At 68.0% G+C, this 111640-nt stretch carries 113 protein-coding genes, 4 tRNA genes and 1 pseudogene (2 of these 118 only partly in view); 44 read left to right on the forward strand and 74 right to left on the reverse strand.

The features are described from left to right. The 3 genes in view from BLR21_RS25305 to BLR21_RS25315 are tightly spaced (each overlapping or abutting the next) and all read right to left on the reverse strand, a layout consistent with a single transcriptional unit that may run on beyond the window. Positions 1–1021: the start of an FtsX-like permease family protein gene (locus tag BLR21_RS25305; RefSeq protein ID WP_090008960.1), read on the reverse strand. It extends 1217 nt beyond the left edge of the window; 1021 of the gene's 2238 nt are visible here — the first part of the coding sequence; the start codon lies at positions 1019–1021; its stop codon lies off the left edge, out of view. Continuing rightward, complete coding sequence (locus tag BLR21_RS25310) at positions 1018–1695, reverse strand: ABC transporter ATP-binding protein (protein ID WP_090008962.1); 678 nt, start codon at positions 1693–1695, stop codon at positions 1018–1020. Before BLR21_RS25310 ends, BLR21_RS25305 begins: the two co-directional genes overlap by 4 nt. Then, positions 1692–2216, reverse strand: a complete 525-nt coding sequence (locus tag BLR21_RS25315) for a PadR family transcriptional regulator (protein WP_090008964.1) — start codon at positions 2214–2216, stop codon at positions 1692–1694. Before BLR21_RS25315 ends, BLR21_RS25310 begins: the two co-directional genes overlap by 4 nt. 85 nt (positions 2217–2301) lie before the next feature. On the opposite strand from BLR21_RS25315, the gene BLR21_RS25320 reads away from it, so the two are divergent. Next, on the forward strand, positions 2302–2787 hold the full coding sequence (locus BLR21_RS25320) for a CGNR zinc finger domain-containing protein (protein WP_256334921.1): 486 nt from the start codon (positions 2302–2304) through the stop codon (positions 2785–2787). On the opposite strand, the gene BLR21_RS25325 is transcribed toward BLR21_RS25320, so the two are convergent. Then, entirely contained in the window at positions 2760–4007 is a 1248-nt protein-coding gene (locus tag BLR21_RS25325; RefSeq protein WP_420843907.1) for a DUF445 domain-containing protein, read from the reverse strand. The genes BLR21_RS25320 and BLR21_RS25325 overlap by 28 nt on opposite strands. A gap of 29 nt (positions 4008–4036) precedes the next feature. Here BLR21_RS25325 and BLR21_RS25330 point away from each other — a divergent pair, with 29 nt between their 5' ends. The 4 genes from BLR21_RS25330 (at position 4037) to BLR21_RS25345 (ending at position 8273) form a co-directional block, all read left to right on the forward strand. Further along, positions 4037–5200, forward strand: coding sequence for a pyridoxal phosphate-dependent aminotransferase (locus tag BLR21_RS25330; RefSeq protein ID WP_090008968.1), 1164 nt, complete (start codon positions 4037–4039; stop codon positions 5198–5200). Positions 5201–5296: 96 nt separating this feature from the next. Then, positions 5297–5827 (forward strand): RNA polymerase sigma factor, encoded by a 531-nt coding sequence (locus tag BLR21_RS25335; protein ID WP_090008970.1) that lies wholly within the window; start codon positions 5297–5299, stop codon positions 5825–5827. Between the two features lie 55 nt (positions 5828–5882). Continuing rightward, the gene (locus BLR21_RS25340) at positions 5883–6242 is read left to right on the forward strand and encodes a hypothetical protein (RefSeq protein ID WP_090008972.1); all 360 of its coding nucleotides are present in this window, start codon (positions 5883–5885) and stop codon (positions 6240–6242) included. Between the two features lie 180 nt (positions 6243–6422). Continuing rightward, positions 6423–8273, forward strand: a complete 1851-nt coding sequence (locus BLR21_RS25345; RefSeq protein WP_090008974.1) for a CHAT domain-containing protein — start codon at positions 6423–6425, stop codon at positions 8271–8273. Here BLR21_RS25345 and BLR21_RS25350 read toward each other — a convergent pair. Further along, entirely contained in the window at positions 8204–9094 is an 891-nt protein-coding gene (locus BLR21_RS25350) for a S8/S53 family peptidase (RefSeq protein ID WP_090008976.1), read from the reverse strand. The two genes, BLR21_RS25345 and BLR21_RS25350, sit on opposite strands and share 70 nt — an antisense overlap. A 204-nt stretch (positions 9095–9298) precedes the next feature. On the opposite strand from BLR21_RS25350, the gene BLR21_RS25355 reads away from it, so the two are divergent. Then, positions 9299–10099 carry a hypothetical protein gene (locus BLR21_RS25355; RefSeq protein WP_090008978.1) on the forward strand — a complete coding sequence of 267 codons (801 nt, stop codon included), beginning with the start codon at positions 9299–9301 and terminating at the stop codon, positions 10097–10099. A gap of 298 nt (positions 10100–10397) precedes the next feature. Here the strand turns inward: BLR21_RS25355 and yczR are convergent, their stop codons facing one another. Then, complete coding sequence (gene yczR / locus BLR21_RS25360; RefSeq protein WP_090008980.1) at positions 10398–11834, reverse strand: MocR-like transcription factor YczR; 1437 nt, start codon at positions 11832–11834, stop codon at positions 10398–10400. A 61-nt stretch (positions 11835–11895) separates the two neighbouring features. Here yczR and yczE point away from each other — a divergent pair, with 61 nt between their 5' ends. Next, entirely contained in the window at positions 11896–12549 is a 654-nt protein-coding gene (yczE, locus tag BLR21_RS25365) for a membrane protein YczE (protein WP_090008982.1), read from the forward strand. On the opposite strand, the gene BLR21_RS25370 is transcribed toward yczE, so the two are convergent. Both BLR21_RS25370 and BLR21_RS25375 read right to left on the reverse strand, forming a co-directional pair. Continuing rightward, positions 12500–13027, reverse strand: coding sequence for a Clp protease N-terminal domain-containing protein (locus tag BLR21_RS25370; protein ID WP_256334922.1), 528 nt, complete (start codon positions 13025–13027; stop codon positions 12500–12502). The two genes, yczE and BLR21_RS25370, sit on opposite strands and share 50 nt — an antisense overlap. Beyond that, entirely contained in the window at positions 13024–13233 is a 210-nt protein-coding gene (locus BLR21_RS25375) for a helix-turn-helix domain-containing protein (RefSeq protein WP_065915808.1), read from the reverse strand. The genes BLR21_RS25370 and BLR21_RS25375 overlap by 4 nt, the downstream gene beginning before the upstream one ends. Before the next feature lie 61 nt (positions 13234–13294). Between BLR21_RS25375 and BLR21_RS25380 the strand changes: the two genes are divergently transcribed. Continuing rightward, positions 13295–14005, forward strand: coding sequence for a hypothetical protein (locus BLR21_RS25380; RefSeq protein WP_090009390.1), 711 nt, complete (start codon positions 13295–13297; stop codon positions 14003–14005). A gap of 48 nt (positions 14006–14053) precedes the next feature. On the opposite strand, the gene BLR21_RS25385 is transcribed toward BLR21_RS25380, so the two are convergent. The 5 genes from BLR21_RS25385 to BLR21_RS25405 form a co-directional block, all read right to left on the reverse strand. Next, a tRNA-Phe gene (locus tag BLR21_RS25385) sits at positions 14054–14127 on the reverse strand. A gap of 29 nt (positions 14128–14156) precedes the next feature. Next, positions 14157–14230: transfer RNA gene (locus tag BLR21_RS25390), tRNA-Asp, on the reverse strand. A gap of 38 nt (positions 14231–14268) precedes the next feature. Beyond that, positions 14269–14341, reverse strand: a tRNA-Glu gene (locus BLR21_RS25395). Between the two features lie 149 nt (positions 14342–14490). Beyond that, a complete protein-coding gene (locus BLR21_RS25400; RefSeq protein ID WP_090008984.1) occupies positions 14491–15120 on the reverse strand; it encodes a ScbR family autoregulator-binding transcription factor in 630 nt (209 codons plus the stop codon). A gap of 126 nt (positions 15121–15246) precedes the next feature. Then, entirely contained in the window at positions 15247–15492 is a 246-nt protein-coding gene (locus BLR21_RS25405; protein ID WP_090008986.1) for a hypothetical protein, read from the reverse strand. 153 nt (positions 15493–15645) lie between these two features. Between BLR21_RS25405 and BLR21_RS25410 the strand changes: the two genes are divergently transcribed. The 4 genes and pseudogenes from BLR21_RS25410 (at position 15646) to BLR21_RS25425 (ending at position 18897) form a co-directional block, all read left to right on the forward strand. Beyond that, a complete protein-coding gene (locus BLR21_RS25410; protein WP_030477907.1) occupies positions 15646–15906 on the forward strand; it encodes a hypothetical protein in 261 nt (86 codons plus the stop codon). 55 nt (positions 15907–15961) lie between these two features. Further along, positions 15962–16168 (forward strand): heavy-metal-associated domain-containing protein, encoded by a 207-nt coding sequence (locus tag BLR21_RS25415; protein WP_030477906.1) that lies wholly within the window; start codon positions 15962–15964, stop codon positions 16166–16168. Further along, a pseudogene (locus BLR21_RS25420) lies at positions 16165–18347 on the forward strand (heavy metal translocating P-type ATPase). Before BLR21_RS25415 ends, BLR21_RS25420 begins: the two are co-directional and overlap by 4 nt. 244 nt (positions 18348–18591) lie before the next feature. After that, positions 18592–18897, forward strand: coding sequence for a hypothetical protein (locus BLR21_RS25425; RefSeq protein WP_030477904.1), 306 nt, complete (start codon positions 18592–18594; stop codon positions 18895–18897). A gap of 84 nt (positions 18898–18981) precedes the next feature. Here the strand turns inward: BLR21_RS25425 and BLR21_RS25430 are convergent, their stop codons facing one another. Next, the gene (locus BLR21_RS25430; protein ID WP_030477903.1) at positions 18982–19185 is read right to left on the reverse strand and encodes a cold-shock protein; all 204 of its coding nucleotides are present in this window, start codon (positions 19183–19185) and stop codon (positions 18982–18984) included. 454 nt (positions 19186–19639) lie between these two features. Between BLR21_RS25430 and BLR21_RS25435 the strand changes: the two genes are divergently transcribed. Further along, complete coding sequence (locus tag BLR21_RS25435) at positions 19640–20680, forward strand: L,D-transpeptidase (protein ID WP_256334923.1); 1041 nt, start codon at positions 19640–19642, stop codon at positions 20678–20680. Here the strand turns inward: BLR21_RS25435 and BLR21_RS25440 are convergent. After that, complete coding sequence (locus tag BLR21_RS25440) at positions 20677–21492, reverse strand: glutamate ABC transporter substrate-binding protein (protein WP_090009391.1); 816 nt, start codon at positions 21490–21492, stop codon at positions 20677–20679. The genes BLR21_RS25435 and BLR21_RS25440 overlap by 4 nt on opposite strands. An 82-nt stretch (positions 21493–21574) precedes the next feature. Then, positions 21575–22387, reverse strand: coding sequence for an oxygenase MpaB family protein (locus tag BLR21_RS25445; protein WP_090009394.1), 813 nt, complete (start codon positions 22385–22387; stop codon positions 21575–21577). A gap of 34 nt (positions 22388–22421) precedes the next feature. Here BLR21_RS25445 and BLR21_RS25450 point away from each other — a divergent pair, with 34 nt between their 5' ends. Together BLR21_RS25450 and BLR21_RS25455 are read left to right on the forward strand one after the other, a co-directional pair. After that, positions 22422–22832 (forward strand): PPOX class F420-dependent oxidoreductase, encoded by a 411-nt coding sequence (locus tag BLR21_RS25450; RefSeq protein WP_090008989.1) that lies wholly within the window; start codon positions 22422–22424, stop codon positions 22830–22832. Positions 22833–22912: 80 nt separating this feature from the next. Continuing rightward, entirely contained in the window at positions 22913–23377 is a 465-nt protein-coding gene (locus tag BLR21_RS25455; RefSeq protein ID WP_143027870.1) for a hypothetical protein, read from the forward strand. On the opposite strand, the gene BLR21_RS25460 is transcribed toward BLR21_RS25455, so the two are convergent. From BLR21_RS25460 to BLR21_RS25470, 3 genes are read right to left on the reverse strand one after another with little or no spacing between them, the layout of a single operon-like run. Beyond that, entirely contained in the window at positions 23374–27807 is a 4434-nt protein-coding gene (locus BLR21_RS25460; RefSeq protein ID WP_090008993.1) for a DNA repair ATPase, read from the reverse strand. The genes BLR21_RS25455 and BLR21_RS25460 overlap by 4 nt on opposite strands. Beyond that, positions 27804–29729: a flotillin family protein gene (locus BLR21_RS25465; RefSeq protein ID WP_256334924.1), complete on the reverse strand. Its 1926-nt coding sequence runs from the start codon at positions 29727–29729 to the stop codon at positions 27804–27806. Before BLR21_RS25465 ends, BLR21_RS25460 begins: the two co-directional genes overlap by 4 nt. 1 nt (position 29730) lies before the next feature. Then, positions 29731–30258: a hypothetical protein gene (locus BLR21_RS25470; protein ID WP_090009396.1), complete on the reverse strand. Its 528-nt coding sequence runs from the start codon at positions 30256–30258 to the stop codon at positions 29731–29733. Between the two features lie 142 nt (positions 30259–30400). Here BLR21_RS25470 and BLR21_RS25475 point away from each other — a divergent pair, with 142 nt between their 5' ends. Beyond that, a complete protein-coding gene (locus tag BLR21_RS25475; RefSeq protein ID WP_090008994.1) occupies positions 30401–31309 on the forward strand; it encodes a CobW family GTP-binding protein in 909 nt (302 codons plus the stop codon). Positions 31310–31311: 2 nt separating this feature from the next. Here BLR21_RS25475 and BLR21_RS25480 read toward each other — a convergent pair whose 3' ends face one another. Next, positions 31312–32337 carry a serine hydrolase domain-containing protein gene (locus BLR21_RS25480; RefSeq protein ID WP_176929781.1) on the reverse strand — a complete coding sequence of 342 codons (1026 nt, stop codon included), beginning with the start codon at positions 32335–32337 and terminating at the stop codon, positions 31312–31314. Further along, positions 32334–33446 (reverse strand): serine hydrolase domain-containing protein, encoded by a 1113-nt coding sequence (locus BLR21_RS25485; RefSeq protein ID WP_090008998.1) that lies wholly within the window; start codon positions 33444–33446, stop codon positions 32334–32336. Before BLR21_RS25485 ends, BLR21_RS25480 begins: the two co-directional genes overlap by 4 nt. A 263-nt stretch (positions 33447–33709) precedes the next feature. Between BLR21_RS25485 and BLR21_RS25490 the strand changes: the two genes are divergently transcribed. Continuing rightward, positions 33710–33785, forward strand: a tRNA-Lys gene (locus BLR21_RS25490). A 60-nt stretch (positions 33786–33845) separates the two neighbouring features. Here the strand turns inward: BLR21_RS25490 and BLR21_RS25495 are convergent. The 8 genes from BLR21_RS25495 to BLR21_RS25535 all read right to left on the reverse strand — a co-directional run bounded on the left by BLR21_RS25495 (position 33846) and on the right by BLR21_RS25535 (position 39165). After that, positions 33846–35054, reverse strand: a complete 1209-nt coding sequence (locus BLR21_RS25495; RefSeq protein ID WP_256334925.1) for a tyrosine-type recombinase/integrase — start codon at positions 35052–35054, stop codon at positions 33846–33848. Beyond that, complete coding sequence (locus BLR21_RS25500; RefSeq protein WP_090009003.1) at positions 35024–35200, reverse strand: helix-turn-helix transcriptional regulator; 177 nt, start codon at positions 35198–35200, stop codon at positions 35024–35026. The genes BLR21_RS25495 and BLR21_RS25500 overlap by 31 nt, the downstream gene beginning before the upstream one ends. Beyond that, positions 35197–36534 (reverse strand): replication initiator, encoded by a 1338-nt coding sequence (locus BLR21_RS42720; RefSeq protein ID WP_256334926.1) that lies wholly within the window; start codon positions 36532–36534, stop codon positions 35197–35199. The genes BLR21_RS25500 and BLR21_RS42720 overlap by 4 nt, the downstream gene beginning before the upstream one ends. Then, the gene (locus BLR21_RS25510; RefSeq protein ID WP_256334927.1) at positions 36474–37586 is read right to left on the reverse strand and encodes an FtsK/SpoIIIE domain-containing protein; all 1113 of its coding nucleotides are present in this window, start codon (positions 37584–37586) and stop codon (positions 36474–36476) included. The genes BLR21_RS42720 and BLR21_RS25510 overlap by 61 nt, the downstream gene beginning before the upstream one ends. Positions 37587–37998: 412 nt before the next feature. Next, entirely contained in the window at positions 37999–38259 is a 261-nt protein-coding gene (locus BLR21_RS25520; RefSeq protein ID WP_256334928.1) for an AMED_5909 family protein, read from the reverse strand. Further along, the gene (locus BLR21_RS25525) at positions 38246–38506 is read right to left on the reverse strand and encodes a hypothetical protein (protein ID WP_143027871.1); all 261 of its coding nucleotides are present in this window, start codon (positions 38504–38506) and stop codon (positions 38246–38248) included. The genes BLR21_RS25520 and BLR21_RS25525 overlap by 14 nt, the downstream gene beginning before the upstream one ends. Further along, positions 38506–38706 (reverse strand): hypothetical protein, encoded by a 201-nt coding sequence (locus BLR21_RS25530; RefSeq protein WP_090009014.1) that lies wholly within the window; start codon positions 38704–38706, stop codon positions 38506–38508. The genes BLR21_RS25525 and BLR21_RS25530 overlap by 1 nt, the downstream gene beginning before the upstream one ends. A gap of 3 nt (positions 38707–38709) precedes the next feature. Beyond that, positions 38710–39165, reverse strand: a complete 456-nt coding sequence (locus tag BLR21_RS25535) for a hypothetical protein (protein WP_090009016.1) — start codon at positions 39163–39165, stop codon at positions 38710–38712. 158 nt (positions 39166–39323) lie between these two features. On the opposite strand from BLR21_RS25535, the gene BLR21_RS25540 reads away from it, so the two are divergent. Beyond that, entirely contained in the window at positions 39324–40067 is a 744-nt protein-coding gene (locus BLR21_RS25540) for a DUF5919 domain-containing protein (RefSeq protein WP_090009018.1), read from the forward strand. Between the two features lie 10 nt (positions 40068–40077). After that, positions 40078–40551 (forward strand): NUDIX hydrolase, encoded by a 474-nt coding sequence (locus BLR21_RS25545; protein WP_090009020.1) that lies wholly within the window; start codon positions 40078–40080, stop codon positions 40549–40551. Here BLR21_RS25545 and BLR21_RS25550 read toward each other — a convergent pair. The 4 genes from BLR21_RS25550 to BLR21_RS25555 form a co-directional block, all read right to left on the reverse strand. Continuing rightward, a complete protein-coding gene (locus BLR21_RS25550) occupies positions 40536–41102 on the reverse strand; it encodes an HD domain-containing protein (protein ID WP_090009023.1) in 567 nt (188 codons plus the stop codon). The genes BLR21_RS25545 and BLR21_RS25550 overlap by 16 nt on opposite strands. A 52-nt stretch (positions 41103–41154) precedes the next feature. Beyond that, entirely contained in the window at positions 41155–42270 is a 1116-nt protein-coding gene (locus BLR21_RS41810; RefSeq protein ID WP_143027872.1) for a ComEC/Rec2 family competence protein, read from the reverse strand. Positions 42271–42853: 583 nt separating this feature from the next. Next, complete coding sequence (locus tag BLR21_RS41815; protein ID WP_143027873.1) at positions 42854–43537, reverse strand: hypothetical protein; 684 nt, start codon at positions 43535–43537, stop codon at positions 42854–42856. Positions 43538–44649: 1112 nt separating this feature from the next. Then, the gene (locus BLR21_RS25555; RefSeq protein ID WP_256334929.1) at positions 44650–46041 is read right to left on the reverse strand and encodes an MDR family MFS transporter; all 1392 of its coding nucleotides are present in this window, start codon (positions 46039–46041) and stop codon (positions 44650–44652) included. A gap of 248 nt (positions 46042–46289) precedes the next feature. On the opposite strand from BLR21_RS25555, the gene BLR21_RS25560 reads away from it, so the two are divergent. Beyond that, complete coding sequence (locus tag BLR21_RS25560; protein ID WP_090009028.1) at positions 46290–47459, forward strand: serine hydrolase domain-containing protein; 1170 nt, start codon at positions 46290–46292, stop codon at positions 47457–47459. On the opposite strand, the gene BLR21_RS25565 is transcribed toward BLR21_RS25560, so the two are convergent. Continuing rightward, positions 47443–48408: an NAD(P)-dependent alcohol dehydrogenase gene (locus tag BLR21_RS25565; RefSeq protein WP_090009030.1), complete on the reverse strand. Its 966-nt coding sequence runs from the start codon at positions 48406–48408 to the stop codon at positions 47443–47445. The genes BLR21_RS25560 and BLR21_RS25565 overlap by 17 nt on opposite strands. 159 nt (positions 48409–48567) lie before the next feature. Between BLR21_RS25565 and BLR21_RS25570 the strand changes: the two genes are divergently transcribed. Next, positions 48568–49263: a hypothetical protein gene (locus tag BLR21_RS25570; protein WP_090009032.1), complete on the forward strand. Its 696-nt coding sequence runs from the start codon at positions 48568–48570 to the stop codon at positions 49261–49263. On the opposite strand, the gene BLR21_RS25575 is transcribed toward BLR21_RS25570, so the two are convergent. Both BLR21_RS25575 and BLR21_RS25580 read right to left on the reverse strand, forming a co-directional pair. Beyond that, positions 49228–49707 carry a DUF6328 family protein gene (locus BLR21_RS25575; RefSeq protein WP_090009035.1) on the reverse strand — a complete coding sequence of 160 codons (480 nt, stop codon included), beginning with the start codon at positions 49705–49707 and terminating at the stop codon, positions 49228–49230. The two genes, BLR21_RS25570 and BLR21_RS25575, sit on opposite strands and share 36 nt — an antisense overlap. A 68-nt stretch (positions 49708–49775) precedes the next feature. Next, the gene (locus BLR21_RS25580) at positions 49776–50456 is read right to left on the reverse strand and encodes a DUF4241 domain-containing protein (RefSeq protein ID WP_176929782.1); all 681 of its coding nucleotides are present in this window, start codon (positions 50454–50456) and stop codon (positions 49776–49778) included. Positions 50457–50642: 186 nt separating this feature from the next. Between BLR21_RS25580 and dusB the strand changes: the two genes are divergently transcribed. The 5 genes from dusB (at position 50643) to phoU (ending at position 57221) form a co-directional block, all read left to right on the forward strand. Further along, on the forward strand, positions 50643–51767 hold the full coding sequence (dusB, locus tag BLR21_RS25585) for a tRNA dihydrouridine synthase DusB (protein WP_256334931.1): 1125 nt from the start codon (positions 50643–50645) through the stop codon (positions 51765–51767). Then, positions 51760–52212: a hypothetical protein gene (locus BLR21_RS25590; protein ID WP_090009040.1), complete on the forward strand. Its 453-nt coding sequence runs from the start codon at positions 51760–51762 to the stop codon at positions 52210–52212. The genes dusB and BLR21_RS25590 overlap by 8 nt, the downstream gene beginning before the upstream one ends. Before the next feature lie 141 nt (positions 52213–52353). Further along, positions 52354–53202, forward strand: coding sequence for a GGDEF domain-containing protein (locus tag BLR21_RS25595; protein ID WP_090009402.1), 849 nt, complete (start codon positions 52354–52356; stop codon positions 53200–53202). 299 nt (positions 53203–53501) lie between these two features. Then, complete coding sequence (locus BLR21_RS25605; RefSeq protein WP_143027874.1) at positions 53502–56483, forward strand: LCP family protein; 2982 nt, start codon at positions 53502–53504, stop codon at positions 56481–56483. A gap of 72 nt (positions 56484–56555) precedes the next feature. Then, positions 56556–57221, forward strand: a complete 666-nt coding sequence (gene phoU, locus BLR21_RS25610; RefSeq protein ID WP_090009045.1) for a phosphate signaling complex protein PhoU — start codon at positions 56556–56558, stop codon at positions 57219–57221. 6 nt (positions 57222–57227) lie between these two features. Here the strand turns inward: phoU and BLR21_RS25615 are convergent, their stop codons facing one another. The 7 genes from BLR21_RS25615 to BLR21_RS25645 all read right to left on the reverse strand — a co-directional run bounded on the left by BLR21_RS25615 (position 57228) and on the right by BLR21_RS25645 (position 64147). Further along, positions 57228–58388, reverse strand: a complete 1161-nt coding sequence (locus BLR21_RS25615; RefSeq protein ID WP_090009047.1) for a hypothetical protein — start codon at positions 58386–58388, stop codon at positions 57228–57230. A 27-nt stretch (positions 58389–58415) separates the two neighbouring features. After that, entirely contained in the window at positions 58416–59192 is a 777-nt protein-coding gene (gene pstB / locus BLR21_RS25620; RefSeq protein WP_090009049.1) for a phosphate ABC transporter ATP-binding protein PstB, read from the reverse strand. Between the two features lie 15 nt (positions 59193–59207). After that, positions 59208–60122, reverse strand: coding sequence for a phosphate ABC transporter permease PstA (pstA, locus tag BLR21_RS25625; RefSeq protein ID WP_090009051.1), 915 nt, complete (start codon positions 60120–60122; stop codon positions 59208–59210). Continuing rightward, positions 60119–61093: a phosphate ABC transporter permease subunit PstC gene (gene pstC, locus BLR21_RS25630; protein ID WP_090009053.1), complete on the reverse strand. Its 975-nt coding sequence runs from the start codon at positions 61091–61093 to the stop codon at positions 60119–60121. The genes pstA and pstC overlap by 4 nt, the downstream gene beginning before the upstream one ends. An 83-nt stretch (positions 61094–61176) precedes the next feature. After that, positions 61177–62301: a phosphate ABC transporter substrate-binding protein PstS gene (gene pstS, locus BLR21_RS25635; protein WP_090009055.1), complete on the reverse strand. Its 1125-nt coding sequence runs from the start codon at positions 62299–62301 to the stop codon at positions 61177–61179. A 198-nt stretch (positions 62302–62499) separates the two neighbouring features. Further along, positions 62500–63375, reverse strand: a complete 876-nt coding sequence (gene mshD / locus BLR21_RS25640) for a mycothiol synthase (protein WP_090009056.1) — start codon at positions 63373–63375, stop codon at positions 62500–62502. Positions 63376–63385: 10 nt separating this feature from the next. Then, positions 63386–64147, reverse strand: coding sequence for a response regulator transcription factor (locus BLR21_RS25645; protein ID WP_030477863.1), 762 nt, complete (start codon positions 64145–64147; stop codon positions 63386–63388). Between the two features lie 174 nt (positions 64148–64321). On the opposite strand from BLR21_RS25645, the gene BLR21_RS25650 reads away from it, so the two are divergent. The 11 genes from BLR21_RS25650 (at position 64322) to BLR21_RS25695 (ending at position 74210) form a co-directional block, all read left to right on the forward strand. Next, positions 64322–65044 carry an alpha/beta hydrolase gene (locus BLR21_RS25650; RefSeq protein ID WP_256334932.1) on the forward strand — a complete coding sequence of 241 codons (723 nt, stop codon included), beginning with the start codon at positions 64322–64324 and terminating at the stop codon, positions 65042–65044. Then, complete coding sequence (locus tag BLR21_RS25655) at positions 65041–65859, forward strand: LmeA family phospholipid-binding protein (protein ID WP_090009061.1); 819 nt, start codon at positions 65041–65043, stop codon at positions 65857–65859. Before BLR21_RS25650 ends, BLR21_RS25655 begins: the two co-directional genes overlap by 4 nt. Then, complete coding sequence (locus BLR21_RS25660; RefSeq protein ID WP_090009062.1) at positions 65856–66263, forward strand: thioredoxin family protein; 408 nt, start codon at positions 65856–65858, stop codon at positions 66261–66263. The genes BLR21_RS25655 and BLR21_RS25660 overlap by 4 nt, the downstream gene beginning before the upstream one ends. A 79-nt stretch (positions 66264–66342) precedes the next feature. Next, positions 66343–66420, forward strand: coding sequence for a putative leader peptide (locus tag BLR21_RS44720; RefSeq protein WP_360045477.1), 78 nt, complete (start codon positions 66343–66345; stop codon positions 66418–66420). A 72-nt stretch (positions 66421–66492) separates the two neighbouring features. After that, positions 66493–66930, forward strand: coding sequence for a DUF4395 domain-containing protein (locus tag BLR21_RS25665; RefSeq protein WP_090009064.1), 438 nt, complete (start codon positions 66493–66495; stop codon positions 66928–66930). 30 nt (positions 66931–66960) lie between these two features. After that, positions 66961–67806 (forward strand): sulfurtransferase, encoded by an 846-nt coding sequence (locus BLR21_RS25670; protein ID WP_090009066.1) that lies wholly within the window; start codon positions 66961–66963, stop codon positions 67804–67806. Positions 67807–67811: 5 nt separating this feature from the next. Next, positions 67812–68111, forward strand: a complete 300-nt coding sequence (locus tag BLR21_RS25675) for a DUF1416 domain-containing protein (RefSeq protein WP_090009068.1) — start codon at positions 67812–67814, stop codon at positions 68109–68111. Between the two features lie 766 nt (positions 68112–68877). Continuing rightward, positions 68878–69489 (forward strand): heme-binding beta-barrel domain-containing protein, encoded by a 612-nt coding sequence (locus BLR21_RS25680; protein WP_090009070.1) that lies wholly within the window; start codon positions 68878–68880, stop codon positions 69487–69489. A 654-nt stretch (positions 69490–70143) separates the two neighbouring features. Then, on the forward strand, positions 70144–70731 hold the full coding sequence (gene pxpB, locus BLR21_RS25685; protein WP_090009072.1) for a 5-oxoprolinase subunit PxpB: 588 nt from the start codon (positions 70144–70146) through the stop codon (positions 70729–70731). A gap of 8 nt (positions 70732–70739) precedes the next feature. After that, positions 70740–71591 (forward strand): 5-oxoprolinase subunit C family protein, encoded by an 852-nt coding sequence (locus BLR21_RS25690; RefSeq protein WP_090009074.1) that lies wholly within the window; start codon positions 70740–70742, stop codon positions 71589–71591. 84 nt (positions 71592–71675) lie between these two features. Further along, positions 71676–74210 (forward strand): glycosyl hydrolase family 18 protein, encoded by a 2535-nt coding sequence (locus BLR21_RS25695; RefSeq protein ID WP_090009076.1) that lies wholly within the window; start codon positions 71676–71678, stop codon positions 74208–74210. A gap of 4 nt (positions 74211–74214) precedes the next feature. Here the strand turns inward: BLR21_RS25695 and BLR21_RS25700 are convergent, their stop codons facing one another. Then, positions 74215–75057 carry an aminodeoxychorismate lyase gene (locus BLR21_RS25700; RefSeq protein ID WP_090009078.1) on the reverse strand — a complete coding sequence of 281 codons (843 nt, stop codon included), beginning with the start codon at positions 75055–75057 and terminating at the stop codon, positions 74215–74217. A 27-nt stretch (positions 75058–75084) separates the two neighbouring features. On the opposite strand from BLR21_RS25700, the gene BLR21_RS25705 reads away from it, so the two are divergent. From BLR21_RS25705 to BLR21_RS25725, 5 genes are read left to right on the forward strand one after another with little or no spacing between them, the layout of a single operon-like run. Beyond that, positions 75085–75528, forward strand: a complete 444-nt coding sequence (locus BLR21_RS25705; RefSeq protein WP_090009080.1) for a Fur family transcriptional regulator — start codon at positions 75085–75087, stop codon at positions 75526–75528. Further along, positions 75525–76586: a CAF17-like 4Fe-4S cluster assembly/insertion protein YgfZ gene (ygfZ, locus tag BLR21_RS25710; RefSeq protein ID WP_090009083.1), complete on the forward strand. Its 1062-nt coding sequence runs from the start codon at positions 75525–75527 to the stop codon at positions 76584–76586. The genes BLR21_RS25705 and ygfZ overlap by 4 nt, the downstream gene beginning before the upstream one ends. An 18-nt stretch (positions 76587–76604) precedes the next feature. Further along, on the forward strand, positions 76605–77429 hold the full coding sequence (locus tag BLR21_RS25715) for a beta-keto acid cleavage family enzyme (RefSeq protein WP_090009085.1): 825 nt from the start codon (positions 76605–76607) through the stop codon (positions 77427–77429). Positions 77430–77489: 60 nt separating this feature from the next. Next, entirely contained in the window at positions 77490–78059 is a 570-nt protein-coding gene (locus tag BLR21_RS25720) for an RsiG family protein (RefSeq protein WP_090009087.1), read from the forward strand. A gap of 43 nt (positions 78060–78102) precedes the next feature. Then, the gene (locus tag BLR21_RS25725; protein ID WP_090009090.1) at positions 78103–79266 is read left to right on the forward strand and encodes an MFS transporter; all 1164 of its coding nucleotides are present in this window, start codon (positions 78103–78105) and stop codon (positions 79264–79266) included. On the opposite strand, the gene BLR21_RS25730 is transcribed toward BLR21_RS25725, so the two are convergent. The 17 genes from BLR21_RS25730 to BLR21_RS25810 all read right to left on the reverse strand — a co-directional run bounded on the left by BLR21_RS25730 (position 79263) and on the right by BLR21_RS25810 (position 98125). Beyond that, a complete protein-coding gene (locus BLR21_RS25730) occupies positions 79263–80510 on the reverse strand; it encodes an activator-dependent family glycosyltransferase (RefSeq protein WP_090009092.1) in 1248 nt (415 codons plus the stop codon). The two genes, BLR21_RS25725 and BLR21_RS25730, sit on opposite strands and share 4 nt — an antisense overlap. 4 nt (positions 80511–80514) lie before the next feature. Beyond that, positions 80515–81045, reverse strand: a complete 531-nt coding sequence (locus BLR21_RS25735; RefSeq protein ID WP_090009094.1) for an NUDIX hydrolase — start codon at positions 81043–81045, stop codon at positions 80515–80517. Next, on the reverse strand, positions 81042–82013 hold the full coding sequence (locus BLR21_RS25740) for an NAD-dependent epimerase/dehydratase family protein (RefSeq protein WP_218130961.1): 972 nt from the start codon (positions 82011–82013) through the stop codon (positions 81042–81044). Before BLR21_RS25740 ends, BLR21_RS25735 begins: the two co-directional genes overlap by 4 nt. Continuing rightward, positions 82010–82639, reverse strand: coding sequence for a dTDP-4-dehydrorhamnose 3,5-epimerase family protein (locus BLR21_RS25745; protein ID WP_090009098.1), 630 nt, complete (start codon positions 82637–82639; stop codon positions 82010–82012). The genes BLR21_RS25740 and BLR21_RS25745 overlap by 4 nt, the downstream gene beginning before the upstream one ends. A gap of 28 nt (positions 82640–82667) precedes the next feature. Further along, positions 82668–84047, reverse strand: a complete 1380-nt coding sequence (locus BLR21_RS25750) for an NDP-hexose 2,3-dehydratase family protein (protein WP_090009100.1) — start codon at positions 84045–84047, stop codon at positions 82668–82670. A 12-nt stretch (positions 84048–84059) separates the two neighbouring features. Then, the gene (locus BLR21_RS25755; protein WP_090009102.1) at positions 84060–84833 is read right to left on the reverse strand and encodes a class I SAM-dependent methyltransferase; all 774 of its coding nucleotides are present in this window, start codon (positions 84831–84833) and stop codon (positions 84060–84062) included. 24 nt (positions 84834–84857) lie between these two features. After that, on the reverse strand, positions 84858–85904 hold the full coding sequence (locus BLR21_RS25760) for an aldo/keto reductase (protein WP_338061068.1): 1047 nt from the start codon (positions 85902–85904) through the stop codon (positions 84858–84860). Between the two features lie 134 nt (positions 85905–86038). Then, on the reverse strand, positions 86039–86887 hold the full coding sequence (locus BLR21_RS25765; RefSeq protein WP_090009104.1) for an SDR family oxidoreductase: 849 nt from the start codon (positions 86885–86887) through the stop codon (positions 86039–86041). Between the two features lie 65 nt (positions 86888–86952). Next, complete coding sequence (locus BLR21_RS25770; protein ID WP_090009106.1) at positions 86953–88506, reverse strand: MDR family MFS transporter; 1554 nt, start codon at positions 88504–88506, stop codon at positions 86953–86955. A gap of 385 nt (positions 88507–88891) precedes the next feature. After that, positions 88892–89872, reverse strand: a complete 981-nt coding sequence (locus tag BLR21_RS25775; RefSeq protein WP_090009108.1) for a quinone oxidoreductase family protein — start codon at positions 89870–89872, stop codon at positions 88892–88894. A 31-nt stretch (positions 89873–89903) separates the two neighbouring features. Next, entirely contained in the window at positions 89904–91088 is a 1185-nt protein-coding gene (locus BLR21_RS25780) for a cytochrome P450 (protein WP_090009110.1), read from the reverse strand. A gap of 10 nt (positions 91089–91098) precedes the next feature. Then, on the reverse strand, positions 91099–92595 hold the full coding sequence (locus tag BLR21_RS25785; RefSeq protein WP_090009112.1) for an FAD-dependent oxidoreductase: 1497 nt from the start codon (positions 92593–92595) through the stop codon (positions 91099–91101). Between the two features lie 40 nt (positions 92596–92635). Continuing rightward, on the reverse strand, positions 92636–94174 hold the full coding sequence (locus tag BLR21_RS25790; protein WP_090009114.1) for an FAD-dependent oxidoreductase: 1539 nt from the start codon (positions 94172–94174) through the stop codon (positions 92636–92638). A gap of 33 nt (positions 94175–94207) precedes the next feature. Continuing rightward, positions 94208–94981 (reverse strand): SDR family NAD(P)-dependent oxidoreductase, encoded by a 774-nt coding sequence (locus BLR21_RS25795; RefSeq protein ID WP_090009116.1) that lies wholly within the window; start codon positions 94979–94981, stop codon positions 94208–94210. A gap of 74 nt (positions 94982–95055) precedes the next feature. Beyond that, positions 95056–95868: an SAM-dependent methyltransferase gene (locus BLR21_RS25800; protein WP_090009118.1), complete on the reverse strand. Its 813-nt coding sequence runs from the start codon at positions 95866–95868 to the stop codon at positions 95056–95058. Positions 95869–95891: 23 nt separating this feature from the next. Then, positions 95892–97145: a cytochrome P450 family protein gene (locus tag BLR21_RS25805; protein ID WP_090009120.1), complete on the reverse strand. Its 1254-nt coding sequence runs from the start codon at positions 97143–97145 to the stop codon at positions 95892–95894. An 11-nt stretch (positions 97146–97156) separates the two neighbouring features. Beyond that, positions 97157–98125, reverse strand: a complete 969-nt coding sequence (locus BLR21_RS25810) for a GNAT family N-acetyltransferase (RefSeq protein WP_090009122.1) — start codon at positions 98123–98125, stop codon at positions 97157–97159. A 176-nt stretch (positions 98126–98301) separates the two neighbouring features. On the opposite strand from BLR21_RS25810, the gene BLR21_RS25815 reads away from it, so the two are divergent. Together BLR21_RS25815 and BLR21_RS25820 are read left to right on the forward strand one after the other, a co-directional pair. Next, on the forward strand, positions 98302–98679 hold the full coding sequence (locus tag BLR21_RS25815) for a hypothetical protein (RefSeq protein WP_090009124.1): 378 nt from the start codon (positions 98302–98304) through the stop codon (positions 98677–98679). Positions 98680–98692: 13 nt separating this feature from the next. Further along, positions 98693–100099, forward strand: coding sequence for an FAD-binding oxidoreductase (locus BLR21_RS25820; protein WP_143027875.1), 1407 nt, complete (start codon positions 98693–98695; stop codon positions 100097–100099). 51 nt (positions 100100–100150) lie between these two features. Here the strand turns inward: BLR21_RS25820 and BLR21_RS25825 are convergent, their stop codons facing one another. From BLR21_RS25825 to BLR21_RS25885, 13 genes are all read right to left on the reverse strand, one after another. Next, positions 100151–101557 carry a peptide MFS transporter gene (locus BLR21_RS25825; protein ID WP_176929783.1) on the reverse strand — a complete coding sequence of 469 codons (1407 nt, stop codon included), beginning with the start codon at positions 101555–101557 and terminating at the stop codon, positions 100151–100153. 71 nt (positions 101558–101628) lie between these two features. Beyond that, the gene (locus BLR21_RS42725) at positions 101629–101781 is read right to left on the reverse strand and encodes a hypothetical protein (RefSeq protein WP_176929784.1); all 153 of its coding nucleotides are present in this window, start codon (positions 101779–101781) and stop codon (positions 101629–101631) included. Positions 101782–101786: 5 nt separating this feature from the next. Then, positions 101787–102107, reverse strand: coding sequence for an antibiotic biosynthesis monooxygenase family protein (locus BLR21_RS25830; protein WP_090009130.1), 321 nt, complete (start codon positions 102105–102107; stop codon positions 101787–101789). Further along, positions 102104–102430 carry an antibiotic biosynthesis monooxygenase family protein gene (locus BLR21_RS25835; RefSeq protein WP_090009132.1) on the reverse strand — a complete coding sequence of 109 codons (327 nt, stop codon included), beginning with the start codon at positions 102428–102430 and terminating at the stop codon, positions 102104–102106. The genes BLR21_RS25830 and BLR21_RS25835 overlap by 4 nt, the downstream gene beginning before the upstream one ends. Before the next feature lies 1 nt (position 102431). Next, complete coding sequence (locus tag BLR21_RS44555) at positions 102432–103640, reverse strand: SDR family oxidoreductase (protein WP_338061069.1); 1209 nt, start codon at positions 103638–103640, stop codon at positions 102432–102434. Continuing rightward, entirely contained in the window at positions 103637–103897 is a 261-nt protein-coding gene (locus BLR21_RS25850; protein ID WP_176929785.1) for an acyl carrier protein, read from the reverse strand. Before BLR21_RS25850 ends, BLR21_RS44555 begins: the two co-directional genes overlap by 4 nt. 33 nt (positions 103898–103930) lie before the next feature. Continuing rightward, positions 103931–105169: a beta-ketoacyl synthase N-terminal-like domain-containing protein gene (locus BLR21_RS25855; RefSeq protein ID WP_090009136.1), complete on the reverse strand. Its 1239-nt coding sequence runs from the start codon at positions 105167–105169 to the stop codon at positions 103931–103933. Between the two features lie 53 nt (positions 105170–105222). After that, entirely contained in the window at positions 105223–106476 is a 1254-nt protein-coding gene (locus BLR21_RS25860; RefSeq protein WP_090009138.1) for a beta-ketoacyl-[acyl-carrier-protein] synthase family protein, read from the reverse strand. Beyond that, on the reverse strand, positions 106473–106901 hold the full coding sequence (locus tag BLR21_RS25865) for a cupin domain-containing protein (protein WP_090009140.1): 429 nt from the start codon (positions 106899–106901) through the stop codon (positions 106473–106475). The genes BLR21_RS25860 and BLR21_RS25865 overlap by 4 nt, the downstream gene beginning before the upstream one ends. Then, a complete protein-coding gene (locus BLR21_RS25870) occupies positions 106898–107269 on the reverse strand; it encodes a TcmI family type II polyketide cyclase (RefSeq protein ID WP_090009142.1) in 372 nt (123 codons plus the stop codon). Before BLR21_RS25870 ends, BLR21_RS25865 begins: the two co-directional genes overlap by 4 nt. Before the next feature lie 200 nt (positions 107270–107469). After that, positions 107470–109320, reverse strand: coding sequence for an AfsR/SARP family transcriptional regulator (locus tag BLR21_RS25875; RefSeq protein WP_090009144.1), 1851 nt, complete (start codon positions 109318–109320; stop codon positions 107470–107472). Between the two features lie 209 nt (positions 109321–109529). Continuing rightward, positions 109530–111380, reverse strand: a complete 1851-nt coding sequence (asnB, locus tag BLR21_RS25880; RefSeq protein WP_090009147.1) for an asparagine synthase (glutamine-hydrolyzing) — start codon at positions 111378–111380, stop codon at positions 109530–109532. Then, positions 111377–111640: the 3' portion of a hypothetical protein gene (locus BLR21_RS25885; RefSeq protein WP_090009149.1), read on the reverse strand. Its footprint extends 237 nt past the window's final position; the window shows 264 of its 501 coding nt (coding positions 238–501); its start codon lies off the right edge, out of view — the gene reads right to left on this strand; it ends in the stop codon at positions 111377–111379. The genes asnB and BLR21_RS25885 overlap by 4 nt, the downstream gene beginning before the upstream one ends.

Here is a 111640-nt window from a genome sequence, read left to right on the forward strand (position 1 = left end):
CCAGCAGCGCGACACCGGCCAGGGCGGGCACGACCCGCCACCACAGCCTGCGCCGCACCGGCTTCTGCTCGCGGACCACGCCGAGCGGTTCGACGATCGTGCGGCGCATGGCGAACACCGAGGTCAGCACTGCCAGAACCGGCACCGAGATCACCACGACGAACGTCAATGGCAACGTCGGCGTGAGGTCGCTCGGGAACACCGCCGCCTCGGGGAGAGGGATGTCGTCGGCGAGCGGCCTGATCGCGAACATGAGCCCGAACCCGACGACGAGCCCCACCACCGCACCGGCCAGCGCCTCACCGGACGCGATCAGCCGCACCCGTGTCGCACCGGCACCGACCAGCCGCAACGCCGCCAGCCGGCGATCACGCTGAGCTGCGGCCAGCCTGGTCGCGACGCTCACGAACACCAGCACGGGGAACAGCAGCACGACCGCGCCGACGATGCTGAGCATCAGCAGGATCGTCGGCAACCCACCGCCGGAGTACTCCTGGCCGAACGCGTAGACCTGGTTGCCGTCGTTGCGCTGGATCTTGGAGTCGCCCGCGAGGAACCTGAGGTCCTGCGGCCCGTCCATGCCCTCCGGCGCGAACGTGCCGATGACCTTCTGCGGGAACCTCGGCCGCAGCAGTTCGCCCTCGGGGCTCGCCAGCAGCTCCGCGAGCCGCGGCGACACGATGATCTCGTCGTCCCCCGGCAGCCGTTCAATGCCGGGCGGCTTGGGCGCGTCCGCCACCAGGGCGCGCACGTACCCGCCCCTGACGTAGTCGGTCCGGTACGCGACCGACCCGTTCTCCAGCAGCAGCGGCGCCGCCCCGGCGCCTTTCTCCACGACGTTGCGGGCGTCTCCGCGCTGGTCGCGGTTGCCGAACGCCGTCGGGATCGACGCGGCGAGCAACAGCACCGCCACGCACATCCCGATGCCGGCACCTTGCAGCAGGAGCCTCACCCAGGACTTCCGGCTGCCCCCGACAGCCAGCCGGACGCCCAGGGCGAGGTCGCTGAGAACGCGGTTCACCTGACGAACTCCACGTCCCGTGAACGGCCATCGCGCACCACGACCTCGCGGTCGGAGTACGCGGCGACCCGCGGCTCGTGCGTGACCAGCACGACGGCCGCGCCCGTCTCCCTGGCCGCGGTCGTGAGCAGGTGCATCACCCGCTCGCCGTTGAGCGAGTCGAGGGCGCCGGTCGGTTCGTCGGCGAAGACCACCTTCGGCGACGTGACCAGCGCACGGGCCACCGCGACCCGTTGCCCCTGGCCACCGGAGGTCTCACCGGGCCGCTGGTCGGCGACCGTGTCGACCTCCAGCCGGGCCATCCACTCCTTCGACGCACGCTCGGCGTCCCTGCGCTTCATGCCGCTCAGGCGCAACGGCAGCGCGACGTTCTCCAGGCAGGTGAGCTCCGGCACGAGCTGGCCGAACTGGAAGACGAACCCGAACTCGGTGCGGCGCAGCTCGCTGCGGGCGCCGTCGTTCATCCCGGTCAGGTCGCGGCCGCGGTAGGTGACCGTGCCGGAGTCCGGCGGCAGGATGCCCGCGAGGCAGTGCAGCAGGGTGGACTTGCCGGACCCGGACGGGCCCATGATCGCGACGACCTCGCCCTCGCGGATCGAGATGCCGGCACCGTCCAGCGCGTTCGTCTTCCCGAACGACTTGTAGAGGCCCTCCGCGGTGAGCAGGGACGTCATCGGGCCATCTCCTCGGCGAGTTTGTCGAGGCGGGCCGCGGTCAGTTCGAGCCACCGCAGGTCCGCTTCGAGGTGGAACAGGGCGAAGTCGCAGATGAGCTGGTCGGCGAGGTCGCCGTCCGCCTTGCGCCTGGTCAGTTCGCGCATCGTGGTGAGGTGCGCGGCGCGTTGCGTGTCGAGCACCTCGGTCGCACTGCGGCCGGACAGCAGCGCCAGCACGACCTTCGCGTAGAGCGTGTTCTGCAGGTACGGCTCGGGCTTCTCCGGCGTGCCGAGCCAGCGTTCTACATCAGTGACCCCGGCGTCCGTGATCGCGTACCGCTTGCGCTCCGGGCCGTCGCCCGCCTCCACGCCCGCCTCGCTCACGAGGCCGTTCTTCAGCAGCCTCGACAGGGTCGAATACACCTGTCCGTAGTGCAACGGCCGGTCGTGACCAAAGCGCTCGTCATAGGCGCGCTTCAGGTCGTAGCCATGCCTTGGACCGCCTTCCAGCAGGCCCAACAGTGCGTGTCCGATCGACATGAGAGGCACTATACACACGAGGTATACACCGGGTGTATTCCTCGATGCCCTGACGGCCGGCCGCCGTGGCGCCTACAGTGGTGGGGTGACTGGTCTGACTGTCGGCTGGGATCACGATGTCGAGCTTCTGCTCGACTTCCTGAACACTCGACACGTACTGGACAGTGAAGCCTCCTGGCGCGCGTGGGTGACCGAGCGCGGCCTGGGGCGGAGCAGTGAGATCGCGCAGGCGCGGGCCGCTCGGGCGGCACTGCGGTCGTCCATCGAGGGGTCGTCAGGGCCTCAGACGGCAGCGGGCGTCGTCCACATCGAGCTCACCGACGGCGTTCCGGTGCTGTCGAGCTCGGACGCGCTCGGCGCCGTGCTCGCCGCTTCGGCCCGCCTCGCGGTGCTGGGCTCGTGGGAACGCTTCAAGATCTGTCCGGCCGACGACTGCCTGCGTGCGTTCTTCGACCGTTCGCGCAACCGCTCGCGCACCTGGTGCTCGATGCAGGTGTGCGGGAACCGCGAGAAGGCCCGCACGTTCCGAAAACGGACAAGAGCTCAGAACAGCACGTTGGCCGCGGTGTAGATCACCAGGCCGGCGAGCGCGCCGACCACGGTGCCGTTGATCCGGATGAACTGCAGGTCCCTGCCGACCTGCAGTTCGATCTTGCGCGAGGTCTCCTCCGCGTCCCAGCGCTCGACCGTGTCCGTGATCAGCGTGGTGATCTCCGCGCGGTAGTTGCCGACGACGTACCCGGCGGCCTGCTCCAGCCAGCCGTCGACCTTCGCGCGCAGCTCCAGGTCGTCCGTGAGGTTGGTGCCGAGCGTGATCAGGCCCTGCGTGACGCGCTTGCGGAGCTCGCTGGACGGGTCCTCGGCGGCGTCGATCAGCATCTTCTTGGCCGTACCCCAGGCGCTGCTGATCAGCTTCTGGACGTCCGGGTGACCGATCACCTGCTGCTTGACCTGCTCGGCGCGCTGCATGGTGATCTCGTCGGTCTGCATGTCGCCGGAGAACTCGATCAGGAACTGGTCGACGGCGAGGCGCATCGGGTGGTTGACGTCGGTCTTGACGGCCCAGGCGAAGTTGACGAGCTCGGTGTAGACCTTGTCGCCGAGCATGGCGTCGACGAACTTGGGCGACCAGGTGGGCGCGCGGTCCGAGACGATGAGGCTGACCTTGTCGTAGTTGTCGCGCACCCACTCGTAGGCGCGGTCGCACATGAGGTCGACGAGCTTGTGGTGCGCGCCGTCGGTCAGCACCTGCTGGAGCAGCTTGCCGAGCGGCGGGCCCCAGGGCTGTGCCGTGACCCGCTTGACGATCGCGTGTTCGAGGACGGCCTGGACCTCCTCGTCCTTGAGGACCGTGATCGCGCCCTTGATGACGTTCGCGAGCTCGTTGGTGACGCGCTCGGCGTTCTCCGGCTGCTTGATCCAGGCGCCGGCGCGTTCCGCGATGCCCGCCCTGCGGAGCTTGTCCTGCACGATCTCGGGGCTCAGGAAGTTGACGCCCACGAAGTCGCCGAGCGTCTGGCCGAACATGTTCTTGCGCTCGGGGATGATCGCGGTGTGCGGGATCGGCAGCCCCAGCGGCCTGCGGAAGAGCGCCGTGACGGCGAACCAGTCCGCCAGAGCGCCGACCATGCCGGCCTCCGCGGCGGCCCGGACGTAGCCCACCCAGGCGCCCTCGAAGGCGTGCGTGCCGAAGAAGATGATCGTCGCGCCTATCAGGAAGCTCGTCGCGACGAGCTTCATCTTGCGCAGGTCGGTGCGCTTCTGCTGGTCAGCGGCGGTCAGTTGCTCCACAGCACCATTCTCCGTGAAGATCCTGCGTTGTGCGGGTACCAGCGCTAGTTCCCCGGTTGCAGCCGTTCACGTCGACCATCTTCGCGGAGATGACGGCGCTGGCCGTGCGGCACGACGCCGTCAACCTCGGTCAGGGCTTCCCTGACACCGATGGTCCGTCGTCGATGCTGCAGGCCGCCCAGTCGGCGATCGCGTCGGGGGTGAACCAGTACCCGCCCGGCCCGGGCATGCCGGTGCTGCGCCGCGCCGTCGCCGCCCACCGCTCCCGATACGGCCTCTCCTACGACCCGGACACCGAGGTCCTGGTGACGGTCGGCGCCACCGAGGCGATCGCGGCCTCGTTGCTGGCGCTGGTCGAGGCCGGCGACGAGGTGATCCTGATCGAGCCGTACTACGACTCGTACGCCGCCTCCGTGGCCCTGGCCGGCGCGACGCGGGTGACCGTCGGCCTGCGCGAGGACGCCTCCGGCCGGCTGGCGCTGGACGTCGAGGCCCTGCGCGCGGCCGTGACGCCGCGGACGCGGGCCATCCTGGTCAACACGCCGCACAACCCGACCGGCACGGTGTTCCGCTTGGAGGAGCTCCAAGCGATCGCCTCCCTGTGCGTGGAGCACGACCTGCTCGCGATCACCGACGAGGTCTACGAGCACCTGGTGTTCGACGGACTCGTCCACATCCCGCTGGCCTCGCTGCCGGGCATGGCGCCGCGGACGTTGTCGATCTCCGGCGCCGGCAAGACGTTCAACTGCACGGGCTGGAAGATCGGCTGGGTGTGCGGCCCCGCCGAACTGGTCTCGGCGGTCCGCGCGGCCAAGCAGTTCATGACCTTCGTCGGCGGCGCACCGTTCCAGCCCGCCGTCGCCCACGCCCTGACCGCCGAACTGGACTGGGTCACCGGGCTGCGCGACTCGCTGGCGTCCAAGCGCGCACGGCTGGCCGAGGGTCTGCGCGCGGCCGGCTTCGAGGTGCGTTCGTCCGAAGGCACCTACTTCATCTGCGCCGACGTCCGGCCGTTGGGCTACTCGGACGGCCTGGCCCTGTGCCGCGACCTGCCCGCCCGGATCGGCGTCGCGGCCGTGCCGGTGCAGGTGTTCACGGACCGGCCCGACCAGTGGAAGCACCTGATCCGGTTCGCGTTCTGCAAGCAGGACGCCGTGATCGACGAAGCGGTGGAGCGCCTCCACAAGCTGTAGTTGTCCACAGGTGTGGATGAGTTCCTCCACAACTGTGGACAACCCACTTTCGGGTGAGCTGCGGAGCCGCGGACCCGGAGTTCGACTCCAAATGGCATGGACTCGAACACTGAGGTTCTCCTCGCGTGGCGTGCCGGCCTCTCGGGTTGGGACGCCCTCGTCGACCGCTACTCCCGGCTGGTCTGGTCGGTGCCCAGATCGTTCCGCCTGAGCCAGACCGACGCCGCCGACGTATACCAGTGCACCTGGCTCTGCCTGGCCGAACACCTCACCCGCCTGAGAGAACCGGACTACCTCGCCACCTGGCTGGTCCGTACCGCCACGCGCCAGTCGATAGCGGTCCTGCGCACCCGCGGCCGTGAGGTCTCCTACGACCTCTGGGAGCCGGTGTCCGTCCTGCCGTCCCCCGACGAGGTCGCCATCACCCATGATCGGCAGCGCCGGTTGTGGTCCGCGCTGATGACCTTGAACGAGCGCTGCCAGCGGCTGCTGAGGATCGCTGCCCACAGCCCCGAACTGAGTTATGCACAGGTTGCCGACGCCCTGGGGATAAAGCTGGGGAGCGTTGGTTCCACGCGCAGCCGTTGCCTCGCTGACCTGCGGCGGAAGCTGGAGGACCTGCGGTGAGCGACGCCCCGCCCCAGCCAGTTGTCCACAGCCTGCTCGGCTCCGGAGGTGCACGATGAGGGACTCACTGCTCGACGAGATCGCCGGCCTGTTCAGCTCGGACACCCCGCCACCCGCCCTCACACCGCGCCCGACCGGCCTGGAACCGATGACCCCGGTGGACGAACCGGTCCGCGGCCCGTCCCGCCAGCTCGTGTTCCACCTCGGCACCGGCCGCCTGCACCTGCAGCTCGACCCCGGCCACCTCACCGGCGTGCTGGACGACAGCGGCCTCGCCGTCGAGATCCACTCGCCGGCCGGCGTCCAGGCACTGCGGCCGGATCCCGAGGGCTGGTTCCGCGCGACCGTCAAGCCGGGCCCGGTGTGCGTGACCGTGCCCGGCCTGGGTCTCACGACCGGCTGGTTCGTCGCGTGAGCGCCAGCGCCGACCCGCGGGCCACCATCGCGACGACCGAGGTCCGCGGCACCAGGGCACAGCGCGCCGACGCCCCTGCACGACCTCAGCGTCGCCCACGCCGAACTCGGCCACCTCGACGTCGCCGCCCGGTTCGCCCGGCGTGGGCTGCGGATCGGCGGTGAGGCGCGCTTCCACCTCATGCTCGCGTGGATCGAGCTGGACCGGGGCCGCCGCAAGCGGAGCCTTCAGCACCTCGACCTCGCGACGCCCCGGCTGCGCGGCAGGGAGCTGGCTCGGGCCAGGTGCCTGCGTGGGCTGCACCTCTGCCAGGAGGCCGAGCCCCGGCTGGCGATCGCCGAACTCACGGCGGTCGTCCGGGAGTTGCGCAGGTACGGCGACGAGAGGTGGCTGGCCAACGCGCTGATCGGGCGCGGGATCGCCCGCTGCAACGCGACCAGGCTGACGTCCGCCGAGGCCGACTTCCGGGCGGCCGAGACGCTGCTGCGGGTGCTGGGGGAGCCGGGCAGGGCGGCGATGTGCCTGCACAACAGGGGATTCGTCGCGATGCTCGCGGGTGACCTGCCGCTCGCCCTGCGCAGGTACGAGGAGGCCGCGAAGGCCGGTCTCGACTCGGCGAGCCGGCCGGAGGCGCTCGTGGACAGGGCCGAGGCGCTGCTCGCGGCCGGGTTGACGGCGGACGCGCGACGGGTGCTGGCGCCAGCGATGGAGTTGCTGCGGCGGTGCGATCGGCACGTGCCCGAGCTGGCGGTGCTGAGCGCGCGCTGTGCGTTGCGCGACGGCGATCCTGCTCCCGCCATCAGGCACGGCGGCACGGACGCCGAGTTCATGCTGGCGGCCGGGAAGCTCGACGCCGTTGCGGCGCATCGGTTTCGCGGGCCTGCCCAGACACGGGCGCTCGGGTGGCTCGCGCAGGCCCGGCGGTCCGATCGGCGAGGTGCGCTGGCCGCGTGCCGGGCGGGCTTGAAGGTGCTCGACGAGCACCACGGCGACTGGCCGCGACGTGAGCTGACCGGGCACGCGCTCGGGCTCGCCAGGACCGCTCGCGAAGTGCTGCATTGGTCGGAGCAACACCGCGCCTCGGTTCCCTTGCCTCCCAACGATCCTGGACTTGCCCAGGCCCTCACCGACCTACGCCGGGCGAAGGCGTTCGGACTGCCGCTGGAAGCGTTGGAGCGGAACGTCCGGAGGCTGACCCTCGCCTCCAGGAGAAGCGCGAGCACGAGCACGGCACCGACGGGGCTGCCGCTGATCAGCTTCATCGTCCATGAAGGACAGATGAAGGCCGTCACGCTCGTCGACGGGCGTGCCCGGATGCGCGTGGTTCCCGACCCCTCCGAACTCGTCCGCACCGCGAAGCTCGCACTGCGGGCGGGGCGCGCCGTCACCATCGACCTGCTGCCGGACGCGGAGGAGGTCGTCGTCATCCCCGACGGGGTGCTCCACGAGATGCCGTGGGCGGCGCTCGGCCGACGGGTGCACGTCATTCCGTCGTTGAGCCGATGGAGGCCGTCCGCTCGTGGCGGTCACCGGCTCTGGGTCACCGGACCCGGCCTGTCCCACGACGAAGTGCCCGCACTGCAACAGGAACACGGCGGCTCGATCACGGAGTCCACTGTGGAATCGACCTTGGCGCGACTGGACGGCGCCGGGATCGTGCACATCGCGGCGCACGGGCACGTCCATCCGGACAACCCGCTGTTCTCCCACCTCGAACTGCGGGACGGCCCGCTCTACGGCTACGACATCGCGAGAATCGCGCACCCGCCCGAGACGGTCGTCCTGTCGGCCTGCGAGTCGGGGCTCGCCCGCGCGTTCCTCGACGCCGGCACCAGGACGGTGATCGCGAGCGTGCTGCCGGTGCCGGACGCGCGGGTCGGCGCGGCCATGGCCGAGGTCCACCGCCTCGTCGACCACCCCGCCGAAGCCGCGCGGGCCGTCGCCCACCTGGGTTTCAGCTGCTACGGCACCGGCACGAGGGTGGCGGCGTGCAGGGCGGCGGCGAACGACGTGCCGGTGCAGAGCAGCTGAGAGGTGCCGACCGTGGCCGGCACGTCGACCCCGGACGCCACCACGTCCACCCAGGGCCCACGGCCCGAGAAGGCGGCCGAAGCACCCACCGCCGTCACCGAGGACAAGCCCGCAGGCCACCACGGACGTTCGGAACCGCCGTTGCCCGCCGCGGCCACCACGTTGCCGCCGCAGCCGGCCAGGACCGGCGGGCACAGGTCGTCGAACGAGTACGTGCCGGACGCGACCAGCACCACCGGCAGGTCGCGGGTGGCCCGCAACGCGGCGGCGAGGGTGAGGTCGTCGCCGAAGCCCGAGGCGCCCAGGACGGGGAACGGGCGCACCGAGGCGCCGTGGTGGCGGAGGACACCGGCGACCAACGCGCCGTGCGGGGCGTCGAGAGGGGTGTCGAGCAACGCGACCGTGCCCTCGCCCAGCAGTTCCGGGATGCGCTCGCCGATCACCGGTCGGGAGGTGCCGATCATGATCGGACAGGCGAAGTGGACGTGGTTCGGGGTGGCGCCGACCTCTCTGGCCACCTCGACGACGCGCGCTCGTTCGGACGCTTTCAGGTACATCCGGATGGCACCCGAAGCGATCTCCTCGTGCGAGTAGACGCCTCGCAAACGCTTGCGCACAGTGGGTGCGTCCACTGGCAGCACGACCAGTTCCCCCGAACGGAGCAAACACTCGTTCGGGCCCGCTGGATCATGCACGACCACCGGACCGAGTTCGGCGGAGGCGTGATCGACCAGCTCAGAGAGGCTGTTGACCTGCTTGGGCGCGTCCACATCGGACACGATCCCCCGCCGCGACACGGTCCACACGGGACCGACGCGCATTATCACTCGATCCGATGACGACACAGACGGTGTTCATGCCTGATCAGGGCAACACGGACAGCCGCACGAGACCGCCCTTCCGGGTGTTTCGCGCCGAGTGGGTTCGCAAAGTCACTCACCGGTGCTAGACATAGCTCTACGTCGACCTCCGACGGCGCGCTGTGCGTTGAGGGTGACCCGAAACGGTGGACGGGTGGTGATCCTGTGGCAGTTGGTGGAGTTGGTGCACTGCTGCTGCGCGCCGCTGCCTTCGGCGGGCTCACCGCCGCCGCCTGGCTGCTGAGCGGCACGTCCGCGGCCGCCAGTCCCGAGGAACCCCCGGCCGTCGAGATCACCACCGAGGCCGTCGCCGAAGTCCCGCAGCTGCTCGAGGACCCCGCCGGATGGGCGAAGGCCTTCACCGCGTCGGTGGTCGAGCAACAGCAGCAGGAGAAGTTCGTCCCGCCGCCGGTCCTGACGAAGCCGGAAGAAGAGCCCCAGGAAGAGGCCCAGGAAGAGCCCGACGAGGGCCCGGTCCTCGACTTCACCGGCGGTTCCCAGAGCAACACGCGCTCGGGCACCGTCTCGAACGAGGCACCGCCCGAGGTCATCGCGGCCAAGGCCAAGGTCCGCGCCGCCAAGATCGCCGCGAGACTCGCCGCCGCACTCCCGCCGCCGCCTCCTCCGCCACCCGCGCCCGTCCTGGTGGCCAAGAAGTCCGTGCCGCTCCTGCCTGACCTTCCGGTGCCCGCTCCCGTGAAGACCGAGCCCACGCCGGCGAGCGACTACAACTGGTCGACTCCCGGACCGGACATGCCGCTGCCCGCACCGCAGCAGGCTCCCGTGGTCGCGACGGCCTCCGCGTCGTCCGGCCACACCGACAACTCCGGCGGCACGCGCGGCGTGCTGGCCGTTCTGACGTCGCACAACTCGCTCTTCCCGCCGGCCACGTGGTCGGTCGGGGAGCGTCGCGACGGCACTGAGCCCGGCAGCATTCCGGGCCTGCCCAGCACGTCACCCGACTGAGTCCGACAGGACCAGTCTGCCCTCTGCGCGATTTGTGACCCTCTCGTTCCGTCGCGCCAGTAACTCCTCCTCTTATTTCCCGTTGTACGCAAGGAACCCCCAAGTCTTCCTGACCTGCCAACCGCGCCCTGGCAGGTCGGGTCTGGTCCGAGAGCCGCGCTGCCCCCGCAGTCTCGGACCGCACGGGAAACCTGCGGACGGGGGACGTCAATCCCTGGGACGTCCCCCGCCGCAGGCCTCTCGTTGGCAAGTTCGTCGGCCCGGTCTCCCCCGCTGCGGGAGACCGGGCCGACGTGTTTCACGCGACCGGCAGCGACAGGTCGGCATCCGCCGGAAACCCTGTGCCTGCAAGAGATGCAGCCACCACGCCCAAACGGGCTATGGCTTCGCGGAGCACTTCGGACGACTGCGTGTACGGCACTCGGAGCATCTGCTCACACCCGCCGTGCACCGCGAACCGGGGACCTGGGACGAGCCGCAGGCCGTGGTTCTGCGCCACCACCGCGATGCGCGTGCTCACTGGGCCGTCGAGCGTGCACCACACCCCCAGACCACCGGCCGGCACCTCGAAGCTCCACTGTGGACAGTGCTCCCGCAACGCGGCGACCGCCACGTCCCGTTGCTCCAGGGCCTCCGCACGCCGTTGCCTCAGAACGCTTTCCGGCGACTCCAGCAACGCGGCCAGCACGAGCTGCTCGAACACCGGGGTGCCCAGGTCGATCGCCGCCCGCGTCGACAGCAGCCGGTGCACGATCTCCGCGGACGCCCTGATCCACCCGATCCGCAGTCCGCCCCAGTGCGACTTGCTCGCGGATCCCAGTGTCACCACCGAATCCCCGCCGAACGCGGCCATCGGCAACGGCGCTTCGGCGGAGTCCAGCGCAAGTTCCACCAAAGTCTCGTCGACGACCAGGGGAGTCCGTGCTTTGCGCAGCACGGCGGAAAGCCTTTCCCGCGAGTCGGACGACATCCGCAGTCCGGTCGGGTTCTGGAAGTCCGGGATCAGATAGGCCAAACGGGGGCCGGCCTGCCGCAGGGCGGCCTCGAACCCGTCCAGGTCCCAGCCGTCGGCCAGCATCGGCACGGGCACCGGGATGCCGAACGACGCCCGCACCGCCTCCAGCGCGTTGGGGTAGCTCGGCTGCTCCACCAGCACCCGGTCGCCGGGCCCGGCGAAGAGCCGCAGCACCAACGCCCACGCGTGCTGCGCCCCGGACGTCACCACGATCTGGTCGGGCGACGTCGGCAACCCCCGAGCCGCGTAACGGTCGGCGATCCGCTGCCGCAGCACCGGGAGCCCCCGTTCGTCGTACCCGTGCGACGCGAGGTGCTCCGGCATCTGGCCGAGCGCGACGTCCATGGCCAGCCGCACCGACGGCAACGCGCGCGGCGCGGCGCGGGACAGGTCGATCAGCGTGTCGTCGGCACCGGTGATCCCGCCTCCGGCACCGACGGGCCCGTTGATCCACGACCCGGCGCCGCGCCGCGACTGCACGACCCCCTCGGCCCGCAGCTGGTCCAGCGCGGCGGTGATGGTGGTACGGCTCACGGGCAGCGCCTCGGTGAGCTCACGCTCGGACGGCAGCCGGGTCCCGACGGGCAGCCGTCCGTCCGCGACCAGCAGTTTCAGTGCCGTGACGAGATCGACGACGCAATGCCGGGCCCCGCCACGGCGCCACTCACCCAGCAGTCGGGCGAGCCGGGCACCGGATATACGTCCACCTGGTGGGAGCATGAAGCCAATTATCCCGAATTGGCTATGGATTACCAGGCCAATCGAAGCGCAACATGGCCACATGGCCTCCATGACCGCACTCCACCAGGTCTCCGTCCGGATCTCACCCGCCCGTCGCCTCCCGCAGCTCTTCGCAGGTCTGTGGCTCTACGGCGCGAGCATGGCGATGCAGATCCGCGCGACCCTCGGCCTGAACCCGTGGGACGTGCTGCACGAGGGCCTCACGAAGATCACCGGCCTGAGCTTCGGCCTGATCACCGCGATCACCGGCGTGCTCGTCCTGCTGGCGTGGATCCCGCTCAGACAGAAGCCCGGCGTCGGCACGATCGCGAACGTCGTGGTCATCGCCGTCAGCGTCGACGTGACGCTCTGGCTCCTGCCCGCACCGGAAGGACTCCTGCCCAGAATCGCGTTCCTGACGCTGGGCATCGTCCTGAACGCCGTCGCGTTCGCCGCGTACGTCGGCTCCCGGCTCGGACCGGGCCCGCGCGACGGCCTGGTCACCGGGTTCTGCCGCCGCACGGGCATCTCCCTGCGGCTCACGCGGACCGTGCTCGAACTGATCGTGCTCGGCGCCGGCTGGCTGCTCGGCGGCACGGTCGGCATCGGCACGGTCCTCTACGCGCTCGGCATCGGCCCGCTCGCGCAGCTGTTCCTGCCCGCGCTCACCTGGCGCGAGCGCTCGCGGCCCGCTTGCGAAGCTCCTCGTACGTGACGCCCCGCTCCGTCAGCACCTCGGCCACGATTCCCTTGCCCTGCAACAACGCCAGCAGGATGTGTTCCACCCCGAGGTAGTTGTGGCCGAGGTCGCGCGACTCGCGCAACGAGTTCTCCAGCGCCTTCTTGAAGTCCGGTTCCAGCGGCATCCCGAACCACCGCCGGCGCGGCCCCGGCCGCAACACCCCGGTGCCCAGTGACTGCTCCGCCGACTCGATCACCGCGTCGACGTCGATTCCCAAGCCCCGCAACGCTTCCGAGTCGGCCTTGGTCAGTCCGCCCTTGCGCCGGTAGTCCCGGAACGCCGTCTCCAGCTCGTCGCGCGGCAGGTCGAACCCGGCGAGCGCCGGCGCCTCGAGCAACGCCAGCAGCAGGTGTTCCACGCCGACCTCGGCGGCGTGGTTCTGCTCCGCGTCCCGCACCGCCGCCTTGACCGCCTCACGGGCTTCCTTCGTGAACCGTTCCGCGATCATCATCGCCCCCCGTGCTTCTTGTGGACCGCCTGGCGGGACACCCCGAGTTCCGCCGCGATGTCCTGCCACGACCAGCCCTGCGCCCGCGCACTGCGGACCTGGGCGGCCTCCAGATGTTCGAGCAGTCGCCGCAACGCGCTGACGGCCCGCAACCCGATCTTCGGGTCACGATCCCCAGCCGCTGTGGCGAGATCCGTCGCTTCCGTCATGATGTCAACGTACGTTGACAACCGGTATCCGTCAACCGAAGTTGACAAGTACCGTGAGGGCGTGAAGATCGAGACCGCCGAGCAGGGGGCTCCGGGCCGAGTCACCGAAGATCGGATCCGGGTGCTCCCGAACGCCGTCCTCGTGCTCGACGGCGTAACCTCGCGAACCAGGCCACCGGACCGCAACGGCGGTTGGTACGCCTCGAAACTCGCCGACGAACTGGCCCGGCTGCTCAACGACACCGATCCGTTGACCGACCTGCTCGCCCAAGCCATCACGAACCTCGTGGCGGAACACGGCCTCGTCCCCGGCGACTCACCCTCCGCGACCGCGTCGATGGTCCGCTGGAACGCCGACACGATCGACGCCCTGGTGCTGTGCGACACCCCGGTCGTCGCGTTCGGACAGTCCACCCGAGTGCTCGAGGACACGAGACTCGAAGACCTCCGGCCCGATCCGGACATCCTCAGGTGGAAGAACGAACCGGGCGGCTACTGGGTCGCGGAGGCCGATCCCGTCGCGGGCCACCAGGCCCGGACGGCGAGCTGGCGTCGCGACGAGACCAGGAGTGTGATCGCTCTCACTGACGGTGTCTCCTGCGGAGTATCCGAGTACGGACTCTTCGCCTGGGAAGACCTGGAGCAATTGCCACTCGGCGAGGTGCTCGACCGAATCCGCGAAGCCGAACGCGGTGATTCGGAGCACCAACGTTGGCCCCGCTACAAAACGCACGACGACCAGGCGATCGCACGAATCAGCTTCAGCGCATGACGAAAGAAGCCCCGCAGAAACTCTGCGGGGCTTCTTTCGAAGAAGGTATGGCCAGGGGCGGGGTCGAACCGCCGACCTACCGCTTTTCAGGCGGTCGCTCGTACCAACTGAGCTACCTGGCCATGAGCTGTAGCAATCAACTACAGAAAAGCGACCCAGACGGGACTCGAACCCGCGACCTTCGCCGTGACAGGGCGACGCGCTAACCAACTGCGCCACTGGGCCTTGCTTCGTGCTGTCTTACCGTACCGTACTTTACTGCGTGCCCCCAACGGGATTCGAACCCGCGCGACCGCCTTGAAAGGGCGGGATCCTAGGCCGCTAGATGATGGGGACTAGCTGGTCTCTGGAAGCATCGTAAGCATATGCCATAGGTCCGCGCACCTCCAAAACGGGGGTCCCACTTATGCGCTGACCTGCCGAAACCCCGTTCCGGGCCGGCTCACCCAGATCAACAAATGCCTGTTCAGGGCCGTTCCGGCCCGTCACGGCGGTTCAGCAGCGGTTTGTGATCCAGACAACTTCCACTCGGGCGACGCGACGCCGGGCAGCACGTGTCCCAGCACCTCGCGGATCCGCTGGGGGAAGTCCGTGCACGCCGTCGTCGCGGAGGAGATCAACCGCGAACCGAGAGCCGCACTGCACAACGTCCGCGCGACGGCCTCCGGATCGACGCCGGCCCGCAGGTCCCCGCGCCCGGCCGCCTCGATCACGTACGCGGCGACGAGCTTCTCCCACATGACGTGCGTGCTCGGGACGCCCGGATAACCGACCTCGCGATCGGCGTTGAGCCGCACGCCGGCGCGCAGCACCACGTCGGACGCCATCCGGTCGGCCGCCTCGGCGAACATGCCGTGCAGCGCGCTCAGGGGGTCGACGCCGCGCAGCCGCCACGACTCCCTAACCTGCGCCCACAGTTCGCCCTGCCGTTCGATCAGGGCATCGGCGACCGCTTCCTTCGAGGGGAAGTGGAAGTAGAACGCGCCCTTGGTCAGTCCGGCACGCGCGAGCACGGCGGTCAGCGACGTGCGCTCGTAGCCGAGCCGGTCGAACTCCTCCGCCGCGGCGTGGAGGATCGCCTCGCGTGTCGCGTACGCCCGGTCCTGCTGGGGCATGGGTGAAGGTTAGCCGTTGCCGCTAAAGAGACCCGTGGGTATGTTTCGGGATGCGGCCCTGTTCCGCAGGCGCGCTCCGGGGGGTGCGCGCCTGGAGTCAGGGCCGCCTTCGCGTTCGCACGTCGTTCACCGTTGTGCCTGGGGCGACCCGCCGTCCTCGCCCGGTGACAGACCGAGCATGTCCAGCAGCATCCGGCAGTCCTCGGCGCCGGTCGCACTCCTGGCGACCGCCAGCCTGGCCCGGTGGACCTGATCGTCGGAGATCCGCGAGGCTTCTCCGTTGCGCTGGGCCGGCACGTTCGGCCCGCCCTGCCGCGACACGCTGTCGTCCTGTGTGAACAGGAACTTCCGTACTTCCAGTGACCCGCTCATGAGCACCCTCCCCGACTTGAGGTTGGCGCGAGGCTAAGCGACCTGGGACAACGGCCGCAGCCCCCCGCAGAGTGATTCCATCGGCACCCAGCGTTACTTTCCGTACTGATGCCGTCCGTACCGGTGGGGAACTGGCCAGTGGATGATGGACCGATGACCGACCCCACGCCGGAGCCTTCCCCCGATGCAGAGGGCCAAAACGCGTCCCAGCCCCCGCCCCCTGCCGACCAGGAGGCGATCTTCAAGGCGCTCAGCGGCATCGACCTGAACACCATCGACGCCGACATCGAGTCCGCGTTCGGCTCGCGGATGGCCGAGCTGGACAAGATGCTCGAGGGCCTCGACGACCTGGTCAACAAGATCGAGAGCGACATCCAGAACCTGGACCAGCCCAAACCCGACAGTCCTCAGTAGAGCCCTTACCCCAGGGGGGTATAGACTCGGAGTCCCGAAGAGAGAAAGGGCTCCGATGTCCGTCAGCGCCACCTACACCGTCACCGGCATGACCTGCGGCCACTGCGTCAGCTCCGTCACCGAGGAGCTGACCGAGGTCTCCGGCGTCACCGGTGTCGACGTCGTCCTGGAGACCGGCGCGGTCACCGTGACGAGCGACCGCGAGCTCGACCGCGCCGAGGTCGTCGCCGCCGTCACCGAGGCCGGGTACCAGGTCGCATGACCACGACCGAGCCTCGTCACGTCGAGCTCAGCATCAGCGGCATGACCTGCGCTTCCTGTGCGAACCGCGTCGAACGCAAGCTGAACAGGCTCGACGGCGTCTCCGCCACGGTGAACTACGCGACCGAGAAGGCCAGCGTCCAGTTCCCGGACAACCTCCGGGTGGACGACCTCGTGTCGACCGTGCGGGCGGCGGGCTACGACGCGGAGGAGCCCAGGCCTGAGGCTCCCGACGTGGACGAGGCCGGTGAGCTGCGGCTGAGGGTCACCCTGCCGCAGCGCTCGGCGTGCCGGTGATCGCGTTCTCGATGGTCCCGGCATGGCAGTTCCCGACCTGGCAGTGGGTGTCGCTGGCGCTGGCGAGCGTGGTCGTGTGGGTGGGCGGCTGGCCGTTCCACCGTGCGGCCTTCGTCAACGCACGGCACGGCGCCAGCACCATGGACACCCTCGTGTCGATGGGCGTCACGGTCTCGTACCTCTGGTCGCTCTACGCGCTGGTGTTCGGCGAGGCCGGCGTCATCGGCATGCGGCACGAGTTCAGCCTGCTGCCGCGGCCCACCACCTCCGGCGACATCTACCTGGAGGTCGCGGTCGGCGTGACCGTGTTCCTGCTGCTCGGACGCTGGCTGGAGGCCCGTTCGAAACGCAGCGCGGGTGCGGCCCTGCGGTCGTTGCTCGCGCTCGGCGCCAAGGACGTGGCGGTGCTGCGCGACGGCGTCGAGACCCGCGTGCCGATCGGCCGGCTGCGGGTCGGCGAACGCTTCGTGGTCCGTCCGGGTGAGCGCATCGCCACCGATGGCCTAGTGGTCGACGGCAGTTCGGCGGTGGACCGCTCGATGGTCACCGGCGAATCGGTGCCGGTCGAGGTCGGCGAGGGCGATTCGGTCGTCGGCGGGACCGTCAACGCGGGCGGCAGGCTGGTCGTCGAGGCCTCGTCCGTCGGCGCGGACACGCAGCTCGCGCGGATGGCGAGGCTGGTCGAGCAGGCCCAGGCCGGCAAGGCCGAGGTGCAGCGGCTCGCGGACCGGGTGTCCGCCGTCTTCGTCCCGGTCGTCGTGCTGATCGCGCTGGCGTCGTTCGGCGCGTGGCTGCTCGCCGCGCGGCCGCTGGAGTTCGCGGTGACGACGGCGGTGGCGGTCCTCGTGATCGCGTGCCCCTGCGCCCTGGGCCTCGCGACACCGACGGCGTTGCTCGTGGGCACCGGCCGCGGCGCGCAGCTCGGCATCCTGGTGAAGGGTCCCGAGGTGCTCGAGTCGACGCGGCGGGTGGACACCGTCGTGCTGGACAAGACCGGCACCGTGACGACCGGCCGCCTGACGCTGGTCGACGTGATCCCCGCGGCGGGTGCGAACCGGGACGAGGTGCTGCGGTACGCGGCGGCCGTCGAGAACGCGTCCGAACACCCGATCGGCGCGGCGATCGTCCGCGAAGCCGACGACGTGCCGCCGGTGTCGGATTTCGTTTCCGCGGACGGCGTGGGCGTCAGCGGAACGGTCGAGGGTCGACGCGTCGTCGTCGGTCGAGTGCGGAACGTTGTCCTTTCACAGGAACTGACTGAGGCCCTGGTTGCCCACACAACTCGGACGGTTGTCGCGGTTTCCTTTGATGACAAGGTTGTCGGCGCCATCGTCGTGTCGGACGTCGTCAAACCCACGTCCGCACAAGCGATTCAGGAACTGAAGGAACTCGGTTTGCGGCCGGTGTTGCTGACCGGCGACAACGCCTCCGTGGCCGCCGAGGTCGCGGCCGAAGTCGGCATCGACGAGGTCATCGCCGACGTCCTGCCGTCCGGCAAAGTCGAAGCGGTCCGGAATCTCCAGGCACAGGGCCGAGTTGTGGCCATGGTCGGCGACGGCGTGAACGACGCGCCGGCCCTCGCGGCCGCGGATCTGGGGCTGGCCATGGGAACCGGCACCGACGTCGCGATCGAGGCGAGCGACCTGACCCTGGTACGCGGCGACCTGCGCGTGGCAGCAGATGCGATTCGGTTGTCCCGCAAGACTTTGCGCACGATCAAGGGCAACCTTTTCTGGGCGTTCGCCTACAACGTCGCTGGACTTCCACTCGCGGCCCTCGGTCTGCTGAACCCCATGATCGCGGGCGCCGCGATGGCCTTCAGCAGCGTGTTCGTTGTTACCAACAGCTTGCGACTACGGGGTTTCCGTTCATCGGCGGCATAAGAATCTGCTTGCGAACACTCCCCAACGAGCGCGTGCGCATGCAACAATCCAAAAGCTGACACACCCCCGGTCAGCGCCTGTGGAGATCCCCTCCGGCCCCCGCGTTCCTCCCCCTGGCGCGGGGGCCTCCGCAGCTCTCCAGCAGGTGCCACCGGAGATCCACTCTGAGTAGAGCCATTTACACCTTGGGGTGACCCGGCTCACAGGGGTTTGGCTTCCGTGACCGAGCCGTTATCGTGTCCCGGTGCCTATCGGATCCCTCGGACGCTCCAAGTCCGGCCGTCACCGCCCTGCGGACGAACCGCAGCAACCGGAGACGTCGCACGACGAAGAGCTGACCTCCTACCTGGCCGCCCTGGCCCCGGACGCGGACAACGAGACCACCGCCTCGGGCTTCGGCAGTGCGCAGGTGTACCAGCTGAGGCTGCAACTCATGGCGAACGAGCAGCTCAAGGAGCTCGCCGCCGAGCGCCAGACCTCCCCGCAGGCTCTCGCCACGGAGTGGGTCATGCAGCGCCTGGAGTGGGAAGCGCGCCAGCGCGGCCACTAGTGCGACCACGAAGAAGGACCCTCGACCGAGCCCGGTCGAGGGTCCTTCTCACGTACGACTTCGATTGCGGCGTACTACAAAACCTCAGACCGCGCGGACGTTCTGGGCCTGCGGACCCTTGGTGCCCTGGCCGACCTCGAACTCCACTCGCTGGTTCTCCTCCAGGGTGCGGAAACCCTGACCCTGGATCTCCGAGTAGTGGACGAAGACGTCAGCGCCGCCGTTGTCCTGGGCGATGAAACCAAAGCCCTTTTCGGAGTTGAACCACTTGACAGTGCCCTGTGCCATGTACCTGCCTCCATCGCAGGAAAGCTTGGGGCTGCACCGTGCAACCCCGGCCGTCCCGGGGGCGTTCGGCAAACTCGCTGAGAGCGCACCGCACGCCCGCGTGTCGTTCCGCGAGCGTGTGAAGCACGAACACAGAAACCACGGCCTGCGCGGGTCAGCCTAACGTGTGATTGGTCATAGCACTACAGGTCATTACCGGCCGGTTGGGTGCCTCAATAGGAGGAAAGCCGCTGGTCCGGGTGGGTGATCGCGATTTCCCGAGCAACGTGTTCCACCGCCGCGCGTCCTCATGTTCGTTGGACGAGGGCATCTTGGGGGGCACGTGTTCCGGCCACTGGTTTTGGCTCTACTACTGGGATTGACCGCCTGCGGTGCCGCGCCCGACGGTGCGCCTGGGGCCGGTTCGCCAGCCACTGCACCAGTCGCGGAGCAGAAGGCGAAGGCAGTACTCACGGTGACCCCGTCATCGGGTGAGGGGATCAGCCCGGCCGGACCATTCGAGGTCGGAATGACCGGTGGCGCGCTGACCGCCGTCGTACTAACGGGCGCCGACGGCCGGGTGGTGAAGGGGGAACTCTCCGCCGGGCGCTGGGTCGCGACCGAGGACCTGGCCTACGACAAGGCGTACACCTGGTCCGGTTCGGCCAAGGGTGAGGACGGGACCGATCTCCCGGTCACCGGGTCGTTCCGCACCATCAAGCCGCAGCGGCTCACCAGCGCGAAGCTGAACGTCGGCGACCACCAGACGTACGGCATCGCGATGCCGTTGAAGGTCACCTTCAGCGCGCCCGTGCAGGACAAGGCTTCCGTGCAGAAGGCGATGTCCGTCAAGACGTCCGTGCCGACCGAGGGCGCGTGGGCGTGGCTGTCCGACACCGAGGCGCATTGGCGGCCGAAGGAGTACTGGAAGCCGAACACCGAGGTTGTGCTCGACGTGAACGTCTACGGAGTGCCGTTCGGCGGGGGCGCGTTCGGCAAGACCGACATGCACGCACAGTTCAAGATCGCGGACCGGGCGCTGGTGGCCAAGGCGAACACGCAGACCAAGCGGTTCGAGATCTACCGGGACGGTGTGCTGCTGCACGACCTCCCGGCGTCGTACGGCAAGGAGAGCGACCCGGGCAGGGTGACCCGGTCGGGCATCCACGTGGTGCAGCAGAAGGAAGCCTCACGGAGGATGAAGAGCACCGTCTACAACTACGACGTGGCGGTCACGTGGGCGGTGCTGATCTCGCAGAACGGCGAGTTCGTGCACGAGAACAACGACACGATTTCGAAGCAGGGCAAGGAGAACGTGTCGCACGGATGCGCGAACCTGTCCGGTGCCAACGCCAAGATCTTCTACGACCTGACGATGGTCGGTGACCCGGTCGAGGTCGTGGGTTCCTCGGTGCAGCTCGGGCTGGCCGACCCGAGCGGGCCGGCTCCCGGCGACTACTGGGACTGGACGCTGGACTGGGCGGCCTGGACCGCCAAGTCCGCGGCGATCAGCTAGGACTTCTCCGTGATCTGGGGCGGCTGCGGGATCTCGTAACCCGACGGACCGACGTTGCGTTCGAGGGCCCGCTTCCACTCACCGCTCGAAATCATCTTCTCGATGGCCTCGTTCACGGCGTCGCGCGACTTGGTGTCACCCTTCGGCACGCCGATGCCGTACCGCTCCTTGGAGAACGTCTCGCCGACGAGCTTGAGCAGCTCGGGGTTCTCCGCGGCGAACCCGGCGAGGATGACCTCGTCGGTCGAGACGGCGTCGACGTTGCCCGCCATGAGAGCGATCACACAGTCGGAGTACTGGCCGTACTCGACGAGCTGCACGTTCGTCGAGTAGTCCGACTTCACCTTCTGCGCGGAGGTGGAACCCTTGACCGAGCACAGCTTGCGGCCGTTCAGGGTCTCCGGGCCCTGGACCGACTCCTCGGTGTAGCGCACCAGCATGCCCTGCCCCGTCTCGAAGTACGGGCCGGCGAAGGCGACCTTCTCCTTGCGGGCGTCGGTGATCGAGTACGAGGCGATGATCAGGTCGGCCTCGCCGTTCTCGAGCATCGACTCGCGGGCGGCGCCACGGGCCTCCTTGAAGGTGATGCCACCTTCCTCCACCCCGAGTTCGTTCGCCACGTACTTGGCGACGTCCACGTCGAAGCCGACGTACCGGCCGTCGAGGCGCCGCTCGCTCAGGCCCGGCTGGTCGTAGCGGATGCCGATGGTCAGCTTCCCGGAGTCAGCACGTCCGATGACTGTGCTGGTGTCACCGCTCCCACAGGCGGTGGCGAACACCGCTACGGCAGTCAGGAGCACGGCACGACGGATCACGACAGGCCTTCCGGGGGTGTTGTGGATTCGTGCGCAATGCTACGGACCTGCGGCGGTGATCGACTGTGATGTATGACAACTACGGAAGCCTCGCTTTGCTGGGCGTCACATGTCGGCCGTGACGTTCGATCGCTCGCTTCAGATGGCCGGGCGGCGCGAGTCTCCTGATCTTGCCGGGCACCAAAAGCGCAGCTCGGCGCATCATTCGCAGCCATCGGTCGGCATGCGCGTACGGCTCACGGCCGTGTAGTTCGAGAGCCCAGCCGGGTAGTACCGAATAGGCCAGGTGGCCCACGAGCACCCGGTAGATGGGCAGTCCGTGGCGGACCCAACCTTGCACCGGAGGGCCATGCAAGAAGTCGTAGATCACATCAGAATCGGTCGTTCGGCGCAGAACGGGACGCATCCGGTCGAAGTACTCGGCCATTTCACGCCGGGAGCCCGGTACTTCATCCGGGTGCAATCCGACCAAAGCGGCTGCGGACCGCTGCTCGGCGTAGTAGAGGTCCTTCTGCCGGTCAGACAGTCCGTACCCCGCACGGTCGAGCACTGTTTCGAAGCAGGAAACCTCCGAGCAATGAACCCAGAGCAACAGCTCGGGCTCGTCCACGCGGAACGTCCGGCCGTCGACGACACCGCGCAGGCTCCGGTGCGTGGCCCGCACCCGTGCCGCGGCGGCGGCGATCTCCTCGTCGGTGCCGTAGACACCGAGGCCGACGAAATCCGCCGTGCGCTTGAGCCTGCCGAGCGGATCGGCCTGGAAGTTCGAGTTCTGGACGACACCCGCGACCGCCCTGGGGTGCAGTGCCTGCAGGTAGAGGCTCGCGATCCCGGCGATCCACATCGTCGGGTCCGCGTGCAGCTGCCAGCTCACGGAGTTCGGGTCAGACATGCGGACATCGTCCCGCCTCGCCAGGATGAAGACCATGGACCTGGACCAGGCACGGGAAGTGCTCCGCAGTCAGCACCGCGCGGTGTTCTGCGCACTGAAGTCCGACGGCACGCCGGCCATGTCGCCGGTGCTCGTCGCGCTCGACGACAACGGCGATGTGCTCGTTTCCACGCGAGCCACCGCGTACAAGACGAAGCAGGTGGAGCGCGATCCGCACGTCTCGCTGTGCGTGCTGCCGGACAGCTTCTTCGGCCGCTGGATCCAGCTCAACGGAACCGCGACGGTCGTGCCGTTGCCCGAGGCCATGGACCTGCTGATCCAGTACTACCGCACGATCTCCGGCGAGCACTCCGACTGGAACGACTACCAGGCGGCGATGCGGCGCGAGCAGCGCGTGATCCTGCGGATCTCGCTGAGCTCCGCCGGGCCGGACAGGACGGGCTGAACCTGTAACACCGTTAGCGGGCGCAACGATTCCACGGGGACGGCGGCTACCGGGCAGGCGGAACCTGGGGAGCGGAAGCGATGACAGGTGTCAGACGCCGCGGCTATTTCACAGCCGCGGTCGCGTTGATGGGCGCTGCCCTGATCGCGGCTCTGTTCTCGGCACCCCCGGACAAACCCGTCGACATCCGCCTGGTCGCACCGCCGCCCCCGGCGCCCGAGGTCGTCACCGCGACCGCCACGACCACCGTCTCCGCCGTCGGGGTCGAGCGGCCGCAGCCTCCACCACCGCCCCCGCCGCCGCCCCGTGCCGCCGACCGGCCTCCCCAGCCGGAGCACAGACCACCGCCTTCGCCATCCCCGGGCAAACCACGGCCCAACCTGCACGACCTGCTGCGGTGCGACACGAAGCTCTTCGGCGACGACTTCGGGCACTGCCTGCGGTGGCCGCTCGACACCGAGGAGTTATGCGACTTCCTGGAGGAGCACCAGCTCGAACCGGTCGAGGGGCGCGGGCGGTTCGAGCTGACCTGTGAAGACGACTAGGCCTTGAGCTCCCTGAGTTTCGCGAGGTTCGCTTCCGCCAGCGCGCCGAGCAGCTGCGCCTCACCGAGGTAGTGGTCGTCGATCAACGCCTCGACCTCGTCGTCGTTCATCGCCGGCACGATCCGCGCGGCCATCCTGTTCATGTTGCGATAGCTGCCCTGCAACAGGAACGGCCGCTCCGACGGGTCCGCCGCCGACGCGATGTACGCCTGGTTGACCTTGAGCACGACCTGCTGGATCCGTTGCAGTTTCCGGACGACGGACAGCATGCGTTCGAGTTCGACGGTCTCGTACTCGTGCCGGACGCTCTCGCCGTTCGCCAGGCGCACCAACGGTTCCACGTCGACACCACCCAGGACCGGGTTCGAGCCGGACGCGTTCTCCAGGTAGCTCAACGCGAACAGGGCATCGCGCCCGGACAGCACGTCGCCCAGGTTCCACACGTCCGCGCGGTTCGCGAGCATGTCGGGCACCCGGAACGCCCGGCCGGTCTCGGTGTACGGGTTGCCGGCCATCGACACGGCGAAGCGCTTGCCCCGCAGGTCGAACGTGCGCGGCTCGCCGTCCCAGACACCCTCGACGCGGCGTTGGGCGTCGCACAGCGAGATGAACTTCTGCAGCAGCTCCGGCGAGGTGTGCTGGATGTCGTCGAGGTGCAGCAGGACGTTGCTGCCCAGGGCGAACGCGAAGTTGATCCGCTCGACCTCCTGGCGCGCGGTGGCGTTCGGTGCCTCCTCCGGGTCGAGCGAGGTGACGCCGGTGCCCAGCGCCGGTCCGTTGACCTTGACGAACACCATGCCCAGGCGGTTCGCGACGTACTCCATCAGCGTCGTCTTGCCGTAGCCGGGCGGGGAGATCAGCATCAACAGGCCAGTGCCGTCATTGAGCTGCTTGGAGAGGTTGTCGCCGATCAACGGCAGGTAGACCTCGTTCAGCAACCTGTTGCGCACGAACGTGTTCAGCACGGCCGGCTGGTAGTCGTCGAGCCTGAGCCTGCGGCGTTCCCCTGCCAGCAGCTCGTCGCGCCGGCGTTGGTAGGCGCGGAACGCCGGTACCTGTTCGGTGCTGAAAGCCCTGAGCCTGGTGAGGGTCTCGTCGAGGCGCAGGTCCATCGACTGGTCCCGCACGCGGGGGTGCGTGCCGAGCAGGCCCGTGACGGTCTCGGCCAGCGCCGCGCTGGAGTCGTAGCGCGGCAGGTCGGTGAGCAGGATCGCCACGACTTCGGGGAACTCCGGGCAGTCCTCGTCCTTCAGGAACGCGCTGAGCCACGCCTCGATCAGGTCGCGGTCGCGGAGTTCCTCGGTGACCACGGCGCGGAACCTGTCGATCACCGCGCGGGCGGCCTTGCTGGTGACGAATCCCCTGGGCTCGCAGGCGAGTTCCTCGAACAGGTACTCGGCGGTGAGGTCCTCGAGCCCGAACTGCTTGCACAGCTCGGGAATCCCGTGCGTGCCACCGAAGATCGTGCGAGCGCGGGCCAGTGACTCGGCCTTGCGCGCCCACACCGCGCGTCGGTCCTCAGGTTGCTCGGACCAGAAGACCTGTGCCTCGGCGCGGATCCGCGGCGGATACCTGAGCAGTCCGGCGCCGGCGTGAAGCCGTTGCAGGACAGCGAGGATCTTCTCGGCGTCGTGGTCGTGGACGCCCTTCTCGTAGCCCTCGTCATAGCGTTCCGCAGCGGCGTTCGTGACGTCGGTGCGGCCTTCGGCCAGCAGGCTCCCGGCGAGGTGCTCGGAGCGGTAGACGTGTTGCGTCTCCGAGACGAGCAGCTGGTCCCAGAACGGCCTGGTGGCCTCGAACGCGGGATCGGTGACCTCGCTGCGGTAGTCGGTGCCGGTGACCGCGTAGAACAGCCTGCCGTCGCGCGGCACGAGGGTGAGGTTCATCGGCTCGGTCGTCACCGGGAAGCGATGACGGCCGAGCACGATCGACGCACCGTCGTACAGATCGGCCCGGTCGCGCAGTGCCCGGCCTCCCTCTTGCCGGGCATCGCGCAGGCTCGCGTCGAGCTCGTCGGCCCTGGCGTCGCCGAGTTCCCTGAGCTGCTCGGCGACCGCGCGGACCTTGGCGACCATCGGGTCGCCGGCGAAGTACGTGTTGATCTCGTCGGTCGAGGTCAGCTTCCCGACGCGACGGCGGATCGTGCCGAGCACCCGTTCCGCGGACTGCACGAGCCGGTCGGCCCTGCGGGCGCGTTCGTCGAGCAGCGTCTGCTTGCGGGCGGAGAAGGCCTCGTAGACGTCCGTGCGCTTGGCGCCGACCTGGGCGAGGAAGTCGTCGAACTCGCCGAACCGCGACTCCAGGTTCTCCAGCTGCAGCAACAGTCTGCCGAGCTGGTCGTCACATCGTTGCGGGGTGTCCGCCACCGACAGCGCGCCGGTGATGGCCTGGCCGAGCAACGCGAACTCCGCGGCGAACTCGGCGCGGCCCTCGGCGTTCGCGAGCTGGGCGCGGCGACCGTCCACAGTGGCGCGGGCGCGGTTGACGGCGGCGAGCACCTCACCGATGCTCGCCAGGATCTGCGTGCGGGTCGTGGTGTCGGCGGCGTCGAGGGTGCTGACGACCTCGGTCAGCACCTCCAGTCCGGCCTGCTGCTGCGCGAGCCGTTCGCGCAACGGCTTCGCCTCGGTGGCGGTCTTCAGCTCCACGGCCGCGATCTGGTCGATCTCCTCGTGGTACTGGGCGAACGCGCCCTCGCCACTGAGGAACGCGACGGCTCTGCGCGCGGACGCACCGAGTTCCTCGACCAGTTCGGCTTCGCGCCGGTCGATCTCTTCTACGTCGACGTACTTCAGGTCCTTGAGGGTGATCAGCCGGCCCTGGGCGGAGCGCAGGTCGGCCAGCAGCCGCACCCACTCGTCGGCGCTGCGCGGCGCGGCCGACCTGGCGAGCCTGATCAGGCTCGCCAGCTTCTCCGCGGCCTGGTGGAGTTGCTGCGCGGCGTGCTCGGTGAGCGTGCGGACGGCCTCGAACTCGTCCAGCACCTGCTCGGCCGTGGCGCGCACGGCCTGGACGTCCTGCTTGAGTCCCAGCTCATCGAGCCAGTGGACACCGTCGATCACCCTGGTGCACAGGGCGATCAGGCCCTCGAACACCGGCACGCTCGGGGTCATCTCGGCGCTCATCCTGGTGATGGACAGGCAGTCCGAGATGCCGCGGACGAGTTCGGCGTTGCCGATGCGGGCGAGCGGACCGGCCTGGTCGGGCAGCACCTCGTCGACGACGAACGGCGTGCGCCACACCTGCATCGGGTGCACGCGCACGGCCTCTGAGCTGGTCTCGCGGAAGACCACCAGCGTGCCGTCGGCGAAGAGCGAGTAGCCGTGGCACGTGATGGGGGTCGCGACCTCCTTGCGGATCACGTTGTAGGGCAACAGAAGGCTGCGGCCCTCGCGGCGGGCGTGGAAGACGAACAGCACGTCCTCGCCGTTCGCGGACCGGACGACCCGCTCGAACTCCAGCTCGTCGGTGTCGATGTCGAACGTCTTGTCCGCGCCCGTGACCAGGTAGTAGCCGCCGGGGAAGATGATTCCCTGGTCCTCCGGCAGGCGCTGGCAGGCCTGGCCGATGCCGTCGAGCCGCGTGACCACCTTGGTGCGGGTGTTGAAGACGAGGTGCCGCCACACCGTTTCCTTGTACGGCAGGACGCGCAGCAGGATCAGCGGGCCGACGCGGGCGTAGTGCACGTCGGCGTCCGCGAGACTCTGCAACGGCTCGTCGACGGGCTCTTCGTAGACACCCTGGCCGGACTCGGTGTTGTTCTCGATCTTGACGGTCAGCGTGCCGCCGACCGCCTCGACGAAGACCTCGTCGTCGATCGCGATGTGCGGGTGCCGGCCCAGCACATGCTGCTCGCGGGTCGTCTCGACCCACGTGAAGTCGTGCGAGGGCGGGAAGACGTGGTCGCGGTCGCCGCGGTTGTCGACGTACGTGACCGTGCCGTCGACCTTGATGTCCCAGCGCAGCACGCGGAGATCTTCGATCCGCGCGCCGGTCTGGAACACCGCGAGCAGCCGTGACTCGACCGTGCGCAGCTGGAGCAGCCGCGTTTCGCGGTAGTACCGGTACAGCTCGGCGAAGTCGTTGCGGAACCTCGGGTCCTGCAGGAACTCCGCCTCGACCGTGGCGAAGTCCCTGCCGTGGACCGCGAAGACGTCGTCGACCTTGGTCTCGGGCTTGAGACCCATGAACACGTTGTAGCCGAACAGCATCACGTCGCCGAGCGCGACGATGTCACGCGGCACGCAGTTGTTCTCGGTGCGGATGCGTTCGGTGGCAACGAGTTCGAGAGCCGTGCTGCCGAACGTCTCGACGCGCCGGTCGTTCAGCGCCTCGGTGTTGCGGGCGAGCCCGACCGCCTGTTCGGCCAGTCGGGCCCGCAGCACCTCATAAGTGCCCGCGTCCAGTCCAGAAGGGTTGGACACCGTCATGCGTTCTGGCCGTTGTTCTTGGCCATCTGGGTCAGCGCGATCGCCGCGGCGATGTTCTGCGCGTCGCCGGTGGTGAACGAGCTGAGGATCTTGGTCAGATCCTCGGGGAAGTTCGCCGACCCGTCCATCCACTTCGAACCCAGCGCCTGCACCACGTCGGAGTTGCCGACGAAGCCGTCGACCTGCTTGCCCGCGGTGATCGAGCTGGCGATCCTGTCGAAGAACATCGTGTCGCCACCGATGATGTCGATGTCGGCCTTCTCCAGGCCGGCCGCGAGGACCATGGCCTGGGCCTCGGCGATCTGGCGCTGCACGTCGATGCCCTTGAGGCGGATCTCCTTCTCGGCTTCGAGGCGCAGCCGGTACTCCTCGTGCTCGCGGGTCGCGGTGTCGAGCGCGGCCATCGCCTCTGCCTTGTGCGACAGGCCTTCCGCCTCGCCCTTGAGGCGTTCCTTGATGCCCTCGGCGTCGGCCAGGGCCTTCTCGCGGTCGACCACGGCCTCGGCGCGGCCGAACGCCTCGGACGCGGCGGCGTCGCGTTCCTTGACCAGCGCGTCCGCCAGACCCTTCGCAGCGGCTTCTGCCTGCGTACCCTCCGCGAGACGGATCTTGGAGCGGGTGTCCAGTTCGGCGGCCTTGTTGCGCGCCTCGGCGAGCACGACCTCCTCGCGGGCCTTGTGCTGCGCCGACTGTTCCGCGGCCTCGGCGGCCTTGATGTCCTTGACCAGCGACTCCTGCGCCTGCGCCTCGGCGCGGATGATGATCTGCTGGCGGTCGCGCTCGGCCTCCTCGACCGCACGCAGGCGCTTGATGTTCTCCTCCTGCTCGGCCACCGTCTTCTCGACGGCGACCCGCTCGCGCACCAGGTCGGCGATCGCGCGGCGCTCGTGCTCGAGCTCCTTGTCCTTCTCGATCATGCGCAGCGAGGTCTCGCGTTCGCGGGCGATGACCTCCAGCAGCCGGTCCTTCTCGATGCGCTCGGTCTCGACGGCGATCACGCGCTCGCGGTTCTTCTCGGCGACGGCGATCTCGCGGGCCTTGTTCTCGGTCTGGATGCCGAGCTGCTCCTCGGTGCGGATGAACGCGGTGTTGGCCTTGAGGCGCTCCTCGGCCTGCACCTTCTGCGTCTCCGCCTCCTGCTGCGCGCGGGCGGTCTCGATCGCGCGCTTCTGCTTGATCTCCGCGTCGGCCTGGCGCCGTTCGAGCTCGAGGATCGCCTCACGCGCGCTGACGTTCTGGCGCGTGATCTCCTTCTCCTCGTTGCGGGTGAACTCGTTGGTCTTGACGTGCTCGATCGCGGTCAGCTCGGTGATCTTGCGGATGCCCTGCGCGTCCAGGATGTTCGCCGGGTCGAGCTGCTTGAGCGGCGTCTGCTCCAGGTAGTCGATGGCCGCGTCCTCGAGGCTGTAGCCGTTGAGGTCGGTGCCGATGACCTGCACGATCCGGTCGCGGAACTCGTCGCGATGGGTGTAGAGGTCGACGAAGTCGAGCTGCTTGCCGACGGTCTTGAGCGCCTCGGAGAACTTGGCGTTGAACAGCTCCTGCAGCGTCTGCTCGTGGCTCGCCCGCTCGGTGCCGATCGCCTGCGCGACCTTGATGACGTCCTCGACGGTCTTGTTGACCCGCACGAAGAACGTGATGCGGATGTCCGCGCGGATGTTGTCCTTGCAGATCAGGCCCTCGTTGCCGGCCCTGCGGATCTCGATGGTCTTCACCGAGATGTCCATCGTCTCGCACCTGTGCAGCACGGGCAGGACAACGGTTCCCGTGAAGGTCACGTCGACCTTGCGCATCTTCGAGACGATCAGCGCCTTGCCCTGCTCGCACTTCTTGAACAGCCTGCTCAGCGTGATCAGCGCCAAGATCAGCACAACCGCGATCACGGCGATCATCACGATCAGCCCCGTAGAGATCGCACCCATGTCAGCTCCCTGTGGTGATGTCCACGACCCAGAAGAACTCGCCTTCTGCGTCGTAGTCGAAGATCAGTGCGGTCTGGCCCGCTGTCAGTTCGGTGCTCTGCGCCGCCCGCACCTGCACGACCGCCGTGCCGCCGTCGTCGGCGGTCACCTCGGCCTGCCCGTACCGCTCGGTGACCTTGGACGTCCTGACGATCGCGGTACGGCCCACGAAGTCGTTGCGGGACGCCGGTTTCTCCGGTTTCGTCCAGTTCCTGACCGGGATGAGAAGGATCTTCGTAACGAGTGCGCCGACGAGCAGCGCACCGGCGAGGATGGCGTACCGGAGCGAGCCCTCAGGCGTCAGCGCCGTGCCGACCAGCGCGGTGAACCACGTGATCACGACGAACATCGAGATGGAGATCGGCATCACCGGGGCGTCGAAGTCCAAGCCCACCAACGCCACTGTGAGCCAGTAAGCCAGCACTATGAGCAACAGAAAGCTGAACACCACAGTCGGAAACGCCAGCGCGGCAGCCAGGAACTCGGTCATCATCGCCCCCCTTCTCGTCATTCTGATGCGCGAAGTGCCTGATCCGTTGCACTTTCGGAAATGATCGACGGAAATCGATGACTTTCTCGATCATGGACGTGCCGGAGAGGAACGCGGAGCTCACCGGCTAGTCTGGAGCGTCGTGATCCCCGTAGTCGTGCTCGCAGGCTTCCTCGGTTCCGGCAAGACCACCCTGCTCAACCACCTGCTGCGCACGTCCGGCGGCACGCGGATCGGCGTCGTGGTGAACGACTTCGGGCAGATCAACATCGACGCGTTCGCCGTATCGGCCCAGGTCGACTCGATGGTGTCGCTGTCGAACGGCTGCCTGTGCTGCGCGGTCGACGGCACCGAGCTGGACGAGATGCTCACCCGCCTGGCCGCGGCGGACCTGGACGTCATCGTGATCGAGGCGTCCGGCCTGGCCGAGCCGGCGGCAATGGTGCGGATGGTGCTGCAGGCGCCGGGCGTCTCGTACGGCGGGCTGATCTACGTGGCCGACGCGGTGGAGCTGGACGCCGTCCCGGATCTCTCCCGCGATCTCGCGCTGGCGGATCTGGTGGTGCTGAACAAGGTCGACCGGGCCTCGACGCTGCCGACGCTACCTTCCCCCGCTCCGGTGCTTCCGGTCTCCTTCGGCCGGATCGACCCGGCGCTGCTGTTCGAGGTGCGCCCGCCGGATCTGGGCCCGCGACAGCTGTCGTTCGACGACCTGGACGACCACTCCACGCACGCGCACGCCCTGTACGACAGCGTGTCCTTCGAGTACGCGGATCCGTTGCATCCCAAGCTGTTCATGGACTTCCTGAGCGCACGACCGGAGGGCCTGTTCCGCGCCAAGGGTTTCGTGCGGTTCCCTCTCGGCACGTTCATGCTCCACACCGTCGGCGCGTACGTCTCGTTCACGCCAGTCGACGACGCCCCGACGCAGCTGGTGCTGATCGGGGCGGGCATCGATCCGGAGGCGTTGACGGACTGGCTGATGGCGTGCGTCGCGGACGAACCGGTGACCGAGCAGGACATGCTCTGGGTGCTCCGGTACGCCCGCTGACGTCACTTCTTCTCGCAGAGCGCGGTATCCATCACGTCGAACACCTGCTGGAACTTCGTCGCCGGGTCGTCCCCGAACGTACCGGGCAACGCGGTGAGCGTGATCGCCGCGTTCCTCCCGCTGTCGGTAGCACCGCCGAGCGACGCCCAGCCGTGGATCGACCCGCCGTGCCCCCACCAGACTCCGCCGCAGCTGAGCTTGGTGCTCTCCAGACCGAGCCCGTAGGCGCTCTTCTCGTCGACCGTGACCGTCCGGCGCATGTCGTCGAGCTGCGGCTTCGCAAGGAGACCGCCCTGCAGCAGCGTCTTGTAGAACTTGGCGACGTCCGCAGGCGTGGACACCATCGCACCGGACGCCCACGCGGCCGACGTGTCGAGCTCGGTCGCGTTGACCACCTTCGACTTCGGATCGAGCAGGTCGCTCAGCGAGTAGGCCTGGGCGTGCCGGCCGCGGATACGTTGCTCGCCCTGGTCAGGCCAGTACGTGTCCTTGAGCCCGGCCTTGGTGATGACCTTCTGGATCGCCTCGCCGACCGGCCGTCCGGTGACCTTCTGGATCAGCAGCCCGGCCACGACATAGTTCGTGTTGCTGTACTCGTACTTCTCGCCCGGCTGGAACCTCACCGGCTGACTCAGGGCGACGTCCAGCAGGTCGTGCGGCGCTAAGTACCTGTCTCTGATGTCGGCAATCTTCGGAACGCCGACCTGCATGACGTAGTCCGGCAACCCGCTGGTGTGCTGCAGGACCTGCCGCACCGTGATGCGGCTGTCCTTGATGTGCGGCACGTACCGGTTTACGGGCTTGTCGAGCTCGACCCCGTTCCCGGCCACGAGCTGGAGCGTCGCCACCGCCACAAACGACTTGGTGATGCTGCCGATGCGAACCTGCCCGTTGACCGGCGCGTTGCCCCTCGCATGGTTGTGCCCGTTGACGTGAGCCTCAACGCCAGGCGTGCCGTCCTTGACGATCTGGTCGAGTTGTTGGGGGACAAGGAGAGTCAGCGCCGTGAGCGCGGCCACCGCGATCACTTGGCACCACACAGAGCAGCGTCCACAGTAGCCAGAACAGCATCATGAGCCTTACCGGCTTCTTCCGGCGTGTCCTGGAACGTGCCGGGCAACGCCGTGACAGCAACAGAGAACGCCCTGCCGGAATCAGTAACGCCGCCCCGCGTCTCGTAACCGTGGATGTCGCCACCGTGACCCCACGACCGGCCACCACAGGACAACGGCACACTGGCGATGCCAAGCCCGTACTCCACACCTGGCCACATCTCGCCCGCGGTGTCGACGGTCTTCTTCATCTCGTCCAGCTGGGCCTTCTTCACCAGGTCGCCCTTCAGCAGACCGCGATAGAAGGTGTTGAGGTCCTTGGTGGTGGAGATGATCTGACCAGCCGCCCAGCCCCAGGAGGGGTCCATCTCGGTGACGTCCTCGATGCCGTTGCCGGTCTTGGCGTACCCGTGCGCGTGCTTGCCGCGGATACCCTGCTCACCCACGCCGGGCCAGTAGGTGTCTTTCAGGTTCAGCTTCCGCACGATGCGCTGGTCGACGTTCTCCGCCACCGGCCGTCCGGTCACCTTCTGGATCAACAGGCCGAGCAGCACGTAGTTCGTGTTGCTGTACTTGAACTTCTCGCCCGGCTGGTTGGTGACGGGCTGCGCGTTGCCGATGTCGAGCAGTTCACGCGGCTCGAAGTAGCGGTGCCGCAACCCCTCGAAGTCCCCCAGGTACTGCGTGTAGTTCGCGAGCCCGCTGGTGTGGTTGAGCAACTGCCGCACCGTGATCCGGTCGTCCTTGATCGCGCCCGGCAGGTAGTGGTTGATCGGCTTGTCGAGCTCGACCTTGCCCTCACCGACGAGCTGCATGACCACCGCGGCGACAAACGCCTTGGTGTTGGACCCGGCACGCACCTGCCCGTTCCTGGGCACAGGCGTCCGCTTGTTCAGCACGGACGTGCCCGAGGTGTAGGCGACCGTCCGACCGTTGCCGTCGGTGACCGTCGCCAGCGCCGCCGGGAACTCGTGCTGCTTGGTGAGCCCATCGAGCTGCTTCTGCACGTCGCTCGCCGGCGCGGCCATCGCCGTCCCGGTGAACAGCATGGCCGTTGCCAGCACTCCTACCAGCGTCTTCTTCATCCTGTGCCTCCCCTTGCCGTGGTGAGGACAGGTTTCCAATCAGGGTGGTGTCCGCGCAGTCACGCACGCTTCCGTTCTTGGGGTGGAGCAGGCTCTACCTAGCTGTCGGCTTCGTGGCGGCACGCCGATCCAGCTGTCTTCTTGCCTGATCCTCTTGCCTGTGGGGACTTGTCGCGCTCCTTGCTGTGGTGGCGGTGCGTCAACCGTGAGGTGGGGAACCCGGAGGACATGCGGAGGTGGAGATCGGTAGGCTGTCCCGGCGAGGGCTGCTAGCTCAATTGGCAGAGCAGGAGACTTTTAATCTTCGGGTTCAGGGTTCGAGTCCCTGGCGGCCCACCATCGCAGCTGGTAGAGGGTGCGGGGGGAGATCTTCTCAAGATCAAACCCCCCGCTTACCCCTCACTTACGGTCTTCCCCATCGATCACCGCGCCGAGCGCATCAGCAGCCGCGCGGCCAGGCGCACGACGTCCCATGTACACATCCTGCGTCATCGACGGTCGGGCGTGCCCGAGGACATCAGCGATCTGCCGGGCAGTCAGCCCTGCCTCATCGAGCAGAGTTGCGACCGTCCGCCTGAACGTCCGGAACGTCACCCACTCGTAGCCCACACGGACCGTGAACGGCTTCCAGGCCCGGTTGCGGACGTTGGTGGCCTCTCGAATCGTGCCCGTCGTGCTGGGGAAGATCGGGCCGTCGAGGTTCTCCGCCGTGGTCCTGCGGGTGACCAGCATCGTCACGCACCAGTCGGCCAGCGGGATCGGACGCACCGCGTTCTCCGTCTTACCCCTGTTCACGATGCGCCCACGTCCACGTGCCCGGATGACGTTGCCGGACATGTTGATGACCTTGGCCTGTTCATCGAGGTCAGGCCAGTGCGCGCACAGAGCCTCGCCGGTCCGTTCACCAGTCCCGAGGAAGAACCGGATCAGGTCAGGCAGGTCATCGCGGCCGGCCTGCTCATCGGCATCGAGCTTGGCCAGCAGATCGAGCACCTGTTCCCCGGAGAGCGCCCGTGATTGCGTCGGCTTGTTCCTCGCTCGCTTGCTCTCCAGCGGCCCGACCTCACGGACCGGGTTGATCTCCAGTGCGCCGTGGCTGACGGCCAGAGCACAGACGCCGCCGAGGATGCTGCGCACGGTCTTGGCCGAACTCGCGCTGGACGCGTCGCGCACCTTCTTGCACAGCGTGTCGAGCGTCGGCGTGGTGACCTCGTTCATGCTCAGCTCCCCCACAGCCGGTAGGACGATCTTGTCCAACCGGTTGCGGTAGGTGTCGAGCGAGCCGAACGACCGGAGACCTCGTTCCGCGTCCGCCTCAATGGCCGTCAACCACATCCGAGCCACCTCGGAGAACCGCGTCGAGGGGGTGATCAGTGCGCCAGCGACAGGAGTCACCCAGTCGCGGATGGCCGCCTTGAGCCGGTCGATCGCGTTCGACTTGCTCGTTCCGTACCGCTCGACCTCGTAGACCTTGCCGTCGAAGTCGCGGTAGCGGCATCGAGCACGCCAGCGTTTCGGCCCAGCCTGCTCCGTGCGGATGTTCCCGTGCGTTCCGACCTGGAGGCGTGGGCGGCCCATCACGCGGCCCCAGGCTGTGCGTTGAACCACGCCATGACCACCTCAGGGTCGTAGCGGACATGCTTGCCGACTTTTCTCCCTTCCGGGCCGTAGTTCTTCGTGCGCCACTGGTAGAGGGTCTGAACGGGGATGTCGAGGAACTCCGACAGGTCGTTGATCGTCCACAGCTTGCTCATTGGTGTGTCTCCTGTTCGTACTTGCGTCGTCGGTTGTCGCGGATGCGGCCGGCGAGTGCGGCGGCGAGTTCACGTTCCGCGTCGGTGTCGTAGCCGTTGCCCTGGTAGGCCCAGTCGTTGATAACGAGGACCGAGTCAGCGTCGAGGCCGAGGCGTTCGAGGGTTTCGGCCTGCCGGAAGGCGCGGCGTTCGTCGCGAATGGACTTGAACGTCGTGCTGTAGTGCTTGGACTTCGTGAGGAAGTGGCCCCGGAAGCCGAGCATGTGCGCCCAGCGGCGCAGCTTGAGGTCTTCGTACTGCGGCAGGCCGCCGAGGTCCCAGGCGGTTTGGATGATGCGCCGGTGGTGGTCGCTGACCTTGGCGTGGTCGATGCAGAGCTGGGAGCGGATAGGCCGGTCAGTGCCGTCGGTCTTGCCCGTCGTCTTCGTGGCGTACTTGGCCACGTAGGCGGCGAGGCGCGTCTCGCTGATCGAGCCGTCCGCGTTCTCGACCTCGTGAGCCTGGTTGGCGCGGATCGGGCGGACATCGGCCTGTGAGCCCCACCGCAGGTCGATGGCCACGCCGTCCGGGCGGGGAACGGTGAGCTTCACCGAGGCGGCAGCAGCCTTGACGCAGGCGTCCAGGAGTTCGCTGGTGACCCACAGCGGGGTGCGGTCTGTGGGGCCGTCAGGGCCGTCTACGCGCACGACGGCGTGGAAGTGCACGAGGCCGCGCCGTTGGTACTCGGCAACCTTGGCGTACGAGAGCCGGGCGTGGTCGGCGAACTCGCGAACCTTGAGCCCTGCGGCGTTGGCCAGCTCGCGGTTGAGGGCGATGCGGAAGCGGTGCCATAGCGCGCCGGCGTTGGCCTGCCAGAGCACCGAGCCCTCGTAGTCGTAGGTGCTGGGGTCGACGGCGGTGCCGATGCGCGGGTCGGCCTGGTGGTGGTACTCGCCGCAACCGGTGCACGGGCGGGTCTTGCCGCTGGCCGTGGTCGAGCGGTTGTGCACCGCGCCGAACGAGGGGGCGGTGAGGGTGGCGAACGCCCGCGGCTTGTCCGTGACCGTGGTCGGAACGCCCTTGGAGCCACCCGCCAGACCAGCGTGCATCAGGTGGTAGGCGTCGGCGGCGTAGCGGTCCGAGCAGGTAGGGCAGACGGCAGAGCGTCGGTTGCCGCAGGGCACGAAGATCTCGCCGCCGTGGTGGGCCAGCACCTTGCGGGAGCACCTGCTTGAGGAGGCTGCCTGATGGGACGACCGCCTCTCGACATCGGCACTTACGGCGCGATTCGTTGCTACCAATCGGAAAGGGCTGGCGTGCCCAGACCAACTACCGCGACTACAACGGCCAGACACGGCCGGTGCAGCGGCGGGGGAAGACCAAGGCTGAGGCGCCGCCGAATACCCCGGTATCGAGTGGCGCGTTCTTTGACCTCAGCCGCGATTTCTTCAAGCAGAGCAACAGCTTCTGGCCCGTTGTCGTAGACGACCTTCTCGAACGCGTCCGGGCACTGGCCCAGCTCCATGCCGCCCTTGGGATCGATGCCGACGAGCCGGACCATGCCGGCCTTGATGGCCGGGGCGAGCTGCCAGACGATCGACCACAGCACCGAGCCCTTGCCTGCCCCAGGCACTCCGACCACGAGGACCTGTGAGCCGAGCAGCCTCAGCCGCCAGGGCTTGCCGGTCTCCGTGCGGCCGACAACCACCCGCTTGAGGTCGACCTCTCCAGGTTCGGCAAGCTGCGGCACCGCGACCGGACGTGCCAGCGGGTCAGCGTGGATGAAGTCGAGCTCCAGCACGCGCGGCTTGAGCACCCGCACACGGCAGGACCGGGCATTGAACGAGTGCGCCAGGTTGTCCCGACGCGCTTCCCACTGCTCCGGCGACTGCGCCGGGATCATCCGCACCCGGACCTTGTCCCGCCAGCCCTCGGAGCGGACGCGGCGCAGCTTCGGCCGGTACTCCCGCCCCCGGTTGTCCTTGGACAGCTCAGCCAAGCGCATCACGGTGCGCCACTGCGGCACGTACACCGTGAGCCGTCGCCACTCGGTCAGGACGCGGTACCAGCCGTGCCGGAGAAACGAGCCCCGATCGAGGCCGTACCAGACGGTCAAGGCGCACACGAGCGACAGCAACGCGATCACCAGCGGCGAAAGGCCGAACTGGCGATAGGCGACGTAGCCGCCGAGGCCGGTTGTGACCGCCACCGGGTACCGAACCGCCAGAACAGCCAACCGCACGACCAGGCGGACGGCGAGCCAGGCCAGCGCGAACGGCGCGAGCACGAGCTTGACCCAACCGGGAAGCCATACCCACCAAGGGACCTGCGGACGTGCGCCCTCGAATGGCGCGGGGTCTACCCAGCGGTTGCCCTTCATCGCGCACCGCCAGCGCACTTGAGGCACTGGAAGACGCTGCCAACGCTTGGGATGCGCCCAACAGGTCGGAATGCTCCCGAAGCGGCGGTTTGCTGTGCCTTACAGGTCAGGCACTCGAAGCCCTCAGCCTGTGCGGCCGTGAGTTCCATCGTCTCCAACGAGCCACCGTCGAGCATCACGGCGTAGCTGGAAACGGTCTGCTTGCTGGAGATCATTCGATCCCACAGCAGTTGCTTTGTGGCCCTGTCTAGCGCACGGATGCGCTCAGGCTCTACGCTCATCGTTGTTCACTCCTGAGTTGGGTGGACAACGCAGGAGCGGCGAGGTTGGTAGCCGGTTTCCGCTCCTGCGTCTTACGTTCTCTTTGCGCCGCAACAAGACGTGCGGCATCGCCACGTGACCCCGCAGAGTCACGCGCTCTGTCCAATGAGGAATTTCGCTACTTCTTCGCCGACTTGGTGACCTTGATCGCCTCCCCCTTCTCGCGCTCACGGTTTGCCCAATACATGGCCTCGTGGTGGTGGCTGCGATCGGTCTCAGCGACGCGCGCGTAGATGGCGGCCGAGCGGAGGTAGTAGTCCTTCAACACGTCGGGCGCGGACTTGGGATTGGGCAGGAGCTTGCTCAGCACGTCATGCGCCTCGCTCAGCGTCCGGACCTGCTCAGCAAGGCCCCAGCGCATCGCCTCAACTGCGGACATCAGGAGCCTCCTCCGCGAGCGCGTGACGCCCCTCCTGGTCGCCGAGGTGATCAGCCAACTTGGAGGCCTCACGCGACAACTCCCGGCAGAACCGCATCAGCACGTCCGAGCCACCGGGAAAGGGCGGGAGTTGGATCGCGATATTGACCGGGTCGAGGTAGATGGCCAGCGCCGGAACCTCGGGTGTCACCCGGATCATGGCCGCGCCCGCGTCTTGACCGGGTGTGCAGGTGGCGTTGAACCCCATCACTGACCACCCCGCGCCGCATTGAGAGCCGTCTGACCCTCCGCGACCGCCTCAGCAAGCCGGGGCAGTGCTTCCGCATCGACCACCAGGACGGCAGGGAACGCGTTGCCCAGCCGGAACTCGACCCGTCCAGCGAAGACGAGCGGTTCCACCCGGATCGGCAGGTTTGCCGTCAGGTGCAGGCGCATCAAGTCAGGCACGGATCACGCCGCCTTAGGTGCGGGCTTGGCCGCGACGATGGCCTTCATACCGGTGGCCCGCAGGCTGTAGCCCAGCTTCGCCCGGCAGCGGTGACGCTCACCGACGTGGCCACCACGGCAGCCCTTGTCATCGATCCACGGCGTCACCGTCAGGCCCTCGAACATCGCCGGGCGGATGTCCGTACCCGGAATGGCCTCCGGCGGCACCGGCTGGTGAGGTGCCGAAATCTTGACCGTGACCGCAGCGTCCGCCTTGCGCTCCGCAGCCTGGTCGATCACCAGGACGGACCACACGAGCTGACCGGTCTCCTTGTCCTTCTCCTGTTCGACAGGGAGGCCCTTGGCACGCTCCTCAGCCGACTGGAACTCGAGCACCGGCTCGACGCCCATCACGAGCGCACCCCTCGGGAACACGAAGTCGTGACCCGCCGGGAACCTGCTCCCACCTGTGATCGCCATCGTCGTTCTCCTGACGTTTGTGCCGGTCGGGGCCACTCCCCGACATCTCGACACCTACGACTTTCGACGAATCGGGAGGACGTCAACACCACACAACAGGACAACTACAGACGTCTCGACTACACTAAAGTCGTCCCTAGTTGTACGGAGGGTGGGCCATGCCGAACCAACGCCTGCGAGATGCGTTGCTGCGCAACACTTTGGGCTTCGATGAAGTGGCCAAGGCAACCGGCGTAGACCCGAAGACCGTCGAACGGTGGATCACGCAGGACCGGACGCCGTACCCACGCCACCGGCACGCCATCGCCGCGATGGTCCGCGAGACAGAGACCTACCTTTGGCCTGACGCAGTCGCGCCGGAGAAGAAGAAAGAGATCAACGAGTCCGAGGTCGTACAGGTCTACGCACACCGCCACGCGGTATCGCACGACATCTGGGGACACCTGATCGAGCAATCCAAGATCAGCATCTCGATCCTCGTCTACGCCGGCATGTTCCTCGTGGACAACCCAGCCTTGATCAAGACGCTTCGCCAGAAGGCGGAGAGCGGAGTCAAGATCCGGTTGCTGCTCGGAGACCCCGCGAGCCGAGAGGTCGCGCGCCGCAGCGAAGAAGAGGGCATCGGCAAGACCACGCTTGGCGCGAAGATCCGAAACGCCCTCGCGGTCTACAGGCCGTTGGCCGAGGTGTCGGGCGTGGAGATCCGGGTTCACGGCACGACGCTCTACAACTCGATCTACCGCTTCGATGACGAGATGCTCGTGAACACGCACGTGCACGGCTTCATGGCAGCTCACGCACCGGTCCTGCACCTACGACGGTTGTCCGGCGGCGACCTGTTCGAGACGTACGCCGAGAGCTTCCAAGGCGTCTGGGATGGCGCGAAGCAGCCGAAGTGGTAGGCAGGTAGGCATGGCTCGCACTGATCACTACAACGACCCGAACGCGCCCAAGGCGACAAACATCGTCGTGGCGGTGACGGCGTTCGTACAGGACGAGCACGGCCGGCTGTTGATGATCCGGCGGACCGACAACGACCTGTACTCGATCCCCGGCGGAGCCCAGGACGTCGGCGAGACCATCGGCCACACCGTCATCCGCGAGGTCAAGGAAGAGACCGGGATCGACGTCGAGCCCGTCGACATCATCGGCGTCTACTCCGACCCCGCGCACGTCATCGCATACACCGACGGTGAGGTGCGCCAGCAGTTCTCCATCTGCTTCCGGGCACGGCCGATCGGCGGCGAACTGAGGACGAGCAACGAGTCGAGCGAAGTGCTTTGGGTTAGCCGCGGAGACTTGGACTCCTTGAGCATCCACCCGTCGACCCGCCTACGGATCGGGCACGGCTTTGAAGGCCGAGCGACACCCTACTTCGCGGTGTAGTCGACTCCCGCCGCGCGTAGCCGCTCTTCCGTACGCTCGACAGCGGCGACTAGTTCAGGCTTGGCTTGCCTGATGAAGAAGGTCACCAAGTCGTCCGGCCCATACCTCTTCTGGATCTCCTCGATCCGGTCATGCACGTTTGTAGACTCACCATCGGGCGTAGTGGTCATATCCGCCCACCAGAGGGCGTCGCGGAGTGGAGTCCTCTCATCCACCCACTGTGCGAGTTGGGCTGATAGTCCTCTTAGCTCGGCTTCCAGATACGCACACGAGTGATGCGCCACCAGCGCGCACAGTCGACTGTCCGCATGACCATGGGCCAGGAACCGCGCGCCATCCAGAGGATGAAACGTCGTATGCGCAAGATTCGGCGCGTAGCCGATGTCATGGAGCAGCGCAGCTGCCACCAGCAGCTCTTGATCCTGCCGGTCAAACAAGGGTGCAGCGAGCCGCGCCCTGCTCCCTACACCTATGACGTGCGCAAACCTCTGAGGAAACGGTCCTGCCAGTACATCCGTGACGGCGTCGGTAGCCCAGGCGACGAGATCCACTCTGCAACCATACGCAGGCACCTAGTTTGCTGGACCCTCGACCGAGAGCTAATCAGGCAACACACAGCGCGCCAGCATGTCCGCGCAGCTCCACTCTCCAAGTGGGATCATCCGTGCGGCGCCTAAGGCGGATATGCCCGAAGCTTGGGTCAACAACCTCAACCTTGTTGTTAGATTCCTTAAGCGTCTTGCCCACGAGGCGTTCGCGAGGCAAGCGAACGGGGCTTATCTTTGTGTTCGTTGAATATACTTCAGACGAGTGCGAGCACAGTCGCTCACGGTCGGCTTCCGTAGGCAGAATTGTTCGGCCCCTACTGAACGGTGCTAGAACACTAATCGGGAGCGCACTGAGCAGTTGGGCGTAAATCCCGTCGTAGTGGCCGGTAACGGACCCATGGTGCGCCACCTTGTACACACCAGCACTGCCATTTGGTCGAGTTGCAGAATCACAAATTGCAGCCCATCCGCGAGCGTCGTCAGCGACCACTTCCAGATCTGCACCAAGCAGTGCCTGTTCGAACTCAAATTCCACCCACACAACCACACTCGTGTCGTTAGGTTGCACTTTCGGCACCCTCAGTCGCGCAGATTCGACTGAGGGGATAAGCGCGCCGATCTCTTGGAAGGTATGCAATGTAGAAGCACTCGACGGAGAAAGAGTGTGTACGCGTACAGCTGGACGATTGGGGTTCGACCAGATAGTCATGTCCGCCTGAGCGAACTTCACAGGGTTTTGAACGCCAGAATTACGCCGCCCAACCACGATGTCCATGACCTTGCGAAACTCCGACAGGCCCGACCCAAGAGACATTTCAGGCTCTGCAGCCGAAACAAGCTGAACGAACTCATCCGAGCGCAATGCCGTGGAACAGACAAACGTGGCTGAGCTGCAAGTATCTACAACCTGCGCCATACCACGTATGTGGTCATCGTGCCAGTGAGAGGCGACTACCAGGTCAACGCTACTGCCACAATCAACGCCAATACCTTCAAGATACTCAAGCGCAGCAGGTCGAGACTTGGTCGCATTAAGACAAGAGTCGTTAATCATCCATCTATTGTCCCCAAGATGCACGGCGATACTCTCGCCATATCCAGGACCAAACAGGTTGATTTCGAACTCGTCAAGTTCGGGAGGCAGCAGGGCAACGTCTAGAGGCTGAGCCAAGTCTCACCTACCGTCTTTGCCCACTGCTCGTCTCTCTGATACGGAGCAACCCGCCGAAACCTAACGACTGATGATCGAGTCCGCTGCCCAAATCGGTTCTGTTGATATCCGATTGACCAATAGAATCGCGCACCTGGTTCCAGCAACTCGCGGTCGGCAGGTGAAATCTCCTCCATGGCGATCTCCGCAAATTCCTCTACAGTCGAAGTGGGCTCGACGACAAGAGCAGTGAAGTAGGTGGAGAAGACTTCCTCCACTACCCCTTCCCATGACTGCAGAGAAATGAACCTGGTGTCGGCGATAGGTCTGCGAGCGAAGATCTTCGGAGGCTTTACTACGTCCTGAGGTTTGTGATCAGGAGAGCCAGTGTCAGGCTCACCAGCGTTGACGTCAGGATGAACATCGTCGTCAGACAAGGCCGATTGTCCGATAGACCTTGATTGAATGACGACAGAGTTCCGAAGATAGGTCCCACTCGGATCGTTCCTGGTTCCTATTTTTTCAAGATTCTCCCTGGTTCGAGCGAGCGGCTGAAGACCACTGGTCGTGATAGACTGCGACGATTCATCCGTTCGAACTTTTGTCATTTTTCGCCTTCCCCCTCAGAAGCGAAGATCAACAACCTCGACCTAATCGAGTTAATGCGCTGCGTATTCACCCTCCAATCTTCTGTAAGTATGTCTCTAGCCCACTTTGCACCCTCAATCCCAGACAAGTCCGACGGACGTGCAAAGTGATCATTAATGTCGATGAAAATGGCGGTATCGACGCGTTGCGAAGGCTCAACAGTGACGATTACATGCCCGCGCTTGCCATCATCTCGCTCCCCTTGGATCATTAGGCGCCTGGTCCCTGGCGCCTTGAGTATGTCCGTCCACACGGGATCCTTGGGAGCCAAGCGATGACCGAAGCTATGCCACACATCTTCATTCTTTAGCTTATAATGCGTGGCACGATTGAGGCCCATTGCGTTAATCGGCGTATGAGGAAGCAGCGTTAGTATTGACTGCGCCAAATCGCGAAGCGGGCTCTGGTATGGCGCTTGGCTTGTCATAATAGTTAGTCGCTCGGGTATTACCTCAAGACCAAGCCAGTCGACTTCAAATCGCGTATAGTCCGCGCTCACCAGGATGTTCTCGGCAGCCTCCGCTTCGATCTTTGGTATTAGATCGTTAGCCGCAAGCCATGCCGGGTGGAAGATACCGGGATTAAACGATCCCGCAAGCACAATTGATGCGATTTCCAGCTCTGGGGTGCTGACCACCATGCAGTCCTCCGTCGCAGCCCTTCGAGCCGTGTCGTCTACGAAGCGCCAGGATGGGCTACTTACACGCCGCGCGCAAGGTACGTCCGGCCCTGTCACCTGCACAGTTGAAGCACAGCCGTGGATCCCTCTAGTACAAGGCCTACCACATCACTCTGTGCTCGCTTCGTACTTGCTGCCGAATCCAGCTCTACGGGATCAAGGCGCCGCCGACGGCGGCGCGTGCGGTCTGGCGCTGCGCCAACATCCATCCCGGCACTCCCGGCATCCGCTTCGCTGCGCCGGTCGGCCGGGCGGCGCTACGCGCCGGACCTCGAACGCAAGTTTACGGCTCGCACGATCCGAGCTCTGATTCGTCCCGACTCCCGACGAGCGCCAGCGCGGTCACCACAGGTGGCTGTGCACGGCGCTCGACTGCCGCGACGGCTGCGCCGCCTTGCCACCGAACCATGTGGCCCGCAGCTCCTGGCGCCTCAGCCCCGAGGAAGCCGGTTGCTCGAAGAGGCCCGTAGCTGACAGCCTCTGACCATCGACTCAATAGGTGTCGCCGGGGCACCCGAGGCTACGGCCAAACCAGCGGTTGTAAGAGGCGGCAGGTTGATATCCGCACGCGTGGCACACGATCGGTGCCCTGAATAGTCGCCGCTGGAACCCGGCACACACAGCTGCGGCATCGCGTATCGGCAATGGCCGGCAGCGCCGCGCAAGGCCGGAACGAGTGCCTTGCCCCAGCACCACCGGCCACGTTCAAGGCTCAGCGTCGGGCACAATGTCAGAGGGGCGAACGGTCCTCAAGGACCAAGATCATGATGCGCTTTAGTCTCGTAAAACGTCGATAAACGTCGAGAAGCGACTGTCCAGAGTGCTCAGATCAAGACCGCATCCGTGCAGCAGTGAGCACTGTCGAGGAAGATCGACGAACAACGCCAAGCGAAGGCTCTTACTCTTCGGGTTCAGGGTTCGAGTCCCTGGCGGCCCACCAAACCCCCAGGTCACAGACCTGGGGGTTTCGTATCTCAAGAGTGCGGTCCCACGTTCCAGTGGCCTTGCCGCCGAACGAAGCCCAGGGCTCGACTGAACGATTCCAGCGCGTCGAGGCCGTAGGAACCGTCCAGTCAGTGGGCCACGACATCGCCGGACGTGGTGGTGCGGCTAGGCAGCAGGAACGCCACAACGATCGTCGCCACAGCCAAAACCGTCGCGATCACGAACGCCAGCCTCATGCCGCTCAACTGCGCCGCACCCGCGGCGGCCCCCTCGGCGACCAAGCCCGTGGCACGGGCCGACATGACGGTCACCACGAGAGCAGTGCCCAGGGCCGCGGCCACCTGCTGGAGGGTGCCGAGGATCGAGCTGCCGTGCGGGTACATGTTCGGCGGGAGGGCGCCCATGCCGAGGGTGAAGATCGGGGTGAAGGTTGCTGCCAGGCTCACCATCAGGAGGGCGTGCAGGACCAGGACCTGCCAGTACGGCATGGTCATCGAGATCTGGGTGAAGCCAGCCAGGGAGAGCACGATGCCGATCGAGCCCGGGATGACCAGTGGGCGGCTGCCGAGGCGGTCGTAGATGCGTCCTACCTTCGGGCCGAGGAGGCCCATGGCGAGGCCGCCGGGCATGAGGAGCAGGCCCGTCTGCAACGGGGTGAGGCCTCGCAGGTTCTGCAGGTAGAGCGGCAGCAGGATCATCGAGCCCATCATCGTCAGGAACGCGATGCACATGAGGGCCAGCGAGAGCGCGAAGGTGCGGTGGGTGAGGGTGCGGAGGTCCATCAGCGGGGCGCCGGTTCGCTGCAGTTTGAGCTGGCGGAGGACGAAGAACGCAACGAGGGCCGCGCCGGCGATGACGATGCCGATGCTCGGGCCGAGGTTGGACTCGCCCTCGCCGAAGAGGCTCAGGCCGTAGACCAGGCCGCCGAAGCCCAGGGTGGCCATGGCGGCTGATGCCCAGTCGAGGGTGCTGACCTTGGGTTCGCCGATGTTGTCCAGGTGGCGGAGGCCGAAGTAGGTCACGGCGCCGGCGATCGGCAGGACGGCGACGAAGAGCAGGCGCCAGGAGCCCAGTTGCAGGATCAGGCCGGAGATGGCCGGGCCGAGGGCCGGGGCCACCGAGATCGCCAGGGTCACGTTGCCCATGACGCGGCCTCGGTCCTGTTCGGGGACGACGGTCATCAGCGTGGTCATCAGCAGCGGCATCATCACGGCCGTGCCTGCGGCCTGCACGATGCGGCCCAACAGCAGGATGGTGAACGTCGGTGCCGCGGCGGAGAGGGCGGTGCCGGCCAGGAAGACGCCCATCGCGATCGCGTAGCCCTGGCGGGTGGTGACTCGCTGCAGGAACCAGCCGGTGACGGGAATCACAGCGGCCATGGTGAGCATGAACGCGGTGGAGACCCACTGGGCGGCCTGCTCGGTCACGTGCAGCGACTCCATCAGGCGCGGAATCGCGTTGATCATCAGCGTTTCGTTGAGGATCACGACGAACGTCGCCAGCACCAGCAGACGCACCACCAGCGGTGTTTTGCCCGCTTGTGCGGTAGGTCGGTCTTGGGTCACAGCAGGCATGTCAGGCCCTCACTCGGTAGCTGGCATCAGGTTCTTCGTGACACCGGAGAAGACCTGCAGCGTCGAAGGAACTCATCGGTACGTCCGAGTCTCTCTCATCGCGGCGTTAGTCTCATCCGGGTTTTCCGGTCCATCTACCTGTGCGTCGAACGGCCAGACCTCGAATCGACACGGTCGTCCGTAGTTTTTTCCGCATGGGGCTGGGCGAGCTGATCGCGAAGTACGACGTGCCGGGCGCCCAGGTAGCGGTGCTCACGGGTGGGGAGATACGGGACGAGGCCGCAGGTGTGTCCAGCACCGGTGGTCAGGTCACGAGCGACTCCGCGTTCAGGGTCGGTTCGATCACCAAGATCTGGACGGCGACGCTCGTGCAGCGGCTGGTGGACGAGGGGCGGCTGGACCTCGATCGTCCGGTTTGCCGCTACTTGCCTGGGTTCACGCCGTCACTCACGGCGCGTCACCTCCTCACGCACATGGGCGGGCTCGACAGCAACCACTTCTTCGGCATCGGGCGCGGCGACGACGCGCTCGAGAAGTACGCCGGCGCACTCGCGGCGGCGGAGCACCCCATCCCGCCCGGCACGGTGTTCTCGTACTCCAACAGCGGGTTCGTGGTGCTCGGCAGGCTGGTGGAGGTGCTGAGCGGCAAGCCTTTTCACGACGTGCTGCGCGAACGCCTGGTGGAGCCGATGGGGTTGCGGACGGTTGCCACCGAAGTAGGTCATGGCACGGCGCCCGGCGCGTCGGACTTCGCGATGAGTGCGCGCGAACTGCTGCGGTTCGTCCGGCTGCACCTCGACGACCCGAAGCTCGCGGTGCTGCGGGAGACCCAGGTCGAGGCCGTTCCGGACTTCGGAAGCGGGGTTCTTGGGTGGGGACTGGGATGGATGCTCTACCTGGACGGCGTTGTCGGCCACATCGGAGTTGCGAAGGGGCGCAAGGCTTTTCTACGTGTGGTGCCGGACTCCGGGACCGCGGTGGCCGTGCTGACCAACAGTGCGGACAGCGAACTGCTGGCGCGCGAGGTCTTCACCGAAGTGCTGAAAAGCAGCGAAACGCCGCCAAGCCCCGCAACACAGCCCGGAGCGATCGCGGACTGGATGTGCGGCACCTATCGCAACCAGCTGTACGACATCACGCTCGCCACCGAGGACGAACGAGCTGTCCTCGTCTACCGGCCGCGCACCGAACTCGGCCGGGCGAAACGCGTCGAGGTCGTGCGGCACGGCGACAGCTCGGTCATCGGCGTGACCCCCACGAGCGACGGCTACCAGGTGTTCTCGCTGGTCGGCGAGGACGAGAGCGGACGGGCGCGGTTCCTGCACAACGGGTCGGCGGCCTACCGGATCACTCCGCCACGGTGACCACGACGTTGCCCCGCTTGTGACCTGCGTCGACGTAGCGGTGCGCGTCGGCTATCCGAGCCAGTGGATAGGTGCGGTCGACGACCACGCGCAGCTTGCCTTCGTCCAGCAGAGAGCTGATCACGGGCAGGGTCGCGCGCTTGTTGACGGACATGCCGACGACGACGCGCTTGCCGCCGCGCAATGCCGTCCACAGGGCCCAGAAGGTGTTCGGGAGGCCGGTGGTCGGAAGGTATTTGCCGCCGGCGCGCAGAGCACGTCGAGACGCGCGGTACGACGACTTGGTCACCGTGTCGAAGACGACGTCGTAGCTGTCCGGGTCGGCGGTGAAGTCGTGCGCGGTGTAGTCGATCACCTCGTCGGCGCCCAGCGACTTCACCAGCTCGACGTTCGACGGGCCGCAGACCGCGGTGACGGTGGCGCCGAGGTGCTTGGCCAGTTGGACGGCGTAGGTGCCGATGCTGCCGGACGCTCCGTTGACCAGGACTCGGTCGCCAGGACGGACCTTTGCCTTGTCGCGCAGGAAGAACAGGGCCGTGGTGGCGCCGTCCACCGCGGCGGCGGCTTCGGCGAAGGTCAGGCTCGGAGGCTTCATAACAAGTGAGCCGGTGGCGGGTAGACGAACGTAGTCGGCGTGGGCGCCTGCCGCGAAGCCGGTGAAGCCGAAGACTTCGTCGCCCGCCTGGAAACCCGTCACCGCGGAACCCACCGAATCCACCACGCCGGCCACCTCCAGGCCCAGGGTGCGCAGCGCCGCGCGCGGTCGGCGCAGGCCGAGGATCACGCGGCCCCACAACGGTTCGCCGCGGCGCATCGCGCACTCGGCCGAGGTCACGGTCGTGGCGTGGACCTTGATCAGGACATCGCCAGGGCGCAGGGTGGGGAGTGGTTTCTCCACCACCTGGACGACGTCCGGCGGGCCGAAGCTCGTGTGCACGGCGGCTCTCATCTGCTGACGGTAGAGAGCGCAGGAACCGTTGCGGGGAAAAGGTTCCCGGAATCAGGGAGAAAGCAGGGTGCCACCTAGGGGTCTAGGACCACGGGCCGAGAGGCGAGTCGGACCGCGGGCCGATCAGAAGTCGTCACGACGGTGACAGCGTCTACGACCATGAGGTTTCCGAACGGGTGGGTTGGTGGCGCGGCGCTGATCGCCGGGCCGGTGCTGTTGCTGGCAGGCACGCTGTTGCGGTCGCCGTTCAACTTCTTCTTCCCCGACCAGTTGCGGGCGGTGGCCGAGCATCCGGGGTTGATGCAGGCGGCCTACACCGCTTTTCTGGCCGGCAACGTCGTGATGTGGGCGGCGGTGGCGTATCTGGCGCACCGGATCGGCGCCCGAAGTCCCCGGTGGGCGGCCTGGGGCGGGGTGCTGGTGACGATCGGGCTCTTCGAGCGGACGTTCCACGCCGGGGTCGACCAGGCGGCGTTCAGCGCCACTGGGCATCTGGGGGTCGAGGGAGCCACGGAACTGGTGGCGCGCGGGTACGGAGACCTGCACCTGTTCAGCTTCCTGTCCTTCACGATCATGTTCGGCTGGTTCGTGCTGGCGATCGGGACGTACCGCGGCGGCGTGCTCGGCAGGGTCCGGGCGGTGGCGCTGGCTGCCATGGGGTTGCTGCCGCTCGGGGTCCTCAAGGGCACCGAGGTGTTGTCCATCGTCGGCACGGTCGGTCTGTGCGTTGCGTTGGTGCCGTTGGGGATTCTGGCGTTGAGAGAGCAGCCACCGCCTACAAGGAAGAACGTGCTGATCGCGGTGCCGGTGGCGATAGGATTAGGAGCTCTCGCCGTCCTGAGCACCATGGGATGAGGCGAGCGGCAGCGCGAACCAGAGGCCGGCGAAGACGATGAACGCCAGCGCGCCGACCACCATCGCCGGCCAGCCGCCCAGGATCACCTCGGCGAGCAGCAGGACGGTGCCGGTCATCGCCAGCGCCAGGAAGGCCAGGCCGGTCAGGGCGAACGCGTTGCCCGAGCGGACCACCTCCTCGCGGCGACCCTGGCGGAACATGACGCGGTGCCACGCGGCGGGCGCGGTGAGGAAGGCGACGGCCACGGCGGCGCACAGCACGGTGACGAGGTGGGTGATGCGGACGTAACCGTTGACGGAGGCGTACTTCTCGGTGAACGCGATGGAGAGCAGGAAGCCGAACAGGATCTGCACGCCCGCCTGGGCCACGCGGAGCTCCTGGAGGAGCTCGTTGAGGTTGCGGGCGAGTCTGCGCTGATCCGACTCCTCTGCTTCGCTCACCATCCTCACCTACCCGCCTCTGACCTGTTGAAACGCCGAAATGGCGCGACTAGGCCGTTGGCACCAGCCAATTAGGCTCTTGTGATCACGAAGAAGTCGGTCACGAACGCGACCGGGTCGCCCGCGGTGTTGCGACCGACCCAGGTCGGGTAGACGCCGTCACCCCAGCCCGTCGAGAACGCCACGACGTTCAACCCGGACCTGGCGTCGGTCACGTTGGCCGGGCCACGGCCGCCGCCCACCTCGCCGAGCGCGTCGATCAGGTCGCAGTTGCCCGCCTCGTCGTCGCCGGCCAGCCGGTCCAGCGCCGAAGCCGCGGCGAGGTCGAAGAACGCGCCGGTGCTCGACTTCACGTCGTACCCGAACTCCGGCATCACCGGCAGCATGGGCACGTGCTCGCCCGGCGTCACGGCCGGCCGCCACGAGTACGCGGGCTCGTCCTTCACCGTCACCTTGGCGGCCGCGACGCGGTAACCCTGCCGCTCGTCGGGCAGGCCGTCGCCGTCGATGTACGACACCAGCGAGACCGACACCGGGTAGTTGCCCGGCTCGACCACGTCGGTGAACGCCTCCGCGTCGTCCGGCCACACGACGAACGGGTCGGCCGCCACGAGCCTGCCCGTCGGCAGGGCCAGCTCACCCACCTGCCGCACGCTGATGACCTGCTGTTCACCGCCGCCGGTCGACTTGCCCACCGGCCCGTCGACGAAGAACCGCTCGAACCCGGACCTGATCAGTTCAACCGCCCCCACAGGTACGCCACCTCCGACTGCATGTTGGCAGAAGCCCCTGACACCCGATCGGGGCACCGGGGGTGTTCGCCGTCGGCTACAACCGCGAACGAGCCGTTGCCCCGGCGAGGGCGGAGTCGACGGGACAATCCGCCGCGGTCACTCTCGGTGAAGATCGCGGCAGGTCAGTGCCGTAACCTGGGGGGCGTGTCCGTTCCCTCCACGCTGAAGATCGGCCCGTTCGCCGTCGACCCGCCCGTTGTGCTGGCCCCCATGGCCGGCATCACCAACGTGGCGTTCCGGCAGCTGTGCCGTCAGTACGGGGCCGGGCTCTACGTCTGCGAGATGATCACCGCGCGGGCGCTGGTCGAGCGCGACGCGATGACCATGCACATGATCACGTTCGACGAGGGCGAGAGCCCCCGGTCGATGCAGCTCTACGGCGTGGACCCCAAGAACGTCGGCGAGGCCACGAAGATGATCGTGGACGAGAATCTTGCCGACCACATGGACATGAACTTCGGGTGCCCGGTGCCCAAGGTGACGCGCAAGGGCGGTGGCGCCGCGCTGCCGTACAAGCGTGAACTGTTCCGGCAGATCGTGCGGGCCGCGGTCCGCAACGCCGGGGACATGCCGGTCACCGTCAAGTTCCGCATCGGCATCGACGACGACCACCTGACGTACCTCGACGCCGGTCGCATTGCGCAGGACGAGGGCGCACAGGCCGTGGCACTGCACGCGCGCACGGCGTCGCAGCGGTACTCCGGCAAGGCGGACTGGTCTGCCATCGCACGGCTCAAAGAGGCCGTCACGAGCATTCCGGTGCTGGGCAACGGCGACATCTTCAGCGCCCAGGACGCGCTCGACATGGTCGCTGAGACCGGCTGCGACGGCGTGGTCGTCGGGCGTGGCTGCCTCGGCCGGCCGTGGCTCTTCCGCGACCTGCAGGCGGCGTTCCGCGGTGAGCCGATCCCCGAGGGCCCGAACCTCGGCGAGGTCGCCGAGGTGCTGAGTCGCCACGCCCGGCTGCTCGCGGCGCACGACGGCGAGCACAAGGGGCTGCGTGACCTGCGCAAGCACATGGCCTGGTACTGGCACGGCTTCCCGGTCGGCGGCGACACGCGCCGGGCGTTCGCCATGGTGTCGAGCCTGCAGGAGCTGGACGACCTCATCGGCACGCTCGACAAGGCGGTGCCGTTCCCCGAGAACGCCGAGGGGCCGCGCGGCAGGCAGGGGTCGTCGGCGAAGGTCGTGCTGCCCGAGGGCTGGCTGGACGACCCCGAGGACGCCACGGTGCCGTCCGGTGCGGACCTGATGCACTCCGGTGGCTGAACGCGTCGCGGTCCTCCTGGTCGCGCTCGCGCTGCTGGCGGGCTGCGGTGGACCGATCACGGGCACGGCACGGCCCGTGCGGCTCAGCGACGACGGCCGCGCCAAGTTCAAGGACTACTACGCCCGCGTCAACAAGGCGGGTGAGGAGGGCGCGTCCCAGCAGGCGAAGCTGCTGAAGGACACGCAGCACCCGGACTTCCGGCAGAAGACGTGCGACCTGCGCGGCGCGACGATCAAGGTCGAGCCGACGTGGACGACGCTGCGCATGGACGCCGACTGGGCGCCCCCCGGCGAGAAGGCTCATCCACGGGGTGACGTCTACGTCGTCGCCGTCACGATCACGTTACGCAAGGAAGATCAGGCGATCGGCAGCCAGATCGGGTCGATGCACGTGGTGCTCCTGGACGACGAGGTGTACGGGTTCGCGCCCTGCCTCGGTGGCTGAACGGGTTGTTGATCTTCCAAGCTCACTGGATCGGAGCAGCTGACGGTCAACCGGAAGGGGGAAATCCCACCTCCACACGTCCTTCTAGCTCAAGCGCCGCCTCTTAGGGGACGACACCTGGCAGGTAAGGAGGTGACCGCGATGACCGCACTGCGACCCGAGACCGCAGAGATCCAGCAGGCCGACGCCCCAGTCGACAAGCAGGGTCCTGGCCTGGTGGCGCTGCACGAGTCCATCGCGACGTTGCTCGCCTCCCGCGGCCAGTGGCGCCAGGCGTACCGACACCTGCGTTCCGCGCTCGACCTCGTCCACGCTGATCAGGTCGAGGAGCCGCACGTTCCGGAGCAGCTGCGCCGCGAGGTCGAGCTGCTGCGCCGGGAGCACGCCGAGGCGCGCGAGCAGAGCCTGCGCGACAGCCTCACCGACTCCTACAACCGCCGTTACCTCGACCAACGGCTGATGGACCTGCTGACCGAACACGGAGCGTGCCGGCACGGGCTTGCCATCGCGTTGATCGACCTGGACTGGTTCAAGCAGGTCAACGACACCTTCGGCCACCTCCTGGGCGACCGGGTGCTGCAGCGCGTGGTCGAACTGCTGCAGCAGGGCCTGCCGGAGGGCGCGTTCTGCGCCCGCTACGGCGGTGAGGAGTTCGTGCTCGTGCTGCCCCGCGTGGACGCCGCTGCCGCCGTGGAGATCGCCGAGGCGGCCCGCGAACGTGTCGAGCGTCACGCGTGGCAGGACGTCGCACCAGGGCTGCGCGTGACCGTCAGCGCGGGCCTCGCCTACGAACCGGCCGCGGACGAGGCGCCGGAACGTCCGGCGGTCGGCGCCGAGCAGCAACTGCTGCGCGCCGACAGCCTCCTGTACACGGCCAAGCAGTCCGGCCGCAACGCGGTGGCGTACCGTGCCGACGGACGGGTTCGACTCGCTGGTGCTGCCTCGGGCAGGCGTGCGATCACCGAGACACGTGTTCTCGGTTACCACTGAGTGAGCTGGCTCACCCGTTCAGGGCAAGCGGACTGCGCGTAATCGCGTATAGATCGCAGCTGTATCACCCGGAGTGGTCGTCAGAAGTCGGCTACATCCGTAGTATCGCGGGCGCAACTGACACGCCCGGTGATGCAACCCTTGTGTCCCGGTCGTCGTCACTTCGTAATGACGAACCGCTTTTGCTTCTGACCCAGAAGGGAGATTGGGTGCCCGACGACCCCCGACGTGGCGGCCCCTCTTCCCGTGGTGATCAGGATCCCCAGCACGACCAGCCGACCGGCCGTAGACGTCGCTCGATGGAAGGCTCTGGGGGCCTGAGCGTCTCGGACCTCATCGAGCAGCACAGCAGGACGAACATCCCCCGGCCCGTCCCGCCAGGCTCGCCCGACGAACCCACGACAGGCAGGCGCGCCCTGCCGGAACCACCCGCGGCCACGGGCAGGCGTGCACTGCCTGACCCCCCGGCCCACCCGCAGCAGCCTCCTCAGGCACCGCGGCAGCAGCCGCCCGCGGCTCACCGGCCTGGTGAGCAGACGGGCGCGCGCCCGCAGGCCGCCCCGCAGAACTTCGCCGGCGACCAGACCGGCAGGCGGCGCGCGCCCGGTGTCCCCGCCGAGCCGAACGGTGTCCAGCAGACCGGCCCGCGTCCGCGTCCCGTGCCTGGTGAGCAGACCGGACAACGGCCGAGGCCTGCCCAGAACCCGGCCCAGGGTCCAGCCCAGACCGGGCAGCGACCGAGGCCCGACGCGACGGGCATGCAGCGCCGCCCGGTGCCCGGCGAGCAGCCGGGCGGTCCCGTCCGGCGTCCCGCACCAGGCGAAATGCCTCCGGCGCGCCGGCTCGCCCCTGGCGACGCCCCGTCGTCCAACGGCATCCCGCGCCCACCGGCGCCCGACGTCACCTCGAACGGCATGCCCAGGCCGCCTGCTCCCGGCGACCCGCGGCGGATGCCTCCCGGCGACGCGCCTTCCTCGAACGGCATCCCGCGGCGTCCCGCGCCTGAGGCGGGGCCGGCGGTCCGCCGACCGGCACCCGACGCAGGCGGAGTACCGCCGCGCAGGCTCCTGCCGGGTGACGCGCCGTCGTCCAACGGTGTCCCGCGCCCGCCGGCCCCCGGTGAGATCCCGCAGTCCAACGGCCTCCAGCGTCCTCCCGCTCCGGGAGGGACGCCGGAAGGCCCCGCGGCCGGCGCACCTCGCCGCCTCCTGCCGGGCGACGCACCGTCGTCCAACGGCATTCCGCGTCCTCCCGCCCCGGGTGAAGGGCCGGACAACACCGGCCGCCGCCCCATGCCCCCGAACGGGGACATGACGGGCAGGCAGCCGATGCCGTCGCGCGCGGAGTCGAGCGGTCCCCGGCCGATGCCCCCACGGGCAGAGTCGAGCGGTCCGCGCCCGGTTCCCGGCAGCCTCGCCAACCGGCTCGGTGAACCCGAGGCCGACGCGCCGGGTCCCGAGGCCACCCAGATCGCCCCCGCGGCGGGTGTGGCCAAGGTCGAGAAGCGCGAAGAGATGGACCCGTTGTGCCTCACCACCGAGATGGAGGCCATCGGCGACGACGTGAAGAAACGTCGCGAGGTCGACCACACTCTCGCGCGGTTCTCCGCGGTGCACGACGAACTGCTCGAGCAGGAGCGCCAGCGCAAGGAGCGGCGCGCCAAGCTCATGCCGTGGGTCAAGGACGGCGAAGAGGGAGACCTCGTCGACGAGGCGACCCAGTTCGCCGAACCCGTCGTCCCCGAGGACGAGGACGGCGAGAAGCGTCCCACCGGCCGCACGCCGCAGCAGCGCAAGTTGATGCGCACCGCCAGGATCGGGGCGATCGCCGCCGCGGCCGTGGTGTTCGCGTCGACAGGCGTCGGCTGGGCCGCGATGCAGTGGGCCGACTCCAGGATCCCGAAGATCGACGCGCTGGGCGGCAACACGCAGGCCGTGCAACAGGCGGAGAAGCAGCTCGGTGACGAGAACTTCCTGCTGGTCGGCTCGGACACCAGGGCGGGCGCCAAGCCGGGCGACAACGTCGGCACGCAGGCGCAGGAGGGTGGCGCGCGGTCGGACGTGATCATGCTCGCGCACATCCCCAAGGACCGTAAGCGCATGGTCATCGTGTCGCTGCCGCGCGACGTGCGGGTCGACCGTCCCGCGTGCCGCAGTTACAACCCGGACACCGCGCAGTACGCGGGCCCGCTGGCGCCGGAGAAGGGCGTCATGGCGAACTCCGTCTACAACGACGGTGGACCCGAGTGCGTCGCGAACCTGATGACCCAGCTGACCGGCCTCAACATCAACCACTTCATCAGCATCGACTTCGTCGGCTTCCGCGAGATGTCGACGGCCATCGGTGGCGTGGAGATCTGCACGCCCACGAAGATCGTCGACGAGAAGCTCGGCGTCATCATCGACAAGCCGGGCAAGCACACCCTGCAGGGCGACCAGGCACTGCAGTACGTGCGCGCCCGCACGGTCGCCGGCGACGGCGGCACGGACTTCGACCGCATCAAGCGGCAGCAGCAGTTCCTCTCGTCGATGCTGCGTGGCGCGTTGTCCAACGAGGTGCTGCTGAGCCCGAGCAAGCTCAACAACTTCATCAACGCGCTCACGAAGTCCACGGTCGGCGACAACATCGACGTCGCCTCGCTGCTGGAGCTCGCGAACTCCCTGCAGAGCCTCGACGCCGGCCGCGTGTCGTTCGTGACGATGCCGCACTGGACCGACGACAACAAGCTGATCAACAACCCGGACGACAACATCGAGCGGCTCAAGGACGACGACGTCAAGGCGCTGTTCCAGACGATCATCGACGGAACGCCGTTGCCGCAGGAGAAGGTGGCCGACCCCAAGCCCGGCGACGCCAACGCTCCCGCCCAGCAGCCCGGCACCCTGGTGGACCCCAAGGAGGTCAGCATCCAGGTGCTCAACGGCGACTCGGCGAACGACGGCGCCGTCGCCAGGACGGCGAACGCGTTGGTGCGAGAGGGCTTCAAGGTCGTCAAGCGGGACAACGCGCCGGAGCAGGCACCGAAGACGATCATCAAGTTCGCCAAGGGCAACGAGAACAAGGCCGTGACGCTCAAGGCCGCGGTGCCCGGCGCGGAGCTGGTCGAGTCACCCGAGATGGGTGGAGCGATCCAGTTGGTGATCGGCAAGGGCTTCGACGACAAGGTCCAGGCACCGAAGGCGGGGGGCCAGCAAGCCACTCCGCAGGGACAAACGCAAGGTCAGCCCGGCACCGATCTGTCCATTGTGAACGCCGCACAGGACCCCTGCGCGGCGAAGTGATTCGCCTGGGGTTCACCTCGGGTTCATCCTGGCATGTCGCTGCAGCGACGGCCGGGACGTAGGCTGAGCGCCATGCGCGAGGCCTACCATGACCAGCTCGAACAGCTCGCCGACCAACTGGCCGACATGACCGGCATGGTCGCCGAGGCGATGCAGAACGCGACCGCAGCCCTGCTGCAGGCCGATCTTGGCCTGGCAGAGCAGGTCATCAGCGGTGACCAGAAGGTCGACGACGTCCGCTCCAGCATCGAGGAGCAGGCGTACGCGCTGCTCGCACTGCAGGCACCGGTCGCGACCGACCTGCGTACCGTTCTCGCGGTGATCCACGCCGCCGAGAGCGTCGAGCGCATGGGCGACCTGGCGTTGCACGTGGCCAAGGCCGCGCGCCGCCGGCACCCGGCGTCGGCGCTGCCGGAGGACGTGCAGCCGTACTTCACCGAGATGGGCCGGATCGCGGTCAAGCTCGCGAACGAGGCCGCCTCGATCATCCGGGAGAAGGACGTCGACCGTGCGCGCAGCCTCGAGGACGAGGACGACGCGATGGACGACATCCACCGCCACCTCTTCTCCGTGATCATGGACAAGGAGTGGCAGCACGGCGTCCCCGCCGCGGTCGACGTGACGCTGCTCGGCCGCTTCTACGAGCGCTTCGGCGACCACGCGGTGTCGGTCGCCAAGCGCACGGTCTTCGTCGTCACCGGCCGGATGCCCGGCTACGGTGGCGACGACAACCTCTGAAGTCCTCTAGCGAAACTGCCCATCGCGCTCTGCCACCAGCTCCGGATCGGCGTAGGCCTCGGAGAACTCGGCGAGCACGGTGGGCAGTTCCTCGTCCCACACCGCCCGCGCCTCGTCGCGCGGCAGATCCCGTGCGTCCACGGTGAAGTACGCCCAAGCCCGCACGATCTCGGGCAGCAGCGCCAGGTCCGCGTCGGACACGTGCAGCTTCGCGGCCACGTTGAGGATCAGCACGGCGGTCAGTGACGCCGGCCCGTAGACGACGGGATCCCGGTTCTGTTCCACCGCCGCGGAAACGACGATCCGCGCGAACGCCCGCGCGGCCTCGACGTCGGCGATCCCGTGCTCCGAAGCCAGGAACGCGCCGACGACCTCGTCCGTCCTTTCCGGACCGACGGCGGAGATCTCGTACTCCTTGGGCACCAACGCACTCACGCGGGCGTCGGCGAGAGCGATGAGCTGCACCGGGTGCCGCACGTCCTCCTCGCCCAGGAGGCCCTCCTCGGCCTCCTCGTCCGGGCCGTCCTCCCAGAACTGCTCGATGTCCGGCCACACGCGGTCGTAGACGCCGGTGGCACTCAAGGGGGTGATCTCGTCACGGAACGCGTCGGGCGTGGAGGCGATCATGTCCTCCAGCAACGCGACGGTGCCCTCGTCCGGCGTCGAGAACAGCTCGATCGCGGTGGCGCCGAGCACCGGCTGGCGCATGAACAGCACGGTCTCGCCGACGCCGGCGCGTTCCTGGGTGATCGCGATTACCTCGACGTCGCCCAGCAGGTTCGTGACGAGGAAGGCGTCCCGGAAGTCGGGGACCGTGCCGGCGACGTACCAGTCCGGCTCGGCGATGCCGCGTGCCGCAACGGTTTCCGCCGCGGCGGACGAGGCGGCCCGGTTCTCCTCCGAGCCCACGCCGGCCAGCGCGCGCAACGCGGTGAGCGCCGCGGGGTCGTCCATCGCCTGCAGTGCCTCGATCAACGGCGCGGTGCCGGATCCGGCGAGCCAGAGCGTCGCGTAGAGCTCGCTCGCCCAGGCGTCCGCGAGCAGCCAGGACTCGGAACGCACCGCGGCCGCCGACTCGAGCAGCGCCCCGTACGGGGACTGCTGCTCGGGCCTGCGGCCGGGCGCCTTGCCTTGCTTCTTCTTGCGGCTCTTGCTTTGCGGGCTCACGCCAGCAAGATAGCCGAACCCTCGAATTTAGCCGAACCGGCCGGAGATGTAGTCCTCGGTCGCCTTCTGGCTGGGGTTGGAGAAGATCTTCTCCGTGTCGTCCACCTCGATCAGCTGTCCGGGCTGACCGACACCCAGCAGGTTGAAGAACGCGGTCTGGTCGGACACGCGCGCCGCCTGCTGCATGTTGTGCGTCACGATGACGATCGTGAAGTCCTTCTTCAGCTCGGTGATCAGGTCCTCGATCGCCAGCGTGGAGATCGGGTCCAGGGCCGAGCAGGGCTCGTCCATGAGCAGCACGTCGGGCTGCACCGCGATGGCACGCGCGATGCACAGACGCTGCTGCTGACCACCGGAGAGGCCGCCGCCAGGCCTGTCGAGGCGGTCCTTGACCTCGTTCCAGAGGTTCGCGCCGCGCAGCGAGCGCTCCGCCACCTCGTCGAGCTTCTTCTTGTTCTTCACGCCCGCCAGCTTCAGACCGGCCACCACGTTGTCGCGAATGGACATCGTGGGGAACGGGTTCGGTCGCTGGAAGACCATGCCGATGGTGCGGCGCACCTCGACCGGATCCACAGTGGACGCGTAGATGTCCTCACCGTCGAGCAGCACCTTGCCCTCGACGCGCGCGCCGGGCGCGACCTCGTGCATGCGGTTGAGCGACCGCAGCACGGTCGACTTGCCGCAGCCGGAGGGGCCGATGAACGCGGTGACGTTACGCGGCGGCACGGCCAGGTTCACGCTGCTCACCGCGTGGAACTTGCCGTAGTAGATGTTCAGGTCCTTGATGTCAAAGCGCTTGGCCATCGGTCTTCCGCCGCTTCACTTGGTCTTGATCGCGGAGAACCGCGAGATCACGGTTGCCACGAGGTTGAAGAACATGATGAGGAGGATCAGCGTGAGCGCGGCACCCCACACCCGCAACTGGCCCGCCGGTTCGGGGTTGAGCAGCTCGTTGTAGATCAGCAGCGGCAGCGAGGCCATGTTGCCGTCGAAGACGTCGAAGTTGATCGACCGGCTGTATCCCACCAGCACGAGCACCGGCGCGGTCTCACCCATCACGCGGGCCGTTGCGAGCATGACACCGGTGACGATGCCGGACAGCGCCGTGGGCAGCACGATCTTCACGATCGTCTTCCACTTCGGCACACCCAGCGCGTACGACGCCTCACGCAACTCGTCCGGTACGAGCCTCAGCATCTCCTCGGTCGAGCGCACGACGACCGGCAGCATCAGCAGCACCAACGCGAGCGAAACGGCGAACGCGCTCGTCTCAAGGCCGAACGTGGTGACCCACAGCGCGAACACGAACAGCGCCGCGACGATCGACGGCACACCGGAGAGGATGTCGACCATGAACGTCGTGATGCGGGCGAACCGGCCGTTGTTGCCGTACTCGACCAGGTAGATGGCGGTGAGGATGCCGATCGGCACCGCGATCAGCGCGCACACCAGCGCCTGGACGATCGAGCCGTACAACGCGTGGTAGACACCGCCCGTGAACTGCTCGGGCAGCACGCCCTTGAGCGACTTGAACCACCAGTCGCCGTTCAGCAACGCCTCGTAACCGTTGCTGATCACGGTGTACAGCAACCACACCAGCGGAATTACGGCGACAAGGAACGTGAGGCCGGTCAGCACCGTCGCGAGCCGGTTCTTGATCTGCCTGGCGGTGCTGATCTTCTGAAACGCCGGCGCCTGAGCGGGCCGGTTGGGATCGGTCAGGACGGCAGTCACGACGCCTTCGCCTTTCCTCGGCCCGCGATGTAACGCGCGAGAGCGTTCACGGCGAACGTGAACACGAACAGGACGAGACCGGCCGCGATGTACGCACCGGTGGACAGCGGCTCGCTGAACTCGGGCGCCGCGGACGCGATCTTCGATGCGAAGGTGTAACCACCGTCGAAGAAGCTGAACGTCGACGAACTGCTCGCGGACCGCAGGATGATCAGCACAGCCACCGTCTCGCCGAGCGCACGCCCGAGTCCGAGCATCGAACCCGCGATGTATCCGCTGCGCCCGAACGGAAGTACGGTCGTGCGGATCATCTCCCACCGGGTCGCGCCGAGCGCCAGTGCTCCCTCGATCTGCATCGCCGGCGTCTGCCGGAACACCTCACGGCTGACCGCCGTGATGATGGGAAGAATCATGATCGCGAGCACGATGCCCGCGGTGAAGATGTTGCCACCGCCCGACAGCGAGACGTTGCCGTCGGAGAACAGCGGTATCCACGAGAGGTTCTCGTTGAGGAAGGTGGCGATCGGCTCGAGTGACGGTCCCAGGACCTTGGCGCCCCACAGACCGAAGACGATCGACGGCACAGCCGCGAGCAGGTCGATGACGTACGCGAACGGCTGGGCGATCTTCGGCGGCAGGTAGTGCGTGAGGAACAACGCGATGCCCATGGCGATCGGCATCGCGATCGCGAGCGCGAGCAGCGAGGACAGCACGGTCACGACGAGCAGGTCGCGAATGCCGAACGCCAGGTTGCCGACGTCGCCGGTCGACCACTCCGCGCTCGTGAAGAAGTTGATGGTGTTGGCCTGCAGCGACGGCACGGCCTGAATCAGCAGGAACAGGCCGATCAGACCAATGGACACCACGATCACGAGGCTGGAGCCGGTGGTCATGGAACGGAAGATGCCGTCGCCCCGGCGACGGCCCGTAGACCTGGCAGGTGGCGAGCTGCCGGTGACGTTGTCGGTCATATCGCCAATCATCCGTAGTCGGCCGGGAGCGGCCACTTCTGGTGGTCCGCTCCCGGCAGGGATCCGCTACCTACTGATCAACTTCAGGCGATCGCCTTGATGGCGGTCAGCAGCTTGTCCTGGAACGCCTTGGGCACCGGGATGTAGCCTGCCTCCTCCAGCCCCTTCTGGCCATCGGTGACCGCAACGGTGAGGAACGCCTTCACGGCCTTGGCAGTCTCAGCGTCGGTGTACTTGGAGCAGACGATCTCGTACGCGGCCAGGACCAGCGGGTAGGCACCAGCGGTCTTCGTCGCGTACAGCGAGTTCAGGTCGAGAACCAGGTCGTTGCCCTCGCCCTTGATCTTCGCACCGTCGATCGCCTTGCCCGCGGTCTCGGCGGTCAGCTCCACCGGCTCGCCGCCACCCGCGTTGATGATCTTGGCGATCTGCAGCTTGTTGGACTTGGCGAAGGACCACTCGTTGTAGGTGATGGCGCCCTTGGTGCTCTTCACCGCGGCCGAGGTGCCCTCGTTGCCCTTCGCGCCCTCTCCGACGCCACCGGCGAACGCCTTGCCGGAGCCCTTGGTCCAGGTGCCGCCGGACGCAGCCTCCAGGTACTTCTGGAAGTTGTCCGTGGTGCCCGACTCATCGGAGCGGAAGATCACCACGATCTTGTCGCCGGGCAGCTGCTTACCACTGTTCAGCGCGGCGATGGCCGGGTCGTTCCACGTCGCGACGGCGCCGCTGAAGATCTTCGCGATGAGCGGGGCGTCAAGGACCAGACCATCGGCGCCTTCGACGTTGTAGGTCATGGCGATCGGGCCGAAGACGGCGGGAAGGTTCCACGCGTCGCTACCGTCGCAGCGCGTCTTGGCCGCGTCGTACTCGCCCTTGTCCTTGTTCAGCGACGAGTCGGAACCACCGATGTCGGTCTGCTTGCCGTTGAACTCCTTGACGCCGGCGCCCGAACCGTTGGAGTTGTAGTCGAGGCTCTGACCATCGCACTGGTTCTCGTAGGCAGTGACGAATCGCGTCATGGCGTTCGCCTGCGCCGAAGAGCCACTGGCCTTCAGCTTGGCCTTACCGCCGCACTCGACCATGGAGGTCGCGTTGGCCTGGGTGTTGTTGCCACCCGTCGGCGCGTTGTTGTCGCTGCCACACGCACCGAGCAGCAGCGCGCTGGCCGCGACGAGGCCGAGAACGGCACCGTGCCGCTGGATCTTCACCTTGGTCCTCCACCTTGCGGAAAGCATTAGCGGTTCGCGACGGACGCCGCCGCTCGCTACGGAAGGTAGGTAGCCAGAATGGACAGCCCGCCTAGTCAGGGTGAACGGGAGGTGAACACCGAACGGGAAGTGACGGGCCACACCACCAAAAGAGTGATGGCGTGACCAGCGCGTATGCGTTTTGTGACGCTACGTTGACTACCGGGCGTACTGGACGTCGGCGTCCCAAAGGGTGAAGCCGAGTTTCGTGTACACGCGGACCGCCGCGGAGTTGTCCGACTCGACGTAGAGCATGACTTCCTTGACGTGCTGTTCGCGCAGGTGACGCAGCCCGGCGAGGGTGAGCGCCCTGCCCAGGCCGCCGCCCTGGCGGTCCGGGTCGACGCCCACGACGTAGACCTCGCCCAGCTCGGGCGTGTGCACCTTCGTCCAGTGGAAGCCCGCCAGCCTGCCGTCGGCGTCGAACGCGAGCAGGAAGCCCTCGGGATCGAACCAGGGTTCGTCTTCCTTGGCGCGGACGTCCTCGATGGACATCGCGCCCTGCTCGGGGTGCCAGTCGAACGCGCGGTGGTTCACGTAGACGACCGCGGCCTCGTCCTTGCCAGGGACGAACGGCCGGATCGTGATGCCCTCGGGGAGCTTGGGCTCCGGCAGGTCGTTCTCGACGCGCAGCCGCATCCGCAGCAGTTCGCGCACCTTGCGGAAGCCGAGCTTCTCCGCGAGCTTCTCGGCGTCCGGATGGCCGCCGTGCGCCCAGATCCGCAGTGACTCCTGCGGGAGCGCTTTCACCAGCGCCTCTCCCACGCCCTGATGGCGGTGCTTCGGGTGCACGGCGAACTCGGCGACCTTGTTGCCACCGGAGTCACCGATCAGGTCGACGTGCGCGTACCCGGCGAGCTCGCCGTTCAGATGCGCGAGGAGGTGCCTGCTGCCGGTCGCGCCGGGGCGCATCCGCAGTCGCACGGCCTCGCCGACCGGGGCCACGCCATCGGTGCGCTGGGCCGCCTCCAGCAGACCCGTCACCTCGGCGGCCTGGTCGGCCGTCAGCTCCTCGAACCAGCTCAGTTGCGCCACACAGGCGAACCTACCGCGCGATCAAACGCTCATCCAGGACACGAGCGGAGTCGTCGATCTCCACCTCGGCCATCTCGGCAGGACGGCGCGGCGAGCCGGGACGCGGCGGGCGGACGAACTTGTAGCCCACGTTGCGGACCGTGCCGATGAGCGCCTCGTGCTCGGGGCCGAGCTTGGCGCGGAGCCGTCGCACGTGGACGTCGACCGTGCGGGTGCCGCCGAAGAAGTCGTAGCCCCAGACCTCCTGCAGCAGCTGGGCGCGGGTGAAGACCCGGCCCGCGTGCTGCGCGAGGTACTTGAGCAGCTCGAACTCCTTGTAGGTGAGGTCGAGCGGGCGGCCCTTGAGGCGCGCGGTGTAGGTGGCCTCGTCGATCACGAGGTCGCCGAGCTGGATCGCGCCGTCGCCACCGGGCGCGGTCGTGCCCCGGCGGGAGCGGACCAGGCGCAGGCGGGCGTCGACCTCGGCGGGGCCGGAGTTCGGCAGCAGGATCTCGTCGACGGACCAGTCGGAGTTGACCGCGACCAGACCGCCCTCGGTGACGACGGCCACCACGGGCACGTCCACACCGGACGAGTCGAGCAGACGGCACAGCGAGCGCGCGCCGACCAGGTCGGTGCGGGCGTCGATCAGCACGATGTCGTGCGGACCGGCTTCGAGAAGCGCGGAGACCTCGGGGCGCAAGGGGCGCACGGCGTGGGGAAGCAGAGCCAGCGCGGGAAGCACCGCCTCCGGGTCCGGGTCTGTCGTCAGCAGAAGCACGTCGATGCTCATCGCGGCGCCCTCCAAATCGGCCGTGGACGGTCACCTGGACCAGACCAGCGGCGTACGGTGACCGGGCCCCGTTGCCTGCGGATGACGGAGACAATACCGGTGCACCCCGAGAAAGTCCCAGGTCAAGAAGCCGTGCTCACACTTGTTTCCACAAGCGTCACGCCTGTTACATCCGTGTCACACGATGGAGTGCGCCTGCACGGTGTCCACTACAAGAGTGAAAGTGACGTCGCTTTCGTTGTGGGACACGGGTTCACGAACAACGTGCGCAGGCCGTACGTCGCCCGCGTGCTTGCCCGGCTGGCCAGGAACGCCGGCGTCGTGGCGTTCGACTTCCGCGGGCACGGACGCTCCGAGGGACTCTCCACGGTGGGCGCGGACGAGATCCACGACATCGAGGCCGCCGTCCTCAAGGCGCGCGAACTCGGCTACTCGAAGATCGCGACGGTCGGGTTCTCGATGGGCGCCTCGATCGTCCTGCGGCACGCGGTGCTGGGGGAGACCCGGCCGGACGCCGTGGTCTCGGTGAGCGGGCCCGCGCGGTGGTGGTCGCGCGAGACCGCTCCCATGCGCCGGGTCCACTGGTTGCTGGAACAACCGCACGGCAAGCTCGCGGCACGGGCGCTCGGGGTTCGGCTCGGCGGCAGCTGGGTACAAGCGCCGGAGAGTCCGCTCGAGGTGGTCGGACGCATCACACCGACCCCACTGCTGATCGTGCACGGTGACCTGGACCACTATTTCTCCGTGGACCACGCCAGGTCGCTGCACCGCGCGTCCTCCGGACATGCCGAGTTGTGGATCGAACCCGGCATGCGGCACGCGGAATCGGCCGCGACTCCAGACCTGGTAGACCGGATGGCGGCATGGATCGCCGTTAACGTCGAGGACGAGGAATGACTGCGCAGACCCCCGCACGGCCGCGAAAGAAGAAGTCCCGTCGCGGGAAGTTCCTCGTCATCACGGTGATCGTGCTGGGCGTGCTGCTCGTCGCCGCCGACTTCGCGCTCGCCGCGGCCGGTGAGTACCAGATCGCCCAGCGGATGCGGGAGAAGCTGCAGCTCAACGAGGACCCGTCGGTGCGCATCAACGGGTTCCCGTTCACCCTGCAGGCGTTGCGCGGCGACTACCGGCACGTCGAGATCCGCGCGTACGGCGTGCCGATCCGCAACGAGCAGCAGGGCGTCGACCTGCGCGACCTCGACGTCGAGGCCGACCTGCTGCACACCCGCGTCGAACTCGCGGACCTGCTCGCGGGCAACGTCTCCAAGGCGACCATCGACACCGTCAAGGGCAGCGTCCGGATCAAGGCGATGGACCTGAACCGCCTGGCGAACCACGTGACGCCGTTCGACAAGCTCTCGATCGAGCCGGACAACCGCGTCGCCACGCAGACCCCGGCCGACCCGCTGGTGCCCAAGACCACCGCCGCGGTGAAGCTCTCCGGCCAGACCAACGTCGCCGGCAAGGTCATCACGCTCACCGCGTACGGCCAGATCGCGCTGGTCAGCGGTGCCATTCAGATCAACATCGACGACATCGTGCTGGACGACGCCTCGCTGAAGCAGATCATCCCGCAGCTGCGTCAGGCGCTCGCGATCAAGATCGACCCGGGCACGCTCCCGTTCGGTGCGACGCCTACCGCCGTCGAGGTGGAGAGCGGTTCGTTCAAGCTGTCCGGCGAGATCGCGGATGTACCGTTGGTCCAACGATGACTGGTGTGTGGGCGCTGCTGGGCGCGCTGGCCGTGGCCGGCGCGATCGGTGTGCTGCTCAAGGTCCGAGAGGGCCGCATCTCCCGTGCGAAGGACTCGATCGACCTGCCCGCCCCCGTGCGCGACCTGCTCGCGCCGGGGGTGACGCTGGTCCAGCTCTCCACCACGTTCTGCGCGCCGTGCCGGCACGCGAAGGTGGTCCTGCGCGACCTCGCCGACCACACGGACGGCCTCACCCACGCCGAGCTCGACGTGACGAACCTCCCGGACGTCACCACCAGGCTCGGCGTCATGCGCACCCCCACGACGCTCGCCCTGACGTCGGACGGCACCGAGGTGTTGCGAGTCGGCGGCGTGCCGAAACGCGACTCGTTGCTGGCGGCGCTGCGACCGCATTTGCCCTAATCCAGTCGGGTGAACCTGCGTTGTTCCACCAGTTGGACATACCTCCCGCCCCGAGGGATTGAGGGCTACCCTCGCTGGCATGACCTTGCTGCTCACGAAGCGACGCGCGGTTGACCTGTGCCGCACGCGCAGCAGCCTGTGTCGCACGACGAGCTGAACCGGGCTGCTTGACGCCCATCAGCTACCTCTGACGGACTGAATCCCCTCGTCCGCATGCCCGGAGGTCGTCGTGCCCAAGGACTCCCCTGTAGACCCGCGCGGACCGCGCTTCTCCGCCTGGATGACCACCGTCATCCTCGCGATCGTGTTGCTCACCGGCTGGTGGCGGCTCCTCGCCGCCCAGACGGTGCTCTTCGCGATGTGCGCGTTCATCTCGCTGAAGCTGAACCCGTGGGGTCACGTCTACCGCTACGCGATCCAGCCACGCCTGACCCCGACCACCGAACGCGAGGAAGCCGCCCCGCTGCGGTTCGCGCAAGGTGTCGGCTTCGTCTTCGCACTGATCGGCACCCTCGGTTACGCCACCGGCCTCACCACGCTCGGCATGGTGGCAACCGGTCTCGCACTGGTGGCAGCACTGCTCAACGCGGCGCTGGGCCTGTGCCTCGGGTGCGAGATGTACCTCGTGCTGCGCAGGTACGTACCCGCCCTCGCTCGACCGCAATGACGACACGCACTACTACAGGAGCAACTTCCCATGAGCCGTGAGAACGTGCTGGTCTCGGCCGCCTGGTCCGAAGAGAACCTCCAGGCGCCCGGCGTGGTGTTCGCGGAGGTCGACGAGGACACCACCGCGTACGACGGCGGACACATCCCCGGAGCCGTGAAGATCGACTGGAAGAACGACCTCCAGGACCCGGTCCGCCGCGACTTCGTCGACCGCGAGGGCTTCGAGAAGCTGCTCTCGGCCAAGGGCATCTCCAACGACGACACCGTCGTCCTCTACGGCGGCAACAACAACTGGTTCGCGGCCTACGCGTACTGGTACTTCAAGCTCTACGGCCACACCAACGTCAAGCTCCTCGACGGCGGCCGCAAGAAGTGGGAACTCGACGGCCGCCCCCTGGACAAGGACGAGGTCGTCCGCGCTTCGACGTCCTACCAGGCCCAGGAGCAGGACCTCTCGATCCGCGCCTTCCGCGACGAGGTCGTCGACTCCATCGGCAACAAGAACCTCGTCGACGTGCGCTCCCCCGACGAGTTCTCCGGCAAGCTCCTCGCCCCGGCCCACCTCCCGCAGGAGCAGGCCCAGCGCGGCGGCCACATCCCGTCCGCCGTGAACGTCCCGTGGTCCAAGGCGGCCAACGAGGACGGCACCTTCAAGTCCGACGACGACCTCCGCGCCCTCTACGCCGAGGCGGGCTTCGACGGCAGCCGCAAGACCATCGCGTACTGCCGCATCGGCGAGCGCTCCTCGCACACCTGGTTCGCCCTGCGCGAGCTGCTCGGCCACGAAGACGTCAAGAACTACGACGGTTCTTGGACGGAGTACGGCTCGCTCATCGGCGTGCCGATCGAACTCGGTTCCGGCAAGGAGGCCTGATCATCATGTCCAACGGCTGCGGCGCCCCTACTCAGGGCGGCACGATCGAAGCGGGCACCACCGAAACCGTGCTCGAGGGCAAGGTCGTCTCGGACGGCACCCCGGTAGGCGGCGCCTTCGTCCGCCTGCTGGACTCGACCGGCGAGTTCACCGCGGAGGTGGTCACCTCCCCGGAGGGCGACTTCCGCTTCTTCGCGGCACCGGGCAGCTGGACCGTCCGCGCCCTGCACCGCACCGGCAACGGCCAGGCCGACGTGTCGGCCTCGGGCCCCGGCGTGCACGCGGTGCAGATCGCGGTCGCCTGAGACCCGCCAGGTCACCAGATCAGGTTGGTACGACCCGAAGGCTCCGGCGGTGTCACCGCCGGAGCCTTCGGCATCTGGGCACGTCTCGGGGGTGCCCCTCTCGCGAAGCCGCAGGCAAGCAGTCCGAGCGCACGCTCATGGCCAGCGCCACCCCGCAGGCAAGCAGTCACAGCACGCGCTCATGGGCACGCATCCCATCCGCGACGCCGTAGGCGAGCCGTCCTTACCGTGCGGTCTGGGTGGGGTGGCTTCGTCACGAGTCGTGCCACAGCTCTTGCTGCATGTGAGTAGCTGTGTCAACCCGACACGCTTTTCGTCGGGTTGACACAGCTACTCACATGTGGCCCGCTCTTGGTACGGCTCGTGACGAAGCCACCCCACCAACGCGCCCACCTACGCAACGCGCCTCCGCCCGGAGCAACAGGCGTGCCATCAACCCGCGCACGGCGTAGACCCCGGCTTTGGATCAGATTGGCGGGGTCTGGGGCGGAGCCCCAGGAATCAGCCGGAACATCCCCAAACACGGTGACCACCTACGAACACGAAACCGCCGCCCGCCAACGAAACCGGGGGACGACGCACCCCAACCGACGCGCCCGCCGAAGGCAGGGCCCGGTGTCCTCCACCACCACAACCCGGCACGTCACCACCAGCGAGATATCCTCTCCACCGTGGAACACATCTTCACCGGACTCCTGGTGCTAGTGACGATCGCCGTAATGTGGTTCGCCGGCTACGTCGTCTACCGCCTCTACTCCGACCAGCGATGACCAGCGGCGACGAGGCCATCCGCCTGGCCGAGGAACGAGCAGCCGCCACGAGGGCGCGCAACCTCCCCCAGTTCGACGACATGCCCGTCCCGGGCGACACGGCGAACCTGCGCGAGGGCGCGAACCTGCACGACGCTCTCCTGGGCGTCCTCCCGCTGGTGGGCGTGTGGCGAGGCGAGGGCGAGATCGTCTACCCGACGATCGACGGCCCGTTCCGCTTCGGCCAGCAGATCACGTTCGCCCACGACGGCCGGCCGTTCCTCGTCTACGAGGCGAGGTCGTGGCTGCTGAACGAGGCCGGCGAGGTCATCCGCCCGGCGGCGAGAGAACAGGGCTTCTGGCGTCCGCAGGAAGACGACACGATCGAGTTCCTGCTGACGCACAACACGGGCATCGTCGAGCTGTACTACGGCAAGGTGCGCACGCAGACTTCCTGGGAGTTCGAGACGGACGCGGTCATCCGCTCCGCCACGGCCAAGGATGTCAAGGCCTCGCAGCGCCTGTACGGCGTGGTGAACGGCGACCTCGCGTATGTCGAGGAGCGCGCCATGATGGGCCAGGACATGCAGCCGCACGCGTCGGCGCACCTGAAGCGCGTCGTCGGCTAGCTCGGATCGTTGGATCGTTGGATCGTTGAACAATCCTCCGTGAGCGCCGCAGGATCGTTGAACAATCCAGCGATCGGCTTGTCGGATCGTTCAACAATCCAACGACAGCGCCGGACATTCCCCGATACCTGAGCCGCCGACCGCGGCCAGCGGATCGGGCCCCGGCCGATCGCGCCCGCCGGATGCCGAACCGCGGGTCTGCCGACTGCCGGCCTGCCGACTGCGGGGCCTGCGGATCGCGGGCCCGCGGATTGGATTGACGGATCGCGAGCCTGCTGACGCGGCGTCTTGGATCGCGGCTTGTCGGATCGCGACTTGTCGATCGCGAGCCTGCTGGATCGTTCAATGATCCAACAACAGCACTGTACCTTCCCTGGCACCTGGGTCGCCGGATCGCGGCCCTGCGGATTGCGCCCTGCCCTGATCGCGCCTGCCGGATGCCGGCCGAAGCCAGCCGGACCGCGGGCCCTGCCGTAGCGGATTGCCGGACCCCGGCCTGCGGAATCGCGGGCCCGCCAGATCGTGGCCTGCCAGACTGCCCGCCGGTCAGGCAGGCCCGCCGGGCCGCACGCCGCCGGATCGGATTGCCGGATTGTTGAACAATTCGCGTGTCGGATTGTTCAACAATCCAACGATTCCCCGTAACATGGGTCCATGCTGCTGCGGCGCTGCGGAACCGACGCGCTCCTCATCGAGGTCGACTCACTGAGCGAGGTCGCGGCCGTCCGAGCAGCCCTCGAAAACCTCGACGGCATCGAGGAGCTGGTCCCAGCCGCACGAACAGTCCTGGTCAAGGGCGCGCTGACCCAGGTCAGGGACGCGCTGAAAACCATCGACCTGACCAAGACCCCCGCAAAACACTCACGCGAGATCACCATCCCCGTCATCTACGACGGCCCGGACCTCGCCCTCGTCGCCGAAACAGCCGGCAGCACCCCGGACGAGGTAGTGCGGCTCCACACAACCGCCACCTACGAAGTCGCGTTCTGCGGCTTCGCCCCAGGCTTCGCCTACCTGACCGGCCTCCCGGAAGCACTCCAGCAGCCCAGGCTCGACTCCCCGCGGACCAAGGTCCCGCAAGGCTCGGTCGGCATCGCGGGCGAGTTCACCGCCGCCTACCCAAGGCCGACACCGGGCGGATGGCGACTGATCGGCCGAACCGAGACAACTCTGTTCGACGCCAAGGCCAAGACCCCCGCGCTGCTGCAGCCGGGCGACCAGGTCAGGTTCGTGGTGGCATGAAGCGTCACATGAAGCGCAGCATCACGATCATCAGGACCGGCCCGCAGGCGTTGGTCGAGGACCTCGGCAGGCCCGGCAACGCGCACCTGGGCGTGCCTCCGTCGGGTGCGCTGGACCAGCACTCGCTCAAGCTCGCCAACCGACTCGTCGGCAACCCCGAAAACACGGCCGGACTGGAGCTCCTGCTCGGCGGCCTCGCGCTCAAGGCCAACGCGAGCTGCACGGTCGCCGTCACTGGGCCGCCCACCGAGGTCCGAATCGACGGCAGGCTTGCCGACTCGCACCACCCGGTCCACCTGAAGCAGGACGAGGTCCTGGAGATCGGTACGCCGCAGACCGGTCTGCGCAACTACCTCGCGCTGTCCGGCGGCATCGAGGTCGACGAGGAGCTCGGCAGCCGATCGACCGACCTGCTCTCCGGAATCGGTCCAGAGCCGTTGCGGGCCAACGACGTCCTGCATCTTGGGACGCCGAACCTGCCCGTAGGTGCCGATGTGGTGCCACCGCACCAGGCGTTGCACACGTTGGTCATCCCGATTCGGCTCGGGCCGCGGGACGACTGGTTCGACGACGCGGAAACCCAGCTGCGGCAGGGGTACTGGACGGTGTCGGATCGCAGCAACCGCGTGGGTGCGCGGCTCAGCGGGACCAAGCTGAATCGTCGTGACGGGGAGATTCCCAGCGAGGGGATGATCACCGGCGCGGTGCAGGTGCCGCCGGACGGGCAGCCCGTGGTCTTCCTGAACGATCATCCGACGACGGGTGGTTACCCCGTCATCGGTGTGGTGGACAACGATTACCTTCGTTTTCTCGGGCAGGCGCGGCCGGGTACCGAGGTCAGGTTCCGGCCGATCGACTGAGCACGGATGCCGTTGACGGAGTGGTCCAGACCAAATACCGTAACTGGCAGCCGCCGCGGAATCTCTACCAATCTGGAGTTCCGCATGCGCCGGATCCCTGCCCTGCTAGCAGTTCTCCTCGCGGTGTTAGCCCTGGCGGTCCCTGCACAGGCCGCCACCGGCATCACCGCGACCTTCTCCCGCACCGGCACGAGTGCCAAGTTCGTCGTCGCCAACGCGAGCACGACCGCGCTCAACGGGTGGTCGGTCAAGTTCGATCTGCCGGCCGGTGTCACGGCCAGCTCCCCGCAGAACGCGACGATCACCCAGAACGGCACGAGAGTGACGCTCACTCCGGCCTTCTACATCAACAACCTCCCGCCGGGGCGCAACACCGAGCCGTACAGCCCCGTGTTCACGCTGAGCGCCGCGGCCGACCCGACCGCCTGCACGATCAACAACATGGCGTGTGACGGCACCGGCACCCCGCCGCCGGCGCCGACCGGGCTGACCGCCGACTACTCGGTGGCCGGTGGCGCGGCGAAGTTCATCGTGCGCAACCACACCGCCGCGGCCGTCTCCGACTGGTCGATCTCCTTCACGCTGCCCAGCGGTGTGACGGTGAGCAACGGCCAGAACGGCACGGTCTCCCAGAACGGCAACCAGGTCACCGTCACCCCTGCGCACTACAACAAGACGGTGGCGGCCGGGGGATCCACCGAGCCGTACAGTCCGGCGTTCTCGATCAGCCAGAACGTCGACCCGGTGACGTGCCGGATCAACAACGCGAACTGCGACGGCAGCGCGGACACTCCGCCAAGCACGCCAACGGGTCTCGCGTCACCGACGAAGACCACGCGCACGGTGAGCCTGCAGTGGAACGCCTCCACGCCCGGCTCGCTGCCGATCGCCGGCTACGACGTCTACAACGGCACGGCGCTCGCCGGCAGCTCCACCACGACGTCGACGATCATCACCGGTCTGAGCCCGAACACCGCGTACTCCTTCACGGTGCGGGCCAAGGACACCAAGGGAACTCAAAGCCCCCAAAGCACCGCGCTGAGTGTCACCACCAACAACCCCGCCAACGACACCACGCCCCCGACCGCGCCGGGCAACCTGCGGTCGACGGCGAAGGACGCGGGCAGTGTCACGCTGGCGTGGGACGCCTCCACGGACAACAGCGGGGTCGCGAACTACGACGTCTACGTGGGCACGACCGTGAAGACGACGGTCTCCGGCACCACAGCGGTCGTCAGCGGCCTCTCGCCGTCCACGAACTACACCTTCACCGTCAAAGCACGAGACCTCTACGACAACGTGTCCGGCGCGAGCAACGCGCTGAACGAGCGCACCGGTGACATCGTCGGCGGATACGCCCGCGTCGGGTACTTCGTGCAGTGGGGCATCTACGGACGCCAGTACTTCGTGAAGGACATGGACGCCGCGAAGCTGACCCACGTCAACTACGCGTTCGGCAACATCGATCCCGTCAACCTGACGTGTCTGCACGGCGTCACGAAGGGCACGAGCCCGGACCCGCAGGACCCGAACCAGGGTGACGGCGCGGGTGACGCGGAAGCCGACTACAGCAGGCCGATGAGCGCGGCGCAGTCCGTCGACGGCGTTGCGGACAGCGGCTGGGAACCGTTGCGCGGCAACTACAACCAGCTCAAGAAGCTCAAGGCGAAGCACCCGAACCTCAAGGTGCTGATCTCGCTCGGCGGTTGGACGTACTCCAAGTACTTCTCGGACGTCGCGGCGACGGACGCGGCGCGCAAGAAGTTCGTGGCGTCGTGCATCGACGTCTACCTCAAGGGCAACCTGCCCGTGTACAACGGCGCCGGCGGCCCCGGCACGGCGGCAGGCATCTTCGACGGCTTCGACCTCGACTGGGAGTGGCCGGGTGCGGAAGGCCACGCGGGCAACCACTTCGGCCCGCAGGACAAGGTCAACAACTCGCTGTTGATCGAGGAGTTCCGCCGGCAGATGGACGCGTACAGCACCACCACGGGCAAGCGCTACCAGCTCACGGCGTTCACCCCGGCCGACCCCGCCAAGATCGAGGCGGGCTGGGAGCTCGGACGGGTCGCGCAGTCGATGGACATCTTCAACGTCCAGGGCTACGACTTCCACGGCTCCGGCAGCGACAACTCGTGGGAGCCCAACCGGACCGGCCACCAGGGCAACCTGTACCCGGACCCGGACGACCCGTACACGACCAAGTTCAGCGTCGAGAGCACCGTCCAGGCCTACCTCGACGCCGGAGTGCCGTCACGCAAGATCACGCTCGGACTCGCGTTCTACGGCCGCGGCTGGCAGAACGTGGTCGACGGCGGCAAGAACGGTGAGTGGCAGGCCGCGGGAGGTGCGGCTCCCGGCCAGTTCCCGGAGGAGTCGGGCACGCGCGGGTACGCCAACCTCGTCGCCTCGGTGCCGAACTGCACCGTCTTCCACGACGAGGTCGCCGTGGCGACGTCCTGCTACACCGGCAACCAGTGGTGGACCTTCGACGACGTGTGGTCGATCCAGAAGAAGACCGCGTGGCTGAAGTCGAAGAACCTGCTGGGCGCGATGTTCTGGGAGATGTCGGGTGACCGCGGCCCGTTGATGGCCGCGGTCGACGCCGGACTCCGCTAGAAGATCAGTACTCCGACTCGTACAGGCCCTGCAGCTCGGTCAGCAGGGCCGACGAGTCGGGCAGCTGCTTGCCGTCCAGCACGGTCACCCGCGTGATCTTGCGGACGCTGGACGCGAGGAACACGCCCTCGGCGTCGTAGAGCTCGCCGGTCTGGATCGGCTCCACGAGCACGGTCCAGCCGGCGCGCCCGGCGGCGCGGAACAGCGCGTACTGCGTGGTGCCGGGCAGGATGCCGAGCTTCGACGGCGGCGTGACCAGGGTCTTGCCGCGCACGAGGATCAGCGTCGAGGTCGGGCCTTCGAGCACCGAACCGTCGGACGTCGTGAAGACGACCTCGGCGGCACCGCGGCGCTCGGCCTCGCGCAGCGCGGCCATGTTGATCGCGTACGACAGCGACTTCGCGCCCAGCAGCAGCCACGGCGCGCGGTCGGCGAGGTTCGCGTCGATGCCGCGGTCCAGGGTCACCGCCGACAGGCCCTCGACGCGCTGCTTGAGCACCTTCGCGCCGATCTCCATGCCGAGCGCGAACCCGGTGGGCGTGCCGTCCCCGCCCTCGACGCCGCGGGTGTAGACGAGCTTGAGGGCGAACTCCTGGCCGCCGGTCCAGTTGCCGATGACGAGATCGACCGCGCGCTCGAACTCCGCACGCGGAGGAGGCTGCATGTCGAGCATGGCCGCGGACCGGTCGAGCCGGTCGAGGTGGGGCGTGAGTTCGCGGGGCTTCCCGTCGACCACGAGGATCGTTTCGAACACGCCATCGCCGCGCATGAGTCCGAGGTCCTCGACGCGGATCTGCGGCGAGTCGGGGTCAGCGAGGGTTCCGTCGAGCAGTGCCAGCACGCGCATGTCGGGAGCCTACTAGCAGCAACTAACATGGCTGGTGTGGAGACCGCAAGAGGCCTGCGCAAAACGCTGCACGACCGCGGTATGAGGATGACGCCGCAGCGTCAGCTCGTGCTGGACGCGGTCAGGTCGCTGGAACACGCGACACCCGAGCAGATCTGTCAGCGCGTCCAGGAGACGGCGCCGACGGTCAACATCACCACCATCTACCGCACGCTCGATCTTCTCGACCGGCTCGGACTGGTTCGGCACACGCACCTTGGCCACGGTGCGCCGAGCTACTCGGTCGAAGATCACCAGCACGTACACCTCGTGTGCCACGTGTGCGGTTCGATCCAGGAAATCCCGTGTGAGCTTCTCGACCCGTTGGTCGGAACATTGCGGGAGCGCGACGGGTTCGAACTTGATGCAAGCCATCTCGCGCTGTCCGGCACGTGCCGCGACTGTTTGAAGCAGGAGCAGGAGATCGAGTGACCCTCCCAGGAGCCGTCCCGCCGCCCGACGATTCCACGGATGCCGGCGTCGCCTGGCACTACGGCGACCCGTTCGCCGAACAGCGCTCCGCCGCCCGTTCGGTGGTCGTCGTGGACCGTTCGAACCGCGGTGTCATCGCGATCCCCGGCGAGGACAGGCTCACGTGGCTGCACCAGCTCACGAGCCAGCACTTCGAGCAGCTCGGTGAGGGCGCGGCGACCGAGGCGCTGATCCTCGACGCCCAGGGCCGCCTGGAGCACCACATGGTCGTCGCGAACGTCGGCGGCACGGTGTTCCTCGACGTCGAGAAGGTCGACGACCTGCTGGCGTACCTGAAGAAGATGGTCTTCTGGTCCAAGGTGGAGCCGCGCGACGCCACGGCGGAGTTCGCGCTGCTGACGATCACCGGGCCGGAGACACCCACGCTGCTGGAGAAGCTCGGCATCCCGATGCCGTCGGCCGTCGCCGCGCTCGGCGAGGGCTTCGTGCGCAGGGCGTCGTGGCCGGGCCGGGACGCGGTCGACCTGCTGGTCCCGCGTGCCGAGCTCGCCGGCTGGTGGCAGCGGATCACCGACGCCGGCGCGCGCCCGGCGGGCAGCTACGCGTTCGAGGCACTGCGGGTCGAGTCGCTGCGCGCCCGGCAGGGCATCGACACCGACGAACGCACGATCCCGCACGAGGTCGGCCTGATCGACCCGGCCGTGCACCTGAGCAAGGGGTGCTACCGGGGCCAGGAGACGGTGGCGAAGGTCCACAACGTGGGACGCCCGCCCAGGCGGATGCTCCTACTCCACCTGGATGGTTCTGCCGACGCCCAGCCGGAGACCGGTGACCCGGTGACGCTGGACGGACGCGTGGTCGGCCGGGTGGGCACCGTGGCCCTGCACCACGAACTCGGCGCGATCGCGTTGGCGCTGGTCAAGCGGTCTGTGCCGGTCGAGGCCGAGCTCATCGCAGGCGCTCCCGAACGGGAGGTTCCCGCCCGGATCGACCCGGACTCGGTGCCTGCGGACACGCCCGGACTGGGCCGGGAAGCCGTTCGCAACCTGCGGGGATGACCCCCTAGAGTCGCGCCTATGTCCCTGGGCACGCTGATCACTGTCGCTCCCACTGGAGCGGAGCACGCGAAAGCCGACGTCCCGCAGCTTCCGGTGACCCTGGAAGAGCTGGTCAAGACGGCGCAGAGCTGCGAGCAGGTCTGCGCGGCGATGATCCACGTCCACATCCGTGGCGAGGACGCGAAGCCGTCGCTGGACCTCGGCCTGTTGAAGGCCACCGTCGAGGCGTTGCGCTCCGAGACCAGTCTCGTCGTGCAGCTCTCGACGGGCGGGTCGGTGCGCGACCCCGAGTCGGACCGGCTGCGCGTGCTCGAGGCGATGCCGGACTCGGCGTCCTGCACGATGGGCACGGTCAACTTCGGTGACGACGTGTTCATGAACCGCTGGGAGTTCATCGTCTCCCTGCACAAGGGCATGCAGGAGCGCTCGATCGTCCCGGAGTACGAGATCTTCGACATCGGGCAGCTCGCGTCGTTGAAGCGCCTGCTGGACCAGCACGGACTGCCCGCGGGCGGGCATGTGCACGTCGACTTCGTGATGGGCGTGCCCGGCGGGATGCCCGGCGACGCGGCGACGCTGGTCGCGGCCGTCAACGCTCTGCCGGACGGAGCGACGTTCTCCGCCACCGGCATCGGCCGGACGACCCTGCCCGTGATGTTCACCGCTTTGGGTGCGGGTGGCCACCTCCGCGTGGGTATGGAAGACACCATCAGCTACTCGCGGGGGGTGCCGGTGCGGGACAACGCACAGCTCGTGGCACGTGCCGCAGGTCTCTCCAAGATCGCCCAGCGACCCGCTTTGACCCCCGATGAGGCGCGAAAGCTGCTGGGTGTGCACATTTGAGACAAGTTTGGTGCATGGGATGTGTTGGCGGGTGAGGAGGATCTACCGCAGGATGGACACGTGATCGAGGTGCGTCCTGGCGGGCGCCGCCGAATCGACAGGGTGCTCGCCCCCGACTACACGGAGGGCGTCGAGCAGCGCCCGCTCGTCGAGGTGCGCGAACTCCGCGACGAGGCTGCGCAGGAAGAGACAGATCTGTCCTACCTGCGGCGGTTGTTGCACGCACGGATCGACATCGTGCGTGCCGAACAAGAGCGCCGCAGCTCGGGCGGCTCGGCCGTGGTCGAGCAGCTGGCCACCATCCTCTCCACGAACGCCGTGGGTCCCGCGACCGGTCTCGGCCGGTATCAGACCCATGAGCCGTCACGTGCTGATGCACACCAACGGCACGTCGAGGCGCTCATCTCCGACGTGGACCTCTCCGACGTGAGCTCGTTGACCGACGATCGCCTCGGCGACGTGCTGGAGACGCTCATCTCGGAAGAGGCGTCCGTGTCGGTGCGGCGGCGCGAGGTGCAGGTGGTCGTGGACCGGCTCAACGCCGAGATCGCTTCGCGCTACCAGCGCGGGAGTGCGTCGGTGGACGAGCTGCTGGCCGCCGAGCGCGGACACCACCGTCCCAAGAGATAAGACGAGCTTTCCACTTACTGAGCAGCCGACCTAGCGTGCCCGCATGGGGTACCGCTGGGTCGTGCTGTCCGTCGGGGCGTTGGCGCAGGGCACGAACGCGGCCGTGTTCCTCGGCCTGCCCGCGATCAGCCCGCAGCTCCAGCAGTACTTCTCCCTCACGTTGCCCCAGGTCGGGCTGCTTCTCGGTGCGGTCAACCTCGGCACGATGATCGCTCTCGTGCCGTGGGGAGTCGTCGCGGACCGACGCGGCGAACGGCTCGTGATGACCATCGGCGGCGTAGGTGCCGCGAGCTGCCTTCTCGCCGTGGCACTGGGCAACGCCTGGATCGCCGGTCTCGCGTTGCTCGGCACCGGACTGTTCGGGGCGAGCGTCAACGCGGCCAGCGGCCGTGCGGTGATGTCGTGGTTCAGCCGGGAGTCGCGCGGCCTCGCCATGGGCGTCCGGCAGACGGCGACGCCGCTCGGTGCCGCGCTCACCGCCGCCGTCCTGCCCGGGATCGCGATCTCGGCCGGGATCCCCACGGCGTTCGTCGTGCTCGCCGGCGTGACGGCGTTCGTGGCACTGGCGGTGGCCCTGCTGGTCCGGGAACCGCCCGGCGCGATCCGGGCGGGCACGGACCACGGGCTGGTACTCAAGGACCCCCGGTTGCTGCGGCTGTCGCTCGCCAGCGGGCTGCTGGTGGTGCCCCAGTTCACCGCCACCGCCCTGCTGGTGCCTCTCCTGCACGGACACCGCGGCATGAGCGTGACGGCGGCAGCGGCCGTCTTCGCCGTGGCGCAACTGCTCGGCGGAGCCGGACGGCTGGCGGTCGGCGTGTGGTCGGACCGCGCGCGCAGCCGGATCGGGCCGCTGAAGATCGTCTCCGTGCTCACCGCCAGCGGGTTCGTGCTGGTCGCGGCCTTGGACCAGGCGCCGTTGCCGTTGCTGATCGCGGTACTGGTGCCGACTTCGCTGTGCGCGCTGTGCTGGAACGGGCTGGCGGTCACCGAGGCCGGTGAGCTCGCGCCGGAGGGCCGTGGCGCCACCGCGATCGCCATGCAGAACTCGGCGAACTACCTGAGCGCGGCGCTGACCCCGTTCGTCGCGAGCTTCGTCGCGGTGCACGTGGCGTGGCCTGCGGCGATGGTGCTGGCGGCGGTGGCCGCCGTGGTCGCGCGGGTCCTGCTTCAGCCGTGGCGTTCCCTGCTGAAGAGTGCGAAGTCCTAAGAGCGGTACCTCCGGGTGAGTCGTTCGAGGGTGGCCACGACCTCGTTGGGCGACGGCTCCGACAGCACCTCCTGACGCAGCCTCTCCGCCGACTCGCGGAACGCCGGGTCGTCCAGCACCCTCACCACCTTGGCCCGCAGGACGTCCGGGGTCAGCTCGGCCGCCGGGACGTGCAGACCCGCACCCACCCGTTCGAGGTGCTGCGCCTTGACCGGGGTGTCCCAGGTCGCCGCCACCACCACCTGCGGCACGCCGGCCAGCATCGCGGTGGCCCACGTACCTGATCCGCCGTGGTGGACGATCGCCGCGCAACTGGGCAGCAGCGCGTGCAGGGGGATGAAGTCGACGATCCTGGCGTTCGCGGGCACCTCGCGCAGTTGAGCGCGCTGGAACTCGTTCATCGTGACGACCAGCTCGACGTCCAGGTCGGCAACCGCTTCCAGGAAGTCGGCCTGGGAAACGTAGTCGAGGCCTCGTTCACGGCCCGCGAGGCCGAGGGTCACGCACACGCGGGGGCGCTTCGGTTCCTCGTACACCCATGCGGGCACCACCGACGGGCCGTTGTGCGGGACGTACCGAACGGGGACCACGTGCAGGTCCGTGGGCAGCCGCGCGCTCGCGGGCAGCAGGTCAAGGGTGAACTGCCCGGTGACCAGTTCCTCGTCGAACGAGTCGCCAAACCGGGAGGCCACCTCCTGCAGCCAGGTTTCCAGCGGATCGTCCCGGTCCTGCGGGGCGCGCTCCTGCTCGAGCCGTAGGAACTCCTGCCGGGCACGCATGGTGACGTCCTGGCCCCAGACGATCCTGGCGTGCGCCGCGCCGGCCGCCCTCGCCGCGAACGCACCCGCGTAGGTGCCGAGCTCCCACAGGACCAGGTCCGGACGCCATCTCTCGGCGAACTCGACCATCCCGTCCACGAACGTGTCGTTGTTGAGCGTCGTGTGGAACCGGTCCACCAGCGACGCGTGCAGCTCGTGCAAGTAGTCCCAGGTCAACGTCTCCGGCGTGGAGAAGGTGAAGTCCCAGTCCCTGCTGTAGGACCGGGTGCCCGGCTTGCTCTGCGCGAACATCAAGTGGTCCTCGCCGACGGAGACAGCGGACAACCCGGCGCCGATGATGTCGTCGACCAGCATCGGATGGCTCGCCACGAGCACCTCGTGTCCTGCCGTCTGCAACGCCCACGCGGTCGTCACGATCTTGTAGAAGTGGGTCTTGAGGCCGACACAGGCCAGCAGGACGCGCATTCGGTCATCTCCTCAGATTCAACAGGAGCTGCAACACGCCGGCGACGGAGGCGGCCGCGACGATCCTGCGCTCGGTGATCAGACCGGACATGTCGGCCAGCGGGATCCACCGCATTCCGTCCGACTCGTGCGAGTCGACCGGACTGCCGACGCGGCGCGCGGCGCGCGCCTCGAACACGTGCTGTTCGGCGTTGCTGATGCCGGTGATCGGCTGGACGTAAGCGAGCGTTGCCAGTCCCGACGGCTCCCAACCGGTCTCCTCGACGGTCTCCCGCACACCGGCCTGCTCCAGCGTCTCGCCCGGTTCCACGGCGCCGCCCGGCAACTCCCAGTTCCAGGTGTCGGTGGTGAACCTGTGCCGCCACAGCATGAGCACGCGGTCCCGTTCGTCCACCACGGCGACGGCGACGGACGGAGCGATCTTGATCAGGTGGTGCTCGAACCGCGAGCCGTCGGGCAGCTCGACGTCGGACAGCAGCAGCTCGACCCACCTGCTCTCGTACAGCGATCGCTCGCCGTGTACGACCCAGCTCATCCGGCCGCCCTCACATCACCGCGGGCGAGCTCGTCCACCAGCTCACCCAGCGCGGCGAGCCGGCCGACCCTTGGGCTCCAGCCGGTCACCAGCCGGAACGCGGATGCGTCGACCTCCACACCGTGCAGGTCGGTCGCCTCGGCCTCGGGAGGCGGCGCGACCTGGTTCACCGGCACTGGCGGCAGACCGGTGCGCACGGACACCGCGGTGGCGATCATCGAGAAGATCACGCCGAGCGGCTCGCTCATCCCGGTGCCGACGAGCCAATGGCGTCCCGCGAGCGCGTCGGCGTGGTGGTGCGCCGCGACGAAAGCCCGTGCCACGTCATCGATGTGCACAAGATCGCGGCGTACCTCGCGGTCCCAGAGCGTCAGTGCCTCCCCCGCCAGCGCACGGCCGATCATGCCGGGCACGATCCCGCGGGCTCCCGTCCCCGGTCCGAAGATCGTGGGCAACCGCAGGGTCACCGCCCTGAGCACGCCCTCCTCGGTCGCGGCGGCGAGGATGCGCTCGGCTTCGAGCTTCTGCCGGGGGTAGGCGCTCACCGGCGCGTCGGGTTCCGAGCCGTCGATGCGGATCCGGTTCGGCACACCGACGGACGCCACGGTCCCGGCGAACAACACGGCGGGGTTGCGCCCCTCGGCCCGAACAACGTCGACAAGATCCCGCACGACACCGACGTTCACGCGTGCCACGGCCGGATCGGCCTCCGCGCCACGCCACGACGTGGCGCCGCCGATCTTCGCCACGAGGTGCACGACCGTGTCGGCACCCCGGACCGCCTCCGCAAGCTGTCCAACGTCAGTCAGGTCTGCGGTGCGCACCTCGGCGTCCACAGCCTGCCGTGGCACCGCGGCGGGCCGTCGCGCCACCAGCCGCAGGCGCATCGGCTGGTCGGCGAACGCCGCCGCGATCGCTGTACCCAGGTAGCCGGACGCGCCGAGCACCACGACCAGAGGCTTCCTCACCACGTCTCCTCCACGGCGACACTGGCCAGGTAGTCCGGCAGCAAGCCGAGTTCCAGCGCCTCGGTCAGCGTCGGCGCGGCGGTGTCCCGCTCAGACAGGATCGGCTCCACCTCAAGGTCGATCGGCAGACCCAGCGCCGGGTCCAGCGGCGACACGGCCTGCTCGTGCTCGGGGACGTACCCGTTGGTCATCAGGTAGGACATGACGGTGCGGTCCTCCAGGGCGACGAAGGCGTGGCCCACGCCGACGGGGAGGTACGTCGACCTGAAATGTGTCTGGTCCAGGAGGACCGAGTCCCACCTGCCGAAAGTCGGTGACCCCACCCTCAGGTCCACCACGAGGTCGAGGGCACGTCCGCTGGTGCAGTAGACGTACTTGGCGGTACCCGGCGGCGTCGTCGTGAAGTGGATGCCCCGCACCACGCCGCGCCGGGACACGCTGTGGCTCGCCTGCACCAGTGGTAGTGGACGTCCGGTAGCGGCTGTGAAGATCGAGCTCTGGTAGGTCGCGACGAACAGGCCTCGATCGTCGGGGAACACCCGCGGGGTCAGTTCGAGGGCGCCTTCGACGGCGAGCCTCCGCACCTCGGCCGCGGTCGTGGTGACCGGGGACTCGTTGAGCGTCATCAGTGCGCCTCCTGGTGCCGTCGCGCGCTCAGAGCCGGACGGAGTGGGTGTTGAGGACGGCCATGAGGGTGCGGGCCTGGACGTTCACGTACCGGCCGTACCGCAGCAACGTGTTCAGCTGCCCCGCGGTGAGCCACCGGTAGCCCGGCGGTGGGGTGGTCGACGCCTGCGCCTCGTCGGCTTCGACGATCAGGTAGCGCGCCTGCGCGTTGAGGAACCGGCCGCCTTCCTCGGAATGCACCGCCTCGTAACGGATTCGAGCCGGGTCGGCGGTGAGAACGAGGTCGAGGAATCTCGGCCTGGCCGCGCCGGAGAGGTGGGCGTAGTGCCGCGGGGTGTACTGCACCGTCGGCCCGAGCTCGATGGTGTCGAGGAAGCCGGCCTCGATCCGCGCGTGGGCGAGGATGTGCGGGACACCGCCGAAACTGTGGGTGAGGAACGCGCTCACGCCGAAGTCCCTCGGCTCGAACAGCGGCTGCATCCACGAGGCCACCTCGCGGTTGGTGGCCTGTGCCCGCACGGCGACGACCCTGAAGTACCAGTCGAGGTGGTGGTCGATCGAGTCAGGTCCCCGCGTCCACCCGCCGACCTCCGCGAGCGGAATCCTGTTGACCTGGACGGAATGGCGCGACCGCTCGGCGGCGTACCAGGAGAGCAGGTCGGCGTCGCTGTGCAGCGCACCGCGTTCGTCGAACGGGGCGGGCAGGCAAGCGAGCACCGTGCGCGAGTCCATGTTCACGACGTTGTCGCGCTGCAGCAGTGCACCGATCTGGCCGAGCGTGAGCCAGCAGAAGTCCTCGTCGAGCAGAACGTCCTCATCGGTCTCGACGACGACGTTGCGGTTGAACTTCCGGTAGAACCAGGCGCCGTGCTCGGACTGCAGCACGTCCACGAGCACCGTGCCCGCGGAACCGGTGAAGTACTCGATGTACTTCACGTCGGCGCCCTTGTGCACCTTCGTGTAGTTGCTCCTGGTCGCCTGCACCGTGGGGGAGAGCTGCACCAGGTTCGGGTTGCCCGGCTCCATCTTCGCCTGCATCAGGAAATGCAGGATCCCGTCGAACTCCTTGACGAGGATGCCGAGGATCCCGATCTCCGACTGGTTGATGATGGGCTGCTGCCACTCGGGGAACGGTCCCTCCCCGACGTTCACGTGCAGGCCCTCCACCGTGAAGAACCTGCCGCTGCGGTGTGCGAGGTTGCCGGTGCCCGCCTGGAAGGACCAGGAGTCCATCTCCGCGAACGGGATGCGGTCGACACGGAAGTCGTTGGTCTCGGCCCGGTGCGCCATCCACGCCGTGAACCCGTCCAGCGGCATGTACCGCGAGTCGAGTTCCGCGCACGACCGTGCCAGCCGCAGCGGGAGGTCGACGTCCTCCCGTGCGCGCAGTGTCGCCTCGATCGTCATCGGATCGTCCTGTCACTCGCCCCACTTCATATAGATGACCGGCGGCTCGCGGCCGGGCAGCTGACGCAGGGGAGCCCGGTCGAGGCCGAACACCTCGCGCAGTGCCGTGGTCTCCCCTGGCCACTTGGGGTGGGCGAGTTCGTCGAACGCGAGGATGCTGCCCTTGGTGAGGTGCGGGACGATCGCCTCGAGCAGGTCGCGCGTCGGCGCGTAGAGGTCGAGGTCGAAGTACGCCATCGCGATGATCGTCTCGGGGTTGTCCTCGAGGTACTGGGGCACGGTCTCGCGGACGTCACCCGGCACGACGAACGTGCGTTGTGTGTGGCCGAACGGTTCGCTGGCCTCGTGTGCCGCGAGCACCTCGCGCAGGTGTTCGACCTCGCCGTCAGGCATTGCGAAACGGCCGGCCACCGCGCTCGTGCTGACCTTGTCGACCTCGGAGATGTCGGGAAAGCCGGTGAAGGTGTCGAAACCGATGATCCGGCGCAGCGAGTTGTAGGGCTCGTACACGCTGCGCAGCGCCGTGAGAGTGGCCAGGTGACGGCCGTGCAGCACGCCGAACTCCATGATGACGCCGGGAACCTCCGGCAGCATGCGGTACAGCGCGTCCATGGCCAGCAGGTCCGTGAGCTGGTGCCTGCGCAGGTAGACGGCCAGGTTGTCGATCAGGTACTCGGGCGGGATCGGCGTGTTGACGAGCAGCTTGGTCAGCCGCTCGCGCACGTCGCGCTCCTGCTCCGATTCGTGGGGCACGAATTTCGGGTCGGTGAACTCACCCTTTGCCATGATGTTCCTTTCGTTCCGAGGAGTTCAGGAGAGCCACGCGTCGGGTGCCTGCCCGCCGCGGCCGACGGGCGGGAACAGCTCCTCGAGCCGTGCGAGGACGTGCGGGGGAAGTCGAGTGCCGAGAGCCGTGATCGCACCGTCCACATGGGATTCGACGCGAGGACCGATGACGAGTCCGGACAGACCGGGCTGGGCGAGCGCCCACGCCATGCCGACGACCGCAGGGTCAAGGCCGACGTCCGCGCACAGCCGTTCGTATTCGGTCACGGCGCGGCGATGCACTTCCAGAGCCTGGACCGCGCGGCCCTGGGCGGACTTCACCGCCGAGTTGTGCAGGAGCTTGTGCAGCACTCCGCTGAGCAGACCGCCGTGCAGGGGCGACCACGCGAAGACGCCGACGCCATGTGCGCGAGCAGCGGGAATCACTTCGAGTTCCGCGTGCCGCGTCACCAGGTTGTAGACGCATTGTTCGGAGACGAGGCCGAAGAACCCGCGATGCCGTGCGGTCTCCTGCGCCGACGAGATGTTCCAGCCGGCGAAGTTCGACGACCCGACATAACAGACTTTCCCCTGTGCAACGAGGAGTTCCATCGCCTGCCAGATCTCGTCCCAGCCGACCCTGCGGTCGACGTGGTGCATCTGATAGACGTCGATCCAGTCCGTGCGCAGCCGCCGCAGCGAGGCTTCGCACGCGGCGACGATGTTGCGAGCGGAGAGCCCTTCGTCGTTGGGGCCGCCACCCATCTGGTCACCGACCTTGGTGGCGAGCACCACCTGGCCGCGCCGGGTCGGGCTGCCGCGCAGCCACCGGCCGACGACCTCCTCCGTATGTCCTTTGTAGACACGCCAGCCGTAGGTGTTGGCCGTGTCGACGAAGTTGAGGCCGCGACCGAGCGCGTGGTCCATGAGCCGGTGTGCCTGCGGCTCGTCCACCCGGCCGCCGAAGTTCACGGTGCCGAGTGCGAGCCTGCTGACTCGCAGGCCCGACCGGCCGAGTTCGGTGTACAGCCCTTCATCAGCGGTGAGAAGTGAGGGGTTCGTTTCCATCTCGGCCGGAGCACTGGCGACCACGGGGCACCCCTCCACTTTTCTGAATTCGTTCTTCCCGACTTGGCTCAATCATGGGCAGTCGATCTCGAACGAAGGTGGTAGAAGTCTGAAATGCCTGGCCGCGCACTTCCAGGAGGACGCGGCCAGGCGTCGGTTCAGCGGAAGATGCCGACGTTTTCGTTGACCCAGTCACGCATGGTCAACGGCTGCGCGCCGGTGATCTTCTCGACGGTGTCGAAGATCTTCCAGTCCCATTCGGCGGACTGCCGCTTGAGCTCGAGCAGCGCGGCGAGACGGGGACCGCCCCAGCCGCGGCGGTCGAACTCGGCCTGAGTCTCCTCGACAGTGCGCTGAACGTGCTTCACCGGCTCGCCGAGCGCTTCGGAGACGATGCCGGCCACGTCCTCGCCGGACAGCGCCTCGGCGCCGGTGAGGACATAGGTCCTGCCTTCGTGGCCGTCCGAGGTCAGCACCTCGGAGGCGACGGCGGCGATGTCCCGGGGGTGCACCATGGCTGAGACCGGGTCGCCCTCGGTCGTGTACATGGTGCGTTCCTTGACGATGTCGCCGGCGTAGCCGTAGAGGTTCACCATGAACGTGCCGGGACGCAGGATCGTCCAGGCCAGGCCGGACTCCTTGATCACCTCTTCGCCGAGCCGGTGACCAGTACTGATGGCGTCCGTCGCAGCGAACTCGACGCCGCTGGTGGACAGCTTGACGAGGTGACGGACACCGGCCTTCACGGCGGCGGCGACCAGGGCGCGCTCCTGCACGGGACCTTCCGGGCCGTAGCCCGGCGGGACGACGAAGACACGGCTGACACCGGCGAGTGCCGCGTCGAGGCTCTCCGGGTCGTCGAAGTCGCCCTTCACGACCTCGACGTTCGGCCCGAACGACGTCTTGGCGGGGTTGCGGGTCATCGCCCGCAGCGGCACCTCGTCCGCGGACAGCAGGCCGACGAGCTCGAGGCCGACGTTGCCGGTGGCACCAGTGATCAGAATCATTTTCTCTCCTTGAACGCGCACGGCAAAAGAATCCGTACGGAGTCGGTGAACCTTTTTAACGAGATTCAGGAATTGTCGGAAGAATGCCGGCGGTTGCCGCCGGCGAGCTTGACGTCCTTCAGGAACAGGGACACCACGAAACCGACGAGAACGATGGGAATGACGGCGAGGAAGACCGTCTGCAGCGCATCCGCGTAGGCGGTGGACACCCGAAGCCTGACCTCGGCGGAAAGCTTGCCGAGCACTTCGGGGGACAGCGAGCCGTCCTTGTCCACCGGCACACCGGAACCGCTGCCGAGGCGCTCGTTCAGCTCGGTCGTGAGCCTGCTGGTCATGAGCGCGGCGAAGAGCGAGACGCCGAGTGCCGTGCCCATCTGCCGGAGCATGGTGGCGGTGCCCTGCGTGGCGCCGATGTCCTGGTAGCTCGCGGTGTTACGGACGGCGAGGCTCAGCGCCTGCGAGTTCAGTCCACCCGCGACACCGAACAGCAGCATGTAGACGACCGCCGGGACCAGGCCCGTCGACGGACCGGCGGTAGCGAAAAGTACTGCGGCGACGGCGAAAACGACCATGCTGAGCACCGGGTACCACCGGTAGGACCCGGTCCTGGCAATGATCTTCGTGGTGACGTACGAGGTCACAACGACACCGAGCATCATCGCCGCGAGGACGTAGCCGGACTCCTGCACGCCGAGGGACAGCACCGTCTGCAGCCAGAGCACGAGGTAGTTGACGATGCCGAGGCCGACGAACCCGGCGATGAAACTGATCGTCACCGCGATGCTGAACGTCGAGTTACGAAAGAGGCGCAACGGCATGATGGGGTCCACGGCACGGTGCTGCGACAGGATGAACAGCACGACCGCGATGACGGAGCCCGCCGCGAGACCGAGGATCACCGGCGACCCCCAGGCGTACTTGCTGCCGGCCCAGCCGGTGAGCAGGTTCAGGCCGACGATCGCGAGCACGAGCAGGATGACACCCGCGTAGTCGATGGTCGCTTTCGTGATGCGCGCGGGCAGGTCGAGCATGGTGATGATGACCAGCAGGGCGACGACGCCGATCGGCAGGTTGACCAGGAAGACCCAGCGCCAGCCGGCGAAGTCGGTGAGGATGCCGCCGATCGTCGGACCGGCGAGCGACGCCGCGCCGAACGTGATGGAGAACCAGCCGTAGTAGCGGGCGCCTTCACGCGGCGAGAACATCTCACCGATGATCGACAGCACCGAGATGAAGAGCCCTCCGCTGCCGATGCCCTGGATCACCCGGAACACGATGAGCTGGGTCATCGACGTGGCAAGACCGCAGGCGAGCGAGCCGACGAGAAAGACGACGATCGACACGACGAACACCCGCTTGCGGCCGAAGAGGTCGCCGAGCTTGCCGTAGATCGGCACGGCGGCGCTGCCGCCGATGAGGTAACCGGTGGTGACCCAGGCGAACAGGTCGAGGCCGCCGAGCTCGCTGACCATGCGCGGCAGTGCCGTCGCCACGATCTGGGTGTCGAGCAGGGACAGGAAAACGGCCACCATCAGGGTGAACACCACGGTGTTCGCCCTGGAGCCACCGGCGGGTGCGGAGGGTGCGCCGACCACGGGGTCGGCGGACTGAGCGCTCATGGAGAAAGTCCTCTGACAGTCGGGGAGGACCACGGCGGGGCTCAGCCGAGCCAGTGCCTGGAGATCCACCCAGAAGTGGGAGTTCGCGAAACGAACAGGTGAAGAACGCTGCCCACGTCAGGGCAACGGAGAATGGGTTTGACGCCAGGCGCTCCGCCCGGCAGAACCGGCCTTTTCGGCCCTCTCAACCGCGATCCGACGGCACCAGGTGCCCTCTTCCGCGATTCTTCAGTTGCTCGTTCGCCTTCTCGACCACTCCCTGTCAGCCGACTGCTGATGACCACAGCCAGTAGCACTGGCTGATCTGAACGTAACAGAACGAACGAGAACGGTGCAACCGAGTAGTGGGGCACGCCGCACCGGAGGTGGCGTACCCCACCCGGACTCACGGCACCAGGACAACGCGGCCCGTGTGGGCTCGCGACTCCATCAGTTCGTGCGCCTTCGCCGCGTCCTCCAACGAAAGCCGCGCGTACACAGCCGGGGTCACCTGCCCGGTGGCGAGATACCGGAGCAGCTCCTTCCGCCCGGCCTCGGTCGCCTCGGGCCGATCCTGGTGCAGCGCGTAGAGGTTGAAGCCCTGCAGGCTCTTCATGTCCACGAGGTCCCAGGGCGAGATCGGCGGCGGCTGCTCACCGGAAGCGCCGCCGTAGCAGACGATCCGCCCGAACCGCGCGGTCAGTTCGATGCTCTGCCGCAGCACCTCGTTGCCCACGGTCTCCAGCACGAGGTCCACACCCTTGTCACCGGTAGCGGCGGCGACCTCCTGGGTCCAGTCGTCGAAGCCGTAGCAGACCGCGACGTCCGCGCCGACCGAACGGGCGAAGTCGAGCTTGGCCGGACTGCCGACGGCACCGATGATCCGTCCCGCACCGCGTGCCCTGGCGATCTGCACGGCGAGGTGGCCGATCCCGCCGGACGCCGCGTTGATCAGCACGGTCTCGCCCGGCTGCAGCCTGCCCACGGTGACGACCACGTGGTACGCGGTCTCTCCCGGGCTGGGCAACGCGGTCGCCTGTGCGGCGTCCACGTTCTCCGGAATCGGGAACGCCATGGACGCTCGGGCGACGGCGTACTCGGCGTAGGCGCCGGAACGGACCGGCGCGACCACGCGATCGCCGACAGCCAGTGACGTGACGCCGTCGCCCACGGCCTCCACGACGCCCGCGACGTCACCGGCTGGCGCCGCGGGAAGGCGGATCGGGCCGCCGATGGGTTTTCCCTGCCTGCGCTGTACTTCCGCGTAGTTGACGCCGATGGCCTCCGCTCGGATCAGCACCTCACCCGGTCCGGGGTCGGGACGCTCGGCCTCCTCGACCCGCAGCACCGCGGGGCCGCCGTGCTCGTGGTAGCGGACTGTGCGCATCAAAGCTCCAAAGTAGACGGTTGGGTGGTGATCACCAGATGACCGGGACCTCGCGGAAGCCGCTGAGCAGCCGGCCCGGCATCCAGTCGAGCTCGTTCTCGGCGATCGCCAGCTCGAGCTTCGGGAAGCGGTCGAACAGGTTCGTGAGGGCGATCTCCAGCTCCATCCGCACCAGTGGTGCGCCGAGGCAGTGGTGCACGCCGTGGCCGAGCGTGAGGTGACGCGGGTCCTCGCGGCGCAGGTCGAACCGACCGGCGTCGGGGAACCTCTCCTCGTCGCGGTTGGCCGCCGAGATCGCCGCGAGGACTCCGCTGCCGGCGGGCACGGTGACGTCGCCGAACGTCATGTCCTCGGTGAGAATCCGGTACGCGGCACCGTCGCCGGGGCCCTGGTAGCGCATCAGCTCCTCGATGGCGTGGGGCATCAGTTCCGGGTGCTCGCGCAGGTCCGCCAGCTGGTCCGGGTGCAGCAGCAGGGTCGCGACGGACAGCCCGATCTGCAGGAACGTCGTCTCGTGCCCGGCCATCAGCAACTGGGTGGCCGTGGACGCCAGTTCCCCCTCGGACAGCTTGTCCCCGACGTCCCTGGCCTCGACGAGCGCGCTGAGCACGTCGTCTCCCGGCTCGCGCCGCTTGTCGGCCACCAGCCCGTCGAGATACTCGCGCAACTCCTTCGCGGATGCCTGGATCTCCTCGACGGGGTTGTCGTCCAGCACCAGGAACGCCTCTGACCACTTGCGGAACTGCGCGCGGTCGCCCCGCGGCACCCCGAGCAGATCGCAGATCATGTTGATCGGCAACGGATGCGCGTACGACTCGACGATGTCGGCTGGCGACCCGTTGCGTTCCATCTCGTCCAGCAACTCGTGGGTGAGCGCGTGGATCCGCGGCCGGAAGCTCTCCACCAGTTCGGGGGTGAAGGCCTTCGCGACGAGCCGGCGCAGGCGGGTGTGCCGCGGCGGGTCGGTGAAGTTGAGGCTCTCCAGGGGAGGCCAGTTCATCATCTGCGGCACGCCGGGCCGGTGCAGGTCGGCGCTGCACCTCGGGTCGAGCAACACCCTGCGGACGTCGTCGTACCGGCCGACCAGGTAGCCGGGCGACCCGCTCGGCATGGTCAGCTGTGCCACCCGCTGCTCGCGCAACCGGGCGAAGTCGGCGGGACACGTGGTCGGGTGGTCGCGGTGGAACGGGAACGTGAACCTGTTGTCGTCACTCATGATTTCCCCCTCAGACGGTGCCGAACCAGCGCACGGCGGCCGCGTGCGGACCTGCCTCCAACTCGGCGTCGCGGTTCCCGGCCCAGGCGACGTAGCCGTCCGGACGCACCAGCAACGCGGCGAGTTCGGGCTCGCCAGGACACGTGGCGGACACCCGGACGAGCCTGCTCGCGTCGGTCACCCCTGCCGCCCACTTCTCGTACGCCGCAGTGACCGCGTTGCCGCCGGAGAGGTCCAACAGGACACCGGTGCCACCGTGCAGCAGTTCGGAGAGCCGTTTCGGCGCACCGTCCCCGACGAGGTCGAGGTCGTGAGCGAACCGGCCGGTGAGCGGGTGTTCGGCGGGGCCGAGGTCGTAGGTGACGTCGACGCCGGTGAGCATCTCGGCGATGTGCAGGTTGACCTGGTCCAGCCGCATCAACGCGGTGAAGAGGTCGCGCAACGCCGTGACGTCGGAGTCAGGGTTCATCAGCGCGATCTGCGCGCGGGTGTTGGCCAGCACCCTGGCCGCGGGGACGCGTCGTTCGGCCGAGTAGGTGTCCAGCAGGTCGTCCGGTGCCCATCCGTGCACCTCGGCGGCCAGCTTCCAGCCGAGGTTGAAGGCGTCCTGAAGCCCAAGGTTGAGCCCCTGGCCACCGACCGGGAAGTGGACGTGGGCCGCGTCGCCCGCGATGAGCAGACGGCCGTCGCGGTAGGTGTCAGCGAGCCGGGCCGAGTCGGTGAACCACGAGAGCCAGCGCGGGTCGTGTGCACCGAGGTCGGTGCCCCAGATGTCCCTCATGCTCGCGGTGAGCTCGTCGAGCGTCAGTTCCTCGCCCTGGTCCTTGGTCGCGGCGAAGTCGAATGTCGCGATCCGGTGGTAGCCGTCTTCCAGCGGAACGCAGAACAGCAGCCCGCGCTCGGTCCGCTCCATGCCCATCGGCGGGTTCTCGGCGGTCAGCACGACATCGCCGAGCCTGGCCGTCACCCGTCCACCGGTGCCGGGAAAGCCGATACCCGAGGCCTTGCGCACGGGGCTCGACCCGCCGTCGCAGCCGACGACGTACCGAGCACGGGCGACGAAGTCACCACCGGCGCTCGTGCCCGTGACGGTGACACCGCCGTCGTCCTGCTCGATCGACGTCACCTCGTGCCCGCGCAGGATCCGCACCCCGGACTCGAGCGCGTGCGCCTCCAGCAGTTCCTCGGTCCTGGTCTGCTGGACCAGCAGCGCGTAGGGGTGGGAACTGTCGAGCACGCTGAAGTCGACCCATTCGGGAAGGCCCGCGAAGTGGCCGTTCGCCCACGAGCGAGCGCCCTCACGGAAGCGTCCGACCAGCCCCCGCCGGTCGAGCACCTCCAGCGATCGGGCGTGCAGGCCGAACGCCTTCGAGTGCGGTGAGCGCTCGGCCAGCCGTTCGACCAGCACCACGTCGACACCGGCGAGGCGAAGCTCGGCGCTCAGCAGCATGCCCACCGGGCCGCCGCCGACGACGACCACCTCGTGGTCGTGGTGGTACCTGGTCATCGTTTCTTCTCCATTTCCGCACTTCGGGATGTGAGGTGGCTCAACGGCACAACACGGTGTCGAGCACCGAGGTGAGCACGGCGGGTGTGTCGGCCGGCCCGCTGCGCCACGCCACGACACCGTCCGGGCGCACCAGCACGGCGCCTCCCGCGGCCACACCGAACGCCTCTGCCCAGGTCCCGGCGGAGCCCAGTACATGGGTGGTCACCGGCACGTCCAGCCAGTTCGCGACGTCTGTCCACTCAGGACATTCAGCCAGCAGCACGAAGCCGGCGCCGAAAAGGTCCAGTGACGACAGCGCTTTTCCGCCAAGCACCAACGGCACGTGCGGCGCGCGGGTACCGGGATCGCCTCGCCAGTCAGCCGTAGGGGCGGGCTCGGCCGGGTTCACGACGGCACCGGAGCGGTAACGGTATCCCGCCGTCACGGCCATCGGGTCCAGCACCGCAGCCTGTTCCGCCTCGGTGGCGCGGTTCGACCGGACGGCGAGCTGCAGCGCGCCCTGTTCAGCGGCCGTGAGCGCCACCGGGCGACGTTCCGCCTCATAGGTGGCCAGCAACGACGGCCCCGTGTGCCCCTCGATCACCGCCGCCAGCTTCCAGGCGAGGTTGTGGGCGTCCGCGATGCCGGTGTTCGCGCCGTACCCACCGGTCGGCGGGATCACGTGCGCAGCGTCACCGGCGAGGAGCACGCGGCCGGCGGCGAACCGCCGGGCAACCAGCTGCGCCATGTCCCACGGGAACAACGACCGGATCTCGACGGCGACCGAGTCGTCGCCGATGGCCGCGGAGACCAACTCCCTGCAACGTTCGTCGGTGAAGTCCTCCAGCCGCTGCCCCTCCTCCGGCCGGTAGCCGACGATCAGGGTGCCCGCGCGCAGCGTGTCGTCGTGCATCATGATCCCGCTCACGATGTCGTTCTGCACGTGGATGACGCTGAACCTGCGGCCGCGCAACACTTCCGTCAGGTCGGCCGTGAACGCGATGCTCACGTGCTGCGACAGAACGCCCTGGCCGTCACGTTCCAGCCCGAGTACGGTGCGGACCGCGCTGCGCGAGCCGTCGGCCCCGACCAGGTACCCGGCACGCACCTGGGACAGGGCACCGGTGGCACCATCTCGCAGTTCGGCGGTGACACCGCTCTCGTCCTGGGTGAACGAGACGAGCTCGGTGCCGAACCTGAGATCCGCTCCGAGCTCCTCGGCCCTGTGCCTGAGGTGGGGCTCCAGCCTGTCCTGCGGCAGCAGGAGCATCCGGCACGGGGTCACCGCGGCGAGGTCGTCCTCGCCCTCCAGTTCCTCCCGGCTGAAGAGCTCCGCTCCGGCCAGGGACTCGACTCCCGCACGTGTCCGGTGCGTGGCGAAACCCTCGGCCTCCTTCAGCAGTTGCTCCTCCAGCCCCGCCGAGCGGAACAGCTCCACCGTGCGCGGGTAGTACCCGACGGCGCGCGGATGCACCGACGTGCCGGGGTGGCGTTCGACGAGCACGCAGTCGACGCCCTGCTGGGCGAGGAAGAGCGCGGCCGACAGACCGACCACGCTGCCGCCCACGATGAGGACCGGTGTCTCCTCGGTACTCATCGGACCACCTCTTTCCGTTGACAGAAAAGGAAATCAGGAGCCACCGGTGACCCGCAGGGTCTGGCCGGTGATGTTGCCGTTCGCGGCGGACCCGAGGAACACGATCGCGTTGGCGACGTCCTCCGGCACCGACAACCTCCCCGACGGCAAGGTCTTCGCCTTGGCCTCCAAGGCTTTCGCCGGCGCGATCCGGCGGACGTTCTCGGTCATCGTCTGCCCCGGCGTGACCACGTTGACGAGAACGTCGTCTGCACCGACCTCCCACGCGAGGCTGCGCGCGATGCCGAGCAGGCCTGCCTTGGCCGCGCCGTACGCGGCGCCGCCACGCATGCCGTAGTCCGCCAGTCCCGACGACACCATGACGATCCGGCCCCACGGGCGGTCGCGCATCGCGGGCAGCGCGGCCTGGATCGTGTGGAACGTGGCGTCGACGGTGGTGCGTAGGACCTCCTGCCACAGCCGCGGATCGGTGTCCTCGAAGTCGGGCACCTCCCTGCCGGGCCGGGGAATGCCCTCCGACCACACCACGGCGTTCGTCACGAGGACGTCGATGCCGCCCCACGCGCCGGTGACGGCGGTGATCGCCTCGCGGATGCTCACCTCGTCGTTCAGGTCGTACCGGACGACGAGCGGGGTTCCACCCGCTTCGCGCACGAGCCGCGCCGTCTCCTCAGCGCCGTCCTTGTTCTCGTGATAGGTGATCGCCACTCGGGCGCCGTCAGCCGCGTAGGCCTGGGCGGTCGCCCTGCCGATGCCGGACGAGGAACCGGTGACCAGCACCACCTTGCCGGCAAGATCAGTCCACATGAGTCACTCCAGCCTGGTAGGGGCCTGTATCGAAGTCTCGTTCGATGAGACTTCGATGCAGGCCTTGGTCGGGTTCAGTTCTTCCTGGCCACGCAGGCGAGCGCGTGCGCCTGCGCGCCGAAGCCGTCCGGATCACCGTCGGGACCGCAGCGCCAGAGCGGCACCGGCACCACCCCCGGTTCGAGCAGGTCGAGGCCGTCGACCAGCGCAGTCACCTCGGCGGTGTCACGCCAGTACACCTCGCTGACGTTGCGCAGGTAGGTCTGCGAGGAGGCCGGGACGTCCTCAGGTTTCGGCTTGTTCTCCATGCCGGCGTGGGAGATCACGACGTAGCTGCCGGGCGCCAGGCGGTCGGCGAACGCCCTGAGCAGGCCGGCGGGGTCGTCGGAGTCCGGCACGAAGTGCAGCACCGCGGCCATGATCAGCCCGACGGGTCGCGAGAAGTCCAGCAGTGCGGTGGTTTCGGGGGCGGCCAGCACGTCGTGCGGCTTGCGCAGGTCGCCCAGGATAGCCGCGCTGCGGGGGTCCCCTGCGAGGATGGCCCTGCCGTGCGCGGCCGCGACCGGGTCGATGTCGACGTAGACGACGCGGCTGTCCGGGTTGCCCTCCTGCGCGATCTCGTGCACGTTGCCGCGGGTGGGGATGCCCGATCCGATGTCGAGGAACTGGTCCACCCCGAGCGCGGTCAGCTCGCGGACGGCGCGCCGCAGGAACGCCCTGTTGGACCGCAACGTCCTGGGCAGCAAGGGGTTCTTGTCCGCGATGGCCTTCGCGACCTCGCGGTCGGCCGCGAAGTTGTGCGTGCCGCCGACCCAGTAGTCGTAGACCCTGGCGATGCTCGGCTTCTCGATGTCGACCTCGGGCGGTGCCCAGTCCGGACGTTCCACGGGATGTCCCTTTCAGGAGTTGGTCAGCTCAGTGCGACGGGCAGTGCGGCCAGGCCGCGCAGGTTGAAGCTCTGACGCCAGGTGAGGTCGCGGAACTCGGTCGCGAGCCGCAGCCGGGGGAACCTGCGGAACAGCTCGCCGAGCACGATCCGGCCCTCGAGCCGCGCCAGCGGTGCGCCGAGGCAGTGGTGCACCCCGTGCCCGAACGCGAGGTGCGCCGAGGTCCGCCTGGTGATGTCGACGCGGTCCGGGTCCGGATACCGCTCGGGGTCACGGCCCGCCGCGCTCAGCGAGATCGTCACGAACTCGCCCTCGGGGATCAGCACGTCGCCGAGCCGGATCGGTTCCAGGGTGAACCGCCAGGTGGCGTTCGCGAGCGGCGCGTCGATCCGCAGGAACTCGTCGATCGCCTGGTCCCACAGGCCGTCGTCGGCGAGCAACCGGGCGCGCTGGTCCGGGTTGGTCAGCAACGCCAGGGTGCCCGTGTTGAGCATGTTGACCGTGGTCTCGTGCCCGGCGACGAGCAGCAGGAACGCCATCGACATGAGCTCGGTCTCGTCGAGCTTGTCGCCGCCGTCGCGCACCTGGATCAACGCGGTCAGCAGGTCGTCGGCGGGCGACCGCCGCTTGCTCGCGATGAGCGTGCGCAGGTACTCGACCATCTCCTGGCTCGCGTCGAGCACCTCGTCGGTGCCGGAGCCGGACGTGAGCAGGTTGGACCAGCGGCGGAACGCGGTGCGGTCCTCCGGTGGCACACCGAGCATCCAGCAGATCACGGTGAACGGCACCGGGAACGTCAGCGCGTCCATGAGGTCCGCCTCGTCGCGGCCCTCCAGCGCGTCGAGCAGCTCGCCGGTCAGCTCGGCGATGCGTGGGCGCAGCAGCTCGACCTGCCGCACGGTGAACGCCTTGCCCACCAGCCTGCGCAACCGGGTGTGGTCCGGCGGGTCGCTGTCCAGCATCGTCGTACTCAGCTCACGGGCGAACTGCTTGCGTGTTCCCCGTTCCTTCCCGAACGCGGCCTGCTTGGCGGGGTCCGCGAAGTTGTGCGGGATCAGGCCGTAGCCGACGCGCATGTCCTTGCTCAGCCGGGGATCGGTGAGCAGCGCGCGGGCGTCGTCGTAGCGCGTCACCAACCAGGTCTTGAGACCGTTGGGGGTCGCGACGAGACGGACCGGTGCCTCGGCGCGCAGCCGGGCGAGTACGGGGTGCGGGTCGCGGACGAAGTCGGCGCCGAAGAGTTCGAGGACCTCTTCCGCGGTCTCTGCACTGGCCACTGTGGACTCCTTCACGCGGCGAACTCGTAGGTGGACCAGGAACCTGACGGGACGAAGCCGACGTCCCGGCTCAGGCGGAGGATCGGCTCGCTCGTCTCGTCGTGCCAGGCCTGCACGAGCCGGACGTGCGGCTGCTCGACCGAGATCCGGTGCAGCAACGAGGCTTTGAGCACCGTGCCGATCCGGCGGCGGCGATGCGGGGCGAGCACGTGCGTCACACCCGCGTCCGCCATCGGGCTCTCCCGCACGAACACCGTGCTGTAGCCGGCCACCTCGCCGTCGGCCTCCCGCACGGCGGCGACGGCATGGACGCGGTGATCCGAGCGCAGGGCCTCCGCCTCGACGGCACGCACGCCGGCCACCGTCATGTCACCGGCGGCGGCCTGTCCGTTGATCGGCACGTCCAGCAGGCTCCACGCACGGGCGTAGGACTCGGCGAGGTCGTCCGGGCAGTGGTCGTGCCAGTGCACGAGCCGGTAGCCGGGCAGGGTCTGCCCGGCTAGGCCGGGCAGCCGTTGTCCCGCCGCGGCGAAGACGAACCGGCTGCGGACGTTCGTCCGGATCCTCTTGCCCCGCAACGACTCGGCGAAACGGTCGGCGGCCTCGGTGTGCGGCGCGTCGACCAGGAGGACCGCCCTGCCGCGCTCCGCGAGCGCACGCCTGGAGGCCTCGACGAGCAGACCGCCGACTCCCGCACGCCGGTGTCCCGGGAAGACCCAGAGCGAGCCGTGCCCGGTGTCGAGCGTGGCGCCGAGGTCGAGACCCAGCTTGACGTAACCGGCGGGCACATCCCCGTCGAACGCGGCGAGCACGACGCGATCGGTGCCCCGGCGCCGCTGCAGCAGCCTGCCGAGCAGCGCGGGCGACACGGGCGGGTCGTCCGGGAGCTCCACTCGCATGGTCTCCCGGAAACCCGGCAGGAGGGCGCCGATCGTCCCGGCGTCGTCACCGTCCAGCTCTCGGATTTCCATGTTCGCCATTCAGCCAGAAAATTCACGGGTTGCCCACCGGACAAATTACGACTTCACCGATATTTCAGCGCATTTCCAGCGAGCTCGATTCTTCAGAACAATTCGAGGTCTTGTCGAGACCGCACTGCGAGCCTCGCAGGCATCTGCGGGGACCTTGCTCCGCACCGTTTCACGAGGGAGAACCCATGTCCGAGGCACGTGACGGCAGGCTGGTCGGCAGTTGGAAGACCGATCTCGAAGACGACGGCCGATCCGTTTTCGGACTGGCCTCCTTCAGTTCCGACGGCGGCGTTGTCTCCACTCAGCTGAACACCAGGAACATCGGTTTGGGAAACTGGCGCAGCACGGGCGCCGACACGTTCGAATACTCATTCCACATCCTCGCGGCGAACCCCGAGGGTGAGCACGTCGGCGAGGCGCACGTGAAGGTCGAGGGGCGGTTCGTGTCCGACTCCGAGTGGCAGGGGCTCGGCGGGGCGACCTTCTACAGCCCCGAGGGCAAGGCACTGCGCTCGCACGGCGGTTCCAAGGTCAAGGCCACGAAGTTCGGCATCGACGACTAGGCGGGTGGGCACCATGCCGGTTCAGTGGAACGCGCTGGCGCGACGCCTGCGCGGCGAGATCGTGCGGCCGGGCGACGAGCGTTACGAGTTCGCCCGCAGGCTGCAGAACCTCGAGTACGACGCGATCAACCCGGCTGCGGTCGTGTACTGCGAGACGGCGCAGGACGTCGGCGCGAGCATCGAGTTCGCGCGGTCCGGTGGGATCGACGTCCATGTGCGAAGCGGAGGACACAGTCTCAACGGCCTGTCGACAGGCGCCGGCATGGTGCTCGACGTGTCCCGGATCAACGGCGTGGCGGTGCGGGAAGGCACCGTCGCACTGGGCGCGGGCACCCAGTCGCTGGACGCGCTCGACGTGCTGGCGGGAACCGGGAAGCAGATCATCACCGGCACGTTCCCGACCGTGGCCGCGGGCGGATTCCTCTCCGGTGGCGGAATCGGCTGGCAGACCAGGGGGTTCGGGATCGGCAGCGACCGCGTGCGGTCCGCGACGGTCGTGCTGGCCGACGGCCGGATCGCGACGTGCTCCGCCGAGTCCGAGCCGGACCTGCTCTGGGCGTTGCGCGGTGGCGGCGGAGGGAACTTCGGCGTGGTAACCGAGTTCGAGGTCGCTCCGATCGACGCACCGCTGCTCGTCGGGTACGAGATCACGTGGGACGTGGACGTCGCCGCCGACGTGCTCACCTCGTGGCAGACGTGGTGCACGGCCGGTGGCGACTTCGGCTCGTCACTGGTGGTGCTGCCGCGGTTCGGTCCGGACGCACCACCCGCGGTGAAGGTATGGGGCGTGCACTACGGCGCTCCGCACGGGATCGAGCGGGCGCTCGACGACCTCGTCGAACTGGCCGGCACCCGGCCGCTGCGGCGCTGGGTCGGCGACCAACTGCCCTACAGCACCGTCATGCACGAACGGCTGTGCGGCGAGGCGACCGTGGCGCAGTGCCACAGGACCGGCAGCGGTCCGGAGGCGAAAGGCCACCGCCACCCGCACACGCGGCAGGCATACAGGTTGCTCGCCGACCCGGTCACGCCCGAGCAGGCGGGCCGTTCGCTCGCGATGTGGGAGACCTCGCCGAGCTGGGAGCGTTACCTGCTCTGCATCGCGGTGGGAGGCCCGACCGGCGGGCCGGAGTCCGCCTATCCCCACCGCGACGCCCGGTTCCTGATGGGCTACCAGATCGCGGTGCGCGACCAGGGGGCGTCCGCGGAGCACTTCGCGGATGTCACGACCTGGGCCGACGGGGCGGACGAGGTGCTCGATCCGATGGCGTGCGGCTCGTACATCAACTTCCCGAGCTCGCGAATCAGGAAGGGCTGGGCACGGGCGTACCACCGGGACGCCCTGCCGCGGCTGCTGGAGGTCAAGGCCAAGTACGACCCCGACGACGTGTTCCGGCACGCCCAGAGTCTCCGGCCATGATCACCGAGGCCCTTCGACGGATTCAGGTCCGTCGAAGGGCCTCGGTCTCGTTCAACGCCCGTTCGTGCCCACCGCCAGCTTGCCCAACGCCGGCAACACAAGGCCGACCACCGCGACGGCACCACCCATCAGTCCGAAGTAGACGGACAACGGCAACACCGAGGTGAGCCGGTAGAGCTGACCGCCGAGCACGACTCCGGCCGCACCGAACATGCCGCTCAACGCGAGGAACCGGTTCTCGTACCCGTCCGGCGCCACCGCCGCGGCCAGCGCCAGCCCGATCGGGCCGACGACGATCTCACCGCAGGCGAGGAGCAGATGCACCCCGAGCAACCACAGCGGCGAGACCGCACCGGTGTCCGCCGCGACGGCCGCGACCGCCATCAGCACGAAGCTCGCACCACCCAGCAGCAGTGCCCCGCCGAACTTGGCCCGCACGGTCAACCTGTCTCCCGCACGCACCCAGAGAACGGCGAAGACGGGAGCGACCAGCAGCACGAAGAGCGGATGCGCCGCCTGGAACCAGCTCGCCGGCACCTCGAACCCCGCGACCACGCGGTTCGTGTGCTGTTGTGCGAACAACCCCAGCGCCGACCCGCTCTGCGCGAACAACATCCAGAACAACGACGTCGCACTCATGAGCGCCGTAAACGCCCCGAGCCTCGGCCCGTTTGCGAAGAGACCCTTCCGCTGCAACGTCAACAGGTAACCCAGCGGCAGCAGTACCGCCGTGATGCCGAGCAGGCCCAGTACGGCCTGCGGGTTGCCGATCACGACCAGGACCGTGACCACCACGGCAAGAGAGATCACCGTCGTGCGCAGCACTTTCCGCGCCACGGCGGGCTCCACCGGGTGGACGGGCGTACGCCCCAGATCGCCGAAACGGCGCAACCCCACCAGGAACTGCACGAGTCCGCATGCCATTCCGACGGCGGCCGCGGCGAACCCCAGGTGCCACGCCACCTTCTCGGCGAGCGCGCCGACCACCAGCGGTGCGACCAGCGCGCTGGCCTGAATGCTCATGTAGAACAACGAGAACGTCGCCTCGCGGTCGTGCGCGCCGCCGCCGCTGATCGCCGCGACCATGCCCGCCATCGCAGGTTTGATCATGCCGGTGCCCAGCGCGACGAACACCAGTCCGACATAGAACGGAACAGGTGCGGCGAGCACCACGTGCCCCGCGATGACCAGGCAGGCACCCGTCACCACCGCCCGGCGCGCCCCGAGCACGCGGTCCGCGAGCCACCCGCCGGGCAGCCCCGCGACGAAGCTCAGTGCCAGGTAGGAGGCGAACACCGCGGTGGCCGTCGGCCCGTCGAGCGCCTGGCCGCCCCGGTCCGCCGAAGTCGTCAGGTAGAGCACCAGGATCGCGGCCAGGCCGTAGAAGCTGAACCGCTCCCACAGGTCCACCACGAACAGGCTGCCGAACCCCCTGCGCCCGTTCGTTCGCGTGCTCACCGCGGTATCGGAACTCATGCCACCCCCGCCTTCCGCCGCGGTTCGGGGCCCGGACGGGCCCCGAACCGCCGTCATTCCTCCGGAACCTCTCGAGCGGGCACGATCACGCCGGCCAGCGCCGCACCCAGGTAGACGAGCGCGGCCCAGACCACGGCCAGCAGCAGGCCCCGCGCTCGTCGTCTACGCGGCGGCGGAACCGCTTTCCGTTGCAGGAGAACGAACATCGCCCTCACCCCCGTCCGACCTCGGCGTGTGCGGCGACCACCCGATAGATCTCGAACGGCCGCGCGCGGCTCAGGTCTCGGTACGGGCGTAACGGCGCGGTCTGGTCCTTGTGCCCGGTCGAGCCCTCCCACCGTGAGAACGACTCCCAGTCGGCCCAGCGGCTCACCACGGCGAAGCCTCGCTCGTCCCCGAGCAGTCGCATCAGGTGGTTGCCGAGCAACCCCGGCGTCCCCGCCATGCGGCGGCTCGACTCGACGTAGGCCACCCCGATGGCGTTCTCGTCGTCGCAGAGGTGGTGCAGCACCACCTCGATCTCGCCGTTCACTCGACGGACACGGCGGTGCCCGCGAGGTGCGCGACGACCGTCATCGTCGTCATGGATCCGCCGATCCGATACGGGTGCAGCTTCTGCCGGTGCTCGACGTGGCGCTCGCTCGTCTCGAACCGCCGGAACTCCAGTTCCCCCGTCCAGTCGCTGACGATGTAGTAGATGTCCTCTTCCTCAGCACTGCGGGACAGCCACTGCCCGAGATTCGCGGGGTCGCCGGTGACGGAGTGGCCCACCTCCCGCCACACGCGCTCGAAGTCGCCGGCCATGCCGGGCTTGACGTGCATGCGCAGCATCACGCGGAAAACGCTGGAAGCCATGTCAGATACCACCGTCGACGTTGATGGTCTCGCCGGTGACGTACCGCGAGAGATCGCTGAGCAGGAACAGCACGGGGCCAGCGAGCTCCTCGGTGGTGCCGAGCCTGCCGAGCGCGGTCTTCTCCGCGTAGGTGGCCCGCAACCCCGCCGCGCGTTCCGGCGGCATGTCGGCGAACGCCTCGGTCTCGATGATGCCGGGGGCCACCACGTTGACGCGGATTCCCCTGCCACCCAACTCCTTCGCGAGCGACCGGGTCAGGCCGATCAAGGCGGACTTGGCGGCGGTGTAGTGGGCGCGCAGCGGAATCCCCGCGGCCGCACCGCGCGAACCGATGTTGACCACGGACGAGCCCTCGCCGAGCAGCGGCAGGGCCTGCTGGATCACGCGGTACGCCGCGGTGACGTTGGTGTCCATGATCCGCGCCCACTCCTCGGCGGGCAGCTTCTCGAACGGGATGTGGCTGATCACGCCGGCGTTGTTGACCACACCGTCGAGCCGCCCGAACCGTTCCCCCGCCACCGCCAGCAGCCTGTCGGCCTCGGCGACGTCGCCGAGGTCGGCCCGCACCACGTGGTGGTCGCCGCCGATCTCCTTGAGCTCGCGGGTGAGGCTCTGCACCGCCTCGCTCTCCTGACGGTGGCAGGTGAGCACGTCCGCGCCCGCCCGCGCCGCGGCGAGCACGATCCCCCTGCCGATGCCCCGGCTCCCGCCGGTCACGAGCAGCTTCTTGCCGGTCAGGTCCATCTGCGGTCCTCGCCTCCGTGCTGCGGCCTCGATCTTGTTCTTGATCAGCGCCAGCTGCGTCCTGCTGTTGCCGTTGATCCGCTCGGTCATCGCCGCGTCGCCGAGCGGCGCGTCCGGTTTCATGCGGAAGTCCTGCGTCCACCGCATGGTCACGCCGTCCGCGGACTCGGTGTACGTCCACCTGATGTTCATGAACTCGAACACGCCGGTCTCGACGCGGTGCGCCTCGACGGTCCGCGACTCGACGTCGGCGGTGCGTTCGGACACCCAGCTCCACACCCTGCCCTCACTGTCGGGGTGCAGCTCGAGCCGGAACCTGACGGTGTTCCCGCTGGTCTCCAGGATTTCCGCGCTCGCATACTCGCTGAACAGATCCGGCCAGGACGCGACGTCGTTGGTGATCGACCAGACCAGGTCCATCGGCGCCTTGATCAGGATCTCGTTCTCGGTGCGTCCCGGGGTCATGCGCGCACCCCCGCCAGCACGGAGTTGATGTAGCTGATCGCCTCGCCGGGGGTCTTCATGTGGTCCACGGCCTTGTCGGGCATCGGCACCGAGTACGTCCGCTGCACCAGTCCCACCAGTTCCAGCAACGCGAGCGAGTCGTAGCCGAGTTCGGTGAACGGCTTGTCGTTCACCCCGTCACCGAGCTCGACGGCGTCGTCGGTGCCGGCGCACACCAGCAGCATTCCCTTCAGGTCCGTCACGGTGAATTCGCTCATTCCCAGTTCCTCGTTCCTCTCGTTCATCGCGGTTCAGTCGGGAAGTCCCCGGTCACCGGCTCCGAGCAGGAGCGCCGAGGTGAATCCGCCGTGCCCCTTCGCCAGCACGAGCGCGACAGCGGGACCGGTGTTCCGCGCGCCGTCGAGCACCAGGTCGATCTCGCAGTCGGCTCGCAACCTCGACGGTCCGAACGTGGCGGGCACGACGCCCGCGGCCAGTGCGAGCAACGCGGTCGCGACGTCCAGGGCGGCGCCGCCTCCGTACAGCCGTCCCGTCAGGGTCTTCGGCGCGGTCACCGGAACACGGCCGGCACCGAACACCTCGGTGATCGCCCGCGCCTCGGCGTGGTCGTGCGCGGGCACGCCGGAGGCGTCGGCGAACACGACGTCCACATCGGACGGTCGCAGGCCGGCCGCGCGCAACGACCTGTCAATCACGGACGCCAGCACCGGAGGCCTGGACGACCCCGGCGGCGGGTCGAAACCTGCCGCGTGGCCCAGCAACCTGCCGTAGCTGCGTGCCCCGCGCGATGCGGCGTCGGCGGCGCTCTCCACCACGATCATCGCGCCGCCCTCTCCCGGGAGGTGGCCGGACGCGTCAGCGTCGAACGGCAGGTAGGCCCTGCCAGGGTCATCCACGGTGGACAGGTGCCCGGTGGCCATCTGGGCGACGAGGCCGTAGGGGCACAACGAGGCGTCGGTGCCACCGCTGAGCACGAGCCTGGAGCCGGACGAGATCAGGCGACTCGCCTGGCCCAGCACGTCGAGGCCTCCCGCCTGCTCCTCGCAGAACACCCCGCACGGGCCCCGCATGCCGTGCCTGATCGACAACTGTCCCGTGGTGGCCGCGTAGAACCACGCGATCGACTGGTAGGCCCCGACCCACGACGGCCCCTGTGTGTAGAGCCGTTGCATCTCGCTCTGGCCGAACGTCGTTCCCCCCGACGAACTGGAGGTCACGACCGCCATGTCGTACTCAGGCACGGTGGCGGTGTCGACCCGCGCGTCGCGCAGAGCCAGTTCGGCACCGGCCAGCGCCAGCTGCGTCCACCTGTCCGTCTGCGGCACGAGGCGGGTCGGTACCTGCGCCAGAGCCTCGTCCGCGACCTCCCCGCCGTGGCGCACCGGATAGCCGGACGGGTCGAACCGAGTGATCCGGCCCAGTCCCGTCTTGCCCGCGACCACGGCCTCCCAGTGCGCTCGCGCGCCGATGCCGGTGGGCGCGACGACGCCCAGTCCGGTCACGACGGCGCGCTTCGATGACGCGTTCATGTCGGGTAGCTCCTCAACTGCGTCAGCACGGCTGAGCCTCTGCCACGGCGGGCTCAGACCCTGCTCAGCAACATCGCGCTCTGAAATCCGCCGAAACCGCTGCCGACACTGAGGATCGTGTCCATCCGGTGCGCTCTCGCGGTGATCGGCACGTAGTCCAGGTCGCACTCGGGGTCGGGGTGCACGAGGTTCGCGGTGGGCGGCACGACCTGGTGCTTCAACGCCAGCGCACACGCGGCCACCTCGAGCGAGCCGATCGCCCCCAGCGAGTGCCCCACCATCGACTTGATCGAGCTCACCGGGATCTCCCTGGCGCGCTCGCCGAGGCTGCGCTTGAACGCCGCGGTCTCGTGCCTGTCGTTCTGCACGGTGCCGGAACCGTGCGCGTTGACGTAGTCCACAGCAGACGGATCGAGTCGCGCCCTTCCCAGCGCCACCGTGATCGCCTCGGCCATCTCCTTGCCGTCCGGCTTCAGCCCGGTCATGTGAAAGGCGTTGCTGCGACTGGCGAATCCGGATATCTCGCCGTAGATCACCGCTCCGCGCGAACGCGCCGCCGACAGCTCCTCCAGCACCAGCACGGCGGCGCCCTCACCGAGCACGAACCCGTCGCGCCTGGCGTCGAACGGCCGCGACGCGTGCACCGGGTCGTCGTTGTTCGGCGTCGTCGCCTTGATCGCGTCGAAGCACGCGGATGAGATCGGCGAGATCGGGGCGTCCGTCGCGCCGGCCAGCACGACGTTCGCGGATCCCTCTTCGATCAGCTGAGCGCCGTGGCCGACGGCGTCCAGCCCTGAGGTGCACCCCGTCGAGATCAACGCGACGGGCCCCTCCGCCGCCACCTGCCAGGCGACCTCGACCGCCAGCGTGCTGGGCACCATGTGGCCGTAGAGGTGCGGCACACCGAACTCGTGGTCGACGAGCCAGTGACGCCCGCCGTCGGACAGCACCTCGTACTCCCGCTCCAGCGCCATGGTGCAGCCCACCGCGCTGCCGAGACTCACCGCTGTCATCGCCGGATCCGCACTGGCGAGGTCGAGGCCGCTGTCGGCCACGGCTTCCCGTGCGGCGACCATGGCGAACTGCGCGGCCCTGTCGGTCCGGCGGATCTCCTGCGGGCGCAGACCTGCCGCGGCAGGGTCGAAATCACACTCCGCGGCGACCCTCGACCGGAATCCGGTGGCATCGAAGTGGGAGATGGTCCGGGTGGCCGTGCGACCTGCCGTCAGCAGGTCCCAGAAGGCGATCCTTCCCGGCTTTCCCGGCGCGACCACGCCGATTCCGGTGATCACCGCCCTGCGTGTCATGACTCCCCACCCACCTCGGGGTTTCCCGCCTCCGGGTGCATCGGCGGCTCGACGTCCACGTGGCCGAGCTCGGGACGCGGGGCGAGTGGCGAAAGGTGGAAGACGCACCATGCGGAGGAGTCGCCGACGTTGACCAGGCGATGCCTGATCCCGATCGGCACCAGCACGGAGTCGCCGGCGCCGAGCGCCACCGGCTCACCGGCGAGCGCCAGCTCCAGATCTCCCTGCACGACGTGGAGGAACTCCTCGGAGTGCGGGTGGTAGTGCTCGGTCACGTGCTCACCCGGTTCCAGCCTGAGGAACCCCCCGAACCCGGACGTCGACCCGACGGTCTTCGGGCTCAGCGTCACGCGGATGTCGCCGCCGCGCTTGCGGTTCGCGACGGCCTCCTGCTCGGCGACCTTCGTGGTCCTGGTCCGCGTCATCGCACACCGCCCAGGTTCGGCCTCGTCACATCGCCGGTCACGGGGCCGTCCGCCGGTGTCCACGAGTAGAACGGGACCGCCATCGCGTCCTTGGGCTCACGCCACCCCGGGTCGAACGGTGAGATGAACTCGGCGAGCCGGGTGTTGACGTCCTGGTACAGCGGATGGCTGCGGGCGCGGTACAGGTTCGGCGCGATGTCGTCGTCGGCCTCGACCAGATGGAAGTACAGGTCGTGGAACGCGAACAACGTTCGCCTCGTTACACCCACGATATGCGGAAGATCCGACATGTCGGAATCCGCGAAGACCTGGGCGACACCGGGTGCGTCACCCGGCCTCATCCTGGCCACGATCAATGTCCTGTGCACGAGAAATCCTTCCGAAGGAGGGCCTGGAACAAGCCTCACTCGGCGTTCTCGAACAATTCTGAAAACAGACTGAATCACATTCAGTCAGATATTCCGGACACAGCAAATGACCCGTCTGCGCGAAACAGACGGGTGTCAGTGGCCCCGTGGCACGACGAGATCACGTCATCCGCACGACGCTGGGCGGATGACTCAGCGACTCAGAGAGGCAGGCGCGGCCGGTCCAGCAGGCTGCGCAACAGCACCGCGATCAGGCTTGGTACTCGGTATCCCGCGGCACCGGTGTCGCACACCACCTCATCGAGCAAATGCATGTCGGCCAGCTGCTCCAGCGTGGAATGCACCTCGTTGACCGGTGCCCCGAAGATTTCCGCCAGGTCCTCGTCCGCCCAGACTGGACCGTGCCCGACCACCACCTGGAGAACCTCGCGATTCGCGTCGCTCAAACCCCGGCAGCTCGTCTCCAGCGTGCTGCGCAGGCTCCGGATACCACCGGGGAGGTTGAGCACCATGAACTCGTCGTTCACCAACCGGTCGACCAGGGTGGCCACGCGCCACGACGGCCTGCTGCCCAGCTTCGCCGCAGCGGCACGCACAGGAAGTGGCAGGCGACCACATCGTTCGACCAGGTCACGCACGGCCTCCGGCTCCTGTTCCAGCCTGTGCTGCCCGGCGATGCCGCCGAACAATGCCAGCGCCTCATCACTCCCGAGCGGCTGGAGGTGCAGCTTCTCCCCGACGGACAGGGTGTGCACGCGGTAGCGGTAGCAGGCGATCAGCGCGCACCCGGACCCCGCCGGGATGAGCGGGGTCAGCTGGGACGCGGTCATCACGTCATCGACCACCACCAGCACCCGGCGGTCTGCGGTCCAGCTGCGGAACAGCAGACTGAGCTCGTCGAGGCCGCCCGGCAGGTCGGCCCGGCGCGCACCGCAGGCGATCAGGCACGACGACAGGACGCCGACCAGCGTGTCCTCGCCCGTCCCGACCGCACTCAGGTCCACGTAGAGCTGGCCGTCGGGGAAGTGCGAGCGAAGCCGGTGGGACGCGTGCATGGCGAGCGCCGTCTTGCCGATGCCCGCCGGGCCGTGGATCTCGATCACCGGCAGCGCCGTACCCGCGGTCCGGCTCGCGCCGAGGTGGTCGACGATCTGACGCACCTCCTTGCGTCGGCCGACGAAGTCCGGGACGTCCGGCAACAGCTGCCCCGGCGTCACCCAGACCCGTTGCTGTGCCAGTGCAGCCGTGGCCTCGGACGGCCTCCGCGCGTGCGGCACGGTCAGCGAGCGGGCGTCCGAGAGCACCGCCGCGTGCAGTTGTTGCAGGTCCGAGCCTGGCTCCAGCCCCAGTTCCTCGACGAGCCTGCCGCGTGTGCGGCGGAACACGTCGAGGGCCTCTCCCCGGCGCCCGCACCGGTACAGCGCGAGCATCAGCTGACCCGCGAAGCCCTCGTGCACGGGATGCATCCGCACCATTCCGGTCAGCTCGTCCAGGACGTCATAGTGCCCGCCGAGTTCCAGCGCGGCGTTGAACCGCTGCTCGTGCACCCGCTTGCGGCGCTCCTCGAGTTGCGCGCACCACGCCGACAGTCGCTTGCCGGTCGGGACATCCATCAGCGCGTCACCACGCCACACGGACAACGCGCGGGAGAACCTGTCGACCGCCCCACCGAAGTCGCCGGTGGCGAGCTCGGACCGGCCGGTGGCGATCAGCTGCTCGAAGTCGCGCACGTCGTATCGCTGGGACTCGTCGAGCTGGAGCTCGTAGCCACCCACCCTGGTGATCAGCGCGGCCCCTCCACCGGGGCTGATCGGTGCGCCGACCAGGCCCAGCCGCCGGCGCAGCTGGTAGATGTAGGTCTGCAGGGTGGTCGCGGCACTCGCTGGGAGTTCCTCACCCCACAACTCCTCGCCCAGCTGCTCGACGGTGGCCAAGGAGTTGGCGTTCAAAGTCAGGAGCGCGAGCACCTGCCTCAGCTTGGGCGCGGAAGGTGTGATTTCAACATTGTCGCGATGTATCCTGAGAGGCCCCAGGAAACTGATTTCCAACATGAATCCCCCATACACCGCACCCAGAAATGGCTGCGCAATCGCCTGAGTTCTGCACTCACCGCTTCACCGGCAGGCTTGACCCCAATACTCAAACTAGCACGAAAATCTTCGACAAGAGAGCCCGGCAAGATCGTCACTCGATCAGAGTAAATGGTTACACAACGCAAAAACGGACATCGAGTCACATAAGTTGGTTGAACCCGCAAATATCAGAGCACAATCCGCACCCTGTACTCGGTGAGCCAGGCGTCGAGCTGGAGGACCATCTCCATGCTTGCCCGTTCGACCCACGCGAAAGCTCCCCGTGGCGCACTTTCCGCACTCATCGCCGCTTTGACCGCTGCCTGGTCCAGCAGTGGGGCGACCACGGCGCCCGAATCCGAGGCGAGTTCCGCGAATCGGGCACGCACCACCTCTCCATAGCGAACGTCCTGCGTCGTGGGGTAGGCGCTCTTGCGCCGTTCGAGCACGGGCTGCGGCAGCAGATCGGCCACGGCGGCACGGAGAAGGCTCTTCTCCCGCTCATTCACCCGCTTCAACTCGGCCGGCACGTTGTACACGTACTCGACCAGCGCGCGGTCGCAGAACGGTGGCCTCAGTTGCACGCCCGCGGACATGCTCAGCCGATCGGCGCGGTCGAGGTGGGTGGGCGCCCACCTGGTCAACGCGAGGTAGGTGACCTCGCGCGCACGCCGTTGCGCCGCGTCTTCATCCCCGAGCACCGGTACCTCGGCGAGCGCATCGCGGTAGTGCTGGTCCGCGTACCCGAGGAAGTCGAGTTGCCGGCGCAGAGAGAGATCGATCAGCGAACAACCAAGTCCCCCGACCGCAGCGTCGTGCCCACGTTCGAACGACACCCACGGAAATGTGGTGGTGTTGCTGTGTTTCGGGTCGTATGCCCAGAAATACCCGTTGAAGACCTCGTCGGCCGTTTCGCCGGACAGCACTGCCCGCACACCGCGATCACGCAGTGCTTCGAAGAAGAGGAGCAGCGAGACGTCCATGTCTCCCAGCGGTGAGGCCGCGTCCTGTCCGCGCATCGCCCGCGCGTGGGCTCCCGGATCGGCGATGAGATCCGTGTCGAGCAGGATCTCCTCGTGGCGCGTCCCGACGTGGTCGGCGACCATCCACGCAAACGGCGAGTCGGGGGTCGCCCGCATCGTCGGGTGCGGCTCGAACTTCTCCGCGTAGCCGACGAAGCTGAGCGAGTAGGTCGCGAGATCGCCGCGCGCCTGGTGCGCCAGCGCAGTCAGTGCGCTCGAGTCGACGCCGCCGGAGAGCATGCACGCCATTCGCGGATCACCGCCGACGTGTCCCGCGACGGAGTCCGCCAGCAGTGCACGCACCCGCTCGACCGTCGTGGGCAGGTCGTCGGCGTGCCGCCACGCGGCGAGGGTCCAGTACCTGTGCTCCGTCATCGCCCGGCCGTCGACGACCACCGCGTGTCCCGGCCGCACCTCGCGGAGGCCGCGGAACACCGACGTGCCGGGCATCTTGCCGTGGGCGAAGAGCTCACGGAGACCGTCCTCGTCGACCTCCGCCGTGATACCGGGATGCGCGAGCACCGCCTTCGGCTCAGAACCGAACACCGCTCCCGTCGCGGTGACGGCGTAGGACAGCGGCTTCACCCCGAGCCGGTCGCGGACCAGCACGAGCCTGCGCTCCCGCACGTCCCACAGCACCACTGCGAACATGCCCTCCAAGTGGGCGGCGAAGTCGACTCCCCAGGTCAGGTAGGCGCTGAGCACGACGTCGGCGACGCCGGCCGACCGCGCGTGCACGCCCGTACGGGACCGCAGTTCGGCGATGTTGGTGATCGCCCCATCGATCATCAGCACCGCGACGGCCTGGTCGCCGTCGGTCGCGACGGCGGGCTGCGGGGAGCGGTCGGCGTCAACGGCTTCGAGCCTGCGGTGGGCCAGCGCGGCGTTGTGATCGGACCATCCGCCTGCCCCGTGCGGACCCCGGTGCGCCACCGCGTCGGCCATGGTCTCGGCGACTCGCCGTCCCTCTACGCCGACGCCTCGGCCGAAGTCGACCCACCCTGCCATGCCGCTCATGCGGGCTGTCCTTTCCTGATGTGGTGCGCCGGCTTCAGCGTGATCCCGATCAGGGCGAGCCCGTGGCTGGTCACGGCGGCGGCGGCGTCGGCGAGCGTCACCGGCCGGTCCGCGGGCACGATCAGCCCGAGCTTCCGCTCGGTCCCCTCCGGCCCAAGGGAGGTGATCAGCTTCAGATATCCGTCCGCGACCTCGGCCGCGGACTCGACCAGCTCGAACGTCGCCGGCGTGTGCGCGCCCCGCCAGGTCACGGCACCGCT

Origin of the sequence: Lentzea albidocapillata subsp. violacea (assembly GCF_900100275.1) — a bacterium.
Classification (GTDB): domain Bacteria; phylum Actinomycetota; class Actinomycetes; order Mycobacteriales; family Pseudonocardiaceae; genus Lentzea; species Lentzea violacea.

What these genes read in the sequence shown, in the direction of transcription:
- BLR21_RS25745 (WP_090009098.1), bottom strand. Translation starts at nt 82,639, where the DNA reads ATGACGCTCAACGAGTCCCCGGTCACCACGACCGCGGCCGAGGTGCGG.
- BLR21_RS25430 (WP_030477903.1), bottom strand. Translation starts at nt 19,185, where the DNA reads ATGGCACAGGGCACTGTCAAGTGGTTCAACTCCGAAAAGGGCTTTGGT.
- BLR21_RS25775 (WP_090009108.1), bottom strand. Translation starts at nt 89,872, where the DNA reads ATGCGCACAGTCCGCTACCACGAGCACGGCGGCCCCGCGGTGCTGCGG.
- BLR21_RS25695 (WP_090009076.1), top strand. Translation starts at nt 71,676, where the DNA reads ATGCGCCGGATCCCTGCCCTGCTAGCAGTTCTCCTCGCGGTGTTAGCC.
- BLR21_RS25835 (WP_090009132.1), bottom strand. Translation starts at nt 102,430, where the DNA reads ATGGCTTCCAGCGTTTTCCGCGTGATGCTGCGCATGCACGTCAAGCCC.
- BLR21_RS25810 (WP_090009122.1), bottom strand. Translation starts at nt 98,125, where the DNA reads ATGGCGAACATGGAAATCCGAGAGCTGGACGGTGACGACGCCGGGACG.
- BLR21_RS25345 (WP_090008974.1), top strand. Translation starts at nt 6,423, where the DNA reads ATGCTCGCGTGGATCGAGCTGGACCGGGGCCGCCGCAAGCGGAGCCTT.
- BLR21_RS25450 (WP_090008989.1), top strand. Translation starts at nt 22,422, where the DNA reads ATGGACCTGGACCAGGCACGGGAAGTGCTCCGCAGTCAGCACCGCGCG.
- yczR (WP_090008980.1), bottom strand. Translation starts at nt 11,834, where the DNA reads ATGCTCCCACCAGGTGGACGTATATCCGGTGCCCGGCTCGCCCGACTG.
- BLR21_RS25765 (WP_090009104.1), bottom strand. Translation starts at nt 86,887, where the DNA reads ATGATTCTGATCACTGGTGCCACCGGCAACGTCGGCCTCGAGCTCGTC.
- BLR21_RS25410 (WP_030477907.1), top strand. Translation starts at nt 15,646, where the DNA reads ATGACCGACCCCACGCCGGAGCCTTCCCCCGATGCAGAGGGCCAAAAC.
- BLR21_RS25645 (WP_030477863.1), bottom strand. Translation starts at nt 64,147, where the DNA reads ATGAGCATCGACGTGCTTCTGCTGACGACAGACCCGGACCCGGAGGCG.
- BLR21_RS25730 (WP_090009092.1), bottom strand. Translation starts at nt 80,510, where the DNA reads ATGCGCGTCCTGCTGGCCTGTGTCGGCCTCAAGACCCACTTCTACAAG.
- BLR21_RS25335 (WP_090008970.1), top strand. Translation starts at nt 5,297, where the DNA reads ATGGACTCGAACACTGAGGTTCTCCTCGCGTGGCGTGCCGGCCTCTCG.
- BLR21_RS44720 (WP_360045477.1), top strand. Translation starts at nt 66,343, where the DNA reads ATGACCTTGCTGCTCACGAAGCGACGCGCGGTTGACCTGTGCCGCACG.
- BLR21_RS25595 (WP_090009402.1), top strand. Translation starts at nt 52,354, where the DNA reads ATGACCGCACTGCGACCCGAGACCGCAGAGATCCAGCAGGCCGACGCC.
- BLR21_RS25535 (WP_090009016.1), bottom strand. Translation starts at nt 39,165, where the DNA reads ATGGCGATCACAGGTGGGAGCAGGTTCCCGGCGGGTCACGACTTCGTG.
- BLR21_RS25875 (WP_090009144.1), bottom strand. Translation starts at nt 109,320, where the DNA reads ATGTTGGAAATCAGTTTCCTGGGGCCTCTCAGGATACATCGCGACAAT.
- BLR21_RS25565 (WP_090009030.1), bottom strand. Translation starts at nt 48,408, where the DNA reads ATGAGAGCCGCCGTGCACACGAGCTTCGGCCCGCCGGACGTCGTCCAG.
- BLR21_RS25655 (WP_090009061.1), top strand. Translation starts at nt 65,041, where the DNA reads ATGACTGCGCAGACCCCCGCACGGCCGCGAAAGAAGAAGTCCCGTCGC.
- asnB (WP_090009147.1), bottom strand. Translation starts at nt 111,380, where the DNA reads ATGAGCGGCATGGCAGGGTGGGTCGACTTCGGCCGAGGCGTCGGCGTA.
- BLR21_RS25575 (WP_090009035.1), bottom strand. Translation starts at nt 49,707, where the DNA reads ATGGTGAGCGAAGCAGAGGAGTCGGATCAGCGCAGACTCGCCCGCAAC.
- BLR21_RS25520 (WP_256334928.1), bottom strand. Translation starts at nt 38,259, where the DNA reads ATGTCCGCAGTTGAGGCGATGCGCTGGGGCCTTGCTGAGCAGGTCCGG.
- BLR21_RS25405 (WP_090008986.1), bottom strand. Translation starts at nt 15,492, where the DNA reads ATGAGCGGGTCACTGGAAGTACGGAAGTTCCTGTTCACACAGGACGAC.
- BLR21_RS25485 (WP_090008998.1), bottom strand. Translation starts at nt 33,446, where the DNA reads ATGAAGAAGACGCTGGTAGGAGTGCTGGCAACGGCCATGCTGTTCACC.
- phoU (WP_090009045.1), top strand. Translation starts at nt 56,556, where the DNA reads ATGCGCGAGGCCTACCATGACCAGCTCGAACAGCTCGCCGACCAACTG.
- BLR21_RS25370 (WP_256334922.1), bottom strand. Translation starts at nt 13,027, where the DNA reads ATGATGATCGCGGAACGGTTCACGAAGGAAGCCCGTGAGGCGGTCAAG.
- BLR21_RS25340 (WP_090008972.1), top strand. Translation starts at nt 5,883, where the DNA reads ATGAGGGACTCACTGCTCGACGAGATCGCCGGCCTGTTCAGCTCGGAC.
- BLR21_RS25755 (WP_090009102.1), bottom strand. Translation starts at nt 84,833, where the DNA reads ATGGCAAAGGGTGAGTTCACCGACCCGAAATTCGTGCCCCACGAATCG.
- BLR21_RS25705 (WP_090009080.1), top strand. Translation starts at nt 75,085, where the DNA reads ATGGCTGGTGTGGAGACCGCAAGAGGCCTGCGCAAAACGCTGCACGAC.
- pstC (WP_090009053.1), bottom strand. Translation starts at nt 61,093, where the DNA reads ATGACCGACAACGTCACCGGCAGCTCGCCACCTGCCAGGTCTACGGGC.
- BLR21_RS41815 (WP_143027873.1), bottom strand. Translation starts at nt 43,537, where the DNA reads ATGGTGGTCAGCACCCCAGAGCTGGAAATCGCATCAATTGTGCTTGCG.
- pstB (WP_090009049.1), bottom strand. Translation starts at nt 59,192, where the DNA reads ATGGCCAAGCGCTTTGACATCAAGGACCTGAACATCTACTACGGCAAG.
- BLR21_RS25500 (WP_090009003.1), bottom strand. Translation starts at nt 35,200, where the DNA reads ATGAGCAAGCTGTGGACGATCAACGACCTGTCGGAGTTCCTCGACATC.
- BLR21_RS25455 (WP_143027870.1), top strand. Translation starts at nt 22,913, where the DNA reads ATGACAGGTGTCAGACGCCGCGGCTATTTCACAGCCGCGGTCGCGTTG.
- BLR21_RS25690 (WP_090009074.1), top strand. Translation starts at nt 70,740, where the DNA reads ATGAAGCGCAGCATCACGATCATCAGGACCGGCCCGCAGGCGTTGGTC.
- BLR21_RS25815 (WP_090009124.1), top strand. Translation starts at nt 98,302, where the DNA reads ATGTCCGAGGCACGTGACGGCAGGCTGGTCGGCAGTTGGAAGACCGAT.
- BLR21_RS25820 (WP_143027875.1), top strand. Translation starts at nt 98,693, where the DNA reads ATGCCGGTTCAGTGGAACGCGCTGGCGCGACGCCTGCGCGGCGAGATC.
- BLR21_RS44555 (WP_338061069.1), bottom strand. Translation starts at nt 103,640, where the DNA reads ATGACCCCGGGACGCACCGAGAACGAGATCCTGATCAAGGCGCCGATG.
- BLR21_RS25795 (WP_090009116.1), bottom strand. Translation starts at nt 94,981, where the DNA reads ATGTGGACTGATCTTGCCGGCAAGGTGGTGCTGGTCACCGGTTCCTCG.
- BLR21_RS25310 (WP_090008962.1), bottom strand. Translation starts at nt 1,695, where the DNA reads ATGACGTCCCTGCTCACCGCGGAGGGCCTCTACAAGTCGTTCGGGAAG.
- BLR21_RS25605 (WP_143027874.1), top strand. Translation starts at nt 53,502, where the DNA reads ATGGAAGGCTCTGGGGGCCTGAGCGTCTCGGACCTCATCGAGCAGCAC.
- BLR21_RS25545 (WP_090009020.1), top strand. Translation starts at nt 40,078, where the DNA reads ATGGCTCGCACTGATCACTACAACGACCCGAACGCGCCCAAGGCGACA.
- BLR21_RS25660 (WP_090009062.1), top strand. Translation starts at nt 65,856, where the DNA reads ATGACTGGTGTGTGGGCGCTGCTGGGCGCGCTGGCCGTGGCCGGCGCG.
- BLR21_RS25400 (WP_090008984.1), bottom strand. Translation starts at nt 15,120, where the DNA reads ATGCCCCAGCAGGACCGGGCGTACGCGACACGCGAGGCGATCCTCCAC.
- BLR21_RS25770 (WP_090009106.1), bottom strand. Translation starts at nt 88,506, where the DNA reads ATGAGCGCTCAGTCCGCCGACCCCGTGGTCGGCGCACCCTCCGCACCC.
- BLR21_RS25525 (WP_143027871.1), bottom strand. Translation starts at nt 38,506, where the DNA reads ATGGGGTTCAACGCCACCTGCACACCCGGTCAAGACGCGGGCGCGGCC.
- BLR21_RS25675 (WP_090009068.1), top strand. Translation starts at nt 67,812, where the DNA reads ATGTCCAACGGCTGCGGCGCCCCTACTCAGGGCGGCACGATCGAAGCG.
- BLR21_RS25445 (WP_090009394.1), bottom strand. Translation starts at nt 22,387, where the DNA reads ATGTCTGACCCGAACTCCGTGAGCTGGCAGCTGCACGCGGACCCGACG.
- BLR21_RS25570 (WP_090009032.1), top strand. Translation starts at nt 48,568, where the DNA reads ATGAGGTTTCCGAACGGGTGGGTTGGTGGCGCGGCGCTGATCGCCGGG.
- BLR21_RS25725 (WP_090009090.1), top strand. Translation starts at nt 78,103, where the DNA reads ATGGGGTACCGCTGGGTCGTGCTGTCCGTCGGGGCGTTGGCGCAGGGC.
- BLR21_RS25785 (WP_090009112.1), bottom strand. Translation starts at nt 92,595, where the DNA reads ATGACCAGGTACCACCACGACCACGAGGTGGTCGTCGTCGGCGGCGGC.
- BLR21_RS25470 (WP_090009396.1), bottom strand. Translation starts at nt 30,258, where the DNA reads ATGACCGAGTTCCTGGCTGCCGCGCTGGCGTTTCCGACTGTGGTGTTC.
- BLR21_RS25670 (WP_090009066.1), top strand. Translation starts at nt 66,961, where the DNA reads ATGAGCCGTGAGAACGTGCTGGTCTCGGCCGCCTGGTCCGAAGAGAAC.
- BLR21_RS25735 (WP_090009094.1), bottom strand. Translation starts at nt 81,045, where the DNA reads ATGAGCTGGGTCGTACACGGCGAGCGATCGCTGTACGAGAGCAGGTGG.
- BLR21_RS25465 (WP_256334924.1), bottom strand. Translation starts at nt 29,729, where the DNA reads ATGGGTGCGATCTCTACGGGGCTGATCGTGATGATCGCCGTGATCGCG.
- BLR21_RS25540 (WP_090009018.1), top strand. Translation starts at nt 39,324, where the DNA reads ATGCCGAACCAACGCCTGCGAGATGCGTTGCTGCGCAACACTTTGGGC.
- BLR21_RS25850 (WP_176929785.1), bottom strand. Translation starts at nt 103,897, where the DNA reads ATGAGCGAATTCACCGTGACGGACCTGAAGGGAATGCTGCTGGTGTGC.
- BLR21_RS25415 (WP_030477906.1), top strand. Translation starts at nt 15,962, where the DNA reads ATGTCCGTCAGCGCCACCTACACCGTCACCGGCATGACCTGCGGCCAC.
- BLR21_RS25350 (WP_090008976.1), bottom strand. Translation starts at nt 9,094, where the DNA reads ATGCGCGTCGGTCCCGTGTGGACCGTGTCGCGGCGGGGGATCGTGTCC.
- BLR21_RS25790 (WP_090009114.1), bottom strand. Translation starts at nt 94,174, where the DNA reads ATGAGTACCGAGGAGACACCGGTCCTCATCGTGGGCGGCAGCGTGGTC.
- BLR21_RS25460 (WP_090008993.1), bottom strand. Translation starts at nt 27,807, where the DNA reads ATGACGGTGTCCAACCCTTCTGGACTGGACGCGGGCACTTATGAGGTG.
- BLR21_RS25560 (WP_090009028.1), top strand. Translation starts at nt 46,290, where the DNA reads ATGGGGCTGGGCGAGCTGATCGCGAAGTACGACGTGCCGGGCGCCCAG.
- pxpB (WP_090009072.1), top strand. Translation starts at nt 70,144, where the DNA reads ATGCTGCTGCGGCGCTGCGGAACCGACGCGCTCCTCATCGAGGTCGAC.
- BLR21_RS25315 (WP_090008964.1), bottom strand. Translation starts at nt 2,216, where the DNA reads ATGTCGATCGGACACGCACTGTTGGGCCTGCTGGAAGGCGGTCCAAGG.
- BLR21_RS42725 (WP_176929784.1), bottom strand. Translation starts at nt 101,781, where the DNA reads ATGTTCGTTCTCCTGCAACGGAAAGCGGTTCCGCCGCCGCGTAGACGA.
- BLR21_RS25780 (WP_090009110.1), bottom strand. Translation starts at nt 91,088, where the DNA reads ATGAGTGACGACAACAGGTTCACGTTCCCGTTCCACCGCGACCACCCG.
- yczE (WP_090008982.1), top strand. Translation starts at nt 11,896, where the DNA reads ATGGCCTCCATGACCGCACTCCACCAGGTCTCCGTCCGGATCTCACCC.
- BLR21_RS25750 (WP_090009100.1), bottom strand. Translation starts at nt 84,047, where the DNA reads ATGACGATCGAGGCGACACTGCGCGCACGGGAGGACGTCGACCTCCCG.
- BLR21_RS25855 (WP_090009136.1), bottom strand. Translation starts at nt 105,169, where the DNA reads ATGAACGCGTCATCGAAGCGCGCCGTCGTGACCGGACTGGGCGTCGTC.
- BLR21_RS25865 (WP_090009140.1), bottom strand. Translation starts at nt 106,901, where the DNA reads ATGACGCGGACCAGGACCACGAAGGTCGCCGAGCAGGAGGCCGTCGCG.
- BLR21_RS25680 (WP_090009070.1), top strand. Translation starts at nt 68,878, where the DNA reads ATGACCAGCGGCGACGAGGCCATCCGCCTGGCCGAGGAACGAGCAGCC.
- BLR21_RS25375 (WP_065915808.1), bottom strand. Translation starts at nt 13,233, where the DNA reads ATGACGGAAGCGACGGATCTCGCCACAGCGGCTGGGGATCGTGACCCG.
- BLR21_RS25860 (WP_090009138.1), bottom strand. Translation starts at nt 106,476, where the DNA reads ATGACACGCAGGGCGGTGATCACCGGAATCGGCGTGGTCGCGCCGGGA.
- BLR21_RS25700 (WP_090009078.1), bottom strand. Translation starts at nt 75,057, where the DNA reads ATGCGCGTGCTGGCACTGCTCGACGGAACCCTCGCTGACCCCGACTCG.
- BLR21_RS25715 (WP_090009085.1), top strand. Translation starts at nt 76,605, where the DNA reads ATGTCCCTGGGCACGCTGATCACTGTCGCTCCCACTGGAGCGGAGCAC.